The organism is Plantimonas leprariae (genome assembly GCF_008802405.1).
GTDB classification, from domain to species: domain Bacteria; phylum Pseudomonadota; class Alphaproteobacteria; order Rhizobiales; family Rhizobiaceae; genus Plantimonas; species Plantimonas leprariae.
In genome coordinates, this window is the sequence record NZ_VZDO01000002.1 from 224,181 (window position 1) to 335,898 (window position 111,718).

112 protein-coding genes, 3 tRNA genes, 1 other RNA gene and 1 pseudogene (2 of these 117 only partly in view) are annotated in these 111,718 nt (G+C 66.4%); 26 read left to right on the forward strand and 91 right to left on the reverse strand.

Annotated elements, in window-relative coordinates; translation table 11 throughout:
- From F6X38_RS03630 to miaA, 8 genes are all read right to left on the reverse strand, one after another.
- Window positions 1-4, reverse strand: the 5' end (the start) of a protein-coding gene (locus F6X38_RS03630) for a PilZ domain-containing protein (RefSeq protein ID WP_150968178.1). 437 nt of this gene lie to the left of the window's left edge; the window shows 4 of its 441 coding nt (coding positions 1-4); the start codon lies at window positions 2-4; its stop codon lies beyond the left edge, outside the window.
- 103 nt (window positions 5-107) lie between these two features.
- On the reverse strand, window positions 108-1,127 hold the full coding sequence (ilvC, locus tag F6X38_RS03635) for a ketol-acid reductoisomerase (RefSeq protein WP_150968179.1): 1,020 nt from the start codon (window positions 1,125-1,127) through the stop codon (window positions 108-110).
- A 1-nt stretch (window position 1,128) separates the two neighbouring features.
- Entirely contained in the window at window positions 1,129-1,824 is a 696-nt protein-coding gene (locus F6X38_RS03640) for a TetR/AcrR family transcriptional regulator (RefSeq protein WP_150968180.1), read from the reverse strand.
- Window positions 1,825-1,927: 103 nt separating this feature from the next.
- Window positions 1,928-3,055, reverse strand: a complete 1,128-nt coding sequence (locus F6X38_RS03645; RefSeq protein ID WP_150968181.1) for an ATP-dependent DNA helicase — start codon at window positions 3,053-3,055, stop codon at window positions 1,928-1,930.
- Between the two features lie 335 nt (window positions 3,056-3,390).
- Window positions 3,391-3,987 (reverse strand): LysE family translocator, encoded by a 597-nt coding sequence (locus F6X38_RS03650; RefSeq protein ID WP_150968182.1) that lies wholly within the window; start codon window positions 3,985-3,987, stop codon window positions 3,391-3,393.
- Window positions 3,988-4,010: 23 nt separating this feature from the next.
- On the reverse strand, window positions 4,011-4,583 hold the full coding sequence (ilvN, locus tag F6X38_RS03655) for an acetolactate synthase small subunit (RefSeq protein ID WP_150968183.1): 573 nt from the start codon (window positions 4,581-4,583) through the stop codon (window positions 4,011-4,013).
- A gap of 2 nt (window positions 4,584-4,585) precedes the next feature.
- Window positions 4,586-6,364: an acetolactate synthase 3 large subunit gene (locus F6X38_RS03660; protein ID WP_150968184.1), complete on the reverse strand. Its 1,779-nt coding sequence runs from the start codon at window positions 6,362-6,364 to the stop codon at window positions 4,586-4,588.
- 265 nt (window positions 6,365-6,629) lie between these two features.
- A complete protein-coding gene (gene miaA, locus F6X38_RS03665) occupies window positions 6,630-7,532 on the reverse strand; it encodes a tRNA (adenosine(37)-N6)-dimethylallyltransferase MiaA (RefSeq protein WP_246191179.1) in 903 nt (300 codons plus the stop codon).
- On the opposite strand from miaA, the gene serB reads away from it, so the two are divergent.
- Window positions 7,531-8,412, forward strand: coding sequence for a phosphoserine phosphatase SerB (gene serB / locus F6X38_RS03670; protein ID WP_150968185.1), 882 nt, complete (start codon window positions 7,531-7,533; stop codon window positions 8,410-8,412). The genes miaA and serB overlap by 2 nt on opposite strands.
- 12 nt (window positions 8,413-8,424) lie before the next feature.
- On the opposite strand, the gene F6X38_RS03675 is transcribed toward serB, so the two are convergent.
- From F6X38_RS03675 to F6X38_RS03695, 5 genes are all read right to left on the reverse strand, one after another.
- Window positions 8,425-10,032 carry a DegQ family serine endoprotease gene (locus F6X38_RS03675; protein WP_150968186.1) on the reverse strand — a complete coding sequence of 536 codons (1,608 nt, stop codon included), beginning with the start codon at window positions 10,030-10,032 and terminating at the stop codon, window positions 8,425-8,427.
- 160 nt (window positions 10,033-10,192) lie between these two features.
- Window positions 10,193-11,143, reverse strand: a complete 951-nt coding sequence (gene hflC / locus F6X38_RS03680) for a protease modulator HflC (RefSeq protein WP_150968187.1) — start codon at window positions 11,141-11,143, stop codon at window positions 10,193-10,195.
- Window positions 11,140-12,354 (reverse strand): FtsH protease activity modulator HflK, encoded by a 1,215-nt coding sequence (gene hflK, locus F6X38_RS03685; RefSeq protein ID WP_150968188.1) that lies wholly within the window; start codon window positions 12,352-12,354, stop codon window positions 11,140-11,142. Before hflK ends, hflC begins: the two co-directional genes overlap by 4 nt.
- Before the next feature lie 168 nt (window positions 12,355-12,522).
- Complete coding sequence (locus F6X38_RS03690; RefSeq protein ID WP_161992603.1) at window positions 12,523-13,188, reverse strand: dihydrofolate reductase; 666 nt, start codon at window positions 13,186-13,188, stop codon at window positions 12,523-12,525.
- A gap of 148 nt (window positions 13,189-13,336) precedes the next feature.
- A complete protein-coding gene (locus F6X38_RS03695; RefSeq protein ID WP_150968190.1) occupies window positions 13,337-14,131 on the reverse strand; it encodes a thymidylate synthase in 795 nt (264 codons plus the stop codon).
- Window positions 14,132-14,255: 124 nt separating this feature from the next.
- Between F6X38_RS03695 and ssrA the strand changes: the two genes are divergently transcribed.
- The 4 genes from ssrA (at window position 14,256) to F6X38_RS03715 (ending at window position 15,736) form a co-directional block, all read left to right on the forward strand.
- Window positions 14,256-14,615: a transfer-messenger RNA gene (gene ssrA, locus F6X38_RS03700) on the forward strand.
- A gap of 58 nt (window positions 14,616-14,673) precedes the next feature.
- A complete protein-coding gene (locus F6X38_RS03705; RefSeq protein ID WP_150968191.1) occupies window positions 14,674-15,264 on the forward strand; it encodes an SspB family protein in 591 nt (196 codons plus the stop codon).
- 7 nt (window positions 15,265-15,271) lie between these two features.
- The gene (locus F6X38_RS03710; RefSeq protein ID WP_150968192.1) at window positions 15,272-15,481 is read left to right on the forward strand and encodes a DUF4169 family protein; all 210 of its coding nucleotides are present in this window, start codon (window positions 15,272-15,274) and stop codon (window positions 15,479-15,481) included.
- A gap of 6 nt (window positions 15,482-15,487) precedes the next feature.
- Window positions 15,488-15,736 (forward strand): ribbon-helix-helix domain-containing protein, encoded by a 249-nt coding sequence (locus F6X38_RS03715; RefSeq protein WP_246191180.1) that lies wholly within the window; start codon window positions 15,488-15,490, stop codon window positions 15,734-15,736.
- Here F6X38_RS03715 and F6X38_RS03720 read toward each other — a convergent pair.
- Window positions 15,733-19,713 carry an AsmA family protein gene (locus F6X38_RS03720; RefSeq protein ID WP_343033188.1) on the reverse strand — a complete coding sequence of 1,327 codons (3,981 nt, stop codon included), beginning with the start codon at window positions 19,711-19,713 and terminating at the stop codon, window positions 15,733-15,735. The two genes, F6X38_RS03715 and F6X38_RS03720, sit on opposite strands and share 4 nt — an antisense overlap.
- 105 nt (window positions 19,714-19,818) lie before the next feature.
- Between F6X38_RS03720 and F6X38_RS03725 the strand changes: the two genes are divergently transcribed.
- Window positions 19,819-20,892 carry a serine/threonine protein kinase gene (locus F6X38_RS03725; protein WP_150968195.1) on the forward strand — a complete coding sequence of 358 codons (1,074 nt, stop codon included), beginning with the start codon at window positions 19,819-19,821 and terminating at the stop codon, window positions 20,890-20,892.
- Here the strand turns inward: F6X38_RS03725 and F6X38_RS03730 are convergent.
- Window positions 20,889-21,767 (reverse strand): dienelactone hydrolase family protein, encoded by an 879-nt coding sequence (locus F6X38_RS03730; RefSeq protein WP_150968196.1) that lies wholly within the window; start codon window positions 21,765-21,767, stop codon window positions 20,889-20,891. The genes F6X38_RS03725 and F6X38_RS03730 overlap by 4 nt on opposite strands.
- A gap of 113 nt (window positions 21,768-21,880) precedes the next feature.
- On the opposite strand from F6X38_RS03730, the gene F6X38_RS03735 reads away from it, so the two are divergent.
- Window positions 21,881-24,598 (forward strand): ATP-dependent helicase, encoded by a 2,718-nt coding sequence (locus tag F6X38_RS03735; RefSeq protein WP_150968197.1) that lies wholly within the window; start codon window positions 21,881-21,883, stop codon window positions 24,596-24,598.
- Window positions 24,599-24,601: 3 nt separating this feature from the next.
- On the opposite strand, the gene F6X38_RS03740 is transcribed toward F6X38_RS03735, so the two are convergent.
- Together F6X38_RS03740 and F6X38_RS03745 are read right to left on the reverse strand one after the other, a co-directional pair.
- Window positions 24,602-24,883 (reverse strand): CopG family antitoxin, encoded by a 282-nt coding sequence (locus F6X38_RS03740; RefSeq protein WP_246191181.1) that lies wholly within the window; start codon window positions 24,881-24,883, stop codon window positions 24,602-24,604.
- Window positions 24,880-25,161, reverse strand: a complete 282-nt coding sequence (locus F6X38_RS03745; protein WP_150968198.1) for a toxin — start codon at window positions 25,159-25,161, stop codon at window positions 24,880-24,882. Before F6X38_RS03745 ends, F6X38_RS03740 begins: the two co-directional genes overlap by 4 nt.
- A gap of 84 nt (window positions 25,162-25,245) precedes the next feature.
- On the opposite strand from F6X38_RS03745, the gene F6X38_RS03750 reads away from it, so the two are divergent.
- From F6X38_RS03750 to F6X38_RS03760, 3 genes are all read left to right on the forward strand, one after another.
- The gene (locus tag F6X38_RS03750) at window positions 25,246-26,349 is read left to right on the forward strand and encodes a calcium:cation antiporter (protein WP_150968199.1); all 1,104 of its coding nucleotides are present in this window, start codon (window positions 25,246-25,248) and stop codon (window positions 26,347-26,349) included.
- A gap of 125 nt (window positions 26,350-26,474) precedes the next feature.
- On the forward strand, window positions 26,475-26,966 hold the full coding sequence (locus tag F6X38_RS03755) for a BA14K family protein (protein ID WP_246191182.1): 492 nt from the start codon (window positions 26,475-26,477) through the stop codon (window positions 26,964-26,966).
- Between the two features lie 183 nt (window positions 26,967-27,149).
- Window positions 27,150-27,362, forward strand: a complete 213-nt coding sequence (locus F6X38_RS03760; RefSeq protein ID WP_150968200.1) for a hypothetical protein — start codon at window positions 27,150-27,152, stop codon at window positions 27,360-27,362.
- 15 nt (window positions 27,363-27,377) lie between these two features.
- Here the strand turns inward: F6X38_RS03760 and F6X38_RS03765 are convergent, their stop codons facing one another.
- Genes F6X38_RS03765 through F6X38_RS03775 form a run of 4 tightly spaced genes read right to left on the reverse strand, consistent with a single transcriptional unit; the run spans window position 27,378 to window position 30,265 of the window.
- Window positions 27,378-28,250 carry a 50S ribosomal protein L11 methyltransferase gene (locus F6X38_RS03765; RefSeq protein WP_150968201.1) on the reverse strand — a complete coding sequence of 291 codons (873 nt, stop codon included), beginning with the start codon at window positions 28,248-28,250 and terminating at the stop codon, window positions 27,378-27,380.
- Window positions 28,251-28,263: 13 nt separating this feature from the next.
- Window positions 28,264-28,863, reverse strand: coding sequence for an SCO family protein (locus tag F6X38_RS03770; RefSeq protein WP_202617923.1), 600 nt, complete (start codon window positions 28,861-28,863; stop codon window positions 28,264-28,266).
- A gap of 25 nt (window positions 28,864-28,888) precedes the next feature.
- Entirely contained in the window at window positions 28,889-29,032 is a 144-nt protein-coding gene (locus F6X38_RS23245; RefSeq protein ID WP_161992604.1) for a hypothetical protein, read from the reverse strand.
- A gap of 15 nt (window positions 29,033-29,047) precedes the next feature.
- A complete protein-coding gene (locus tag F6X38_RS03775) occupies window positions 29,048-30,265 on the reverse strand; it encodes an MFS transporter (RefSeq protein ID WP_150968202.1) in 1,218 nt (405 codons plus the stop codon).
- A gap of 138 nt (window positions 30,266-30,403) precedes the next feature.
- On the opposite strand from F6X38_RS03775, the gene F6X38_RS03780 reads away from it, so the two are divergent.
- Entirely contained in the window at window positions 30,404-31,372 is a 969-nt protein-coding gene (locus tag F6X38_RS03780; protein WP_150968203.1) for a Tim44 domain-containing protein, read from the forward strand.
- Between the two features lie 63 nt (window positions 31,373-31,435).
- Here F6X38_RS03780 and fdhA read toward each other — a convergent pair whose 3' ends face one another.
- The 28 genes and pseudogenes from fdhA to F6X38_RS03920 form a co-directional block, all read right to left on the reverse strand.
- A complete protein-coding gene (gene fdhA, locus F6X38_RS03785) occupies window positions 31,436-32,623 on the reverse strand; it encodes a formaldehyde dehydrogenase, glutathione-independent (protein WP_150968204.1) in 1,188 nt (395 codons plus the stop codon).
- Window positions 32,624-32,761: 138 nt separating this feature from the next.
- Window positions 32,762-33,058 (reverse strand): AzlD family protein, encoded by a 297-nt coding sequence (locus tag F6X38_RS03790; protein WP_150968205.1) that lies wholly within the window; start codon window positions 33,056-33,058, stop codon window positions 32,762-32,764.
- Entirely contained in the window at window positions 33,055-33,747 is a 693-nt protein-coding gene (locus F6X38_RS03795; protein WP_150968369.1) for an AzlC family ABC transporter permease, read from the reverse strand. Before F6X38_RS03795 ends, F6X38_RS03790 begins: the two co-directional genes overlap by 4 nt.
- Before the next feature lie 79 nt (window positions 33,748-33,826).
- A complete protein-coding gene (locus F6X38_RS03800; protein WP_150968206.1) occupies window positions 33,827-34,522 on the reverse strand; it encodes an ABC transporter ATP-binding protein in 696 nt (231 codons plus the stop codon).
- A complete protein-coding gene (locus tag F6X38_RS03805; RefSeq protein WP_150968370.1) occupies window positions 34,519-35,745 on the reverse strand; it encodes a lipoprotein-releasing ABC transporter permease subunit in 1,227 nt (408 codons plus the stop codon). The genes F6X38_RS03800 and F6X38_RS03805 overlap by 4 nt, the downstream gene beginning before the upstream one ends.
- Window positions 35,746-35,819: 74 nt before the next feature.
- A complete protein-coding gene (gene proS, locus F6X38_RS03810; protein ID WP_150968207.1) occupies window positions 35,820-37,142 on the reverse strand; it encodes a proline--tRNA ligase in 1,323 nt (440 codons plus the stop codon).
- 426 nt (window positions 37,143-37,568) lie between these two features.
- Entirely contained in the window at window positions 37,569-37,838 is a 270-nt protein-coding gene (locus F6X38_RS03815) for a DUF1467 family protein (protein ID WP_150968208.1), read from the reverse strand.
- 4 nt (window positions 37,839-37,842) lie between these two features.
- Window positions 37,843-39,453 (reverse strand): ribonuclease J, encoded by a 1,611-nt coding sequence (locus tag F6X38_RS03820; protein ID WP_150968371.1) that lies wholly within the window; start codon window positions 39,451-39,453, stop codon window positions 37,843-37,845.
- A gap of 125 nt (window positions 39,454-39,578) precedes the next feature.
- Window positions 39,579-40,373, reverse strand: a complete 795-nt coding sequence (locus F6X38_RS03825) for a biotin--[acetyl-CoA-carboxylase] ligase (protein ID WP_246191183.1) — start codon at window positions 40,371-40,373, stop codon at window positions 39,579-39,581.
- Between the two features lies 1 nt (window position 40,374).
- Window positions 40,375-41,814, reverse strand: coding sequence for an NADH-quinone oxidoreductase subunit NuoN (gene nuoN / locus F6X38_RS03830; protein WP_150968210.1), 1,440 nt, complete (start codon window positions 41,812-41,814; stop codon window positions 40,375-40,377).
- Window positions 41,815-41,827: 13 nt separating this feature from the next.
- Complete coding sequence (locus F6X38_RS03835; protein WP_150968211.1) at window positions 41,828-43,336, reverse strand: NADH-quinone oxidoreductase subunit M; 1,509 nt, start codon at window positions 43,334-43,336, stop codon at window positions 41,828-41,830.
- Between the two features lie 5 nt (window positions 43,337-43,341).
- The gene (nuoL, locus tag F6X38_RS03840) at window positions 43,342-45,312 is read right to left on the reverse strand and encodes an NADH-quinone oxidoreductase subunit L (protein ID WP_150968212.1); all 1,971 of its coding nucleotides are present in this window, start codon (window positions 45,310-45,312) and stop codon (window positions 43,342-43,344) included.
- A gap of 7 nt (window positions 45,313-45,319) precedes the next feature.
- A complete protein-coding gene (gene nuoK, locus F6X38_RS03845; RefSeq protein WP_150968213.1) occupies window positions 45,320-45,628 on the reverse strand; it encodes an NADH-quinone oxidoreductase subunit NuoK in 309 nt (102 codons plus the stop codon).
- Window positions 45,629-45,638: 10 nt separating this feature from the next.
- Entirely contained in the window at window positions 45,639-46,256 is a 618-nt protein-coding gene (locus F6X38_RS03850) for an NADH-quinone oxidoreductase subunit J (protein ID WP_150968214.1), read from the reverse strand.
- Window positions 46,257-46,354: 98 nt separating this feature from the next.
- Window positions 46,355-46,846, reverse strand: coding sequence for an NADH-quinone oxidoreductase subunit NuoI (nuoI, locus tag F6X38_RS03855; protein ID WP_150968215.1), 492 nt, complete (start codon window positions 46,844-46,846; stop codon window positions 46,355-46,357).
- A 40-nt stretch (window positions 46,847-46,886) separates the two neighbouring features.
- On the reverse strand, window positions 46,887-47,933 hold the full coding sequence (nuoH, locus tag F6X38_RS03860; RefSeq protein ID WP_150968216.1) for an NADH-quinone oxidoreductase subunit NuoH: 1,047 nt from the start codon (window positions 47,931-47,933) through the stop codon (window positions 46,887-46,889).
- 10 nt (window positions 47,934-47,943) lie between these two features.
- Window positions 47,944-50,031: an NADH-quinone oxidoreductase subunit NuoG gene (gene nuoG / locus F6X38_RS03865; protein ID WP_150968217.1), complete on the reverse strand. Its 2,088-nt coding sequence runs from the start codon at window positions 50,029-50,031 to the stop codon at window positions 47,944-47,946.
- Window position 50,032: 1 nt separating this feature from the next.
- Window positions 50,033-50,341 carry a pentapeptide repeat-containing protein gene (locus F6X38_RS03870; RefSeq protein WP_161992605.1) on the reverse strand — a complete coding sequence of 103 codons (309 nt, stop codon included), beginning with the start codon at window positions 50,339-50,341 and terminating at the stop codon, window positions 50,033-50,035.
- 8 nt (window positions 50,342-50,349) lie between these two features.
- Window positions 50,350-51,663, reverse strand: a complete 1,314-nt coding sequence (gene nuoF, locus F6X38_RS03875) for an NADH-quinone oxidoreductase subunit NuoF (RefSeq protein WP_150968219.1) — start codon at window positions 51,661-51,663, stop codon at window positions 50,350-50,352.
- A gap of 798 nt (window positions 51,664-52,461) precedes the next feature.
- Window positions 52,462-53,238: pseudogene (gene nuoE, locus F6X38_RS23835) on the reverse strand (NADH-quinone oxidoreductase subunit NuoE); the annotation flags it as partial.
- Window positions 53,239-53,334: 96 nt separating this feature from the next.
- Window positions 53,335-53,895 carry a Uma2 family endonuclease gene (locus tag F6X38_RS03885; RefSeq protein WP_210248876.1) on the reverse strand — a complete coding sequence of 187 codons (561 nt, stop codon included), beginning with the start codon at window positions 53,893-53,895 and terminating at the stop codon, window positions 53,335-53,337.
- Window positions 53,896-53,969: 74 nt separating this feature from the next.
- Window positions 53,970-55,160 carry an NADH-quinone oxidoreductase subunit D gene (locus tag F6X38_RS03890; RefSeq protein WP_150968222.1) on the reverse strand — a complete coding sequence of 397 codons (1,191 nt, stop codon included), beginning with the start codon at window positions 55,158-55,160 and terminating at the stop codon, window positions 53,970-53,972.
- 2 nt (window positions 55,161-55,162) lie between these two features.
- Window positions 55,163-55,582: a GFA family protein gene (locus F6X38_RS03895; RefSeq protein ID WP_246191184.1), complete on the reverse strand. Its 420-nt coding sequence runs from the start codon at window positions 55,580-55,582 to the stop codon at window positions 55,163-55,165.
- A 10-nt stretch (window positions 55,583-55,592) separates the two neighbouring features.
- Window positions 55,593-56,186 carry an NADH-quinone oxidoreductase subunit C gene (locus F6X38_RS03900; protein ID WP_150968223.1) on the reverse strand — a complete coding sequence of 198 codons (594 nt, stop codon included), beginning with the start codon at window positions 56,184-56,186 and terminating at the stop codon, window positions 55,593-55,595.
- Between the two features lie 37 nt (window positions 56,187-56,223).
- The gene (locus F6X38_RS03905) at window positions 56,224-56,808 is read right to left on the reverse strand and encodes a NuoB/complex I 20 kDa subunit family protein (RefSeq protein ID WP_161992606.1); all 585 of its coding nucleotides are present in this window, start codon (window positions 56,806-56,808) and stop codon (window positions 56,224-56,226) included.
- Window positions 56,799-57,164, reverse strand: coding sequence for an NADH-quinone oxidoreductase subunit A (locus F6X38_RS03910; RefSeq protein ID WP_150968224.1), 366 nt, complete (start codon window positions 57,162-57,164; stop codon window positions 56,799-56,801). The genes F6X38_RS03905 and F6X38_RS03910 overlap by 10 nt, the downstream gene beginning before the upstream one ends.
- 213 nt (window positions 57,165-57,377) lie before the next feature.
- Entirely contained in the window at window positions 57,378-57,677 is a 300-nt protein-coding gene (locus tag F6X38_RS03915; protein WP_246191185.1) for a helix-turn-helix domain-containing protein, read from the reverse strand.
- Window positions 57,678-57,894: 217 nt separating this feature from the next.
- Window positions 57,895-57,971, reverse strand: a tRNA-Asp gene (locus tag F6X38_RS03920).
- 205 nt (window positions 57,972-58,176) lie between these two features.
- Between F6X38_RS03920 and F6X38_RS03925 the strand changes: the two genes are divergently transcribed.
- Window positions 58,177-58,252, forward strand: a tRNA-Val gene (locus F6X38_RS03925).
- A gap of 149 nt (window positions 58,253-58,401) precedes the next feature.
- On the opposite strand, the gene F6X38_RS03930 is transcribed toward F6X38_RS03925, so the two are convergent.
- From F6X38_RS03930 to F6X38_RS03955, 6 genes are all read right to left on the reverse strand, one after another.
- A complete protein-coding gene (locus tag F6X38_RS03930) occupies window positions 58,402-58,686 on the reverse strand; it encodes an HU family DNA-binding protein (RefSeq protein ID WP_150968226.1) in 285 nt (94 codons plus the stop codon).
- Window positions 58,687-58,855: 169 nt separating this feature from the next.
- Complete coding sequence (gene lon, locus F6X38_RS03935) at window positions 58,856-61,270, reverse strand: endopeptidase La (RefSeq protein WP_150968227.1); 2,415 nt, start codon at window positions 61,268-61,270, stop codon at window positions 58,856-58,858.
- Window positions 61,271-61,492: 222 nt separating this feature from the next.
- Window positions 61,493-62,758: an ATP-dependent Clp protease ATP-binding subunit ClpX gene (gene clpX, locus F6X38_RS03940; RefSeq protein ID WP_150968228.1), complete on the reverse strand. Its 1,266-nt coding sequence runs from the start codon at window positions 62,756-62,758 to the stop codon at window positions 61,493-61,495.
- Window positions 62,759-63,073: 315 nt separating this feature from the next.
- Entirely contained in the window at window positions 63,074-63,712 is a 639-nt protein-coding gene (locus F6X38_RS03945) for an ATP-dependent Clp protease proteolytic subunit (protein ID WP_150968229.1), read from the reverse strand.
- Window positions 63,713-63,920: 208 nt separating this feature from the next.
- A complete protein-coding gene (tig, locus tag F6X38_RS03950; protein WP_150968230.1) occupies window positions 63,921-65,279 on the reverse strand; it encodes a trigger factor in 1,359 nt (452 codons plus the stop codon).
- A gap of 173 nt (window positions 65,280-65,452) precedes the next feature.
- Window positions 65,453-65,536, reverse strand: a tRNA-Leu gene (locus F6X38_RS03955).
- A gap of 358 nt (window positions 65,537-65,894) precedes the next feature.
- On the opposite strand from F6X38_RS03955, the gene F6X38_RS03960 reads away from it, so the two are divergent.
- Together F6X38_RS03960 and trmFO are read left to right on the forward strand one after the other, a co-directional pair.
- Entirely contained in the window at window positions 65,895-66,038 is a 144-nt protein-coding gene (locus F6X38_RS03960; RefSeq protein WP_150968231.1) for a DUF1127 domain-containing protein, read from the forward strand.
- 218 nt (window positions 66,039-66,256) lie between these two features.
- The gene (gene trmFO, locus F6X38_RS03965) at window positions 66,257-67,675 is read left to right on the forward strand and encodes a methylenetetrahydrofolate--tRNA-(uracil(54)-C(5))-methyltransferase (FADH(2)-oxidizing) TrmFO (RefSeq protein WP_150968232.1); all 1,419 of its coding nucleotides are present in this window, start codon (window positions 66,257-66,259) and stop codon (window positions 67,673-67,675) included.
- On the opposite strand, the gene F6X38_RS03970 is transcribed toward trmFO, so the two are convergent.
- The 6 genes from F6X38_RS03970 to yajC form a co-directional block, all read right to left on the reverse strand.
- Window positions 67,649-69,328: a DUF4153 domain-containing protein gene (locus F6X38_RS03970; protein WP_150968233.1), complete on the reverse strand. Its 1,680-nt coding sequence runs from the start codon at window positions 69,326-69,328 to the stop codon at window positions 67,649-67,651. The two genes, trmFO and F6X38_RS03970, sit on opposite strands and share 27 nt — an antisense overlap.
- Before the next feature lie 128 nt (window positions 69,329-69,456).
- Window positions 69,457-70,287 carry a squalene/phytoene synthase family protein gene (locus F6X38_RS03975; protein WP_150968234.1) on the reverse strand — a complete coding sequence of 277 codons (831 nt, stop codon included), beginning with the start codon at window positions 70,285-70,287 and terminating at the stop codon, window positions 69,457-69,459.
- Between the two features lie 7 nt (window positions 70,288-70,294).
- The gene (locus F6X38_RS03980) at window positions 70,295-70,684 is read right to left on the reverse strand and encodes an Mth938-like domain-containing protein (protein WP_150968235.1); all 390 of its coding nucleotides are present in this window, start codon (window positions 70,682-70,684) and stop codon (window positions 70,295-70,297) included.
- Between the two features lie 4 nt (window positions 70,685-70,688).
- Complete coding sequence (gene secF, locus F6X38_RS03985) at window positions 70,689-71,663, reverse strand: protein translocase subunit SecF (RefSeq protein WP_150968236.1); 975 nt, start codon at window positions 71,661-71,663, stop codon at window positions 70,689-70,691.
- 10 nt (window positions 71,664-71,673) lie between these two features.
- Window positions 71,674-73,281 (reverse strand): protein translocase subunit SecD, encoded by a 1,608-nt coding sequence (gene secD, locus F6X38_RS03990; protein WP_150968237.1) that lies wholly within the window; start codon window positions 73,279-73,281, stop codon window positions 71,674-71,676.
- 102 nt (window positions 73,282-73,383) lie between these two features.
- Window positions 73,384-73,731 carry a preprotein translocase subunit YajC gene (yajC, locus tag F6X38_RS03995; RefSeq protein WP_150968238.1) on the reverse strand — a complete coding sequence of 116 codons (348 nt, stop codon included), beginning with the start codon at window positions 73,729-73,731 and terminating at the stop codon, window positions 73,384-73,386.
- A gap of 103 nt (window positions 73,732-73,834) precedes the next feature.
- Here yajC and F6X38_RS04000 point away from each other — a divergent pair, with 103 nt between their 5' ends.
- On the forward strand, window positions 73,835-74,734 hold the full coding sequence (locus F6X38_RS04000; protein ID WP_150968239.1) for an ATP-binding protein: 900 nt from the start codon (window positions 73,835-73,837) through the stop codon (window positions 74,732-74,734).
- 52 nt (window positions 74,735-74,786) lie between these two features.
- Here the strand turns inward: F6X38_RS04000 and F6X38_RS04005 are convergent, their stop codons facing one another.
- From F6X38_RS04005 to F6X38_RS04055, 11 genes are all read right to left on the reverse strand, one after another.
- The gene (locus F6X38_RS04005; protein WP_150968240.1) at window positions 74,787-76,367 is read right to left on the reverse strand and encodes a peptidoglycan DD-metalloendopeptidase family protein; all 1,581 of its coding nucleotides are present in this window, start codon (window positions 76,365-76,367) and stop codon (window positions 74,787-74,789) included.
- 108 nt (window positions 76,368-76,475) lie between these two features.
- Window positions 76,476-77,120: a protein-L-isoaspartate(D-aspartate) O-methyltransferase gene (locus tag F6X38_RS04010; protein ID WP_161992607.1), complete on the reverse strand. Its 645-nt coding sequence runs from the start codon at window positions 77,118-77,120 to the stop codon at window positions 76,476-76,478.
- A gap of 20 nt (window positions 77,121-77,140) precedes the next feature.
- Complete coding sequence (surE, locus tag F6X38_RS04015) at window positions 77,141-77,899, reverse strand: 5'/3'-nucleotidase SurE (protein ID WP_150968242.1); 759 nt, start codon at window positions 77,897-77,899, stop codon at window positions 77,141-77,143.
- Between the two features lie 4 nt (window positions 77,900-77,903).
- Window positions 77,904-79,187: a serine--tRNA ligase gene (serS, locus tag F6X38_RS04020; RefSeq protein WP_150968243.1), complete on the reverse strand. Its 1,284-nt coding sequence runs from the start codon at window positions 79,185-79,187 to the stop codon at window positions 77,904-77,906.
- 48 nt (window positions 79,188-79,235) lie between these two features.
- The gene (tatC, locus tag F6X38_RS04025) at window positions 79,236-80,054 is read right to left on the reverse strand and encodes a twin-arginine translocase subunit TatC (RefSeq protein WP_150968244.1); all 819 of its coding nucleotides are present in this window, start codon (window positions 80,052-80,054) and stop codon (window positions 79,236-79,238) included.
- A complete protein-coding gene (tatB, locus tag F6X38_RS04030) occupies window positions 80,054-80,542 on the reverse strand; it encodes a Sec-independent protein translocase protein TatB (protein ID WP_150968245.1) in 489 nt (162 codons plus the stop codon). Before tatB ends, tatC begins: the two co-directional genes overlap by 1 nt.
- A 102-nt stretch (window positions 80,543-80,644) precedes the next feature.
- Window positions 80,645-80,875, reverse strand: coding sequence for a twin-arginine translocase TatA/TatE family subunit (locus F6X38_RS04035; protein ID WP_150968246.1), 231 nt, complete (start codon window positions 80,873-80,875; stop codon window positions 80,645-80,647).
- 270 nt (window positions 80,876-81,145) lie between these two features.
- The gene (gene nagZ / locus F6X38_RS04040) at window positions 81,146-82,171 is read right to left on the reverse strand and encodes a beta-N-acetylhexosaminidase (protein WP_150968247.1); all 1,026 of its coding nucleotides are present in this window, start codon (window positions 82,169-82,171) and stop codon (window positions 81,146-81,148) included.
- Between the two features lie 7 nt (window positions 82,172-82,178).
- Window positions 82,179-83,759 (reverse strand): SPOR domain-containing protein, encoded by a 1,581-nt coding sequence (locus F6X38_RS04045; RefSeq protein WP_150968248.1) that lies wholly within the window; start codon window positions 83,757-83,759, stop codon window positions 82,179-82,181.
- 100 nt (window positions 83,760-83,859) lie between these two features.
- The gene (gene argS, locus F6X38_RS04050; RefSeq protein WP_150968374.1) at window positions 83,860-85,614 is read right to left on the reverse strand and encodes an arginine--tRNA ligase; all 1,755 of its coding nucleotides are present in this window, start codon (window positions 85,612-85,614) and stop codon (window positions 83,860-83,862) included.
- Window positions 85,615-85,695: 81 nt separating this feature from the next.
- The gene (locus F6X38_RS04055) at window positions 85,696-86,916 is read right to left on the reverse strand and encodes a deoxyguanosinetriphosphate triphosphohydrolase (RefSeq protein ID WP_425482816.1); all 1,221 of its coding nucleotides are present in this window, start codon (window positions 86,914-86,916) and stop codon (window positions 85,696-85,698) included.
- A gap of 124 nt (window positions 86,917-87,040) precedes the next feature.
- On the opposite strand from F6X38_RS04055, the gene erpA reads away from it, so the two are divergent.
- Together erpA and xth are read left to right on the forward strand one after the other, a co-directional pair.
- Window positions 87,041-87,379: an iron-sulfur cluster insertion protein ErpA gene (gene erpA, locus F6X38_RS04060; RefSeq protein ID WP_150968250.1), complete on the forward strand. Its 339-nt coding sequence runs from the start codon at window positions 87,041-87,043 to the stop codon at window positions 87,377-87,379.
- Window positions 87,380-87,396: 17 nt separating this feature from the next.
- The gene (gene xth / locus F6X38_RS04065) at window positions 87,397-88,182 is read left to right on the forward strand and encodes an exodeoxyribonuclease III (protein ID WP_150968251.1); all 786 of its coding nucleotides are present in this window, start codon (window positions 87,397-87,399) and stop codon (window positions 88,180-88,182) included.
- A 3-nt stretch (window positions 88,183-88,185) separates the two neighbouring features.
- On the opposite strand, the gene F6X38_RS04070 is transcribed toward xth, so the two are convergent.
- The 5 genes from F6X38_RS04070 to F6X38_RS04090 form a co-directional block, all read right to left on the reverse strand.
- Entirely contained in the window at window positions 88,186-89,112 is a 927-nt protein-coding gene (locus F6X38_RS04070) for a tetratricopeptide repeat protein (RefSeq protein WP_150968252.1), read from the reverse strand.
- A 385-nt stretch (window positions 89,113-89,497) separates the two neighbouring features.
- Window positions 89,498-92,239 (reverse strand): valine--tRNA ligase, encoded by a 2,742-nt coding sequence (locus tag F6X38_RS04075; protein WP_150968253.1) that lies wholly within the window; start codon window positions 92,237-92,239, stop codon window positions 89,498-89,500.
- Between the two features lie 102 nt (window positions 92,240-92,341).
- The gene (locus tag F6X38_RS04080; protein ID WP_161992608.1) at window positions 92,342-93,172 is read right to left on the reverse strand and encodes a PopZ family protein; all 831 of its coding nucleotides are present in this window, start codon (window positions 93,170-93,172) and stop codon (window positions 92,342-92,344) included.
- Between the two features lie 177 nt (window positions 93,173-93,349).
- Window positions 93,350-94,804 (reverse strand): TolC family outer membrane protein, encoded by a 1,455-nt coding sequence (locus F6X38_RS04085; protein ID WP_161992621.1) that lies wholly within the window; start codon window positions 94,802-94,804, stop codon window positions 93,350-93,352.
- Window positions 94,805-95,001: 197 nt separating this feature from the next.
- Complete coding sequence (locus F6X38_RS04090; protein WP_150968256.1) at window positions 95,002-95,652, reverse strand: protein-L-isoaspartate O-methyltransferase family protein; 651 nt, start codon at window positions 95,650-95,652, stop codon at window positions 95,002-95,004.
- Window positions 95,653-95,881: 229 nt separating this feature from the next.
- On the opposite strand from F6X38_RS04090, the gene F6X38_RS04095 reads away from it, so the two are divergent.
- Both F6X38_RS04095 and F6X38_RS04100 read left to right on the forward strand, forming a co-directional pair.
- Complete coding sequence (locus F6X38_RS04095) at window positions 95,882-96,037, forward strand: DUF1127 domain-containing protein (RefSeq protein ID WP_150968257.1); 156 nt, start codon at window positions 95,882-95,884, stop codon at window positions 96,035-96,037.
- 164 nt (window positions 96,038-96,201) lie between these two features.
- Window positions 96,202-96,594 carry a response regulator gene (locus tag F6X38_RS04100; protein WP_150968258.1) on the forward strand — a complete coding sequence of 131 codons (393 nt, stop codon included), beginning with the start codon at window positions 96,202-96,204 and terminating at the stop codon, window positions 96,592-96,594.
- Between the two features lie 211 nt (window positions 96,595-96,805).
- On the opposite strand, the gene F6X38_RS04105 is transcribed toward F6X38_RS04100, so the two are convergent.
- From F6X38_RS04105 to F6X38_RS04115, 3 genes are all read right to left on the reverse strand, one after another.
- Window positions 96,806-97,138: a hypothetical protein gene (locus F6X38_RS04105; RefSeq protein WP_150968259.1), complete on the reverse strand. Its 333-nt coding sequence runs from the start codon at window positions 97,136-97,138 to the stop codon at window positions 96,806-96,808.
- Window positions 97,139-97,560: 422 nt separating this feature from the next.
- Entirely contained in the window at window positions 97,561-98,250 is a 690-nt protein-coding gene (locus F6X38_RS04110; RefSeq protein ID WP_150968260.1) for a phosphoribosyltransferase, read from the reverse strand.
- Window positions 98,247-98,981, reverse strand: coding sequence for a DNA-processing protein DprA (locus F6X38_RS04115; protein WP_246191186.1), 735 nt, complete (start codon window positions 98,979-98,981; stop codon window positions 98,247-98,249). The genes F6X38_RS04110 and F6X38_RS04115 overlap by 4 nt, the downstream gene beginning before the upstream one ends.
- A 469-nt stretch (window positions 98,982-99,450) precedes the next feature.
- On the opposite strand from F6X38_RS04115, the gene F6X38_RS23250 reads away from it, so the two are divergent.
- From F6X38_RS23250 to F6X38_RS04135, 6 genes are all read left to right on the forward strand, one after another.
- Window positions 99,451-99,603, forward strand: coding sequence for a hypothetical protein (locus tag F6X38_RS23250; protein WP_161992609.1), 153 nt, complete (start codon window positions 99,451-99,453; stop codon window positions 99,601-99,603).
- Window positions 99,604-99,834: 231 nt separating this feature from the next.
- The gene (locus tag F6X38_RS23255) at window positions 99,835-99,996 is read left to right on the forward strand and encodes a hypothetical protein (protein WP_161992610.1); all 162 of its coding nucleotides are present in this window, start codon (window positions 99,835-99,837) and stop codon (window positions 99,994-99,996) included.
- Window positions 99,997-100,092: 96 nt separating this feature from the next.
- Window positions 100,093-100,290 carry a hypothetical protein gene (locus F6X38_RS04120; protein ID WP_150968261.1) on the forward strand — a complete coding sequence of 66 codons (198 nt, stop codon included), beginning with the start codon at window positions 100,093-100,095 and terminating at the stop codon, window positions 100,288-100,290.
- Window positions 100,291-100,462: 172 nt separating this feature from the next.
- The gene (locus F6X38_RS04125) at window positions 100,463-100,942 is read left to right on the forward strand and encodes a MarR family winged helix-turn-helix transcriptional regulator (RefSeq protein ID WP_150968262.1); all 480 of its coding nucleotides are present in this window, start codon (window positions 100,463-100,465) and stop codon (window positions 100,940-100,942) included.
- Between the two features lie 144 nt (window positions 100,943-101,086).
- Window positions 101,087-101,347: a hypothetical protein gene (locus tag F6X38_RS04130; protein ID WP_150968263.1), complete on the forward strand. Its 261-nt coding sequence runs from the start codon at window positions 101,087-101,089 to the stop codon at window positions 101,345-101,347.
- A 95-nt stretch (window positions 101,348-101,442) separates the two neighbouring features.
- Window positions 101,443-101,640 carry a hypothetical protein gene (locus tag F6X38_RS04135; protein ID WP_150968264.1) on the forward strand — a complete coding sequence of 66 codons (198 nt, stop codon included), beginning with the start codon at window positions 101,443-101,445 and terminating at the stop codon, window positions 101,638-101,640.
- Between the two features lie 494 nt (window positions 101,641-102,134).
- Here F6X38_RS04135 and F6X38_RS04140 read toward each other — a convergent pair whose 3' ends face one another.
- The 3 genes from F6X38_RS04140 to F6X38_RS24190 are packed head-to-tail and all read right to left on the reverse strand — an operon-like array spanning window position 102,135 to window position 103,907.
- Window positions 102,135-102,464 (reverse strand): hypothetical protein, encoded by a 330-nt coding sequence (locus F6X38_RS04140; RefSeq protein WP_150968265.1) that lies wholly within the window; start codon window positions 102,462-102,464, stop codon window positions 102,135-102,137.
- 4 nt (window positions 102,465-102,468) lie between these two features.
- A complete protein-coding gene (locus F6X38_RS04145; protein WP_150968266.1) occupies window positions 102,469-102,966 on the reverse strand; it encodes a hypothetical protein in 498 nt (165 codons plus the stop codon).
- Entirely contained in the window at window positions 102,966-103,907 is a 942-nt protein-coding gene (locus F6X38_RS24190; RefSeq protein ID WP_150968267.1) for a glycoside hydrolase family 108 protein, read from the reverse strand. The genes F6X38_RS04145 and F6X38_RS24190 overlap by 1 nt, the downstream gene beginning before the upstream one ends.
- Before the next feature lie 165 nt (window positions 103,908-104,072).
- Here F6X38_RS24190 and F6X38_RS23260 point away from each other — a divergent pair, with 165 nt between their 5' ends.
- Window positions 104,073-104,243 (forward strand): hypothetical protein, encoded by a 171-nt coding sequence (locus tag F6X38_RS23260; protein ID WP_161992611.1) that lies wholly within the window; start codon window positions 104,073-104,075, stop codon window positions 104,241-104,243.
- A gap of 765 nt (window positions 104,244-105,008) precedes the next feature.
- On the opposite strand, the gene F6X38_RS04155 is transcribed toward F6X38_RS23260, so the two are convergent.
- The 8 genes from F6X38_RS04155 to F6X38_RS04190 form a co-directional block, all read right to left on the reverse strand.
- Entirely contained in the window at window positions 105,009-107,438 is a 2,430-nt protein-coding gene (locus F6X38_RS04155; RefSeq protein WP_150968268.1) for a hypothetical protein, read from the reverse strand.
- Window positions 107,439-107,513: 75 nt separating this feature from the next.
- The gene (locus tag F6X38_RS04160) at window positions 107,514-108,458 is read right to left on the reverse strand and encodes a hypothetical protein (RefSeq protein WP_150968269.1); all 945 of its coding nucleotides are present in this window, start codon (window positions 108,456-108,458) and stop codon (window positions 107,514-107,516) included.
- Window positions 108,459-108,462: 4 nt separating this feature from the next.
- Window positions 108,463-108,879 (reverse strand): DUF4376 domain-containing protein, encoded by a 417-nt coding sequence (locus F6X38_RS04165; RefSeq protein ID WP_150968270.1) that lies wholly within the window; start codon window positions 108,877-108,879, stop codon window positions 108,463-108,465.
- Window positions 108,876-109,283, reverse strand: a complete 408-nt coding sequence (locus F6X38_RS04170; RefSeq protein WP_150968271.1) for a hypothetical protein — start codon at window positions 109,281-109,283, stop codon at window positions 108,876-108,878. The genes F6X38_RS04165 and F6X38_RS04170 overlap by 4 nt, the downstream gene beginning before the upstream one ends.
- A 4-nt stretch (window positions 109,284-109,287) precedes the next feature.
- Entirely contained in the window at window positions 109,288-109,638 is a 351-nt protein-coding gene (locus F6X38_RS04175; protein ID WP_150968272.1) for a hypothetical protein, read from the reverse strand.
- Entirely contained in the window at window positions 109,638-110,072 is a 435-nt protein-coding gene (locus tag F6X38_RS04180) for a hypothetical protein (protein WP_150968273.1), read from the reverse strand. The genes F6X38_RS04175 and F6X38_RS04180 overlap by 1 nt, the downstream gene beginning before the upstream one ends.
- A complete protein-coding gene (locus F6X38_RS04185; RefSeq protein WP_150968274.1) occupies window positions 110,069-110,500 on the reverse strand; it encodes a hypothetical protein in 432 nt (143 codons plus the stop codon). The genes F6X38_RS04180 and F6X38_RS04185 overlap by 4 nt, the downstream gene beginning before the upstream one ends.
- Window positions 110,493-111,718, reverse strand: the final stretch of a protein-coding gene (locus tag F6X38_RS04190) for a phage tail protein (protein ID WP_150968275.1). It continues 1,438 nt past the right edge of the window; the window shows 1,226 of its 2,664 coding nt (coding positions 1,439-2,664); its start codon lies off the right edge, out of view — the gene reads right to left on this strand; it ends in the stop codon at window positions 110,493-110,495. The genes F6X38_RS04185 and F6X38_RS04190 overlap by 8 nt, the downstream gene beginning before the upstream one ends.

The following is a 111,718-nucleotide window of genomic DNA, read 5'->3' on the forward strand; positions in this document are numbered from 1 at the left end:
TCACGGCAGCCCGTTCCAATGGAGACCGCACGATATTGCTCGGAGCCGGTTACCGGCGCGTTAAGCGGCGGGAGGCAGGGCCTCCCACCGCGTAAATCGTTAAGAAATTAGTTGCGCGTCTTGTCGACGAGAGCGTTCTGCTTGATCCAGGGCATCATGCCGCGGAGCGTGGCACCGACTTCCTCGATCTGGTGCGAGTCGTTCACGCGGCGGATGCCCTTGAACCGCGCGGCGCCGGCCCGGTATTCCTGCATCCAGTCGGAGGTGAACTTGCCGGTCTGGATGTCGCGCAGCACCCGCTTCATCTCGGCCTTCGTCTCGGCCGTGATGATGCGCGGGCCGGAAACGTACTCGCCCCACTCGGCCGTGTTCGAGATCGAGTAGTTCATGTTGGCGATGCCGCCCTCGTAGATGAGGTCGACGATCAGCTTCACCTCGTGCAGGCACTCGAAATAGGCCATCTCGGGCGCGTAGCCCGCCTCGACCAAGGTCTCGAAGCCGGCGCGGATGAGTTCGACGAGGCCGCCGCACAGCACGACCTGCTCGCCGAAGAGGTCGGTCTCGCACTCTTCCTTGAACGTCGTCTCGATGATGCCCGACCGACCGCCGCCGACGCCGCAGGCATAGGACAGCGCGAGTTCCAGCGCGTTGCCGGAGGCGTTCCGGTCGACAGCGACCAGACACGGCACGCCGCCGCCCTTCTGGTACTCGCCTCGCACCGTGTGACCCGGACCCTTCGGCGCGATCATCACAACGTCGATCGTATCCTTCGGCTCGATGAGGTTAAAGTGGACGTTGAGGCCGTGCGCGAAGGCGATGGCCGCCCCGTCGCGGATGTTGGGGGCGATCTCGTTGCGGTAGATGTCCGCCTGCAGTTCGTCCGGCGTCGCCATCATCAGGAGGTCGGCCCACTTGGCGGCTTCCGCGACGGTCATCACCTTCAAGCCGTCGGCCTCGACCTTCTTGGCGGTCGCCGAACCCGGCTTCAGCGCCACCGCGACCTCGGACGCGCCGGAGTCCTTGAGGTTCAGCGCATGGGCCCGGCCCTGGCTGCCGTAGCCGACGATGGCGACCTTTCGCGACTTGATGAGGTTCAGATCGGCATCGCGATCGTAGTAGACACGCATCTCAGGTTTCCTTCCGTTGCTGAGCGGTTTCAGGCCCGATGCCGCGCGGCATCGCCGCGGGCCGGCCGGGTTCGTGGAGGGCAAGGAACTGATCGACGGCGCGCGCCGCGTCCTCGGCGATCGTGCGGCGGGCCGCGACGGCGGCCTCGCCGAGCAGGAGGCGGATCTGCAGGTCTCCGACGACCAGTCCGAAGAACGTCCGGAACGCGTTCTCGCCGTCGTCGAACCGGATCAGACCGGCCGAGCGCCCGGCTTCGAGCACCGGCATCAGCCGGTGCCGCATGGCCAAGGGTCCGTTGTTCAGGACGATGCGGCCAAGCGTTCCCGCGGCGTCCGAAGCCTCACCGATGGCGAGACGATTGAGGGCGACCGAGGTGACGCCGGTGATCGTCTCCAGCCAGTCGCGCGCGAAATGCCCCAGGCTTTCGCGAAGGCTTCCGGCATCGAAACCCTCGGCGGGAACGGGAACGGCGCGGACCTTCGCGGCCTGCCATCGTACCGTCGCGGTCAGGAGACCGTCGCGTCCGCCGAACCATTTGTAGAGCGTTTCCTTGGAGCAACTCGCCCGATCGGCGACGGAGGCCATGGTCAGCGCCACCCTCCCCTCAACGAGAAGCGAAAGCGCGGCATCGAGCACGTCGCGCTGCCGCGCGTTCGGCTCGCCTCCATCCGCTTCTTCGCCGACGCGTGCGCTCATTCCATCCGTACCGTACGTTACGGTACGGCGGTTTAGCGTGACACCGATGACGTGACAAGCACCATTCGCCGTCGGGTTCCGCTTTCACCAGACGCGGGACGCCTCAGCGGACGACGGTCAGTTTCTCAGCCGCTCGGGTGATCGCGGTATAGAGCCAGCGCTCGCGAGTGTCCTTGAACGCCCAGCTCTCGTCGAACAGCATGACGTCGTTCCACTGCGAGCCCTGCGCCTTATGGACGGTCAGGGCGTAGCCGAAGTCGAAGTCGTCGAAACGCTTCTTCAGCGCCCATGCCACCTCGTCGTCCGGTGCTTCGAAAGCCGACTTCAGCAGCTTGATCTTCGCGGCGCCCTGATCGACATCGTCTTCCTCCGGGCGCACGATCAGGTTGATGCCGGGCTTGGTGGATTCCGGCGAGGCCGTCATCACCTGCCAGAGCGAGCCGTTCAGCAGCGACTTCGCCGGGTCGTTGCGCAGGCAGACCAGCTTGTCGCCGGCACGCGGCAGCGGACCGTCGAAGCCCTTCAACTCCCGCAGTCTCGCATTGTAGCGCCGGCGCGTCCGGTTCGTGCCGACCAGCACTTGGTCCGCCTTCATCACGGCCTCACGCTCCACGTCGCGCCGGGAGATGACCTTCGCCGCGCCGAAGTCGCCGTAGTCCAGCGTACCGCCTTCCCGGACGGTCTGGGCCAGCGCCACGATGGGGTTGTCCCGCGCCTGCCGATGGATCTCCGTCAGGAGGAAGTCGGGCTCCGCCTCCGTGAAGAAGCCGCCGCCGGAGACGGGCGGAAGCTGGCCGGGATCGCCGAGCACCAGAACCGGCTTGCCGAAGGACAGAAGATCACGGCCGAGCGGCTCGTCCACCATGGAGCATTCGTCCACGACGATCAGCTTCGACTTCGCGATCGGGCTCTGCCGGTTGAGCGAGAAGGTCGGCGAGACGCGCGAGGTGCCCTTCTCCTCGTCCTCCACCGTTTCCTCGCCGCGCGGGCGATAGATGAGGGAGTGTATCGTGCGAGCGTTCTTCGCGCCCTTCGAGCGCAGCACCTGCGCCGCCTTGCCGGTGAAGGCCGCGAACTGCACCGTGCCGTCGATGTGGCTGGCGAAGTGCCTGGCGAGCGTCGTCTTGCCGGTGCCGGCATAGCCGAACAGGCGGAAGACCTGCTGGCCGCCCGACTTCAGCCAATCGCCAACCGCCTTCAACGCATCGTCCTGTTGCGGCGAGAACTGCATCGATCAGGCGAGGTCCCTACTGTCGATTTCACCGAACTCGCGCGCCGGCGGTGAAACCGCACAATCTTGCCACAACGACGCCGTGCCCGAGTAGCTCGACCGCGCGTTTGGGCAGGAGCTATGAAATCTTCCCAGGGCGCCGCTCTGGCTTCCCCGATAAAAGCTCGTTTTCCACGGCCACTCGAACTGCTTCTTCGAGGTCGATCCCGTGCCTTGCGGCAAGTTCTCGTATCAGAACGAGCGTCCGCTCGTCGCGAATGTCGAACGCCAATCGTCGCTCCTCACCTATCTCGATATAGCGCTCACAGGCCGTGAACACAAGGTGAACGATCGACCTAGTGCCGCAGCATCGGCCATAGAGACGCGACGAGCAGCACGCCCATCGCGACGTTGAAAATTCGCAGCCTTCGCGGATTCGCCAGCAGGCTGCGCAGCGCGACGCCAAACGTCGTCCAGACCGACACGCTCGGGAAATTGACCAAGCCGAATGCGAAGCTGACGATCAGCACGGACAGCCCCGGCGCGGTCGCGTTCGTGTAGGCGCCCATCGCCGCGAGCGCCATGGTCCACGCCTTCGGGTTCACCCATTGGAATAGGGCGGCTTCCGTGAACGTCATCGGCCGGGCGGTTTCCTTGCCCGTCCCGATCCCACGCGCGGAGGCGATCTTCCAGGCGAGCCAGAGAAGATAGGCGGCGCTGAGCCACTTCATCGCCTTCTCCAGCGCTGGGTAGGCGGCGAGCAGCCCGCCGAGCACGAAGCCGACCGAAAGCAGCAGCGCCACGAACCCGACGGCGATGCCGAGCATGTGCGGGATGGTCCGTCGGAAGCCGAAGTTCACGCCGGACGCCATCAGCATCATGTTGTTCGGCCCCGGCGTCACGGACGACACGAAGGCGAAGGCGAGCAGCGCCAGGAAGACGTCGAGGGTCACGGAGGTTCGGTCCGACCGGCGAGTTACATCGGGTCGGCGCCGCGGGTCAGCGCCGCGACGCCGGTGCGGCACACCTCGACGAGGCCGAGCGGCTTCATGATCGCGATGAACTTGTCGAGCTTCGACGGGCGGCCGGTCAGCTCGAACACGAAATGGTCGATCGAGGAATCGACCACCTTCGCGCGGAACACGTCGGCGAGGCGCAGCGCTTCCATGCGCTGGTCCCCCTCGCCCGCCACCTTGACGATGGCGAGCTCGCGCTCGATCGGCCCCGTCTCGCCGTCGTCGCCGGCCTGGCGCGTCAGATCCACCACGCGGTGCACCGGCACGATGCGGTCGAGCTGGCTCTTGATCTGCTCGATGATATGGCGCGTGCCCCGCGTCACCACCGTGATGCGGGACAGATGCTTCTCGTGCTCGGTCTCGGAGACGGTCAGGCTCTCGATATTGTAGCCGCGCCCCGAGAAGAGGCCGATGACCCGGGCGAGGACGCCCGGTTCGTTGTCGACGATGAGCGCGAGCGTTCGCGCTTCCACGGGCTCCTTCTCGGCCTCGATGAAATAGGCGGACGCGGGCGGCTGGACGGGACGGTTCATGGTCAGACGAGTTCCCGGCCCTTCGCGTCGATGGCCGCCGCGACGGCCTCGTCGGTCGCCTCGTCCGGCAGCATCATCTCGTTGTGCGCGCGCCCCGAGGGGATCATCGGGAAGCAGTTCGCGAGGTTCGCGACGCAGCAGTCGAAGATCACCGGCTTGTCGACCGCGATCATCTCGCGGATCGCATCGTCGAGGTCGCCCGGCTTCTCGCAGCGCAACCCGACGCCGCCATAGGCTGCCGCCAGCTTCACGAAGTCCGGCAGCGCCTCCGAATAGGAATGCGACAGCCGGTTGCCGTGCAGGAGCTGCTGCCACTGCCGCACCATCCCCATGTACTGGTTGTTGAGGATGAAGATCTTGATCGGCGCGCCGTACTGCACCGCCGCCGACATCTCCTGCATCGTCATCTGCACGGAGGCGTCGCCCGCGATGTCGATGACGAGCGCGTCCGGATGCGCGATCTGGACGCCGAGCGCCGCCGGCAGGCCGTAGCCCATGGTGCCGAGGCCGCCGGACGTCATCCAGCGGTTCGGCTCCTCGAAGCCGTAGAACTGCGCCGCCCACATCTGGTGCTGGCCGACCTCGGTCGTGATGTAGGTCTCGCGATGCTTCGTCAGCTCGTAGAGCCGCTGCACCGCATATTGCGGCATGATCGTCTTCTGGTCCTGCGTGAACGCGAAGCAGTTGCGCGCCCGCCAACCGTCGATCTTCCGCCACCAACCGGTCAGCGCCTCGCCGTCCGCGCGGCAGTTCTCCTCCTTCCAGACCCGGACCATGTCGGACAGGACGTGCCCGACGTCGCCGATGATCGGAAGCTCGACATGGACCGTCTTGTTGATCGAGGACGGATCGATGTCGATGTGGATCTTCTTCGAGTTCGGCGAGAACGCGTCGAGGCGGCCGGTGATGCGGTCGTCGAAACGCGCGCCGATGCACAGCATGACGTCGCATTCGTGCATCGCGAGATTCGCTTGATAGGAGCCATGCATGCCGAGCATGCCGAGCCACGACCTTCCGGACGCCGGATAGGCGCCGAGCCCCATCAGCGTCGAGGTGATCGGGAAGCCCGTCAGTTCCACGAGCTCGCGCAGGAGGCGGCTCGCCTCCGGCCCAGAATTGACGACGCCGCCACCGGAATAGATGACCGGCCGCTTCGCCCCCTCCAGCATGGAAACGGCGGTGCGGATGCGCTCGATGTCGGCCTCGAGCCTCACGCGGTAGCTTTCGTGCCGCTGCTTCGGCTCCGGCGGCGTATAGGTGCCGGTCGCGAACTGGACGTCCTTCGGAACGTCGACGACGACCGGTCCCGGCCGGCCCGAGGTCGCGACGTAGAACGCCTCGTGCAGGATGCGGGCGAGATCCTCGACGTTCTTCACCAGCCAGTTGTGCTTGGTGCACGGCCGTGTGATGCCGACCGTGTCGCATTCCTGGAAGGCGTCGGAGCCGATCAGCGTCGTCGGGACCTGTCCCGTGATGCAGACGAGCGGGATCGAGTCCATCAGCGCGTCCTGCAGCGGCGTGACGGCGTTGGTCGCACCCGGACCGGACGTGACGAGCATGACGCCCGGCTTGCCGGTGGAGCGTGCATAGCCTTCGGCGGCATGGCCGGCGCCCTGCTCGTGCCGGACGAGGATATGCTTCACGTCCTCCTGCTGGAAGAGGACGTCGTAGATCGGCAGCACCGCGCCGCCCGGGTAGCCGAAGAGGTGCTCGACCCCGTGGTCCTTCATGGCCTGGACGACCATCTGGGCGCCCGTCATCCTGCGTTGTCCGGCAGTCATCGTCATCGGTCCGCTTGGCTTTTGTCGGGGTCGCCGCTGGTTCGGCCGATCGCCCGGTGCTGATTGGTCTTGAACTCGTGTCTGGGATTTGGGCAACAAAAAAGGCCCGCTTGGGGCCTTTGGATCGAGCGCACACGTGGCATAAGCCGGACGGTCCCTAGACCGTCTCGCGTGTGCGCCCCCGTACGAGAATAAGAATCGTCATCATGACGGAAACGCTAACCATTTTACCGGGGTGCGTCAACCGCTTTCGCAACCCGTTCGGTCAAACCGGAAGACGCTCCCAATCGTCTCCCAGTTGATGGCGGAACCAGGTTTCTTGCCGCTTAGCATATTGCCGGCTGCGCGCGACGGCGCGCTCGACTGCTACGTCCAGCGTTGCGCGACCCTCGATATGATCGGCGAGTTCCGCGAGACCGATGGCCTTCGCAGCGGTCCGCTCGGCCGGAACGGCGAGCGACCGGAATCTCGCCGCCTCCTCCAACGCCCCGTCCTGCAGCATCGCCGCGAACCGCAGCGCGATGCGCTCGCGCAAGTCTGAGCGCTGGGGCGTCAGCACGATCTTCGTCGTCGTCACGACATCGACGAGCGGTGCGCCGCGTCGCTGCTGGATTGAGGCGAGCGTCTGGCCTGTCGTCTCGATCAGTTCCAGCGCGCGGACGACCCGTTGCGGATCGCTCGGCCGAATGGACGCGGCGGCCTCGGGATCGCGGATCGCGAGTTCCGTGTGCAGCGCGTCCGAACCTTCGAGCCCTACTCGCTTGCGCAATCGATTGCGAATGTTCGACGGGATTGACGGCATCGCATCCAGACCGCCGAGCAGAGCGCGGAAATAGAGGCCGGTGCCGCCGACGATGACGGGCACCCTTCCCTTCTTCCGGAGTTCGGTCAGCACCCGCTCAATTTCGCGCATCCAGGCGCCGACGCTGTAGTCCTGCATCGGGTCGATATGACCGTAGAGGCAATGGGGCAGGCGCTTCCGCTCAGCGGTCGAGGGCTGCGCGGTCAGGATCGGGATGCAGCGATAGACCTGCATCGAATCGGCGTTCACCACCGCGCCGCCGAGCTCCTCGGCCAAGCGCAGCGCCAGAGCCGACTTGCCGCTGGCGGTCGGCCCGGCTATCAGCACCGCCGTCGTATCGGATCGTTCCCGGACCATTTCCGCCATGCACGTCGCGACGCTGATTTCCGCCCGCGCCGAGCGGCGCCTGTCGCAGCCCGTCGTTGCGGAGGCGCTGCGCATCCTCGACGGCGGCGAGGCGGACTGGCTCGAAGCCGCTGTCGCCTGCGACGTGTTTCTTCCTGCATCTCCGGGCGCCGAAGCGCAACTGGCCCTGCGCGCCCTCGCCGACGCGAACCGCGTCGATTACGTGATCCAGCACGCGGAGTCGCGCCGCAAACGTATGCTGATCGCCGACATGGACTCCACCATGATCGAGCAGGAATGCATCGACGAACTCGCCGACGTCGTCGGCATCAAGGCGGAGGTCGCCGCCATCACCGCGCGGGCGATGAATGGCGAGATCGCCTTCGAGCCGGCACTGCGCGAGCGCGTCGCGCTGCTGCGCGACCTGCCGGAAGCCACGATCGGCCGGGTCATCGCCGAGCGGATCACCTACGCCCCCGGCGGACGCGAGCTTGTCGCGACGATGCGGGCGAGCGGCGCGGTGACGGCGCTCGTCTCAGGCGGCTTCACCGCCTTCACCTCGGCGGTCGCGAGCCATCTCGGCATCGATGAAACGCGCGCGAACCGTCTCGGGGTCGAGGGCGGCAGGCTGACCGGCGAAGTCGCGGAGCCGATCCTCGGGCGTCAGGCGAAGGTCGAAGCGCTGATCGAGATCGCCGGCGCGAACGGCCTCGTGCCGGCCGACGCGGTCGCGGTGGGCGACGGTGCGAACGATCTCGGCATGATCGAGATCGCCGGAACGGGCGTCGCGATCCACGCCAAGCCCGCGGTGGCCGCCGCCGCCCCGCACCGCATCGACCACGCCGACTTGACCGCGCTGCTTTTCATGCAAGGCTACCGGACAGACGATTTCGCCAGCTAGCCCGGCAGACGCCTACTCGATCGGCACCACCACGAAGCGCAGCTCGCCGTTGGCGGAGGCGAGCAGCAGCAGGGCGTTCTTGCGGCCGTCCGTCTTCAGCTTGGCGAGCTTGTCGGCGACGTCCTTCGCCTTCGAGACGCTTTCCTGCGCGACTTCCTTGATGACGAGGCCGGGCTCGATGCCCTTGTCGGCCGCGCCGGAATTCGGCTTCACCTCCGTCACCACGACGCCGGCCGCGCCGGCCGCGAGATTGAAGCGCTTGCGCAGATCGTCGGTGAGGTCCGAGAAGGTCATGCCGAGCGCCTCCGGCGCGGCGCTCCCGGCCTTCCCATCACCCGGCGTCTGCGAGCCTTTCTCGGACTCGCTCATCAACTTCTCGCCGTCCTCGAGGCGGCCGAGCGTGATCTTGACGTCGACCTCCTTCGCCGGAGCGGTGGCGTTGTCCTTGCGCAAAAGCTTCACGTCGACGTTCTTGCCGACCGGCGTCTCGGCGACGATCCGCGGCAGGTCGCGCGACGAGGTGATCGGCTTGCCGTCGAAGGCGGTGATCACGTCGCCGACCTTGAGCGAGCCGTTGTCGGAAGGCCCGCCCGGCACGACGCCCATCACGAGCGCGCCCTTCACGTCCTTGAGGCCGAGCCCTTCGCCGATCTCGTCCGTCACCTCCTGCAGGCGAATGCCGAGCCAGCCGCGCCGCGTTTCACCGAAATCGCGAAGCTGCGTCACGACATTGGAGGCGAGCGACGACGGGATGGAGAAGCCGAGGCCGATGGAGCCGCCGGTCGGGGAAAGGATCGCGGTGTTGATGCCGACCACGTCGCCGTTCATGTCGAACAGCGGGCCGCCGGAATTGCCCTTGTTGATGGCGGCGTCGGTCTGGATGAAGTTGTCGTAGGGCCCCGCGTTGATGTTGCGGCCGCGCGCCGAGACGATACCGATCGACACCGAGCCGCCGAGGCCGAACGGGTTGCCGATCGCCATCACCCAGTCGCCGATCCGCATCTTCTCCGAATCGCCGAACTTCACCGCCTTCAGCGGCTTCGGCGACTCGACCTTCAGGACCGCGATGTCGGTCTTCGTGTCGACGCCGATCAGCTTCGCTTCGAGCTTCGAGCCGTCGGCGAAGTTCGCGGTGATCTCGTCGGCATCCGTGATGACGTGATTGTTGGTGACGATGACGCCCGACGGGTCGATCACGAATCCGGAGCCGAGCGACTCGACCTTGCGGGACTCGCCGCCCTGCCCGTCCTTCAGCAGGTCGTTGAAGAAGTCCTGCAGCGGCGAACCTTCGGGCGCCTTCAGCGGCGGGGCGGCGTCGCCTTCGTCTTCCGGTCCGGAACCCTCAACTTTCTGGGCCGTCGAGATGTTGACCACGGCATCGAGCAGGCCCTCCGCGAGATCGGCGACGGAGTCCGGTCCTTTCGAGCGCGACACGGGCGGCATCGGCGGCACGCCCGGCGCGGTCGGGTTGATGGTGTCGGCCGCCGGCTTCTGCGGGGCCACAGGCTGGTTGCCGGGGGGCGGCTGGATCACGCCCTGCCCCGCAGCGACGCCGCAGCCGGCCGCCGACAAGAGCATTGCGAGAACGACTGCCGATCGTCTCGTGGAATATCCGGCCATGACGACTCCCGGTCGCGGAACGTTGCGCGCATCCGTGAGCCGGACGCCGCGTCTTTTCGAGGCAAGCCGAAAGATGCGGCGGGATCAAGCCTCTTCCAGATCGCAATCGTCATCCGGCTCGTTCAAAAGAACCGGATGACGGGTTCGAGCGCGCCGGGTCCTATTGCGGCGCGGGCGCGGCCGGCGGCGCCGGAGGCGTGCCCGCGGGTGCAGGCGCTGCCGGCGGGGGTCCGCCGCGTCCGTCCGAGTTGAAGTAGCGGAAGAACTCGTCGTTCGGCGACAGCATCATCGTGGTGCCGCTGCCGAGCGCGGTCTTGTACGCCTCCATCCGCCGGAAGAAGTCGGCGAAGTCCGGATCGCGGCCATAGGCTTCCGCGAGGATGCGGTTGCGATCCGCCTGCCCCTGACCTTCGAGCACCGCGGCATCGCGCTGCGCTTGCGCCGTGAGGGTCACCCCCTCGCGATCCGCCGCGGCGCGGATCTCGCGCGCCTTCACCTGGCCGTCGGCGCGCAGCCGCTCGGCCTCCGCCAGACGTTCCGCCGACATCCTGGCATAGGTGCGCTCCGACACTTCGGGCGTCAGATCGGTGCGGCTGATGCGCACGTCTTCCAGCGTGATGCCGAGGCCGGAGGCTTCCGGCCGAACCTGATCGCGAACCTCGACCATCATCTCGGCCCGCGCCGCCGAAAGCGCCGCATCGAACGAGCGGCGGCCGTAGGTCGCCCGGATCGCCGAGTTGAAGCGCGTCAGCAGCCGTTGTTCGGCGACGTCGAGCTGGCCGCCCGAAACCGCCTGCCGGAACTTCCGGGCATCCGAGATGCGGTACACCATGAAGGCGTCGACCTCGTAGAAGGCACCCGAATTCACCTGAACGCGGATATCCGTCAGGTCGGAACGAAGGAGGCGCGTCGGCAGCTTCTGCACGTTATCGGCGCTGGCGAAGGAGAACGGCAGCTTGGCGTAGAGGCCGGGTTCCTCCAGCACGCGCTGGATCTGACCGAAGCGCAGCACCACTGCCTGCTCGCCCTGACGGACCACGAACAGCGAGTTCCACACGAAGAACAGCGCGACGACCGCAAGCACGAGCACGCCGTAGAAACGGTTGGTCATCGGGAAACCTCCTGACCACCGGTGCTGAAGGCGGTGCCTCGATCCACGTTGCCGAGAGCGTTCAGCCGGGATGCCCCCGTGGACTGGAGCGGCGGCGCGCCGCTGAGGCTCGGATTTGCCGGCGGGCTGTTCCCTTGCGTCTGCGGCAACTGGTTCAGCGGCAGGTAAGGGACGACACCGTTCGTGCCGCTCTGGCCGTCGACGATGAACTTGTTCGACCTCTGCAAGGCATTCTCGATCGTCTCCACCCAGATGCGGCGGCGCGTGATGTCGGGCGCGACGCGATACTGGTCGAGGATCGAGGCGAAGCGCTGCGATTCGCCTTCCGCCTCCTGCGTCACGCGGTCCTTGTAGGCGGCGGCGTCCTGGCGCACCTGCACCGCCTCGCCGCGCGCGTCGCCGAGCTTCTTGTTGCGGTAGATGTTGGCTTCGTCGACGAAGCGGTCCTGGTCCTGCGCGGCGCGCTGCACCTCGTCGAAGGCGCTCGCCACCTGCTGCGGCGGCGCGGTCTCCTCGATCGAGACGGCGTTGACGCGCACGCCCGAACCGTAGCGATCCAGCGTGTCCTGCATGATGCTGCGCACCTGCTCGGCGATCGAGGCGCGCGCGTCGCGGAAGAGGTCGTCCACCGGGTTCCGCCCGACGATCTCGCGCATCGCGCTGGACGCGGTCTGGCGCAAGAGACCCTGCGGATCGGCGACGTTGAACAGGTATGATTGCGGATCGGTGATCTGGTAGAGGACGGCGAACTGGACGTTCACGAGGTTCTGGTCGCCGGACAGCATCAGGCCCGACTGGCCGGCACCCTCGTTGCCGAGCACGAGCTGGTTCTCGACGGCGGGGACGGTCTCGAAGCTTTCCAGCGGCCAGGCGGTGAAGGCGAGGCCCGGTTCGACGAGTTCCTGCCGCGGCTTGCCGAGAAACACCTTCACGCCGTACTCGCCGGGCTGCACCATGTGCACGGCGTTCAGCGCCCAGGTGATGCCGAGGACGGCGATGAGCGCCGCGCCAAAGGCGAAGCCGCCGCTGGAGCCGGAGCCGCCGGGCAGCGCCCGCCGCAACCGGTCCTGCCCGCGGCGCAGGATGTCTTCAAGGTCAGGCGAGTTGTTGTTTCCCGGCCGGGGAGATTGGGGACCCTGCCCCCAGGGGCCGCCGCCGCCGCTATTGCCGCCGCGCCAGCCGCCTCCCCCCGTTTGGTTGCTCCAGGGCATCTCGTTCCTTCCGCCTGATACGAAACGCGCGGGCCGTTGCCCGCGCGCCGTTTGCCGAACCTCTCGCACTTATAGGAATGGCCCTCCGGCCTTTCAACGAAGCCGGGACGAAATGCGGCGGCAGCCGGGCGTTATGGTGAGCGCGGCGTTCAGCCCTGAAACCTGTACCTAAACCGACTCGAGTTCGAGTTGCCGCTCCGGTTCAGATTTGATCACAACTTCTAAATATGGCTCGATGAGCCCCACGAGAGCAGGGTTTGATTTTAGGAATTTATCTCTGAATACAGTTCGTTGGACGTTTATCTTGCGCATATAGCAAATCATACTAAAGTCATATTCATCAAAGTCCGATTTCTTGTAGTCATCCTTTCGAAATTGATCCCATTCATTAGCGCCAAAATTTACATCGAATCGCGCGTCGCCAGAAATTCCGCGGTCATGCACCTCAGTTAAAAAGACCTTATTAATATACGGCAAGAACATAGTGTATATCTGCTCTCCTCCTATTACAAAAAAGTCCTTTTTTTGCAGTAGAATGCTTTTAGTTTCAGCGAGCAGTAGCGCGGTTTCAACATTCGATGCCCACTCGACACCCGGAGCGTCAACTTCGGAACGAGAGAGAACGATGTTCGTTCGATTAGGAAGCGGGCGGCCGATCGACTCAAACGTCCGTCGACCCATGATAATGACGTGGCCTTCCGTACGCTGCCGGAACTTCTTCAGGTCAGTACGTAAATGCCAAGGCAGGCGATTGTCTCTGCCTATGACATGCGACTCCGCACTACGCGCAACGAGCGATGTGGCAGATGGAAGACGGACTCTTATTTCCGACAACGTACTTCCCCGATCAAAGCTTGTTATGATCCGGGTCAGCGTAATCAGAAACCGTTGAAGAACGGGGATATCGGGGATTTTTTAACCCTACTCGATTCGCAGCGGTAATTTTCGATGAAAATTGTCGCAGCAGATTAGGACTATTTTATCAGACGGCGACCTTCGCCGCGATGTGGCCGTGCGCCTCGTAGCCTTCGATCGCGATGTCCTCGAAGCGAAAGTCGAAGATGTCGCGGATTGCCGGGTTCAGCCGCAGCTTCGGCAGCGGCAGCGGCTCGCGCGTGAGCTGCAACCGCGCTTGCTCGAAGTGATTCGAGTAGAGGTGCGCGTCGCCGAGCGTATGGACGAAATCGCCGAGCTCCAGCCCCGTCGCCTGCGCCATCATCGCCGTCAGCAGCGCGTAGGAGGCGATGTTGAAGGGCACGCCGAGGAATACGTCGCCCGAGCGCTGGTAAAGCTGACAGGACAGCCGGCCGTCCGCGACGTAGAACTGGAAAAGGCAGTGGCACGGCGGCAGCGCCATCTCGTCGACCAGTGCCGGGTTCCAAGCGGAGACGATCAGCCGACGCGAGTTCGGATTACGGCGGATATCGTCCTGCAGCTTGGCCATCTGGTCGATCGTCCCGCCGTCGTAGGTCGGCCACGACCGCCATTGCGCGCCGTAGACAGGTCCGAGGTCGCCGTTCTCGTCGGCCCATTCGTCCCAGATGCGCACGCCGTTCGCCTTGAGATAGGCGATGTTCGTGTCCCCCTGCAGGAACCAGAGCAGTTCGTGGACGATCGAGCGGATGTGCAGCTTCTTCGTGGTGACGAGCGGGAAGCCTTCCGCGAGGTCGAAGCGCATCTGCCGCCCGAACACGGCGCGCGTGCCGGTGCCGGTGCGGTCGGGACGGTCGGATCCGTTCGCCAGAACGTCGGCGAGAAGGTCGAGATATTGCCGCATGGATGCTCCGGCCGCTGCCGCGCGATCTAAGCCGCTTCCGCGTTAAGACGGCGTTCACCGCGCCGCAAGACGCAAGGCGAACCTATCCCCTGGCTTGCAAGATCGTTCGCTTGTCCGCGATCGCGGACTTTTCCCCGCGATCCGAAACGCCTATATAGAACGCGCCGGCCGCAAGGTCGGCTATGGCGATAAACGGTCGATGCAATAATCCATTCGGACCCGGGGGCGGTACCCGGCGCCTCCACCCCAAGGCCTCGCAACCCGAGACCTTGCGGCGGGGGCGAAACAGGATCGACGAGGGTGTAAAGATCGAACTTTCGCTCGGCATGGTACCGCCGTTATCGGGCTAAATTTATAGTTGCCAACGACAACTATGCGGAAGCCCGTCTCGCTGCTTAATGCAGCGCGATAGCTTCAAATCAAGCCCTGCGGGTTCGCACTCGTAGGCGGGGTCCGGAGGCACCTGGCAACAGAAGCCTCCACTTGCTTTTCCACCGCCTGCCGGGTTCAAGGGGCCGGGTTGGGCGGTTCAAGGCGTTGCGATGGGTCAGGATCTGATACGCTACGACATACTGGCGCAGGAAGCGCTGCGGGGGGTGATCCGCAAGGTGCTGGGCGAAGTGGTAAAGACCGGCCTGCCGGGCGACCACCACTTCTTCATCACCTTCCTGACCTCCGCGCCGGGCGTGCGCGTGTCGTCGCGGCTGCGGGAGAAGTATCCCGAGCTGATGACGATCGTGATCCAGCACCAGTACTGGGATCTCGCCGTCACCGACACCTCCTTCGAGGTCGGGCTGTCCTTCTCGGACATTCCCGAGCGGCTGCTCGTGCCGTTCGCGGCGATTCGCGGCTTCTACGATCCGGCGGTGAACTTCGAACTCGAATTTGACGTGCGGGACGTCGATGCCGCCAACGCGCCGGTCGCGGAAACCGCGCCGACGCCGCTCGCCCTCGCGCCGGTCGCCGACGATAAGGCCAAGAAGGCGACGATGCCCGCCAAGCTGCCGGCCAAGACGGCCGGCAAGGAGAAGGCCGAAGGGTCGGACGATTCCGCCAAGAAGCCTGCCGGCGACGGCGAGGGCAAGAAGGCGGCCGACGTCGTTTCGCTCGACGCGTTCCGCAAGAAGACCTGATCGAAGCGTGGGCGAGGTCGTCAACCTCCGCCAGGCGCGCAAGCGCGCCGCCCGCTCCGCGAAGGACGAAAAGGCAGCGGCCAACCGAGCGCTGTTCGGCCGCTCGTCCGCCTCGAAAGAGAAGGTCCGCCGCGAAACCGAACGGGACGTGGCGAGGCTTGACGGCCACCGGCTCGACCGGCCCCGCGATCCGACCTCGGGCGATGCGACCGACTGAGCCGGATTGGATTCCGTCGCTGCGATGAAGCGCTCCGTCTCCATCCAGGGGCATCAGACTTCGATCAGCGTCGAGGACGCGTTCTGGACGGAGTTCCGCGCGATCTCGGCGCGGCAAAACCGTGCCCTCGCCTCGCTCATCGCCGAGATCGATGCGGCCCGCCCGGCCGACGCGAACCTCTCCTCGGCCATCCGACTGTTCGTGCTGGCCGATCTTCGTCGTCGGCTCGCGGAGGCGGAAGCGACTTCTTCCTAGAAGTCGTAAGGCTGGCGAACGCCCGGCAGCGTCGGAACGGTCGCGGTCGCCGGCGGATTGGGTGTCGCCGCCGTCGGCGGCAGTTCGAAGTTCGGGATCGCGGGCGCCTGCGTCTGCTCCTGCTGCGCCTGCCGCGCGCGGGCCCGTTCCGCCGCCGCTCGAGCTCGCTCGGCGGCCATTCTCTGCACTTCCGCGGCCCGCTGCGCGTCGGCCGCTTTTCGCGCCTCGGCGGCGCGTTGCGCGTCCTCCTCGCGCTGCCGGTCCTCGCGGACGTTGCGTTCGAGACGGACGCGCTCGGCCGTCGCGGCCGCCTCGTCCTGCGCCGCCCGATCGGCCTCCCGCCACCGATACAGCCGGGCTTCGCGGCGGAGCCGCAGCTTCTCCTGCAGGTTGCTCTGGATCGCTTCGACGCGCACCTGCTCGCGCTCCAGCGCCCGCACCGCCAGGAAGTTCGCCAGCGCCTGCACATCCGGGGTCAGCGTCGGGCGCGCCAGTGTGCCGCCGAGCCCGTACTGGATCGCCGGTGCCGCGCCCTCCACCGCCTCTTCGCCCGGATCGAGATCGAGGCGGAGCGAGCCTGACAGGCCGTCCTTCGCCAGATCGATCGCGCCTTCCGCCGTCAGCGTCTCGCCCGGACGCGAGACAGCCACCGCCGGGAAGCGCACGACGCCGCCGATGACGGAGATGTCGGCCGAGGCCTTCGGCACCAGATAGGACGCATCGCGCGAGGCCTCCGCGACGATGCGGGCGACGTTCCCGGGCGTCGCGTCGAACCCTTGCGCGTCTGCCGCCGACAGCGCGTTCGCCAGGAGGCCTGGCTTGGTCCCGGCGAAGGCCGCGTCCTCGACCGCGACGTGGCCCGCGCCGGTCATGGCGGAGAGGATGCCGGCATAGGACTGTCCCGAGCCGTCGAGCTTCAGCGTCGCGTCCAGCGTTCCGAGGACGCCGGGAGGCTTCGCATCGCCGTCCTCCGATTCCACGTCGTCCTCGGTCGGCAAGGCGAAGCCGTTCGTCGCGAGAGCGCCGAGATCGAGCCCCTGCAGATCGGCGCTCGCCGAGAAGGCCCCGACACCGTCCGCGTTGCGGAACTGCAGGCTGCCGGTGCCGTAGCCGCCGCCGAAGGTGCCGCGCGCCTCGCTGAGCGTCACCTCGCCGGGCGCCACGTCGACATGCGCCGCGGCTTCACCGACGGCTCCGCCGCCGCCGAGATCCATCCGGTCGGCGGTCACGTCGACCGCGAATCGCCCGACATCCTGCAGCGGCTTGCCGAAATTCGCTTTCGACCATTCGTCCGGGTGCGCCGGGTCGACCGGCGCACGGTTGTAGACGAGCGACGCCAGCCACGGCACCGAGAGCTGCGAAAAGAACGCGGTGCCGGTGACCGGGCCGCCCGGCGTCTTTTCGAGCTCGGCCGACAGATCGACAGCTCCGACGCTGCCTTCGAGATCGCGCAGGCTCGCCTTCCCGTCGCCGAACGCGAGGTTGCCGCCGAACGCGATCGGCAGGGCGTCGACGCCGGCGGCGCCGAAGGCGGTGCCCGTCGAAAGCAGCCAGGGCGAAGCGTCGTCGCTCTTCGCCGACACCGCGAACTCGCCGCCCCGGATGCCGGCGGGCGAGATGTCGAGCGTTCCTTCCGCCGCGATCTCCGAACCCGGCGCCCGCAACGCGGCGCTCGCCGCCACCGGGCCGGATGCGCCGGCCGAGAGCGAGACTTTCAACGAAAGCGGCGACGGCGTCGCCACAGGCAGCGCTTCGACGCCCAACTGCCCCAACAGTTCGTTCGGCTCCGCGCTCGCCAGCGCGAGGTCCGCGCCGAACCGCCCCGCCTGCCCGCCGGCATAGATGCCGTTGCCGAGCAGCAGGGAGAGCGAGACGTCGGTCTTCGCCGCACGCCCCTTCACCGAGATGCCGAGCGTCGGCCGCTCGCCGATCTCGCCCGGCGTCGTCGCGGCCGTGCCTTCCAACCGCAGCGGCCCGAGCGTGGACGCTTGGCGCTGGAGGGCGTCCAGCGCGGGGCTCGGCGGCAGGCGCTGCGACAGAAACCCGATGAGTTCGCTCGGCGCGGCGGAAGCGAGCGTCACGTCGAGGCGACCGCCGAGCTCCCGGCCGAAGCCGACGAGCGTTCCCTTCGCGGTGATGTCGCTGGCGGCGAGCCCTTTCAGGTCGCCGCGTGCCACCGTCAGCTTCCGGCCGTCGAAGGCGAGGTCGGCGTCGATCCGGTCTGCGCTGGTGCCGGCGAAGGACACCGGCCCGGCGGCAAGCTTGAGGCTGCCGCGCCGGGCGTCCGCGAGCGAGTCCGCATCACCGGTGAAGAGGCGCGACAGCGCGACGCCGGCGTCGAGATCGATCCGGCCACCCGCGAGGTCGGCGTCGATCGTTCGCTCGCCGGCCTTGCCGGAGCGCTGCAGGTTGCCAGTCAGCCGGTCGCCGCCGACATCGATCTCGAGATCCGTCAGCGACTGGCGCGTCGGCGAAAGGTCGACGGTGGCGGAGAAGCCGGCCCCGTTCAGCGACCGCACCGAAGGGTCGACATCGCCCGTCAGCCATTCGGAGAAGCCGGAAGGCTGGCGCGAGGCGACGAGCAGCGAGCCGCGGAAATGCGTCTCCGGCTGCAGGTCGAGAAGGCCCGCCGCCTCCATGCGCGTGCGGCCCGGCAGTTCGGCCTGAAAGCGCTGCACGGACCAGCCGTCGCCGGCCGGGAAGGCGTCGATCGCGAGGTCGCGGATCGTCGTGTCGCCGGCGACCACGACCGGCAGGGTGAGCTTGATGCTGCCGGGAACCGCCGGCTTCGGCACCTGCAGCAGCAGCGCCCGCGCCGCATCGAGCCGGCTTTCGAACGTAGCGCTTTGCGAGCCGCCGCCGTGGGGGGCGATCGCATCGATATCGATCTGCTCGCCGGCGAGGACGACCTGGAAGTTCGCCTTCTCGCCGCCGGCCAGCGAGCCGGAACCGGTGAGGATGTACGGCTTGTCCCCTTCCCCGACGGCGATCCGCAGATCGGTGACATCGAGCGAGCGCGGCCCCGCCGCGAGGTTTCCCGTCGCCGCGAAGCGCGGGAGCGCCGAAGATTTCGCGATGGCAGGCGGCGGCGCCGCGCCGCCCGATCCCTGCCCCGCTTCTTTCGGCGCCAGCGTTTCCGCGCGCAGCGATCCCTCGAAGCGCGGCGCGCCGTCCTTCACCGTCGCACCGCCATCGGCGGTCACCGTGACGCCCGCGACCGTATCGTCGAGCGTCAGCTTCATCGGCAGACGCCCGTCGGCGTCGGTCTGGCCGGACGAGAACTGGAAGGCGAGAGTGCGATCGTCGGCGCTGAGCGTGCCGCCGCCGGACGCCGGTCCCACCAGCGACTGTGCGGCGAACGTGCCGGCGACGTTCGTGAAGGTCCGGGTCTGCCGGGTCTCTTCGTCCTCGATCAGGATGGTGCCGTTGTCGACCGTGATGCTCTCCAGCACCACCGCGGCTCGCGTCGGCAAGCTGCCGCCTTTCGGCAGGAAGGCCAGCCGCCCGTCGCCACCGACTTCGAGCCGCAGCACCGGGTCCTCGACGCGCATCGAGAAGATGCGGATCTCGCCGGACAGATAGGGCGCGAGTTCCGCGTCCATGCGGAAATGCTTCGCCGTCATCAGTGGCCGGTCGCCGGGCTTCCCTTCCACCTCGACGTCGGCGAAGGTCACGCTCGGGAACGGCAGCAGCCGCACGGCCGCGTCGCCGCGCACGACGACGCGCTGACCGAGGATGCGGCTCGCCTCCCGCTCGAAATCGGCGCGGTAGGCGGTCCAGTCGATGAAGGGCGGGGCGATCAGCGCGCCGAGCAGCGCCAGGACGAGCAGTCCGCCGACCGCGATGAAAGCCTTGATCAGTTCTCCCGCTCCCGTGCGATGTTTTCCCGCCGCGATCAGCAGGATAGCCGGAAATCCGCGCGGAATGTCGATCCGCCTCCCCGTCGTCAGGGTCGAAAAACTTGCGGAGACGTAAATTTGCCGCGACCGGGCGGTGACGTCACTCCGGTCGCCCCCGCGCTTCCATCGCCCCGATCATCCGGCTATGGCAGGCGCCGACCGTTCGACACTTGTCCGGAGAGCATGGCGAAACGACCGATCCTATCCGCGCCGTTCGTTCCGCGTGCCGTGCTGAAGCGCGACGTCTTCAGCGAGATCAGCGTCGGCGCGCTGGCGGATCGGCCCGAGGCGAGCGTCACCTATCGGCGCGTCGCGCATTCGGCGGCATGGTCGCGGCCGCTCGCCTGGGTGCTCGCCCGGCGTGAGATCGCCGCACTCGTCGCGCTGGACGGCATCGAGAACACGCCGCGCCTTCTCGGCGTGGATCGCACCGGCCTCTACCGTTCGTGGATCGAGGGCGCGCCGCTGCACGTGGCGAAGCCGTTCGGCGACGAGGCCTACTTCCGCGACGCAAAGGCGCTGCTGCGGCGCATGCATCGCCGCGGCGTGACGCATAACGACTTGGCCAAGCCGCAGAACTGGCTGGTGACGGCCGATGGGCGGGCCGCGCTCATCGACATGCAGCTCGCCAGCGTCTTCGCCAAACGGACTAAGCTCTTCCGCGTCATGGCGCGCGAGGACCTCCGCCATCTCCTCAAACAGAAGCGGACTTGGTGCCGCGAAGCCCTGACGCCGGCCGAGAAGCGTCTGCTCGCCCGCCGCAGCCTGCCGGCCGATCTCTGGATGCGGTCGGCGAAACCCGTCTACAACGCCGTGACGCGGGGGCTTTTCCACTGGTCCGACGGCGAAGGCACGGGGGATCGGATGGATACCGACGGGACGGCCATCGCGGCGCGCCTCGACGCCGATCCCGCGATCCGCGCGCATGCGATCCTGCCATTTCCCTACCCACGCAGCCGCGGCGGCGTCGGCATCTACGCTTTCATCGAATTGGCCGAAAAAGACGATCCGGAAACGCTGGAAGGTCGCATCGCTGACGGGCCGCAGCCGCGGCCGGATCTGGTGCAGGTCGTCGCGAAGCTGCCGCGCGACGCAAATGGCCGGGTGCGCGACGACCTGCTTCGACTCGTCGCGATCAACCACGTCGAGGCGATCGACAGCCTCGGAGCGGACCCGGCGACGCTCGACCTGATGCGCGGCATCGCCGCCGGCCGCCGCAACCTCACCGACCGGCGACTGAAGCCGTCCGTCTCTTAAGTTCTTAGCTTCTCGGTCAGGAACGTCGTCGTCCGTTCCCAGGCCAGATCGGCCGCTTTCTTGTCGTAGCGCGCCGCCGAGGTGTCGTTGTTGAAGGCGTGGTTGACGCCGTCGTAGACGAAGATCTCGTGCTCGACGCCGGCCTTCTCCAGCGCCGCGCGATAGGCCGGGATGCCGGCGTTGATCCGCTCGTCGAGCCCGGCGTAGTGCAAAAGCATCGCGGCCTTGATCTTCGGCACATCCGCAGCGTCCGGCTGCTGCCCGTAATAGGCGACGCCGGCCTTCAGGCCGGGCGCTGCGACGGCGAGAGCATTGACCAATCCGCCACCCCAGCAGAACCCGACCGCGCCGACATTGCCGCTCATGCCGTCGACCTTCGCGAGCCAGCCCACCGTGTCGACCGCTTCCGCGAGCGTCCGCGGGCGCTCCAGCTTGCCGATCATGTCGCGAGCCTGATCCTCGTCGCTCGGCGTGCCGCCGGCCGAGGACAGGAAGTCGGGCGCCAGCGCGGCGAAGCCGGCCTTCGCCATGCGGCGCGTCACATCCTCGATATGCGCGTTGAGGCCGCGGTTCTCGTGGATCACCATCACGGCCGGTAGCGCGCCGGCGGCATCCGCGGGGCGGGCGAGATAGCCCTTCATCTCCTGTCCGTCGGCCGTCCAGGTCGTGCGCTCGATCTTCAGCGACGCGTCGTTCTCCGGCACCATCGCCGCCGCCGCGGGCGAGGCTCCGATCAGCGGCGCGACCGTCGCTGCGGCGGCTGCGGAACCGGTCAGCGCCGTCAGCTTCTCCATGAAACCACGCCGGTCGAGCGTCAGATGCGTGTACTCGTCGTAGGCGTCGATCATCGCCTGGGTGATCTTCGGCGCGGCCATCGGCGGTTCCTCCTTCGTCGCCCTTGGGGGTGGCCGGACCGTGACCCTTCGCGCCGCGCAAGACAAGCGTCGTTCCACTAGTGTTCTTCCGCCGATCGATTAAATAGACCGTGATGACTGGCCCCGACGACTCCCCGCGGCCGCCCGCCGGCGCCTCTGAGCGCCGCGGCGGCGGCATCGCAGCGCGCGCCCTCGCCGCCCGCGGCGGACCACCCGCTCGCAGCGTCGAGGCCGGCTACCTGACCGGCCTCAACCCCGAACAGCGGCAGGCCGTGGAGACCACCGAAGGCCCGGTTCTCGTCCTCGCCGGCGCCGGCACCGGCAAGACCCGCGTCCTGACCACGCGCATCGCGCACATCCTCGCATCGCGCCTCGCCTACCCGTCGCAGATTCTCGCCGTGACCTTCACCAACAAGGCGGCGCGCGAGATGAAGACGCGCATCGGCCTCTTCGTCGGCGGCGAGGTCGAGGGCATGCCCTGGCTCGGCACCTTCCATTCGATCGGCGTGAAAATGCTGCGGCGGCATGCCGAACTGGTGGGGCTGAAGTCGAACTTCACCATTCTCGACACGGACGACCAGATCCGGCTGATCAAGCAGCTTATCCAGGCCGAGGGTCTCGACGACAAGCGCTGGCCGGCGCGCGCCTTCGCGCAGATGATCGACGGCTGGAAGAACAAGGGCCTGACGCCGAAGGACATTCCCGAAGGCGACGCGCGCGCCTTCGCCAACGGCAAGGGCCGCGAGCTCTATGCCGCCTATCAGGCGCGGCTCACCAGCCTCAACGCCGCCGACTTCGGCGACCTCCTGATGCACCCGATCGCGATCTTCCGGGCGCATCCGGACGTGCTTGCCGACTATCACAACCGCTTTCGCTACATCCTCGTCGACGAGTATCAGGACACCAATGTCGCGCAGTATCTCTGGCTGCGGCTGCTCGCGCAGCGCTCGCGCCGGACGGGCGACGACATGGAGGAGCCGATCAACGTCTGCTGCGTCGGCGACGACGACCAGTCGATCTACGGCTGGCGCGGCGCGGAGGTGGACAACATCCTGCGCTTCGAGCGCGACTTCCCCGGCGCGACGGTGATCCGGCTGGAGCGCAACTACCGCTCCACCGCGCACATCCTCGGCGCCGCCTCGCACCTCATCGCCCACAACGAGGACCGGCTCGGCAAGACGCTGTTCACCGATGCCGGGATCGACCCCGAGCACGAGAAGGTCGAGGTCAACGCCGCCTGGGACTCCGAGGAGGAAGCCCGCGCGGTGGGCGAGGAGATCGAGCAGCTCCAGCGCAAGGGCGCGAAGCTGAACGACATGGCCATCCTCGTCCGCGCCTCGTTCCAGATGCGCGAGTTCGAAGACCGCTTCGTCACGCTCGGCCTCAATTACCGCGTCGTCGGCGGTCCGCGCTTCTACGAGCGGCAGGAGATTCGCGACGCCCTCGCCTATTTCCGCTGCGTCGCGCAGCCGGCCGACGACCTCGCCTTCGAGAGGATCGTCAACGTGCCGAAACGGGGGCTCGGCGATTCGACCGTTCGGCTGCTCCACGATCACGCGCGCGAAAACGGCATACCCCTGATGGCCGCAGCGGCGGACCTCGCGACGACAGAGGAGCTGAAAGCGAAGCCGCGGCGGACGCTGGACGACCTGACGCGCAATTTCGCGCGCTGGAGCTCGCTGCTGCCGACGACCAAGCATACGGACCTCGCCGAGATGATCCTCGAGGAGTCCGGCTACACGGAGATGTGGCAGAACGACCGCTCGGCGGAAGCGCCCGGCAGGCTGGACAACCTCAAGGAACTGATCCGCTCGATGGATCTCTACGAGTCGCTGCCGGGCTTTCTGGAGCATGTGGCGCTCGTCATGGATGCCGAGCAGAACGTCGACCTCGACGCCGTATCGATCATGACGCTGCACTCCGCCAAGGGGCTGGAGTTCGAGACGGTGTTTCTGCCGGGTTGGGAGGAAGGGCTGTTTCCGCACCAGCGCTCGCTCGACGAGGGCGGCCGGTCGGGCTTGGAAGAGGAGCGGCGCCTCGCCTATGTCGGCATCACGCGGGCGAAGCGGCGGGCGAAGCTCTGGTTCGTCTCGAACCGGCGCATCCACGGCCTCTGGCAGTCGACGATCCCCTCGCGCTTCCTCGACGAACTGCCGGAAGACCACGTGGAGGTGAAGGAGGCCAGCAACTCCTACGGCGGCTACGGCCGCGGCGGCATGGGCGGCTACGGCGCGTCGCGCTGGGATGCGGACGCTTTCTCGACCACGTCCTACCAGACGCCCGGCTGGCGGCGCGCCCAGGCGGCGCGCGCCGGCCAGACCGCGCCGGATACGGCCTGGGGCTCGCGCTCAGGCCACAAGGAGCGCTCGATCAACTATGGCGAGAGCGGCGCTTCCGGCCCGGATGTCCGGCGCTCGTCGCGCGACGAGGAGATCGCCGCCAAGGCCGATCGCTACGCGCGGGAAAGCGAAGCGAAGGCGACCGGCCGGCCGGCGGAGGGACCGGCGAACGGTTTCGCCGGCCGGATGGAACGCTCCGGGCGGAACGTCTACGAACCCTCGTCCGGCAACGGCCGCGGCAGCAACCGCCCGCCGAGCCGCGGTCTCGGCTTCAACGCCGCGGCGCGCGACGGTGGCCCGCGCGAGATCGAAGGCACCCTCGTCGCGAAATCGGTCGCGACGGAGGAGAGCCGCTTCAAGGTCGGCGACCGGGTGTTTCACATGAAGTTCGGCAACGGCTCGGTCGCCGCCGTCGAAGGCAACAAGCTGACCATCGACTTCGATCGCGCGGGTCAGAAACGCGTGCTGGAAGGCTTCGTGCAGGTGGTTTGAGGCTCAACTCCCCACGTATTTGTGGAGGATCGAGTTGATCAACGTCTGATAGGGCATGCCCTCCTCGGCCGCCCGCGTCTTCAGCTTCGCGAGATCGCGCTCGGGGATCGAGATCGATATGCGCCGACGCTCGCCGTCGAGAGTCCCGCGTGCCAGCGAAGCCCATTTCTGCTTCTGTTCGCGCAGGTCGCCCTCGGGCTTCCATTCGCCCTCGTCGCTCGTCGTATAATCGTCCCGCTCGTCGTCGTGGACGATCGCACGCGGGTCGGAATGCCTTGGCTTCATTGCCTCTCTCCGAGAAACTCTTTGGTGGCGCGACGGCTCGGGAACATCGTCTTGAGAAAGACGCCGGCGTCACCTTCGACGAAAGGGACGACCCAGGCATAGCGGTCGATCTCGACGACCAGTTGACCTTGATGGGCATAGCGTTCGCGGTTGGGATGCCGGCGGACGGCGAGGAGATCACCGTCGGCAAGCGCGACGAGAACCCGTTCGAAGCCGAAGCCATAGCGCGTCCGCAACGAGGCGTTCTTTTCGGATCCCCAATCGATCGCCTCTCGCATGGAAGCGATATATCACCGATATATATACGCGAAAAGCGTGGCGCCCCTTGCCTCGCTGAGCTGGGACGCGAGAAAGGTAGCTAGATGAACCCATCCGGGCTGGTGAGATTGGCTGCCGCGTGGGGCACGGTCGCGTTCTTTCTCCTGTTCGGAAACGCCTTGCTGCCGGGCGCGGGCAACCCGTTCCTGGCGTCTTTCCTGTTCGTCTGGCTGCTCGGCGTCATCGTCTGGTCGGCCTTCGGCGTGGTGCACGAAGCGGAGGAGCTCGCCGAGCTTCTGGGCGAGCCGCTCGGCACCCTCATCCTCACGCTCGCGATCGTCATCATCGAAGTCGCGCTGATCGCCGCCGTCATGCTTGGGGCGAAGGAAGCACCGACGCTCGGCCGCGACACGATGTTCGCCGTCCTCATGATCGTCTTGAACGGCGTCGTCGGGCTCGGCCTGCTGATCGGCGGCCAGCGGCATCACCAGCAGTCCTACAACCTGCAGGGCGCGTCGGCCTATCTCGCGGTGATCATCCCGCTCACCGTCATCAGCCTCGTTCTGCCGAACTTCACCATCTCCACTTCGGACGGCAGCCTGACGACGCTGCAGGCCATCGCCTTCTCGATCTTCACCGTCGCGCTCTACGCGATCTTCCTCGTGCTGCAGACCGGCCGTCACCGGGAGTTCTTCATCTATCCGATCCCGGACGGAACGGCGGCGGGCGACGACCCGCATGTGCCGGGACACGGCCTCGGCGTCCTGCCGCACACCCTCCTGTTACTCGCCGCGATCCTTCCGATCGTGATCCTTTCGAAGAGCTTGGCGTCCCTGCTCGACTACGGCATCGCCGCGCTCGGGGCGCCGCAGGCCCTCGGCGGCATCATCATCGCGATGATCGTCTTCACGCCCGAGGGCATATCGGCGCTCCGCGCCGTCGCGGCGAACGAGTTGCAGCGCGCGATCAACCTCTGCCTCGGCGCCGCGACGTCCACCGTCGGACTGACGGTGCCGGCCGTGCTGTTCATCGGCCTTCTCACCGGGCAGCCGGTCATCCTCGGCCTGTCGACGACAAACATGGCGCTTCTGGCGACGACGCTGGTGCTTTCCACCCTCACCTTCTCCGGCGCCAAGACGACGGTGCTGGAAGGTGCGGTGCATCTCCTGATGTTCTTCGTCTTCCTCGTTCTGGTGTTCAGCCCGTGAAGCGGACCGCGAAACCGGAGTTCAGGACTGCGCTTTTCACGAACGCATGATCGCCCGGACATTGTGGTGGGAATTCCACGGCTTGCGACCATCTTCCTCGCAGGGACATGTCTGGAGGACTCTCGTTGAAGCTGTTCAAATCATTAGGCGGTCGCATCCTCGCCGTCGCCCTGGCCTTCACCTTCGTGCCGGCGGCGATGCCGGAGGGGACCCCGATCGTCGGCGTCTCGCAGGCGGAAGCGCAGGCGCGCTACCTCGGCCACGGGGACGGCTACCATGGCCATCGCCGGTTCTATGGCGGTGGACGCCATTATGGCGGCCCGCGCGGCTACTACGGCGGCCGGCGCTACTACGGGGGTCGACGCTACTACGGTGGCCGGCGCTATTACGGCGGGCGCCGCTACTATCGCCGGCATAACGACGGCGCGGCCATCGCCGCTGGCATCATCGGTCTCGGAGTCGGTGCGGCGATCGCCAGCTCGGCCCGGCCGCGCTACTACGACGGCCCGCGCTACGGCAGCGCCCATGCCCGCTCCTGCGCCGCCCGCTACCGGTCCTACGATCCCTATAGCAACACTTACCAACCGTATAACGGACCGCGGCGAATCTGCCGCTAGGAACGGCAGTTCTGCATAACTCGAAGGCGGGTCGACAGCGGCCCGCCTTTGCTTATAACCGTTGTAAGACGAGCACAGCCAGGATGTGGGAACCAGCCATGCGTTTTCGCGCATGGTGGAGTCGGAAGCGAGGAGGCATATCGGGATCGGGAGAACCGACAGAGGAAGACCCGGAGCCTTTCCATGACCATCCGCTACGCCGACCGCGCAACGCGCAACCATTCCCGGCAGAAGGGCCTCGGTTCCGAAAGCTTCGATCGCTTCATGGACAGCCGCGAGCGCCGTTCACCGCGTCGCGGCCTGCGCGCGGCCTTCACCTTCGGCGGTGCGTTCGGGGAACTCGCCGAGATCGAGCGGCGGTCCCTGCTCGACACCTTCGCTCCCGTCCGGAGCTGAGGCGCCCAGCCGGCCTCAACGAGTGAGGTGCAACGTCACCCACTCGTCCCGCCGGATCGTCCGGCGGTGGAACAATCCCTGGATCCGGTAGGCGGCCAGAACCGCGTCGCGCTGGCGGGCGAGAATGCCCGACAGGACGATGTCGCCGCCCGCCGCCAAGTGATGTCGCATCGACGGCGCGAGCCGCATCAGCGGCCCGGCGAGGATGTTCGCGACGATGAGGTCGAACGGCGCGGCGCGCAACACGGCCGGCCCCTGCAGGCCCATCGCCACCGCCGTCCGGACGAAACCGCTCGCGCGGTTCAGCTCGATATTGCTGCGTGCGACCGCGACGGCAACCGGGTCGATGTCCGTCGCCAGTACCGGCGCGCGGACGAGCTTCGCCGCTCCGATCGCCAGGACCGCGGTGCCGGTGCCGAGATCGAGCACGTTTTGGGGCCGTCGCCGGCGCGCGATCCGGTCGATCATCTCCAGGCAGCCGGCCGTCGTGCCGTGGTGTCCCGTGCCGAAGGCTTGACCGGCCTCGATCTCGATGGAGATCTCGTTCGGGCGCACGGAGGCCCGATCGTGCGATCCGTGGACGACGAAGCGCCCGGCGCGTACCGGCTTCAGGTCGGCGAGCACCTGCGCCATCCAGTCCGTATCGGGAATGTCTTCGCGTGATACCGACGCTTCGGACGCGGCCTTCGCCGCCTCGCGCACTTCGGCTTCCCGTTCCGGATCGGCGTCGCCGTCGAAATAAACGGACACCTCATGAATGTCGGCCGCCTCGTCGATCTCGATGACGCCGACCGGCGCACCCTCCTCCTCGAAGGCGCGATCCCAGGCATCGAAGATACCGCCGGCCTCGACCCTGCCGGCGCGCGTGAAGAAACGGGTCTGCGGCATAGGGTGTGGCGCCTCAGCTCGTCGCCGCGAGGCGTTCGAGCTTCTCCTTTGCCGTCTTCGAATCCTCGTCGTAGGCGATCGTGCCGGCGAAGCTGCCGCGCGCATCGAGCAGGAAGGTCGTGGCCGTGTGGTCCATCGTGTAGTCCGGTCCGTCGCCGACCTTCTTCCAGTAGACCCCCCAGCCCTTCAGCATCGCCTCCAGCCGATCCTTCGGACCGGTGATCGCCACGACGTCGGGCGAGATCGCACCGACGTAGTTCTTCAGCACTTCAAAGGTGTCGCGGTCGGGATCGACCGTCACGAAGACGATCTGGAAATCCTTGCCGCTCTTCTTCAGCTCCTCGCGGTAGGCGCCGAGTTCGGACAGTGTCGTTGGACAGACTTCGGGACAGTTGGTGAAGCCGAAGAACAGCGCGGTCGGCTTGCCCTGGAAGACCTTCTCGGTGATCGGCGCACCGTTGGCGTCGGCAAGCTGGAAGGGCGTGCCGTAGGGCGCATCCGCGCTTGCCGTCGCGGAGGGCGCGTTGCGCATCGCCACGACGGCGAGCGCCGCCCCCGCGAATAGCGCCACGGCGGCCCAGACCACGAGCCGAAATACGGCCAGCCTTCTCATTCTGTCGATCTCCAAGCTCGCTTCGTCATAAACAGTTCGCCCAGGCGGCTTCCGCCATGCGCAGAAAGATGGTCTCGCCGCGGCTCGCCCAGCCGCCGACGGCCGCAGCGGACAGCAGCAGGAGACAGACGAAGGCGAGGCCGCCGAGGATACGAGGCCGCGTGAGCATGCGGCACATATATGGTCAGCGCGCCGCTGACGCCACCGGCGCGTCACGCTCGGCGAAGATCGCATAGAGGAGCGCCAGCGACGGGAAGCCGATCCCCATCGCGCAGACGCCCGGCCAGCCGAACTGGTCCAGCACCGGGCTGGTCAGCGCCGAGCCGAGCGCACCGCCGGCGAAGAACGTCGCCATGTAGACGGCGTTCAGCCGGTTGCGAATCGCCGGATCGAGCTGGAAGATCTCGCGCTGGCCGATCACGAGGTTCGCCTGGACCCCGAGGTCGACGAGGATGCCTGCGACGACCAGCGCCGCGACCGAGTGCGCGCCCGCAAGAGCCAACGCGAAACCGAGGATGACGCAGCCCATCGCGAGCAGCGTGCCGCGCCGCGAATGGCCGCGGTCGGCGAGCCGCCCGGCCACCGGGGCGGCGAAGACGCCGAGCACGCCGGAAAGCGCGAAAAGCGCGATGCCGTTCTGCGTGAACTCGAAGGGCGGCCGCAGCAGGACGATCGGCGCGCCCGTCCAGAACAGCGAAAAACCGGCGAACATCGCGGCGTGGAACAGCGCCCGGCGACGGAGGACCGGTTCGGTGACGAACAGCCGCCCGAGCGAGCTGACGAGCTGGCCGTAGCTTTGCCGGTTCTCGGATTTCCGCCGCGGCAGGATCGCGACCGACACCAGCCCGAGCGCGACCACGGCGGCGGCCGAGGCAAGGAAGACGCCGCGCCAGCCGATGAGCTCGGACAGGAAGCTCGCGAGCGGTCGCGACAGGAGGATGCCGGCGAGAAGCCCGCTCATGACGTTGCCGACGACCCGGCCGCCCGCATCCGGGGGCGCGAGATGCGCCGCCAGCGGCACGATCATCTGCACCGCGGTCGACGTGATGCCGACGAGCAGCAGGGCGACGAACAGCAGGGCGAGGTTCGGTGCGAGCACGAAGCCGACGAGGCTCACCGCGTTCGCCGCCATGGTCGCGAGGATCAGCGTCCGGTTCTCGACCACGTCACCGAGCGGCACGAGCGCGACGAGCCCGAGCCCGTAGCCGATCTGCGTGGCGGTGACGATTGCGCTTTCCGCCGAGACGCCGAGCCCGACGTCCCGAGCGATCGGCGCGACGAGCGGCTGGGCGTAGTAGAGGTTGGCGACGAGCACGCCGCAGGCGAGCGCGAAGAACGCCGTCAGGCCGAAGCCGAGCCCGGCCTTCCCGCCGCTCGCGAGCGCTTGATTGGATGTCGACATGGCGGCGTTGCTAGGCTCGTCGCGCCGGGCGCGCAAGTCGATGCGACGCCGCGGCAACCATATTGGCGGCGAGCCCTTCGCAAGGCGGAGCCTCGTCCCCATATCGAGGCAGGAAAACCAGGAGGCAACGGACCTGAGATGATCACCACCCGCAAGACACGGCTGTTTTCGGCGCTCGCCGCGCTGGCCGTCGCCTTCACGATGGTGACGGTGGATGCGGCCGACGCCCGGCGTGGCGGCTCGTTCGGCAGCCGCGGCGGCCGCACGTTCCAGTCCGTGCCCTCCACCTCGACCGCGCCGAGCGTCGCCCCGGTGCAGCGCTCGATGACGCAGCCGGGCATGGCTGCATCCCGCCCGGCGGCGGGCGCCGCCTCGACGTTCAATCGCCCGAGTTTCGGCGGTTCGCTGATGCGCGGCCTGATGATCGGCGGCCTGATCGGCCTCTTGTTCGGCGGCGGCTTTGGCGGGCTCGCCGGCATGTTCGGCTTCATCATCCAGGCGTTGATCATCGCGGCCCTCGCGATGCTGGCGTTGCGCTTCTTCCGCTCGCGCCAGCAGGGTCCCGCGACGGCTGGCGGTCCGCAGGCCATGCATCGTTCCGGCTACGACGAGCGGCCGCAGAACGGGGGGCTGATGGGCGGCATTCCCGGTATCGGCTCGCGCCTCGGCGACGGCGGCAGTGGGCGGCGTACTGGCAACCCGGACGAGATCGGCATCGGCCAGCGCGACCTCGACATCTTCGAACGGCGTCTCGCGGAACTACAGGATGCCTATTCGCGCGAGGACTACGGCACGCTCCGCCGCATCACGACGCCGGAGATGATGGGCTACCTGTCTGAGGAACTCGGCCAGAACGCCTCGAAGGGCCTCCGGAACGAGGTATCGGACGTCCGGCTGCTCCAGGGCGATGTCGCGGAGAGCTGGCGCGAGGGTTCGAGCGACTACGCGACGGTCGCGATGCGCTACTCGTCCCGCGATGTGACGCGCGAGCGGAGTTCCGGCCGGGTGGTGCAGGGCGACGAGAGCCCGAGCGAATCGACCGAGCTCTGGACCTTCGTGCGCGAGCGCGGCGGCGACTGGACGCTTTCGGCGATTCAGGAGGCGTAAGCCCCATCGCCGTCGAACAGGAACACGGGCGCCTCGCGGCGCCCGTGTTGTTTGCGGAAAAGCTCAGGCGGCGCGCAGCATATCGTGCGGGTCGAGCACGTACTTCACCGCCGCGCCCTTGTCGAAGTTCTGGTAGCCGGACGGCGCTTCGTCGAGCGAGATGATCTTGGCGTTGACGATATCGGCGATCGGCAGACGACCGTGCAGGATCGCCATCATCAATTGCCGATTGTAGCGCAGCACCGGTGTCTGGCCGGTGTGGAAGGACTGCGCCTTCGCCCAGCCGAGTCCGAGCCGCAGCGACAGGCTGCCGACCTTCGCCGCCTCGTCCACCGCGCCGGGGTCTTCGGTCACGTAGAGGCCGGGAATGCCGATCGAGCCGGCGGCACGCGTGATCTCCATCATCTGGTTGAGGACGATCGCCGGCTGCTCGCCGCCCGAATGGCCCCTCGCCTCGAAGCCGACCGCGTCGATGGCGGCATCGACTTCCGGCACGCCGACGACCTCGGCGATCATCTCGCCGAGCCGGTCGTGCTTCGAAAGGTCGACCGGCACGAACCCCATCTTTTCGGCATGGGCCAGCCGCTCGGCATTGAAGTCGCCGATCATCGTCACCGCTGCGCCGAGAATCTGGCAGGAGGCCGCCGCGGCCAAGCCGACCGGGCCCGCGCCGGCGACATAGGCGACCGAGCCGACGCCGACGCCGGCCTTGATCGCGCCGTGGAAGCCTGTCGGCAGGATGTCGGAGAGCATCGTCAGGTCGCGGATCTTCGCCAGCGCCTGATCGCGGTCCGGGAACTTCAGGAGGTTGAAATCGGCATAGGGCACGGTGACGTAGCGCGCCTGCCCGCCGATCCAGCCGCCCATGTCGACATAGCCGTAGGCGCCGCCGGCACGCGAATCGTTGACGTGGAGGCAGACACCGGTATCGCCCGACTTGCAGGTGCGGCAGCGCCCGCAGGCGACGTTGAACGGCACCGAGACGATGTCGCCCTTCTTCAGCATCTCGACATCTGCGCCCGCCTCGATCACCTCGCCGGTGATCTCATGCCCGAGCACCAGTCCGGCGGGGGCGGTCGTGCGCCCGCGCACCATGTGCTGGTCGGAGCCGCAGATGTTCGTGGAGACGACCTTCAGGATCACCGCGTGCTCGATCTTGCGGCCGTGCGGATCCTCGAATTTCGGATCGTCGATGTCCTGCACCTCGACCTTGTTCGGCCCGAGATAGACGACGCCTCTGTTGCCTGCCATGTGGTGGCCCTCCCGTTTGATGCGTTCCGCCCGGCTTCATCTCCCGAACGAAGCGCGGATCGGGGGAGACTGTCAGCTTCGATTGCGGCGAAACGTCCATTCGGCGACAGCGGATGTCGGCAGGCGGATATGCTTCGCTCAGAAGCCCAGTGCGCGCATGCCGGCGACGAAGGCGGCCGACCCGAAGATGACGGCGATGTGCGGCAGGCGCAGCGCGGCGACGCCCGCCGCCACCAAGGTCAGCCGTTCCAGCCAGGTCCCGTCGACGAAACCCGGCACCGCCAGCGTGATCAGCACGGCCGCCGGCACCGCTTCCAGCGCCCGCTCGACGCGCGGCGGCAGCCTCTCGAAACGCGCCACCGCGAGATAGCCGCCGATCCGCGTGGCATAGGTCAGGATCCCGCCGCCGAGGATGATCCACCAGATCTGGCTCATCGCTCGGTCTCCGGCTCGGGCGTCTTCGGGTCGACGATCGCCGCATAGGCGATCCCGGCGAGGCCGCCGAAGGTCACGTGCCAGGGCGGGCCGACCGTGAGGTAGAGAGCGGCCGACGTCGCGGCGCTGATCGCGGCGACCGGCAGGAAGTTGGCACGCTTGCGGAAGTCCACGACGAGCGCCAGGAAATAGACCGGCAGGATGAAATCGAGACCGAGGGCGTGCGGGTCCTCGATCAGGCGGCCCGAGGCGTAGCCGAGCCAGCACGATAGGACCCACGCCACGTAGAGAATTACGGCGTAGATGAAATAGAAGGTCTTGGTGAGCGTCTTCTCCGCCGCCCGCGCTTCCGCCGCCGCGAAGGCCGGGTCGACCAGCAGGAAGAAGGCGGCAGCCTTCTGCAGCGGCGAGAATCGCGTCAGCAGCCGGCCGATCGAAGCGGAATAGAGCACGTGGCGAAAGTTCACCGCCACGATCGACAGGAGCACCACCCAGAGCGGCGCGCCGATCGCCACCATCTGCACCGCCGCGAGCTGGCTGGCCCCGGCATAGAGGAACGCGCTGAAGCCGAGGGTCTGCACCAGCGTCAGCTTGGCCTGGAAGGCGATCGTGCCGAAGACCGCGCCGAACGGCACGATCACGACGACGATCGGCAGAACCTCGCGCAGACCGGCGCGCGCTTCGTGCATGGATGACAAGGGAGGACCGGAGGCAGGAGAGACTTGCCCGCTTCTAGCGGGCGCGCCTGCCGCGGTCGAGCCTCGCGGCTTAGTCGAAGCTGTAGGGCGCGATGTGGCCGGCCTCGAGCGTCACCACCCGATCCATCCGCGCCGCGAGCTCGTGGTTGTGCGTGGCGATCAGCGCCGCGACGCCGGACTGACGCACCAGCGCCGTCAGCGCATCGAAGACGTAGTGCGAGGTCTTCGGGTCGAGATTGCCGGTCGGCTCGTCGGCGAGCAGGACGTACGGGTTGTTCGCGACCGCCCGCGCGATGGCCACGCGCTGCTGCTCGCCGCCGGAAAGCTCCGCGGGCCGGTGCGAGGCGCGCTTGCCGATCCGCATATAGTCGAGGAGCTGCTTCGCCCGCTCCGACGCCTCCTTGGCCTGGAGGCCGCCGATCATCTGCGGCAGCATGATGTTCTCCAGCGCCGAGAATTCCGGCAGCAGGTGGTGGAACTGGTAGACGAAGCCGATCGACTGGCGACGCATCTCGGTGCGGCGCGCGTCGTCCAGCCCGCTACACGCCTCGCCGTTGACGTAGACCTCGCCGGCATCCGCCCGCTCCAGGAGGCCGGCGATGTGGAGAAGGGTGGACTTGCCGGTGCCGGACGGCGCGACGAGCGCCACCATCTCGCCCGCCTCGATGGCGAAATCGACGCCGGCGAGCACGTCGAGACGCGTCTCGCCTTCGCCGAAATGGCGCGCGACCTTTTCGAGCCGCAGGGACTTCGCCGGACCGCTCATTCGTAACGCAGCGCCTCGACCGGATCGAGCTTCGAGGCCTTCCAGGACGGCAGGATCGTCGCGAGGAAGCTGAGACCGAGCGCCATGCCGATGACGGAGACGACCTCGGTGAAATCGATCTCGGCCGGCAGCTTCGACAGGAAATAGAACTGCGGGTTGAACAGAACGGTGCCCGACAGCCACGAGAAGAACTGCCGGATCTCCTCGATGTTGAGGCAGAACACGACGCCGAGCACGAAGCCGGCCAGCGTGCCGCAGACGCCGATCGACGCACCGGTGATGAAGAAGACGCGCATCACCGAGCCGCGCGTCGCGCCCATCGTGCGCAGGATGGCGATATCGCGCCCCTTGTCCTTCACCAGCATGAACAGACCGGAGATGATGTTCAGCGCCGCGACGAGGATGATCAGCGTCAGGATGATGAACATGACGTTCCGCTCGACCTGCAGGGCGGAGAAGAAGGCCTGGTTGTCGGTCTGCCAGGTCGAGGTGTAGTTCGGCCGCTTCGCCGCCTCCTCGATCGGGCCCTGCAGGTCCTTCACGTCGTCCGGATGGTCGGTGAAGATCTCGATCGATGCGGCGCGCCCCTCTTGATTAAAGAAGAGCTGCGCCTCCGACAGCGGCATGTAGACATAGGCAGCGTCGAAGTCGGACAGGCCGATCTCGAAGATCGCCGTCACCGGATAGGCCTTGATGCGCGGCGTCGTGCCGAGCGGCGTCACGTCACCGTCCGGCGAGATGATGGTGATCTGGTCGCCGAGCTGCAGCCCCAACCCCTGCGCCAGCCGCGTGCCGATGGCGACGCCGCCAGCCTGATCGAAATCGTCGATGGTGCCGATCTTGATGTTCGAGGCGACGGGCTTCAGCTTCTTCAGGTCCTCGCCGCGAACGCCCTTCACGAGGCTGAACGACTTCACGTCCGACGGACCGGTGACGAGCACCTGACCGTCCACCACCGGCATCGCGAAGGAAACGCCCGGCACCTTCGACACGCGGTCCGTGACCTCGGCGTAGTCGGTCAGCGGCGTATCGATGTCGCGCAGCACGATGTGGCCGTTGACGCCGAGGATGCGGGTCTGCAGCTCGGCGCGGAAGCCGTTCATCACCGACATGACGATGATCAGCGCCGCGACGCCGAGCATGATGCCGACGAAGGAGAAGCCGGCGATGACCGAGACGCCGGCATCGCGCCGCCGCGAGCGCAGATAGCGGGTGGCGAGCATCCACTCGAAGCGCGAGAACGGCTTGGTCTTCGGTGCGCCGCTGCCCGCGACCGCCGCGTCGAGGGTCGCGGTCGTCACGCGGAGAGCCGCCGGACGACGTCGCCGAGCGGCAGCGTCTCGCGGTCGCCGGTGGCGCGGAATTTCAGTTCCGCCTCGCCGGCCTTCGCGCCGCGCGGGCCGACGATCACCTGCACCGGCAGGCCGATGAGGTCCATCGTCGCGAACTTCGCGCCAGCTCGAGTGTCCTCGTCGTCGAGCAGCGGATCGAGCCCGGCGGCGACGCACTCGGCGTAGAGCTTGTCGCAGGCCGCGTCGCAATCGGCATCGCCCGGCTTCATGTTGACGATGCCGACATCGAAGGGCGCGACCGACTTCGGCCAGACGATGCCGGCCTCGTCGTGGCTCGCCTCGATGATCGCGGCGATGAGCCGGCTCGGCCCGATGCCGTAGGAACCCATGTGCACCGGCATTTGCCGGCCGTCCGGACCGGTCACTGTGGCGCCCATCGGCTCGGAATACTTCGTGCCGAAATAGAAGATGTGCCCGACCTCGATGCCGCGCGCCGCCAGCTTCTCGTCGTCCGGCACCGCGTTCCAGGCGGTCTCGTCGTGCATCTCGTCCGTCGCCGCGTAGGGGGTCGTCCAGGCGGTGACGATGTCCTGAAGCTGCGTCTCGTCGTGGAAATCGATGTCCTCGCCCGGCACCTGCAGCCCGAGATAGTCGCGGTGGCAGAAGACCTCGCTTTCGCCGGTGGAGGCGAGCACGATGAATTCGTGGCTGAGATCGCCGCCGATCGGCCCGGTATCGGCCCGCATCGGGATGGCCTGGAGGCCGCAGCGCTGGAAGGTGCGGAGATACGCGACGAACATCCGGTTGTAGGCGGTGCGGGCCGACTGCTGGTCGATGTCGAAGGAATAGGCATCCTTCATCAGGAACTCGCGGCCGCGCATGACGCCGAAGCGCGGGCGCACCTCGTCCCGGAACTTCCACTGGATGTGGTAGAGGTTCAGCGGCAGGTCCTTGTAGGAGCGGACGTAGGACCGGAAGATGTCCGTCACCATCTCCTCGTTCGTCGGCCCGTAGAGCAGGTCGCGGTCGTGCCGGTCGTTCAGCCGCAGCATCTCCTTGCCGTAGTCGTCGTAGCGGCCGCTCTCGCGCCAGAGATCGGCCGACTGGATCGTCGGCATCAGGATCTCCAGCGCGCCGGAACGGTCCTGCTCCTCGCGCACGATCCGGCAGACCTTGTCGAGCACGCGCTTGCCGAGCGGCAGGAACGAGTAGATGCCGGCCGACTGCTGGCGGATCATGCCGGCGCGCAGCATCAGCCGATGCGAGACGATCTCGGCTTCCTTCGGCGTTTCCTTCAGGATCGGCAGGAAATATTGCGACAAACGCATCGTCGGAGATCGGCCTTCGGCAACCGGCGTTCGAGCCGGTCCTAGACCGGCAAGATGGCGCGGAAATGGAACGCGCCCGGCGAACGGTCGCCGGGTCTCCGGCTCTTAGCGACTGCGGCCGCGAATGGAAAGCGATGCGGATGCGCCGAATCGTTGGGCACGGGTTGCCGAAGGTTTAACCGTCTTCGCTCACACCATCTCCGCTGCGAAAAACTTCGTGACAAGACACCGGTCCGCCATTAGGGTCCGGCCCCAGAACAAGGCGCAAAACGCGCGGCTTCAACGGTCTTGGCTTGGGAGGGCGCGGTTTCCGGCGCAGCTCACGCTGCTGCCCTGGACATTGTTCCGGTGTGAAACCCGGACCGGAAATTCACGATGCAAGGCTTCGGCCTTGCATTTTTTTTGCGCAGTCCGTCGCGAACCGCCCTACCCGGCGTGCGGGAAGAGCGTCGGGATGCTGTCGATGCCGAAGCCCAGCGTCTCGGTCACGAAGTAGTATGCGGCGAAGATCACGGTGGAGACCACCGTGGTCCAGAACGCCTTCCGCCAGAAGCTGAAGCTCGCCGGCGCGCCGTGATCGGTGCCGAGCACGACGTCGTTCTCTTCGGTCTGGGAGCGGACGCCGATCGGCAGGATGGCGAACAGCGCCGTCCACCAGATGATGAAGTAGATCGCGAGGGCGGTGATCCAGCCCACCGCTTCAGCTCCGCGCGAGGAATACGGTCACGAGTGGCTTCTTCCCCCAGGCGCTGTTGGCGGCAGCCCGCACGGCGCGGCGGGCCGCTTCGCGCACGACGTCGTCGTCCTTGCGGCGCTGCCGAGGGATGCTTTCGATCGCGCCGGCGACCGCGTCGATCAGCAGTTCCTCGAAATCCTCGCCCTGCGCGTCCGTACGCGGCATGCCCACGCAGACGACGTCCGGATCGTCGGCGAGTTCGTTGTTGGCGGCGAGTTGCAGCAGCACCGTCGCGTGGCCGGCATAGGAGAAGCGCCGCCGCTCGGCAATGCCCATCTCCTCCTCGTTGCCGATCAGCATGCCGTCGCGATAGATCCGTCCGACCGGCACCTCGTCGACGACCTCCGCCGCGCCGGGAGCCAGCTTCAGCATCCGTCCGTCGCGGATTTCGACCACCTGCCCGACGCCGAGCGTCTTGGCGAGTTCGGCATGGGCGCGAAGGTGCGCGCTCTCGCCGTGGACCGGAACCGCGATCCTCGGCTTTATCCACTCGTACATCTGGCGCAGTTCCGCGCGCCGCGGGTGGCCGGAGACGTGCACCAGCGCATCGCGATCCTCCAGGATGTCGATGCCGCGGCCGATCAGCATGTTCTGGATGTCGATGATGCCGCGCTCGTTGCCGGGAATGGTTCGGGAGGAGAAGATCACGAGATCGCCCTTCGAGAAGGCGATCTGCGGATGGTCGTCGCGCGCGATGCGGGCGAGCGCGGCGCGCGGCTCGCCCTGGCTGCCCGTCAGGAGGATCACCGCCTTGTCGCGCGGCAGGTAGCCGAACTCGCTCTCGTCCACGAATGGCGGCACGCCTTCGAGATAGCCGAGCTCGCCCGCGACATCGACCACGCGGCGCATCGAGCGGCCCATGATCAGCGTCTGCCGCCCCGCCGCAGCGGCGGCCAATGCCACGGCCCTCACCCGGCCGACATTGGACGAGAAGGTGGTGATGGCCACCCTCCCCGGCGCCTGCCGGATGATCTCCGTCAGCGAAGCGCCGACCTCGGACTCGGACGGCGACACGCCTTCGCGCATGGCGTTCGTCGAATCGCAAACGAGTGCGAGGACGCCTTCCTCGCCGATCTGGCGAAGGCGCGCCTCGTCGGTCGGCTCGCCGAGCGCCGGATGGTGGTCGATCTTCCAGTCGCCCGTATGGAGCACCGTGCCGAGCGGCGTGCGAATGGCGAGCGATACCGGCTCGGGGATCGAGTGCGTGACGTTGATCGCCTCGAGCGAGAAGGGCCCGACATCGAAGCGGTCGCCAGCCCGGAAGATCGTGACCGGGATCTTCGGCGCGCCCGGCTCGCCCTCGCGCTTCGACTGCAGCATGCCGGCGGTGAACGGCGTCGCCCAGACCGGCACCTTCAGGCGCGGCCACAGGCTGAGCAGCGCGCCGTAATGATCCTCGTGCGCGTGCGTGATCACGATGCCGAGAAGGTTCGCGCGCTCGGCTTCGAGAAAGGAGATGTCCGGCAGCACGAGTTCGACGCCGGGGAACTCCGGCCCGGCGAAGGAGACGCCGCAATCGATTGCGAGCCACTGCCGCTGATGCGGCGGCCCGAAACCGTAGAGGGCGAGATTCATGCCGATCTCGCCGACGCCTCCGAGAGGCAGAAATACCAGTTCGTTCAAGTCGAGGTCACTTCGGTTCAAGCGGCGGTCCGGCGCTTCGCGGAGGCGATGCGGCGGACCACCGAAACGGTTCGCGGCTACTGCGCCGCCACATGTCCATAGGTAGATGCGGCGTCGGCCGACGCCAGCGGAAAAACGTCGCCGGCTGAGATGGTGCGAACCGAGCCGCTCGGCTCCTTCAGCACCAGACGTCCGGCTTCATCGAGATCGGTAAAGGTCCCGTCGATCGAGCGGTCGGCGAGATTGACCCGGCAGGGTGCCCCGAGGCCGGCGGCATACTGCAGCCAGGCGAGACGGATGGCGGCGAAGTTCCGGCCGCGATCCCAGAGCGACAGCGCGGCCTCCAGCCCTTCGGCGACGCAGCCGAAGACCGCCGCGAGGTCGGCGCGGCAGCCTTCCTGCGCGAGGCTCGTCACCGGGTACGGCGTATCGGATGGGCAAGAAGCGACGTTGACGCCGATCCCGACGACGACAGCCATTCGGCCGCTCGGCAGTCGCTCGCTCTCGATGAGGATGCCGACTGCCTTCCGGCCGGAGACCAGCACGTCGTTCGGCCATTTGATCGCGATTGCCGGCTTCGTCGCATAGGGCAGAGCCGCCAGACCGTTGCGCACGCCGAGAGCCGCAACGAGCGGCAGGTTGCCGAGCGCGTCAGCCGGAGCGGGATCGATCAGAGCGACGCTCGCGAAAAGGTTGCCCGGCTCGGAAACCCAGCTCCGCGACCGCCGCCCCCTGCCGGCCGTCTGCCGCGCCGCCGTGATCCAGAGCGGGCCTGGATCGCCCGCCCGCGCGGCTTCCATCGCGACCGTGTTCGTCGAGCCGACCTCTTCGAACGCGAGGTGACGCCGGGACTGACGAGCGGTCGCCGTCACTTCAGAAGAAGCTGCGCGCCGCGACCTGCGCCGCCGCCAGCATCGGTCCCGCGACGAAGATGTAGGCCGGGAAGACGAAAAGCGTCGAAACGGCGAGGACGCCGCGCAGTTCGATGCTCGCCGGCACGAACGCATGGCTCGGCTCGTCGAACCACATCACCTTCACGATGCGAAGGTAGTAGAACAGGCTGACGACGGAGGTGACGACGCCGATGATGGCGAGCGGCCAAAGCCCGGCACCGACTGCGGCCATGAAGACGTAGTACTTCGCGATGAACCCGCCGAGCGGCGGCAGGCCCGCAAGCGACAGCATCATCACCGTCAGCGCCAGCGCCAGCGTCGGGTTGGACTGCGACAGGCCGTTCAACTCGTAGACGTCCTCGGTCATCTCGTCGCCGCGCCGCATCGACATGATCACCGCGAAGGTGCCGAGCGACATGATCATGTAGATCGCCATGTAGATGGCGACGCCGCGCACGCCCGCCTCGTCGCCGGCGGCGAGGCCGACCAGCGCGTAGCCCATGTGGCCGATCGAGGAATAGGCCATCAGCCGCTTGATGTTGCGCTGCCCGATCGCGGCGAAGGCGCCGAAGGCCATCGACAGGATCGAGATGAAGACGATCACCTGCCGCCAGTCGGCCACGAACGGCTCGAACGCGCCCATGAGGAAGCGCGTCAACAGGCCCATTGCCGCGACCTTCGAGGCGGAGGCGAAGAAGGCCGTGACCGGCGACGGCGAGCCTTCGTAGACGTCCGGCGTCCACATATGGAACGGCACGACAGAGAGCTTGAAGGCGAGGCCGGAGATGACAAAGACCAGACCGACGAGCAGACCGACCGAACGCGTCTCCGTGGTCAGCACCGATGCGATGGCGTCGAACTGCGTCTGGCCGGTGAAGCCGTACACCATCGACGCGCCGTAGAGCAGGATGCCGGACGAGAGCGCGCCGAGGATGAAGTATTTCAGCCCGGCCTCCGTCGACTTGATGGAGTCGCGGTTGAAGGCCGCGATGACGTAGGACGACAGCGAGAGCAGCTCCAGGCCCATGTAGAGGACGATCAGGTCGCCGGCCGAGACCATGACCATCATGCCAACCGTCGCCAGGCAGACCAGCACCGGAAACTCGAAGCGCGCGAAGCGCGGCGTCTCGGAATAGCCGACCGTCAGGATCAGCGAGGCGATCGAGCCGACGATCACCAGGATCTTCATGAAGCGGGCGAAGGCGTCGAGTTCGAAGGTGCCGTCGAAGGCCACCCCGTTCGGCGCACCGACGATGAGCCATATCGCGGTCAGGATCAGCAGTCCGACGCCGAGCGAGGTCATCAGCCGGGCGCTGCGCTCGCCGGCGAAGGCGCCGAACATCAGAAGCAGCATGGAGCCGACGCCGAGGAAAATCTCCGGCGCGACGATGGACAGGCTGGCGGAAAGGGCTTCGTTCATCGTCGGGAAACCCCTACTTCGCTTCGGCGACCTTGGAAGCGGCGTCGACCGCCGCCGAATAGTTCTGCACCACGGCCTGCACCGACGCTTCGGTGACGTGGAAGACCGGCATCGGATAGACCCCGTAGAACACGGTCAGGATCGCCAGCGGATAGAGTAGCGCCTTCTCGCGAGGGGACAGGTCCAGGATGTCTTTCAGGTTCTCCTTGGTCAGCGCCCCGAAGACGACGCGGCGGTAGAGCCACAGCGCGTAGGCTGCGGACCAGACGACGCCGGTCGCAGCGAAGATCGCGACCCAGGTGTTGACCCGGTAGACGCCGAGCATCGTCAGGAACTCGCCGACGAAACCGCTCGTGCCGGGCAGGCCGACATTCGCCATCGTGAAGATCAGGAAGGCCGCCGCATAGCCCGGCATGCGGTTGACGAGACCGCCATAGGCATCGATCTCGCGGGTGTGCATGCGGTCGTAGACGACGCCGACGCAGAGGAACAGCGCCCCGGAGACGAGGCCGTGGCTCAGCATCTGGAAGATCGCGCCCTGGATGCCCTGCTCGTTGGCCGAGAAGATGCCCATCGTCACGAAGCCCATATGGGCGACGGACGAGTAGGCGATCAGCTTCTTCATGTCGTCCTGCATCATCGCCGTCAGCGACGTGTAGATGATCGCGACGACCGACAGCGTGAACACGAAGGTGGAGAAGTACTCGGACGCGAGCGGGAACATCGGCACCGAGAAGCGCAGGAAGCCATAGCCGCCGAGCTTCAGGAGGATGCCTGCGAGGATCACCGAACCCGCGGTCGGCGCCTCGACATGCGCGTCCGGCAGCCAGGTGTGCACCGGCCACATCGGCATCTTCACCGCGAAGGAGGCGAAGAAGGCGAGCCACAGCCAGGTCTGCATGGAGGCCGGGAACTTGTACTGCAGCATGTCCGGGATCGAGGACGTGCCGGCGGTCCAGTACATCGCCATGATGGCGATGAGCATCAGCACCGAGCCGAGGAAGGTGTAGAGGAAGAACTTGTAGCTGGCGTAGACGCGCCGCTTGCCGCCCCAGACGCCGATGATCACGAACATCGGGATCAGGCCGCCCTCGAAGAAGATGTAGAAGAGGACGATGTCGAGCGCGCAGAACACGCCGATGACCAGCGTTTCCAGGATCAGGAACGCGATCATGTAGCTCTTGACGCGCTTCTGCACCGACTCCCAGCTCGCCAGGATGCAGATCGGCATCAGGAAGGTCGTCAGGATGACGAACAGCATGGAAATGCCGTCGACGCCCATGCGGTAGCCGATGCCGCCTTCGCTCATCCAGGCGACGTTCTCCGTCATCTGGAAGCCGGCCTGCGTCTTGTCGAAGCCGATCCAGATGAACAGCGAGACGACGAAGTTGAAAGCGGTGGTGATCAGCGCGATGCGCCGGATGTTGGTGCGGCCGAGTTCGGTCTCGTCGCTGGTGAAGGCGATGAGCGCGACGCCGACCAGCGGCAGGAAGGTGACGAGGGAAAGGATCGGGAAGTCCATCGCCTTCAGCGGCCTCCGACCATCATCAGCGTGACGAGGGCCGCGATGCCGATGAGCATCGCGAAGGCATAGTGGTAGAGGTAGCCGGACTGGATCCGCACGACCCGGTCGGTGACGTCGAGGACGCGCGCCGAAATGCCGTCGGGTCCGAGCCCGTCGATGACCTTCTGATCGCCGGTCTTCCAGAAGAAGCGGCCGAGCGCCTTCGCCGAGCGCACGAACACGACGTCGTAGAGCTCGTCGAAGTACCATTTGTTGAGGAGGAAACGGTACAGACCCGGATTCGTCGCGGCCGTCCGAGCCGGAAGGCTCTGCGAGCGGATGTAGAAGATCCAGGCGACGATGAAGCCGCCGGCCATCGCCAGGAACGGCGCGATCTTGATGAGGAACGGCGCCTCGTGCATCTCGTGCAGCACGTGGTTCTCCGCACCCGTGACGAGCGCGGCCCGCCAGAACTCGCCGTAGCCCTCCCCGATGAAGAAATGCTCAAACAGGATGCCGGCAAGCAGCGCGCCGGCGCCGAGCACGTAGAGCGGCACGAGCATCACCGGCGGCGACTCGTGGATGTGATGCATCACCTCATGGCTGGCCCGCGGCTTGCCATGGAAGGTCATGAAGATCAGGCGCCAGGAGTAGAAGCTGGTCAGCGCCGCGGCGATGATTGTCAGCCCGCAGGCGTAGACCGCGAAGGCATTGTCACCGGCCCAAGTCGACTCGATGATCGCGTCCTTCGAGTAGTAGCCGGCGGTGAAAGGGAAGCCGGTCAGCGCCAGCGTGCCGATGACCATCATCCAGTAGGTCTTCGGGATGTGCTTCCTGAGGCCGCCCATGTTGCGCATGTCCTGCTGGTCCGAGACGGCATGGATCACCGAGCCGGCGCCGAGGAACAAGAGCGCCTTGAAGAAGGCGTGGGTGAAAAGGTGGAAGATCGCCGGGCCGTAAGCGCCGACGCCGAGAGCGGCGAACATGTAGCCGAGCTGCGAACAGGTCGAATAGGCGATGACGCGCTTGATGTCGTTCTGCACGAGGCCGATCGTCGCCGCGAAGAACGCGGTCGTCGCGCCGATGAAGGTCACGAAGGTCAGCGCCGGGTGGCTGAGCTCGAAGATCGGCGACATGCGGGCGAGCATGAAGACGCCGGCCGTCACCATCGTCGCGGCGTGGATCAGCGCGGAGACCGGGGTCGGGCCTTCCATCGCGTCCGGCAGCCAGGTGTGGAGGCCAAGCTGCGCCGACTTGCCCATCGCGCCCATGAACAGTAGCAGGCAGATCGCGGTGACGAAGCCGCCGGTGGAGAGCGTGTAGTTCGCGAAATGGAACATCGGCGCGGCCGCCGCCTCGCCGCCGCCCTCGCCGAGCTTCGTCGCGAGATCGGCCGCGCCGGCGAAGATCGTGTCGAAATTCACGGAGCCGAACAGGACGAAGATGCCGAAGATGCCGAGCGCGAAGCCGAAGTCGCCGACGCGATTGACGATGAAGGCCTTCATCGCGGCGGCGCTGGCCGAGGGCTTCTTGTACCAGAAACCGATCAGCAGGTAGGAAGCGAGACCGACGCCTTCCCAGCCGAAGAACATCTGCACGAGATTGTCCGACGTCACCAGCATCAGCATGGCGAAGGTGAACAGCGACAGGTAGCAGAAGAAGCGCGGCCGATGCGGGTCGTGGTGCATGTAGCCGATCGAGTAGACGTGCACGAGCGCCGAAACGGTGTTGACGACGACGAGCATCACCAGCGTCAGGCGGTCGATGCGCAGCGACCACGATACGTCAAGGCTGCCCGCCTGCATCCACTGCAAGATGGCATGGCTCTGCGGGGCTTCCGGCGCGAGGAACAGGAACGCGATCCAGGACAGGACGGCGGCGACGATCATCAGTCCTGACGTCACATATTCGGACGCCTTCGCGCCGATCGAGTTGCCGAGGAAGCCGACGATCAGGAAGCCGGCGAGCGGCAGAAGAACGATGAGGGCGTACATGCGTCCGTCAGCCTTTCATCGTGGACACGTCGTCCACCGCGATGGAGCCGCGATTGCGGAAGAACACGACGAGGATCGCCAGCCCGATCGCGGCTTCCGCCGCCGCGACGGTCAGGATGAACAGCGCGAAGACCTGCCCCGCCAGATCGTGCAAGAAGGCCGAGAACGCCACGAGGTTGACGTTGACCGACAACAGGATCAGCTCGACCGACATCAGGATCGTGATGATGTTCTTGCGGTTGAGAAAGATGCCGAAGACGCCCGTGACGAAGAGGATCGCGCCGACGGTGAGGTAGTGCCCGAGACCGATGACCATTTGCCGTCCCTCAGATGCCCTGCCCGCTCTTGACCTTGCGGATTTCGATCGCCGTCGCCGGATTGCGTGCCACCTGCTGCGGGATCGACTGCCGGCGCGTCTTCGCCGAGTGGCGAAGCGTCAGCACGATCGCGCCGACCATCGCGACGAAGAGGATGAGGCCCGCGAGCTGGAAGAGCAGGATGTAGCGCGTGTAGAGCACGTGCCCGAGCGCCTCGATGTTCGTCACCTGATCGATCGGCGGCGTCGGCATGGCCGTCACGATGCTCGGCCCCGGCGTGTAGTAGTTGCCGGACACGGCGATGACGAGTTCGGCGAAGACCACGAGACCGATAATCGCGCCGACAGGCGCGTAGTTCAGCGCGCCGCGCTTCAGTTCCTTGAAATCGACGTCGAGCATCATGACCACGAACAGGAACAGGACGGCGACCGCGCCGACATAGACGACGATCAGCAGCAGCGCGAGGTACTCGGCTCCGGTCAGCAGGAACAGGCCTGCCGCCGCGACGAAGGTGAGGATCAGGAACAGGACGGAGTGGACCGGGCTGCGCGAGAACACGACCATCAGCGCGGAGCCGACCGCGATGAAGGCGAAGATGTAGAAGAAGAGCGCCTGCAGGCCGAGCATCGCCGGTGTCCTAGGAAGCGTTGTTCCGGGGCGAGCCCGGAGAGCGGCGGGTAACGGACAGCGCGCCGGCCGCGAAGGACCGGCGCGATATCGGCGGCTTAGCGGTAAGGCGCATCCAGCGCAATGTTCCGCGCGAGCTCCCGCTCCCAGCGGTCGCCGTTCGCGAGGAGCTTTTCCTTGCTGTAGTAGAGCTCTTCGCGGGTTTCCGTCGAGAACTCGAAGTTCGGCCCTTCGACGATCGCATCGACCGGGCAGGCTTCCTGGCAGTAGCCGCAGTAGATGCACTTCACCATGTCGATGTCGTAGCGGACCGTGCGACGCGTGCCGTCGTTGCGCCGCGGACCGGCCTCGATGGTGATCGCCTGCGCCGGACAGATCGCCTCGCAGAGCTTGCAGGCGATGCAGCGCTCCTCGCCGTTCGGATAGCGGCGCAGCGCGTGCTCGCCCCGGAAGCGCGGACTGACCGGCCCCTTCTCGAACGGATAGTTGATCGTCGCCTTCGGGGCGAAGAAGTAGCGCATCGTCAGTTTGATCGCGGCGAGGAACTCCGCGAGAAACAGCGACCGGACGGTCTGGGAAATGGCATTCATGGGTGGCCTTGAACGGTTCGAGGCTTGGGCGACGGCCGGATCAGCCGGTCGCCCCCGTGAGTTTGACGACGAAGGCGGTGATCACGACCATCGCGATGGAGATCGGCAGGAAGACCTTCCAGCCAAGGCGCATCAACTGGTCGTAGCGGTAGCGAGGCACGAAGGCCTTCACCAGCGCGAACATGAAGAAGACCAGCGCGACCTTCAGCAGGAACCAGATCACACCCGGTACCCAGGTGAACGGCGCGAAGTTGAACGGCGGCAGCCACCCCCCAAGGAAGAGGATGGTGGTGAGGCAGCACATCAGGGTGATGGCCGCATACTCGCCGAGCATGAACATCATGTAGGGGGTCGAGCCGTATTCCACCATGAAGCCGGCGACGAGCTCCGACTCCGCTTCCGGCAGGTCGAACGGCGGCCGGTTCGTCTCGGCAAGCGCCGAGATGAAGAACACGATGAACATCGGGAACAGCGACAGCCAGTGCCAGTCGAGGAAGGTGTTCGGCAGGCCGACCATCGTCCCGATGCCGGTCTGCTGCGCCAGCACGATATGGGTGAGGTTCAGCGAGCCGACGCAAAGCAGCACGGTGACGATCACGAAGCCGATCGAAACCTCGTAGGAGACCATCTGCGCCGCCGAGCGGAGCGCGCCGAGGAAGGCGTATTTCGAGTTCGACGCCCAGCCGCCCATGATGACGCCGTAGACCTCGAGCGACGAGATGGCGAAGATGTAGAGGACGCCGATATTGATGTCGGCGATCACCCAGCCGTTCGCGACCGGCACCACCGCGAAGGTCGCGAGCGCCAGCGTCACGGCGACGAGCGGGGCCAGCAGGAACACCGGCTTGTCGGCGGTGGCCGGGATCACCGGCTCCTTCAGGACGAACTTCAGGAGATCGGCGAAGGACTGGAACAGGCCGAACGGCCCGACGACGTTCGGGCCGCGCCGCATCTGCACCGCCGCCCAGATCTTGCGATCGGCGAGCAGGATGTAGGCGATCAGGACGAGGAGGACGACGAGGAACAGGACGCTTTGGGCGAGGATGACGATCGCCGGCCAGACGTAGAACGAGAAGATGTCGGTCATGGTCCCGTCCCTACTCCGCCGCTTCCACGGCTTCCAGATGCTCGCGGCTGGCAAGCTTCGAGCATTCCGCCATGACCTTCGAGGCGCGGGCGATCGGGTTCGTCAGGTAGAAGTCGGCCACCGACGAGGCGAAGGTCGTGCCCTTCCCGGCATCCGCGCCGCGATCCGCGATGCCGCGCAGCACCGACGCGTCCGCCGCCACGACGGCATCGGAGCGATAGTTCGGATGTTCGGCGTAGACCTCGCGCCGCAGCGCACCCAGCGAGTCGAAGGGCAGCGTCTTGCCGAGCACGGCCGACAGCGCCCGGAAGATCGCCCAGTCCTCCTTGGCATCGCCGGGCGGAAAGGCGGCGCGACCGCCGGTCTGCGCCCTGCCCTCGACGTTCACCCAGGTGCCGGACTTCTCCGTATAGGCGGCGGCCGGCAGGATGACGTCGGCGCGGTGCGCGCCCTTGTCGCCGTGCGTGCCGACGTAGACCACGAACGAGCCGGCCGCGATCTCGATCTCGTCCGCCCCGAGGTTGAACAGGACGTCGACGCCGCCAACCGCCATCTCGGCGGCGGTCTTGCCGCCGTCCTGCGGCACGAAGCCGATGTCGAGGCCGCCGACCCGCGATGCCGCGGTGTGAAGCACGTTGAAGCCGTTCCAGCCGTCCGCCACCGCGCCGACATCGTGCGCGAGCCGGAGCGCCGCGCCGAGCACGCCCGCGCCGTTCTCGCCGCTCAGCGCGTTGCCGCCGACGATGATCATCGGCTTCGCGGCACCCTTCAGCGCGTCGTAGAATTGCCGGCTGGAGCCGGCGACATCCGAGAGCGTATCGATGCCGGCGCCGAGATAGAGCGTCTCGTAGCGAAGGTTCGCGTTTTCGCCTATCACCGCGACCGGGAAATTACCCTGCCGCCAGCGGCGGCGGATGCGGGCGTTCAGGACCGAGGCCTCGAAGCGCGGATTGGCGCCGACGATCAGCAGCGCGTCGGCATCTTCGATGCCCGCTATCGAGGTGTTGAACAGGTAGGAGGCGCGCCCGTCCGCCGGATCGAGCTTGGAGCCGTCCTGCCGGCAGTCGAGATTGCCGCTGCCGAGCGACTGCACCAGCCGCTTCAGCGCCCACATGTCCTCGACCGCCGCTAGATCGCCGGCGATCGCGCCGATGCGCTCGCCCGCCGTTCCGTCGACCTTCGCCTTGATCGCGGCGAAGGCCTCCGGCCACGAGGCCGGCCGCAGCCGGCCATTCTCGCGGATATACGGCTTGTCGAGGCGCTGGGTGCGCAGGCCGTCCCAGACGAAGCGGGTCTTGTCGGAGATCCACTCCTCGTTGATCGCCTCGTTGGTGCGCGGCAGGATGCGCATGACCTCGCGGCCGCGCGTGTCGACGCGGATCGAGGAGCCGACCGCATCCATCACGTCGATCGTCTCGGTTTTCGTCAGCTCCCATGGCCGCGCCTGGAAGGCATAGGGACGCGAGGTCAGCGCGCCGACCGGGCAGAGGTCGATGACGTTGCCTTGGAGCTCCGACGTCATCGCCTGTTCGAGATAGGTCGTGATCTCGGCATCCTCGCCGCGACCGACGAGGCCGAGCTCCGAGATGCCGGCAACCTCGGTGGTGAAGCGGACGCAGCGCGTGCAATGGATGCAGCGCGTCATGATCGTCTTCACCAGCGGGCCGATATACTTGTCCTCGACGGCGCGCTTGTTCTCGCGGTAGCGCGAGGACGAGACGCCGTAGGCCATCGCCTGGTCCTGCAGGTCGCACTCGCCGCCCTGGTCGCAGATCGGGCAGTCGAGCGGATGGTTGATCAGCAGGAACTCCATCACGCCCTCGCGGGCCTTCTTCACCATCGGCGTGTCGGTGAAGATCTCCGGCGCCTCGCCGTTCGGGCCGGGGCGCAGGTCCTTGACGCCCATCGCGCAGGACGCCGCCGGCTTCGGCGGCCCGCCCTTCACCTCGATGAGGCACATGCGGCAGTTGCCGGCGATCGACAGCCGCTCGTGGAAGCAGAAGCGCGGCACCTCGGCCCCGCCCGCCTCCGCCGCCTGCAGCAGCGTGAAGTGGTCCGGAACCTCGATCTCGTTGTTGTTGACCTTGATCTTGGTCATCTCAGTTCATGCCCCGCTTGGCCGTCGCGCCGATGCCGATCAATGCAGCGATATCGACGCCGTTGATCACCAGCCCTTCGACGACCGCATTCTCGAACCGCACGTTCGTCAGGTCGACATTCGCGAACTTGGCATCGCTGAGGTCCGCGTTCGTGACTGCAATCTCTGCAAGATCGACGTTGTCGAGCTCCGAGCCCGAGAGATCGACGTTCGCGAACCGCGCTTCCGACAGATCGCAATCGGAAAAGAGCGAGCTCGACACGTCCGACTTCTGGACGGTCAGGATTTCAGCCCGGCCGATGATCTCCACCATCCGCCCTACTCCGCCGCTTCCAGCATCGTCGGCGCGTTGACGCGCGGCGTGGCGTTGCGGCTGTAGTCGTCGATCCGCTTCTCCACCTCGGCGCGGAAGTGGCGGAAGAGGCCCTGGATCGGCCAGGCCGCAGCATCGCCGAGCGCGCAGATCGTGTGGCCTTCCACCTGCTTCGTCACGTCAAGCAGCATGTCGATCTCGCGCTTCTCCGCGTTGCCGACGACCATGCGCTCCATCACGCGCCACATCCAGCCGGTGCCCTCCCGGCACGGCGTGCACTGGCCGCAGCTCTCGTGCTTGTAGAAGTAGCTGAGGCGCGCGATCGCCCGGACGATGTCGGTAGACTTGTCCATGACGATCACCGCCGCCGTGCCGAGCGAGGTCTTGATCTCGCGCAATCCGTCGAAGTCCATCGGCGCGTCGATGATGTCCTTCGCCGGCACGACGGGCACCGACGCACCGCCGGGGATGACGGCGAGAAGGTTGTCCCAGCCGCCGCGAATGCCGCCGCAGTGCTTCTCGATCAGCTCGCGGAAGGAGATGCCCATCGACTCCTCGACGGTGCAGGGCTTCTCCACATGGCCCGAGATGCAGAAGAGCTTGGTGCCGGTGTTGTTCTGCCGGCCGATGCCGGCGAACCACGCGCCGCCACGGCGCAGGATGGTCGGCGCGACCGCGACCGACTCGACGTTCGCCACCGTCGTCGGGCAGCCGTAGAGACCCATGTTCGCCGGGAACGGCGGCTTCAGGCGGGGCTGGCCCTTCTTGCCTTCGAGGCTTTCGAGCAGCGCCGTCTCCTCGCCGCAGATATACGCGCCCGCGCCATGGGACACGATCACGTCGAAGTCCCAGCCGCACTTGTTGTCGAGCCCGAGGATGCCGGCGTCGTAGCACTCGTCGATGGCGAGCTGCAGCGCCTCGCGCTCGCGGATGTATTCGCCGCGCACATAGATGTAGGCAGCATGCGCACCCATGGAGAAGCCGGCGAGCAGGCAGCCCTCGATCAGCGTGAACGGATCGTTCCGCATGATCTCCCGGTCCTTACAGGTGCCGGGCTCCGACTCGTCGGCGTTGACGACGAGGTAGTGCGGGCGCTCGCCGACTTCCTTCGGCATGAACGACCATTTGAGTCCGGTCGGGAAGCCGGCGCCGCCGCGACCGCGGAGGCCCGACGCCTTCATCTCGTTGATGACCCAGTCGCGGCCCTTGCCGACGATGTCCTTGGTACCGTCGAAATGGCCGCGCGACATCGCGCCCTTCAGGCTCTTGTCCTTCAGGCCGTAGATGTTGGTGAAGATGCGGTCCTTGTCCTCAAGCATCATGCCGCTCCCGCCTCACCCGCGCTCGCCGGAACGGCCGGCCGCGAGGTCCTTCGCCTGCTCGATCCAGCGGTCGCGCAAAGCCCGGCCATGGAAGTTGATATGATCGTCGACCCAGACAAGCTCTTCGACCGACCATGCGGCGATCTGCCTGAAATGGAAAACGCCGATCTCGTTCAAGGTCTTCTCGATCACCGGGCCGATGCCGCGGATAGCCTTGAGGTCGTCCTTCTCGCCATCCGGCTGCTCCAGCAGACCGGCCGGCTTCTGGCCGATCGGCTTTGGCCCGCTCGTTTCCAGCGTTCCCTCGACCGCCGGCGAGGCTTCGCGCTTCTGCGCTTCGGCTTCGGCGTTGGTTTCGAGGACGTCCGACGCCGCGGGACCGGCGGGGACCACGTCGTCGGTCACCCGCTTCGCTTCCACCGGCGGCGCGATGTCCTCGGCCGCCCGCGTTCCCTCGGGCGCATCCGGCAAGCCATCGGAGGACTTGCCGGCCCGATGTGCGTCGCCCGCCGGTACGCCGTGGTCCGACGCGTGATCCACCGGATCGACCTTTTTGTGATCCTGGACGACCGCCTCGTCGTCGGCCTGCCCCTTCGCGCCGAGCGGGCCATCGCGTCGGACGGTATCGGCATCCTTCGACGCCGAACCCCGATCGAGCGCGTCCTTGTCCTTATCGAGCGCGCCGGTCGGCCCCTGCTGCGTACCGCCGGTCTCGCCATTGCCCGGTCGGTCCGCACCTTCCGCCACGTCGATCTTGTGGCTCGCCTCGACCTGCTGCGGCACGTTGCCGTTCGTCGCCTTGCCGGGGGCCGACATCGAAGCGTCCGTCTCGGGCGCATGCGTGTCGGGGCGTGCGGCCTGCGATTCCGGACCGACCGCACCGCCGGACCCGCTGCCTTGGTGCGGAGCGCCTTCGGCGGCAGGACCTGAATCGGCTCCCGCCTGCGTGCCCTGCGATCCCTCTTCGGACAACAGCGTCGTGGGCCCGCCGATCGGCGCCGAGAGATGCCGGTCGATCTGCGGGCCGGCCGGGACGCTCGGCCCCTCCCCGCGCGCGAAGGCATCAATGATTTCTTCCAGCCGTTCCGGCGTCAGATCCTCGTAGGTATCCTTGAAGATCATCACCATCGGCGCGTTCACGCAGGCGCCCAGGCACTCGACCTCTTCCCACGACAGGGTTCCGTCGTCGTTCGTATGGAACTGGTCGTGATGGATCTTCTTGCGGCAGACTTCCTTCAGCGCGTCCGAGCCGCGCAGCATGCACGGCGTCGTACCGCAGACCTGCACATGCGCCCTGGTGCCGACCGGCTTCAACTGGAACTGCGTGTAGAAAGTCGCAACTTCGAGGACGCGGATCAGCGGCATGCGGAGCTTGTCGGCGACGTGCTCAATCGCCGCCTTCGTCACCCAGCCTTCCTGCTCCTGCGCCCGCATGAGCAGCGGGATCACCGCGGACTGCTGGCGGCCTTCGGGAAAGCGGTCGATCGTCTTTTCGGCCCAGGCGCTGTTCTCGTCGGTGAAGGCAAAGCGCGCCGGCTGGACGGCATCTTCCGCGAGGCGTCTGACGGACATCGAACTTGGTTCGCTTCTAAACCGCGATTGCTGCGCCGCGTTCTAACACAGGCTTTTCAAAAGGCCAGTGGTGGAAAGGCGCACGGCAGGCCTGCGTCAGATGGTGGACGGCCGGAACGTTTCGTCTTCGAAGAACGACGAAACAACGACGCTGAAACCCGGCGGAGAGAGCTCGATTTCGCCTTCCTCGACAATCCGGGTCGCGATGTCGCGACTCGAAGCTTTACGCTGATGATGAACGACCGTGCGCCGCTCCGGGTAGACGAGCAGATAATGCTCAACGCTAGGGAGGCCGAAATACTCTATCAGCTTATCGCGACCATCCCGCGTGACACTGCCACGCGAAACCACTTCGACCAGGACGATAGGCGCGGTCAGCCAGACGGCATCGTCATCCATCGGTTCGCATTGCACCGATACGTCCGGAATGCGGGACGTGTACTCGCCGATCTTCGTGCCGACACCGTCCAGAAATGCCCTGCATGACAGGCCTGCCGTTGCGATCGCACGCCTGAACTCGTTCCAGATGAAGCCCTTTGCATCCGTATGCCGCGGCGTCTGCGGCGCCATCATTCTGACGGGAACACCGTCGACCAGTTCCCACCGTTCGTCGTCGTCCCGCGCAGCACACCATTCGACGAACTCGTCGACGGTCATGTTTGGCTTGTTCGGTTTCGGTAGCGCGCTCATGCCATGACCTTAGCACAGAAGCCGTACATACCGGATCCGGATTACCGGTCTACCTCGCCGAACACGATGTCGAGGGAGCCGAGAATGGCGGAGACGTCGGCCAGCATGTGGTGACGGCACATGAAGTCCATCGCCTGCAGATGCGCGAAGCCCGGCGCGCGGATCTTGCAGCGGTACGGCTTGTTGGTGCCGTCCGAAACGAGATAGACGCCGAACTCGCCCTTCGGTGCCTCGACCGCCGCATAGACCTCACCGGCCGGCACGTGGAAGCCTTCGGTATAGAGCTTGAAATGGTGGATCAGCGACTCCATCGAGCGCTTCATCTGCGCCCGCTTCGGTGGCACCACCTTGCCCTTCGGCGAATTCAGCGGTCCGGCACCTTCCGGCCCGCGCAGCTTCTCCACGCACTGCTTCATGATCTTCGCGGACTCGCGCATCTCGACCATGCGGATCAGGTACCGATCGTAGCAGTCGCCGTTCTTGCCGACCGGAATGTCGAAATCCATCTCGGAATAGCACTCGTAGGGCTGGCTCTTCCGCAGGTCCCAAGCCGCGCCGGAGCCGCGCACCATCACGCCCGAGAAGCCCCGCGCCCAGCATTCGTCCAGCGACACGACACCGATATCGACGTTGCGCTGCTTGAAGATGCGGTTGTCGGTCAAAAGGCCTTCGATGTCGTCGCAGGTTTTCAGGAACGGATCGCACCATGCACCGATGTCGTCGATCAGTTCCGGCGGCAGGTCCTGATGGACGCCGCCCGGCCGGATGAAGGCCGCGTGCATGCGTGAACCGGAAGCGCGCTCGTAGAAGACGACGAGCTTCTCGCGCTCCTCGAAGCCCCAGAGCGGCGGGGTCAGCGCGCCGACGTCCATCGCCTGCGTCGTGACGTTCAGGAGATGCGACAGGATGCGGCCGATCTCGCAAAACAGGACGCGCACGAGCTGGCCGCGCTTCGGCACTTCCAGCCCCAGCAGCTTCTCGATGGCAAGGCAGTAGGCGTGGTCCTGGTTCATCGGCGCCACATAGTCGAGGCGGCCGAAGTACGGCGTGCCCTGCACGAAGGTCTTCTGCTCGAGGAGCTTCTCCGTGCCGCGGTGGAGGAGGCCGATATGCGGGTCTACCCGCTCGACCATCTCGCCGTCGAGTTCCAGCACGAGGCGCAGCACGCCGTGCGCCGCCGGATGCTGCGGGCCGAAATTGATGTTGAAGTTGCGGACGTCGACCTCGGCCATGCTCAGGCCCCTTCTCCGGCCACGGACGCGAGGAACTCGCTCCCGGTCATTTTTCTGGTATCGTTGGCGAAAGCGTAGGTCGCCGGCTTCTCGTCGATGTAGATCTCGCTCGTGAACCTGAAGCGAGAAGGATCGTCGAAGGCCGAAAGGCATGCCGCGACGTGGCTACCGTCCTGCATGCGCCAGAACAGACTTGAGCCGCAGGTGCGGCAGAAGACGCGTTCGCCGTATTCCGAGGACCGATAGACGCCGAGCGCGGCTTCGTCGCCGATCTCGAGCGACTCGCACTCCACCGCCATGAAGACGCCGCCGCTCCACCGCCGGCACATGCCGCAGTGACAGACGCCCATCTCATCGTTCTTCGGAACGGCGGTGAAGCGCACCGAACCACAAAGACAACCGCCGGGAAGACCCTCGCTCACCGTGTCGGCCTCAATTCGCCTTCGACTTCTCGTCGCCCGGCAGCACGTAGTCGGTGCCCTCCCATGGCGACAGGAAATCGAAGTTGCGCATCTCCTGACGAAGCTGGACCGGCTCGTAGACGACCTGCTTCACCGCCTCGTCGTAGCGGACTTCGACGAAGCCCGTCATCGGAAAGTCCTTGCGCAGCGGATAGCCGTCGAAACCGTAGTCGGTCAGGATGCGGCGCAGGTCCGGGTGGCCGGAGAACAGGATGCCGTAAAGGTCGAACGCCTCGCGCTCGTACCAGTCCGCCGCCGGGAAGACAGGCGTCGCGGAAGGCACCAGATCGTCCTCGCCGGCCATCACCTTCACGCGGATGCGCTGGTTCCGGTAAGGCGAAAGCAGGTGATAGACGACGTCGAAGCGCTGCTCGCGCTCCGGATAGTCCACGCCGCAGATGTCGATGAACGACACGAAGCGCAGGCTCGGGTCGTCCCGGAGCCGGCGCAAGGTCTCCACCAGCGCTCCGGCCGGAACGGTCAGCGTCAGCTCGCCGTAGCGGATCGCATGGTTCGCGGTGTCTTCGCCGAGGACGCGGCGGACTTCGTTGGACAATTCTTCCATGGGATCGGCCGTTCCTGCGTAGTACGTGCGAAGCCGCTCAGCGCTCGATCGTGCCGGTGCGACGGATCTTCTTCTGCAGGAGAAGGATGCCGTAGACCAGCGCCTCCGCCGTCGGCGGACAGCCCGGCACGTAGATGTCGACCGGCACGATGCGATCGCAGCCGCGCACCACCGAATAGGAATAGTGGTAGTAACCGCCGCCATTGGCGCAGGAGCCCATCGAGATGACGTAGCGCGGTTCCGGCATCTGGTCGTAGACCTTGCGGAGCGCGGGCGCCATCTTGTTGGTCAGCGTCCCGGCGACGATCATCACGTCCGACTGGCGCGGAGAGGCGCGCGGCGCGAAGCCGAAGCGCTCCAAATCGTAGCGCGGCATCGATGCCTGCATCATCTCCACCGCGCAGCAGGCGAGACCGAACGTCATCCACATCAGCGAGCCCGTGCGCGCCCACTGGATCAGGTCTTCCGTCGAGGTGACGATGAAGCCCTTGTCGGCCAGCTCGTCGTTGACCTCGGTCAGGAACGGATCGGCAGCCGGCTTCACCGTCAGCGGTTGCGCCGAGCCGAGATCCGTCATCTGCGCGCGCAGGAGCGACGCCTCGAATCCGTCCTTCAGTCCCATTCCAGGGCACCCTTCTTCCATTCGTAGACGAAGCCGACCGTGAGGACGCCCAGGAACACCATCATCGACCAGAAGGCATACCAGCTGATCGTGCCGAACGTCGCCGCCCACGGGAACAGGAAGGCGACTTCGAGGTCGAAGATGATGAACAGGATCGAGACGAGATAGAATCTCACGTCGAACTTGATGCGCGAGTCGTCGAAGGCATCGAAACCGCACTCGTAGGCCGACAGCTTCTCGTCGTCCGGTGCCTTGAAGGCGATGAGGAACGGCGAAACCAGCAGCGCACAGCCGATGAGCAGCGCGACGCCGACGAAGATCACGATCGGAAGATAGGATCCGAGCAGTTGGGACATGGGTCGTTTTCCGGACGCGTCTCGCGCGGGGTCGAGCCGCCGGAAACGCAATAGCCGGCTCGATGCCGCTTCGACAACTCTTTCGTGGAGATACGTCGAAAAGAACCGGAATCAATGCGTCCGAAAGCCGCCCATGAAAGCAGGCGCCCGCTTCTGCCCAGGCGCACGATCGGAAACGGCGCGCCCATCCGCTGGCGGCGGACAGGACGAACGTCAGGCTCGGTCGGCGGCCCGCGCTCCCTGCGCGTTTCGAGCGCTGGAGGCGGCCGGCTCCGCAACGCTGGCTTCGTCCAGATCCTCGAAGAAGTATGCGGGACCGACGCCGAGGTGCCGCGCCAGCAGATACAGCCGGCTGGCACTGATCCGGTTCATCCCGGTCTCGTATTTCTGGATCTGCTGATAGCTGACCGCCACCGAAGCGCCGAGCTCTTCCTGCGTCAGCCCCTTGTCCAGGCGAAGTGAACGGAGCCGCTGTCCGACGTGAACATCGATGGGATTGCTCTTGAGAGACACAAGCTTACCCGTATCAAAGACAATACCGTCTCTTTAATTCAATCCCGAGTCTCGTATACCCACCAAAGGTTGCGCGACCACATTCTTCGGCTATTCCACGCCTTCGAATGCCCAAAGCACATATGCTGCGCCCGGCCTCGATCCGCAACGAATGCGTCTCGGCACGAAAACGCGAGCAACCGCGTGAGGATTCGATCGGATAATGGGCATGGCTCAATGGCGCGAGTGACGGGGCTCGAACCCGCGACCTCCGGCGTGACAGGCCGGCACTCTAACCGACTGAGCTACACCCGCGCTTGGCTCGCGAACCGTTCCGGCTCGCGGCGTGAGGGGTGTCTACGGGACGCCATTTTTGCTGTCAAGCGAGCTCGCGCGCCATTCGTGCGAACCGACGCGGAAAAGCCTGCGACAGTGCGCGCGCCGATGCGGCGCATGGCTCGATACCGGCCTATCAACCTTGTTTTCCCGCTGCGAACGGCCTATCGAGGACAGCGCAGGCGGGCGATTAGCTCAGTTGGTAGAGCGCCTCGTTTACACCGAGGATGTCGGCGGTTCGAGTCCGTCATCGCCCACCACTTTTCGGCGATTCGTAGGCCGGCCGGGCCGAGGCGGCCGTGAGGCGACGGTCGGATACGGTACCCGTGCAGTTCCGCCCTTTGCGGCAAGCGACGGTTCGGCCGGAACCGTCGCTTCAGCAGGCTGCGTTCGGGACTCGGAGGATTACTTACTTGCCCGCTTTGTTCACGGCATCCTTCAAGGACTTGCCAGGCGCGAAGCGCGGAACGTTGCGAGCCGGAATATTGACCTCGGCGCCAGTCGACGGGTTGCGGCCCTTGGACGCCGCGCGATGCGAAACCGAGAACGTTCCGAAACCGACGAGGCGAATGTCGTCCCCTTTGCCGAGGGCGGTCTGCAGGGCGTCGAACACCGCGTCGACCGCCGACGTCGCCTGCTGGCGCGACAGTTCGGTCTTGTCGGCGACCTGGGAAACGAGCTCGTTCTTGTTCATGCGTCCATCTCCTGACCAAGTGCAAACGGCTGCACGGGGCCGGGACGATGGTCGACTATCAAAATCGGCGCAAGTGCGGATAAGAACAAAAGCGCCGCAAAACAGGCCTTTGCCAACAAAAATGCCGCTCCTGACGGAGCGGCACCCTGTTTTCAGCCCGTTTTTGTAATCAGTGAGCGACTGCCGCCGACTCGCCGTCGGCCGGCACCGCCGCCACCAGCGCCTCCTCTTCCGACCATTCGGTCGGCTCGGGCGAGCGTATCAAGGCCTTCGAGAGAACCTCGCCCATCCGCGACACCGGGATGATCTCGAGATTGTTCTTCACGTTGTCCGGAATGTCCGCGAGATCCTTCGCGTTCTCCTCCGGGATCAGCACGGTCTTGATGCCGCCGCGCAGCGCCGCGAGCAGCTTCTCCTTCAAGCCCCCGATCGGAAGCACCCTGCCCCGCAGCGTGATCTCGCCGGTCATGGCGATGTCGCGCCGCACGGGAATGCCCGTCATCACGGAGACGATGGCGGTCGCCATGGCAGTACCGGCCGACGGACCATCCTTCGGCGTCGCGCCTTCCGGCACGTGGACGTGGATGTCCCGCTTGTCGAACAGTGGCGGCTTGATGCCGAAGTCGATCGCGCGACTGCGGACGTAGGACGCCGCGGCCGAGATCGACTCCTTCATCACGTCCTTGAGGTTGCCCGTGACCGTCATCTTGCCCTTGCCGGGCATCATGACGCCTTCGATGGTCAGCAGTTCGCCGCCGACCTCAGTCCAGGCGAGCCCAGTGACGACACCGACCTGATCGTCCGATTCGGCCTCGCCATAGCGATAGCGCGAGACGCCAAGGTAGTCGGCGATATTGGCGGCGGACACTTCCACCGTCGTCGCCTCGCCCTTCAGGATCTTCGTCACGGCCTTGCGCGCGAGCGTCATCAGTTCTCGCTCGAACGAGCGGACGCCGGCTTCCCTCGTATAGCGCCGCGCGATCTCCTGCAGCGCGTCGGTGCCGACCGAGAACTCCTCCGGCTTCAGGGCATGATCGCGAATCGCCTTCGGCAGAAGATGGCGCCGCGCGATCTCGACCTTCTCGTCCTCGGTATAACCCGCGATGCGGATCAACTCCATGCGGTCGAGAAGCGGACCCGGAATGTTCAGGGTGTTCGCCGTCGTCACGAACATCGTCGGCGACAGATCGTACTCGACCTCGAGGTAGTGATCCATGAAGGTCGCGTTCTGCTCGGGATCCAGCACTTCGAGCAGCGCCGAGGACGGATCGCCGCGGAAGTCCTGACCCATCTTGTCGATCTCGTCGAGGAGGAAGAGCGGATTGCTCTTCTTCGCCTTCTTCATCGACTGGATGATCTTGCCGGGCATGGAGCCGATATAGGTGCGCCGATGCCCGCGAATCTCAGCCTCGTCGCGAACGCCGCCGAGCGCGACACGCACGTATTCGCGGCCGGTCGCCTTGGCGATCGACTTGGCGAGCGAGGTCTTGCCGACGCCGGGCGGGCCGACGAGGCACAGGATCGGACCCTTCAGCTTCGCCTGCCGGCTCTGCACCGCCAGATACTCGACGATCCGCTCCTTGACCTTCTCGAGACCGTAATGCTCGGCTTCGAGGATGGCCTCGGCCTGGTTCAGGTCGATCCTGACCTTCGAGCGCTGCCCCCAGGGCAGGCCGAGCAGCCAGTCGAGGTAGTTGCGCACGACCGTCGCCTCGGCGGACATCGGGCTCATCTGCCGAAGCTTCTTGACCTCGGCCTGAGCCTTCTCGCGGCCTTCCTTCGACAGCTTGGTCTTCTTGATGCGCTCCTCGATCTCGGCGACCTCGTCGCGGCCTTCCTCGCCGTCGCCGAGTTCCTTCTGGATCGCCTTCATCTGCTCGTTGAGGTAGTACTCGCGCTGCGTCTTCTCCATCTGGCGCTTGACGCGCGAGCGGATGCGCTTCTCCACCTGAAGCACCGAAATCTCGGCCTCCATGAAGCTCAGCGCCTTCTCCAGCCGCGCCCGCACGCTGACGAGACCCAGCATCTCCTGCTTCTCGGCGATTTTGATCGCGAGATGCGAGGCGACGGTGTCCGCAAGCTTGGAGTAGTCGTCGATCTGCCCAGCAGCACCAACGACTTCCGGCGAGATCTTCTTGTTCAACTTGACGTAGTTCTCGAACTCGGAAACGACCGAGCGCGCCAGCGCTTCGAGCTCGACCTGATCCTCGTCGGCGGTCGGCACGATCGAAGCCGACGCCTCGTGCCATTCGGTGCGCGGCGAGAAGCTGGTGATGCGCGCCCGCGTCATGCCCTCCACCAGCACCTTCACGGTGCCGTCGGGAAGCTTCAGGAGTTGCAGCACGTTCGCGACGGTACCGAGGTCGTACATCGCCTCGGCGGTCGGGTCCTCGTCGCCGGCGTTCTTCTGGGTCAGCAGAAGGATCTGCTTGTCGGCGCCCATCACCTCTTCGAGCGCCTTGATCGACTTCTCGCGGCCTACGAACAGCGGCACGATCATGTGCGGGAAAACGACGATGTCGCGAAGCGGCAGAACCGGATACAAAGTCGCGCCGGACTGATCCTCGTTGGTCTTGTTCGACATGAATGTCCTTTCTGCGGCCGATCAGCCGCGGGCGGCCATTCCCTTCGAGCCCCGATCGGGCACTCCCAGCGAACGCCAGTCGATCATGTGGTCGTCGTCGCCCGAGGCTTCAATGCACGCTGCCTGCGTTTCTAGCCCGGCCGGCTTCCCGGCTGGACCTCGACGCCGGACGACGGGCGATCCGCCCGCCGAGCATCCGGCGCGGTCGCGAGACCCCCGGCCTCAGGCGCTGACGTTTTCCTTCTCGTCTTTGCGCTCAGCGTAGATGTAGAGCGGCCGGGCGTTGCCCTCGATCACCTCGTCGGAGATGACCACTTCCTGCACGCCTTCCAGCGTCGGCAGGTCGAACATCGTGTCGAGCAAAATCGCCTCCATGATCGAACGGAGGCCGCGCGCGCCGGTCTTGCGTTCGATCGCCTTACGAGCAATCGCGCGCAAGGCGTTCTCATGGAACGTCAATTCGACGTTTTCCATCTCGAACAGGCGCTGGTATTGCTTCACCAGGGCGTTCTTCGGCTCGACGAGGATCTGGACGAGCGCCGGCTCGTCGAGGTCCTCCAGCGTCGCCAGCACCGGCAGCCGGCCGACGAACTCCGGGATGAGCCCGAACTTCAGGAGGTCTTCCGGCTCGACCTTGCGGAAGAGCTCGCCCGTCCGCCGGTCTTCCGGCGAGGAGACGTTCGCCGCGAAGCCGATCGACGTCTTGCGTCCGCGGTCGGAGATGATCTTGTCGAGGCCCGCGAAGGCACCGCCGCAGATGAACAGGATGTTCGCCGTATCCACCTGCAGGAACTCCTGCTGGGGATGCTTGCGCCCGCCCTGCGGCGGCACGCTCGCCACGGTGCCTTCCATGATCTTCAACAGCGCCTGCTGCACGCCCTCGCCCGACACGTCGCGGGTGATCGAGGGGTTGTCGGACTTGCGGCTGATCTTGTCGATCTCGTCAATGTAGACGATGCCGCGCTGGGCGCGCTCGACATTGTAGTCGGCCGACTGGAGCAGCTTGAGGATGATGTTCTCGACGTCCTCGCCGACGTAACCGGCTTCCGTCAGCGTCGTGGCGTCGGCCATGGTGAACGGCACGTCGAGGATGCGGGCGAGCGTCTGGGCGAGCAGCGTCTTGCCGCAGCCGGTCGGGCCCATCAGCAGGATGTTCGACTTCGCCAGCTCGACGTCGTTGTTCTTCTGCGCGTGCGCGAGCCGCTTATAGTGGTTGTGGACCGCGACGGAGAGCACTTTCTTGGCGAAGCTCTGGCCGATCACGTAATCGTCGAGGACCGAAATGATCTCTTGCGGGGTCGGAACGCCCTCGCGAGACTTCACCATCGAGGATTTGTTCTCCTCGCGAATGATGTCCATGCAAAGCTCGACGCATTCGTCGCAGATGAACACGGTCGGGCCCGCGATCAGCTTGCGCACCTCGTGCTGGCTCTTTCCGCAGAAAGAGCAGTAGAGCGTGTTCTTGGAGTCGCCGCTCACTTTGCTCATACGAATTTCCTTCCGGCCCGATGGCGGCTGTCGCAAAGCGCGGCAACCGCCCATCTCGCCTTATGTTATGCCGCGTCGCAACGAATGCAACTGCGGCTCCCCCGCGGCCCGAATGCGCCGCATATGACAATCCTGCGACCTGCCTTATGCTCAGTCGACAAGCTTGAGCGACCCTGACCGGACGACTCGCAGCCCCGATGATGACCGCGAATTCTTACCGATCTGCTCTGACCTAGCGGCAACCTCTTCGTGAGGCATGCCGTTCGGACTGAACGCGTCAAACCGCCGCCGCGTTGCGCGGCGAGGCGTCGCGCCTCAGGAGCCGGACTGGAGCTGCGACTCGAGCGCCTCGCGGGACGAGTAGACCCGGTCGATCAGGCCGAACTCCTTCGCCTCGTCCGCCGTCATGAAGTGGTCGCGGTCGAGCGTCTTCTCGATCGTCTCGTAGTCCTGGCCCGTGTGCTTCACGTAGACCTCGTTCAGGCGGCGCTTCAGCTTGATGATATCCTGCGCGTGCCGTTCGATGTCGGAGGCTTGGCCCGAGAAGCCGCCGGAGGGCTGGTGGACCATGATGCGGGCGTTCGGCGTCGCGAAGCGCATGTCCGGATGGCCGGCGCAGAGCAGCAGCGAGCCCATCGAGGCCGCCTGTCCGATGCAGAGCGTCGAGACGGCCGGCTTGATGAACTGCATCGTGTCGTAGATCGCCATGCCGCTGGTCACGACGCCGCCCGGCGAGTTGATGTAGAGGGCGATCTCCTTCTTCGGGTTCTCGGCCTCAAGGAACAGGAGCTGCGCGCAGACCAGCGTCGACATGCCGTCCTCGATCGGCCCGGTGATGAAGATCACGCGCTCCTTCAGGAGGCGGGAGAAGATGTCGTAGGCCCGCTCGCCGCGGTTCGTCTGCTCGACGACCATCGGCACGAGGTTCATCGCTCTTTCGACGGGATGCGTCATGGTTCGCGCTTTCGATTGGAGCGGCGGCGGGAACCGTCGCGGGAGAATCGGGTGGCCGGAGCCCAGGGCGTAGATAGGACCGCGCGGCTGGCCTTCGCAAGACTCGCGCACGCCGACTTCCAGCCCGGGTCCAGCGTCCTTTCCCGGGCCCGAAGACGAAAAAGGCCGGCGGGACGCCGGCCTTCGCTTCTGAAAAAGAGAAGGAAGTTCAGGACGCGAGCGCCAGCGGCTCCTCGTCCTCCTTCATCAGCTCTTCCTTGGTGACGGTCTTGTCCGTCACGTCGATCTTCGTCAGCAGCCAGTCGACGACCTTCTCCTCGTAGAGAGGCGCGCGCAGGCTCGCCACCGCTTCCGGGTTCTTCTGGTAGTACTCGTAGATCTGCTGCTCCTGGCCGGGGAAGCGGCGCACCTGGTCGAACAGCGCGCGCTGCATCTCCTCGTCCGAGATCTGGACGCCCGCCTTTTCGCCCATCTCGGACAGCACGAGCCCGAGACGCACGCGGCGCTTGGCGAGCACGAGGTATTCCTCGCGCGCCTTCTCTTCCGTCGTCTCCTCGTCCTCGAACGACTTGCCGGCGCTCTTCAGCTCCTGCTGCACCTGCGCGAAGATGTTGTCGAACTCGGCCTGCACCAGCCGTTCCGGCAGCTCGAAGTCGTAGTCCTTGTCGAGGGCGTCGAGGAGCTGGCGCTTCACCTTCTGGCGGGTGGCGAGGCCGTACTGGCTCTCGATCTGCTCGCGCACGACGGTGCGAAGCCGCTCCAGGGATTCGATGCCGAGGCGCTTCGCCACCTCGTCGTCGAGCTCCAGCTCCGCCGGTCGGGCGACGGCCTTCACGGTCACGTCGAAGGTGGCATCCTTGCCGGCGAGGTTCTCCGCGCCGTAGTCGGCCGGGAACGTCACGTCGACCGCCTTCTCGTCGCCGGCCTTCGCGCCGAGGAGCTGGTCCTCGAAGCCGGGAATGAACGTCTTGGAGCCGAGCACGAGGTTCTGGTCGGCAGCGGTGCCGCCATCGAAAGCCTCGCCGTCGACCTTGCCGACGAAATCGAGGGTCACGCGATCGCCGTCCTGCGCGCCTTCCTCGGTCGGCTCGTAGCTGCGGGCGTTCTCCGCGATGCGCTTGACCTGATCCTCGACCTCTTCCTCGGGCACCTCGACGACCGGGCGCTCGACCTTGATGCCGGCTGTGTCCTTGAGGTCGAACGCCGGCAGCATCTCGTAGGAAATCTTGAAGCGGAAATCCTCCTTGCCGCCGAGAACCTTCTCGGCTTCGCCGGCATCCTCGCTCATCTCGATCTCGGGCCGCATGGCGGACCGCTCGTTGCGCTCCGCGATCACCGAGCGCGGCGTCTCGTTCAGGATCTGGTTGATGATCTCGGCCATCATCGAGCGGCCGTAGGTCTTGCGCAGGTGCGCCAGCGGCACCTTGCCGGGGCGGAAGCCCTTCAGACGCGCTTGATCCTTCGCCTCGTGCAGGCGGGTCTGCAGCCGGGCCTCGAGGTCGGACGCCGGGATCACGACCTCGATGACTCGCTTCAGGCCCTCGGCCGTGGTTTCCTTGACCTGCATCGCTTCTCAGTCCTCTCATGCCGGTCGCCGCGCATCATGCGGCCGCCGGCCTTGTCTCGTTGGCGGCATGCGGACCGGCCCTCTACGATGCGGATACATCGTCGGGCCGGCTGCATGCCAGGAATAGGTACCGCCCGAAACGGACGGTTTCCGGCAGCCGCACGATCGGCAACTGGTGCGGGCGGAGGGACTCGAACCCCCACGCTTTCGGCGCCAGAACCTAAATCTGGTGCGTCTACCAGTTCCGCCACGCCCGCCGAACCCTGCCGAGCGGCTGCCGGGAAGGCGCCTCCATAACACCAGTTAACGAGGGGGAAAAGAACAAAGGCCGCCGATCGGGCCTCCGGATCGGAATGCCCGCGCAAGCTCGCCGCAAGGTCGGCTTGAATGCCAAAGCCGGATCGGGCCTTCTCGATCACCGTGGCGATCACACCGCCAGCACGCCGCCGGAACCCTCGACGAGACGTGCTGCGAAACGATTAATGCTGCGATGCACAAAGCGCATCTCAGCCATGCGCATTCCGTTCTGGTGCTCAGTGGGCGCCTCTCTTACCTTCAAGCTCAACGGAGCCGAGAGGAATAGGTCCGAGGGCTCCGGTCCGAAGGAAGAGGGCAATGAATATCGCTCGGTCGTACCAGAACTGGCGCCGTTACCGCGAGACCTGCAACGAGCTGAATCGCCTCTCGCACCGCGAGCTGGCCGATCTCGGAATTTCGCGCTCGGACATCCCGAACGTAGCCCGGAAGGCAATCGGCTGACCTTGCGAGGTTGCCAACCGCTAAGCCGATGAACAGATAGAGATTTCGCGCGAGCTCACCTCCTCCCAGAGCGAGCGCGAATGGAGCCTGCGGATCCTCCTCCCACTGCAGGTTCGGAGGCCTTCGAACCTCCTCCCATCGAAGGCCGTCAAACGACACCCGCCGGTTCCTCCCCCGGCGGGTGTTGTCGTTTCTGCGGACGTGCTAGACCGACGGCCATGCAGAACGATCCAATTCACGTTGTCGGCGGCGGCCTGGCAGGCTGCGAAGCCGCGTGGCAGATCGCCGAACGGGGTATCCCGGTAGTCCTCCATGAGATGCGTCCCGTGCGAGAGACGGCCGCGCACAAGAGCGGCGACCTCGCCGAACTGGTCTGCTCGAACTCGTTCCGATCCGACGATGCCGCGACGAACGCGGTCGGGGTGCTCCACGCCGAGATGCGGCTGGCGGGCTCTCTCATCATGCGGTCGGCCGACGCGCATCAGGTTCCGGCCGGCGGCGCGCTCGCCGTCGACCGCGAGGGCTTCGCCGCCCGCGTCACCACCGAGATCGAGCGGCATCCGCTGATCGATATCCGCCGCGAGGAAGTCTCGGGCCTGCCGCCGCGCGAGTGGGGAGCGACGGTCATCGCCACCGGTCCGCTGACCGCGCCGGCGCTCGCCGAAGCGATCCGGGCGGAGACCGGCGCGGACGCCCTGGCCTTCTTCGATGCCATCGCGCCGATCGTGCACTTCGACACGATCGACATGGGCATCGCGTGGTTCCAGTCGCGCTACGACAAGGTCGGACCGGGCGGCAACGGCGAGGATTACGTCAACTGCCCGATGAACCGCGACGAGTACGAGCGCTTCATCGCCGAACTGCTGGCGGGCGAGAAGACGACCTTCAAGGAATGGGAGCACGTCCCCTATTTCGACGGCTGCCTGCCGATCGAGGTCATGGCGGAGCGCGGGCCGGAAACGCTGCGGCACGGCCCGATGAAGCCGATGGGCCTGACCAACCGGCACAAGCCGGACGAGAAGGCTTACGCGATCGTGCAGCTTCGACAGGACAACGCGCTCGGCACGCTCTACAACATGGTCGGCTTCCAGACGAAGCTGAAATATGCCGAGCAGGTGCGGGTGTTCCGCACGATTCCCGGCCTGGAGAATGCCGAGTTCGCACGCCTCGGCGGGCTGCATCGCAACACCTACCTCGATTCGCCCCGGCTGCTCGACGGATCGCTGCGTCTGCGCTCGCGTCCCGACATCCGCTTTGCCGGCCAGATCACCGGCTGCGAGGGCTACGTCGAATCCGCCGCGATCGGTCTCCTCGCCGGACGCTTCGCCGCCGCCGAGGCGATGGGCGAGGCCGCGGAACCGCCGCCGGAGACCACGGCGATGGGCGCGATCCTGCGCCACATCACCGGTGGCCACCTTTCGGTCGAAGAGGAAGGCGGCAAGCGCTCGTTCCAGCCGATGAACGTCAACTTCGGCCTGTTTCCGCCGATCGAGGCGCCGCGCAGCGAGGGCAAGCGGATGCGCGGCAAGGAGAAGACGCTGGCGAAACGCCGCGCCCTGTCGGCGCGCGCCCTCGCCGATTGCGGCGCCTGGCTCGGCTTGCCGCCGGTCTCAGCGCTGCCCGCCGCCGCCGAGTGAGGCGGAGGCCGGCCATTCGGCTCGGCGCAAGGCGAGATCGAAGGACAGGCTGACGCCGCCGAGCGTCGCCGGATCGAACGATGCCGAGCGGACGAACAGGCGCAGGGAGCGGCCGTCGCGTGTGCGGATGTCGGCGACGAACGGCGCGACAGCTTCCGGCGACGCTCCGCCGACGTCCGGCAGCGAGCGAACCGCGGCGGCGGCGTCGAAACGATCCGTGACGCCCTGCCAGCGCAGCGTGATCTCGCCGTTCTGCGTGACGAACTGCGGCGGCGCGTCGGTTGCGACCGTTCCGGAAAACTCCGACGCGTAGGCACCGAGGTTCGTGAAGAACGTGTCGTAGCCGGTGACGTCGAGAGCGACAGGCTTCTGCCCGGCAAACGAGCGATACTGCGGCGACGGCGTGCCGTAGCCGAGCCCGAGCCGATCGAGCAGCACCGTCAGTTGCCGGTCTTCCTCGAGACCGGCCACGGCGTTCCGGTCCTCGTCGCCGAGATGCGGCATCAGCGCCGGCAGCGCGCCGACCGCAGCTATTGCCTGCAGGCGCGTGCGCGCCGCTTCCCGTCGTTCTTCCGTCAAGGCATCGACCTTATCCCCGTCTCGTCCGAGGCTCGGATAGTCGCGAAGAAGCCGGTCGATCTGGCTGCGGGCGACGGTCTGGGCAACGCCCCACGGACCGAAGGCCGAGAGCGCCAGGAGCAGCACCGGCACCGCTGCCATAAGACGGATGTCGCCACGAAGCCGAGGGAAGACTTGAGCGAGCACGATTGCGCCAGCCGACACGGCGGCGAGGCCGAGATAGTAGCGCTCGCCGGTGACGCCTTGATCCGAAATCCGCAGCCAGAGCCCATAAGCGAGGAGCAGGAGCGGCAGCACGAGCGTCGCCGTCCAGATGCGTCCGAACAGGCGTGTGGCAACGCCGCCGCGCGTCAGGAACGGATGCGCGGCGACCCGCACGGTCAACGCGAACAGCGCGAAGCTGCCGACGATCCAGCCGATCTGGTTCTTCGGCAACTCGCCCGTCAACACGATCTTCGCCGCATAGGCGTGCAGCACCAGCGCTACCGCCAGCGCGAGCGGCGCCGCGATCCAGTCCTGCAGCGTGCCGAGACCGGAACTCAACCGATCCTCTGCCGGAGCGGCGATCACCGCCTCTTCGAAGAGATCGCGCGGGATGCGGCCGAGCGCGAACAGCGGACCGACGAAGGCGCATGCGACGACATAGAGATGTTCGTAGGCGCGCTGCGGAATGCCGACGTCGAACAGGTAGCGGACCATCTCCAGGATCGCCGTCACGCCGAGGACGAAGAGCAGCACCGATACGAAGGCGAGCGCCGCTCCGAATGCACCCCAGTGCAGGAAGGTCCAGAAGCGAAGGGAATTGGAGGTGAACAAATGTGGCGCGAGGGGCACGGCAAGGCAGAGGGCGGCGATCAACGGCGGCGCGAAGACGCCGAGTTGCCGCCCAAAGAACACGGCGCAACCGGCGATGATCGCCGCGGCGAGGGACATGGCAAAGCGCAGGCCGCTCGACCAGCCGCGCGATTCGCCGAACAGCGCGGCGGCGGCCGCGACGGCTCCAGCGCCGACCAGCGCCGACTGCGCCCGCAGCCAAGCCGCATCGTCGAACGGATGGAAATCTTCGATCGCCAAGCTGAGAAGGCTCGCGAAACCGGCGATCGCAAGCGCAGTGACCGGAAAGCGCGCGACGGCGAGACCGATTCCTTCCGCGAAAGCGGCGGTGAACCGGCTGACGCGTCCGCGTCTAAGGACACCCGTCGTCACCGCCGCATCGCCCGCCAGTAGGAGAAGAGACGCCGCAACGGCGCGGCGCGGCCGAGCGTCGGACCCGGAGAGTTCGCGCGGCGCAGCGACGTCTCGATCGGGTCGAGCGTCAGAAAGACCGGCTTCAGCGACCTAGGCAGTGCCGCCGCTGCCGCTCTCGCCTTAGCCGCGTGATCGAGGCCGAAGGCCGCCATCGCGGCGACCGCGCGCCGCCGCTCTTCGTCATCGCCCGACAAGGCTTCTCGCGCGCAGCCGACCGCGTCGAGAATGTCGGTGGGAAAGAAGATCTGCGCGTGGGCCGGACGGCGGTCGAGCAGCGTGACGGCTTCCGCCACGACCCGCGTGACACCCGCATGTCCCGCGGCTTCGGAAGCGGCGGATGCGCCCTCGCGGTCGAGAACCATCGCCGCCAGCATCAGCACCGCCGACGCGGTCTCGCCGGCATAGGCTTCGAGCTCGGCCCGCCCCGGCATCGGATCGTCGTAGAGGTCGAAGATGCGGGCATCGAGCAAGGTTTCGAAGGCGGACGCCGGCAGGTCGCAGGTCGCGATGGTCTCCAGCAGCGCCGCCGCGACCGGACTGCCCTGCCCGCTGGCCTCCAGCGGATCGGCCGCATGCGCCTCGATCCGATCCCGCCACCATTGCAGCCGGATTTCGCCCGGCAGCGGCTGACTGACGATCTGCCGGATGCGCGCCGTCTCGATATCGAAAGCGTAGAGCGCGTTGAGATACGGCCATCGGTCGCGCGCCGCGAAGGCGACGGCCACGGCGCGGTCGGGATCGTCGCGCCGGACGAGCGCTTCGCATTCGGTGAAGCCGTCCGGCATCGCTCCGCTACTCGATCGCGACGAGAGCCGCCGCGACCGGGCGCTCCTCGGACAGCATGACGTTTAGCGTCCGTACCGCCGCGCCGGTCGACATGGCGTCGCAAGACAGGCCGAGGCTGCGGAAGCGCTCGACCAGCGGCTTCGGCAGCCGCCGGAGTTCGAGACCCGTGCCGAACAGGAAGAATTTGAAGCTGTCGGCCTCCTCGAAGACCTTCAGGAGCCGCTTCCCCGAGAAGGGCGCAGTTTCCGTCGCCTCCCAGCCGTAGATGCCGGACGGCAGGCACAGCAGCGAGCCGCGATGCGACATGCCGGCGAAGCGAAAGCCGCCGTTGCCGTATGCCTCGATCGGCGCGCGCCCCGGAAAGTGCGCCTGCCGAACCTCGATGCCGGAGGACACGCGATCAGCCCGCGCGCGCCGGCGTCTTGGCGGGAACGGTGCCGGCCGGCTTCTTCACCTCTTCCTTCTTCGCCTCGTCCTTCGGCGCGCGGATGTTGAAGTAGATCAGGATCGGGCCGCCGATGAAGATCGAGGAAGCGGTCGCGACGATGATGCCCCAGATCATCGCGGCGGTGAACGAACGGATCACCGGGCCGCCGAAGACGTAGAGCGAGAGCAGTGCCAGGAGCAGCGTCAGCGACGTCATGATCGTACGCGCGAGCGTCTGGTTCGTCGCGAGGTCGATCACGTCGCGGATCGGCATCTGCTTGTATTTGCGCAGGATCTCGCGGATGCGGTCGAAGATCACCACCGTGTCGTTCAACGAGTAGCCGATGATCGTTAGAATCGCGGCGAGGCTCTGCAGATTGAAGTCGATCTGCGTCGCGGCGAAGAAACCGACGGTCAGGATCGCGTCGTGCACCAGCGTCGCGACCGCGGCGACGCCGAACTGCCATTCGAACCGCACCCAGATATAGGCCATGATGCCGGCGATTGTGAACAGCACGGCCAGCGTGCCGGTACGCGCCAGTTCGCCCGACACGCGCGGACCGACCGTCTCGACGCGGCGGAAATCGTAGTCCGCTGCCCCGAGCGTGTCGCGGACGCGCTGCGCCGCGGCCTGATCGGCCTGCGCGCCGTCCGGCTGCGCCGCGACGCGGATCAGCACCTCGTTCGGCGACCCGATGGTCTGGATCTGCACCTCGCCGAGCGCGAGTGCATCGAGTTTGGAACGGATGTCCGCGATGTCGGCCGTCGGCTGGTGGCTGTGCACCTCGATGACGGTGCCGCCCTTGAAGTCGATGCCGGCATTGACCCCGACCGCGAAGAACAGCGCGAAGGACACGAGGATCAGGACGATCGATACGGGCGTGCGGACCTTAGCCCATTTCATGAAGGGCAGGTTCGTGTCGTCCGGGATGAGGCGGATGTGTTTCATGGAATTCGCCTCAGAGCGGCAGGGCCTTCGGACGCGACTTTCGCGCCCAGAGCGCGACGATCAGCCGGGTCACGAGATAGGACGTGAAAAGCGTCGAGATGATGCCGATGGCGAGCGTTACCGCAAAGCCGCGCACCGGCCCGGAGCCGAGCGAGAACAGCGCGATGGCGGCGATCAGCGCCGTCAGGTGCGAGTCGATGATGGTCGCGAAGGCGCGGCGGAAGCCGTGGTCGAGCGCGACGATCACCGAATTGCCGGCCTTCCCCTCCTCGCGGATGCGCTCGTAGATCAGGACGTTGGCGTCCACCGCCATGCCCATCGTCAAGACGATGCCGGCGATACCAGGCAAGGTCAGCGTCGCGCCGAGCGCGGTCAGGATGCCGATCATCAGCGCGTTGTTCGCGATGAGCGCCAGGTCGGCGAAGAAGCCGAGCAGGCCGTAGCAGGCGACCATGAAGATCGCGATCGCGACTGTCGCGACGATCGAGGCGATCAGACCGGCGCGGATCGAGTCGGCGCCGAGGCTCGGGCCGATCGTGCGCTCTTCGTCGATGATCAGCCGCGCCGGCAGCGAGCCCGCCCGCAGCAGGATCGCCAGATCGTTGGCCGACTGCGAGGTGAAGCTGCCGCTGATCTGGCCCGTCCCTTGCAGGATCGGCTCGCGGATCGTCGGGGCGGAGATGACCTTGTCGTCGAGGACGATGGCGAAGGGCCGGCCGACGTTCTGCTGCGTGACGCGACCGAACTTCGACGTGCCGGCGGAGTTGAGCTGGAACGAGACGATCGGCTCGTTGGAGCGCTGGTCGAAACCCGAGGACGCGCCGCTGAGGTCCTGCCCGGTCAGAAGCGGAGCGTCGTCCACGACGAAAGCGACGCCGGGATTGTCCTTCGACGGCAGCACCTGCACGCCCGGCTTGCGGTTCGCCTCCGCTTCGCTGGCGGGAATCTGGTTCTGGACGAGATGGAAGGTGAGCTGCGCGGTCTGCCCGATGAGGTCCTTCAGCCGCGCGGGGTCGGTCAGGCCCGGCACCTCGACAAGGATGCCGTCGTCGCCCTGCCGCTGGATCGACGGCTCGACGGTGCCGAGCTGGTTGATGCGCTGCTCGATCACTTCGATGGACTGCTGCGCGATCTCGCCGACGCGACGCGACAGCCCAGCTTCGGCATAGGTGAACTGCGCCGCGCCGTCGTCGGAAACGTTGAGATCGAACTCGTTCACGGCGGTGCCGCCGAACACGGAGGAGTTCATCGGGTTGCGCAGCGCCTCCAGGCGCCTGCGCGCCTCCGCCACCTGCGACGGGTCGCGCAGGCGAAGCTGCACGCTCTGCCCCTGCACGCGGAGGTTCGTGTAGCCGATGCGCGGGTTCTGCTGCAGCGCATTGCGCACGTCGCCGACGAGGCTGAGCAGGCGGCGCTGCGCGAAGTCCTGCCGATCGATCGTGTAGAGCAGATAGACGCCGCCCTGGAGGTCGAGGCCGAGCACCATCTGCCGCTTCGGCAGCCAGTTCGGCATCGAATCCAGCACCGAACGGGGAATCATGTTCGGCGAGGCGAAGAGCGCCCCGACGAACACCACCGCCCAGATCAGGATCACTTTCCAGCGTTCGAAGTAGAGCATGTCGATCCCGACCGGTCCGCAGCCGGCGCCGTCGTCCCGACGGAGCGCCCGCTGAAATCAGATTTTACGAACTCATCAGCCGTGCGCGGGCACGGCGCGAAGTCACTTGGCGTTCGCGGCCTGCGGCTCGCCTTTCACGCGCACCTCCGTGACGGTCGCCTGCAGCACGCGGATCTTCACCTGTTCCGCGATCTGCACTTCCAGTTCGCCGTTCTCGAGCACCTTCGTCACTCGGCCGACGATGCCGCCGCCGGTGATCACCGTATCGCCGCGGCGGATGTTGCGGATCATCTCCTCGCGCTTCTTCAGCTGCGAGCGCTGCGGCCGGATGATCAGGAAGTACATGATCGCGAACACGACCACGAATGGCAGGATCGTGATCAGAATGTCGTTCGGTCCCCCTCCGCCGACCGCGGTCTGCGCTTGCGCCAAGGCCGGCGTGACGAACATCCGAAAACTCCCGAGGATCAGAATCGCGAGCCGTGCCGGCCCTTTACGAAGTGCGCGAAATATACGAACGGTCCTCTCCAATGCAACATACGCCTTCGCACGGATGGTCGCGGTGACGGCCCCCTCCTCCACGCTTCCCCACGATCTCGCGCCGCTGCTCGAACGGGTGGCCGCGGCGCTGGAGCGACTGGCACCGCCGCCGATACCACCGCTCGACTTCGAGGCGGCCGACTGCTTCGTGTTCGAGCCGCCCGGCCGCCTCGTCCCGGTGCGACGGGTGAACCGCGTTCCGATCGGGCTGCTGCAAGGCATCGACCGCTCGCGCGACATCCTTCTCGACAACACGCGCCGCTTCGCGACTGGGCTACCGGCGAACAACGCCCTCCTCTGGGGCGCGCGGGGCATGGGTAAGTCGTCGCTGGTGAAGGCGGTGCACGCCGAAGCCAACGCCGGACGCGCCGAAAGCCAGCCGCTTCTCAAGCTGATCGAGATTCCGCGCGAGGACATCGCGCACCTGCCCGAACTGATGAACGCGCTGCGCGACGCGCCCTTCCGCTTCGTGCTGTTCTGCGACGACCTGTCGTTCGACGGGGGCGACGCGTCCTACAAGTCGCTGAAGGCGGCGCTCGAAGGTGGCGTCGAGGGACGGCCGGCGAACGTCCTCTTCTACGCCACGTCGAACCGGCGGCACCTTCTGCCGCGCGACATGATCGAGAACGAGCGGGCGACCGCGATCAATCCCGGCGAGGCGGTCGAGGAGAAGGTCTCGCTGTCCGACCGGTTCGGGCTCTGGCTCGGCTTCCACAATTGCAGTCAGGACGACTATCTCGCGATGGTCGGCGGCTATCTCGCGGCGCTCGGCATCGAAGCCGGGGCGGAAATCGTCCGCCGGGAGGCACTGGAATGGTCGGTGACGCGCGGCAGCCGCTCGGGGCGCGTCGCGTGGCAGTTCGTGCAGGACTTCGCCGGCCGGCTCGGCCGCGCGGTCGACCTCATCGCATGATGAGGCCCGCCGCCCCGGTCGGGCGGCGGGCCTCGTCGCGCTCCGGACCGGCCTACTGGAGGTACTTGCCGGGATCGACGGGCGCGGAGTTCTTGCGGACCTCGAAGTGCAGCATCGGAGCCTGCGCGTCGCCCGACATGCCGGCCGTCGCGATCTCCTGACCGCGCTTCACGGTCTCGCCGCGCTTCACCTTCAGGTCGTCGGCATGGCCGTAGACGGTGACGAGGCCGTTGTCGTGCCGCACGAGCACGGTGTTGCCGAACTCCTTCAGGCCGTCGCCGGCATAGATCACGACGCCGTTCTCGGCGGCCTTCACCGGCGTGCCACGCGGCACTGAGATGTCGAGGCCGTCGTTGCGGCGCGTGCCATCCTTGTCGCCGAAGCGCTTCAGCACCCGGCCCTGCACCGGCCAGCGGAACTGGTCGATGCCCGTGGAGGACGGCGCGGCGGCCGCTTCCTTCGTCTCCTCGTCGGCGATGGTCGTTGCCGGCGCAGCCTCCTTCACCGGAGCCGCGGCCACGGTCTCCTCCTTGGCCGACGCGGCGGAGGCCACGACCTTCGGCTGGGCGGCGGGCTTGGTTTCGGTCGCCGGCGCCTTCGCGGCGGCCTTCTCCTCGGCCGGCTTCTGAACCGCCGGCGCCTGATACGGCTTCGGCTGCTTCTCGGCCGTCTCGGCGACGGCCTTGGCGGCCGGCTTCACCGCAGGCTTCGACGCCATGCCTTCCCGCGGATCGAGCGAGGCGACGCGCTTCGGCTCCATCGCGCCGCCCGGCAGCGTCAGCTTCTGGCCGATGCGGACGGAGTCGCCGGTCATGCCGTTTGCGGCTTTCAGTTCGGCGACCGTGACGCCCGAGCGGCGCGCGATGCCCATCAGTGAATCGCCGCTCTCGACGATCACGTGGCCGGGCGTCGCGGCGGCAACGCTTCGCGAAGCGGAGGGCGCACGCAACGTCTGCGGCGGCGCGCCGAGCTGCTGCGCGCCACCGGCATCGGCGACGGCTCTCGCTGCCGGCCGCTCGCCGTAGGAATAGGTCGGGATGGCGATCTGTCGGCCGGCGACGGCGTCAGAGGCGCTGGTTAGGCCGTTCGCCGACATCAGTGCCTTCACCGGCACGCCGTAGCGGTTCGAGATCGTATCGAGCGTCTCGCCCTCGCGTAGCGTCACGGTGTTGCCGCTCGCGCTCCAGCCCGCCTTGGCCGGCGCAGCCGACGCGGCGCGGACGGGCGCGGGTTGCTCCATCGCGGCTGCCGGCGGCGTATAGGGGCGCGGCTGCGCGGCGGAGGCAGTGACGGCGGACGGCGCGGACGGCGGCGCGAGCGTGGCGCGCTGGATCGAACCGCCCTGGTTCCCGCCCTGCGGATAGTTTTGGCCGTAGTCCTGCGAAGCCGGCGGCAACGACCCCGACGAGCCGTCGTAGAGCGGCTGGCGGGCGTTCTGGCCAACCGAACCGGTGCTCGTCTGGTCGATCCCGCCCTGCGGCACCGGACGCTGCGGCTGCGGCACCGCGCCGGTATAGAAGCTGTCGAACCGAGTGGCGTCCGCGCTGCAGCCCGCACCGAGGGCGGTGAGCGCGACGAGCGCGACCGTTCGGGCAAAACGCAGCCGTCCGGTCTTCAGCACCTCACTACGCATCGATGTCCCCGTGCAATTCTGGTTTCGGGAACATTCAAACCCCGCAGGGTTACTTCCCGGTTAACTGCAAGAGGTCACTCGATAAAATTCGTTAGGCTTGTTGAATCGCTAAAGCTTGCGAGCGATCCCCTGCGCGAGCGGCTGGTAACGGACCGGGCGCAGATCCTCGCGTTCGAGCCGGCTTCCCACCTTCTGCAGCCGCACCAGCGTCTGCTGACCCTGCCCCGGTCCGAGCGCGGCGATGATCTGGCCGTGCTGCGCGAGCTGATCGAGGAAGACGCGCGGCATCGTCTCCATCGAGGCGTGCAGGATGATGCGATCGTAGGGGGCGGCGTCGCGCCACCCTTCCCGCCCATCCTCCTGGACGAACTGCGCGCCGGGCACGCCGCAGGTCTTCAGCCGCTCCTCGGCGGCGTCGATCAGCGTCCGGTAGCGTTCCAGCGTCGTCACCCGGCCAGCGAGCTTCGCGAGCAGCGCGGTGACGTAGCCGCTACCCGTACCGATCTCCAAGACGCGGCTCGTCGGCTCGACGCGAAGGTCGGCGACGAGCGCGACGGCCGCCATCGCGCTCGGCATGGTCTCGCCGCAGTCGATCGGGAACGACGAATCCGCATAGGGTTCGACGATGTTGCCGCGCACGAACTGGCGCCGCGGCACCGCCTCCACCGCCTGCTGCAGGCGCTGGTCGGCGAACCGGGCGGAGCGCAGCCGGAGCAGGAAGGCCGCGATCTCCTCGCGGTCCCGTTCGCTCATGTTCGGCAAGACACCCTGCATCATGACCGGAAGAAGTCGCGCAACTCCTCGCGGAGCACGTGCTCGGTGAAGTCGAGCTTCATCGGCGTCACCGAGATGCGCCCGGCGGCGAGCGCGCCGATGTCGGAATTCTCCATCTCGGCGCCCACCTGCCGCCCGAACTTCAGCCAGAAATACGGAAAGCCGCGGCCGTCCTTCCGCTGTTCGAGGTCGAGGTTGTATTCGAGCTTGCCTTGCCGCGTGACCTCGACACCCTCCACCTCGTCCGGCCGGACTGCCGGAAAATTGACGTTGAAGAAGACGCCCGGCCGGTAGTCCGCCGCCATCAGCTTCTCGATGATCGGCGCAGCATGGCGCTCGGCAGTCTCCCAGAGCGCCTCGCGGTCGGTGTCCGGCGTGTGCGCTTGGCTCAGCGCGATCGACCGGAAACCCAGCATCGTGCCCTCGATCGCGCCGGCGACCGTGCCCGAATAGGTGACGTCGTCGCAGACGTTCTGGCCGGCATTGATGCCGGAGAGCACGAGATCCGGCGGTTCCGGCATCAGGTGCCGGACGCCCATGATCACGCAGTCCGTCGGCGTGCCGCTGAGTGCGAAGCGCGTCTCGTCCAGCTTGCGCAGGCGCAGCGGATGGTAGAGCGTCAGCGAATGCGACAAGCCGCTCTGGTCGGTTTCCGGCGCGACGATCCAGACGTCGTCGGACAGCGCCCGCGCGACGCGCTCCAGAACCGCCAGCCCTTCCGCATGGATGCCGTCGTCGTTGGTGATGAGGATCCGCAACGGTTCAGGCCGCCTTCCCGACGATCTCGATGCCGCCCATGTAGGGCCGCAGCGCTTCGGGCACCGTCACCGTGCCGTCCTCGTTCTGGTAGTTCTCCAGGACGGCGATCAAGCAGCGGCCGATGGCGACGCCCGAGCCGTTCAGCGTGTGGACGAAGCGCGTCTGCTTCTCGCCGGCGACCTTGTAGCGCGCGGCCATGCGGCGGGCCTGGAAGTCGCCGCAGTTCGAGCAGCTCGAAATCTCGCGATACGCGTTCTGCCCGGGCAGCCAGACTTCGAGGTCGTAGGTCTTGCGCGCCCCGAAGCCCATGTCGCCAGTGGAAAGCACCATCGTACGGAACGGCAGCTTCAGCCGCTTCAGCACTTCCTCCGCACAGCGCGTCATTCGCTCGTGCTCATCGGCGGAAGCTTCCGGCGCGGTGATCGAGACCAGTTCGACCTTGTAGAACTGGTGCTGGCGCAGCATGCCGCGCGTGTCGCGCCCGGCCGAGCCGGCTTCCGAGCGGAAGGACGGCGTCAGTGCCGTATAGCGGAGCGGCAGTCGCGCCGCATCCAGCGTGGTCTCGCGCACAAGGTTGGTCAGCGGCACCTCGGCGGTCGGCACCAGCCAGCGACCGTCCGTCGTGTGGAACAGGTCTTCGCTGAACTTCGGCAGTTGCCCGGTGCCGAACATCGCTTCGTCGCGGACGAGCAGCGGCGGCACCACTTCCTCGTAGCCGTGCTCGACCGTGTGGAGGTCCAGCATGAACTGCCCGAGCGCCCGTTCCAGCCGGGCGAGGCCGCCCTTCAGCACCGTGAAGCGCGAGCCGGCGATCCGACCCGCCTGCTCGAAGTCCATCAGGCCGAGTGCTTCGCCGATCTCGAAGTGCTCTTTCGGATCGAAGGCGAAATTGGGAAGGCCGCCTTCCCGACGGATCTCGACATTCGCCGCCTCGTCCGCGCCGACCGGCACGTCGTCCAGCGGCGTGTTCGGAATGCGCGCGAGAACGTCGGTGATCGCTGCCTCGATACGGCGCTCGGTCTCCTCGCCGTCCTGGATCGCGTGTTTGATCTCGGCGACCTCGGCGATCACCGCTTCGGCCCGGGCCGCATCGCCCGATGCCTTCGCCTTGCCGATTTCCTTCGACGCCTCGTTGCGGCGGTTCTGCAAGTCCTGCAGGCGACGAAGGTGGTCGCGCCGCTCCTCGTCGAGCCGCACGATCTCGGCGGACGCAAGCGCCGCCCCGCGCCGGCTCAGCGCTTCGTCGAGCGCTTCAGGATTTTCCCGTATCCACTTGATATCGAGCATCAACCTTCCCGTTTCCGAAGAACCGGAAAGGCTGACAGAGGACCCCGCTCAGCGGTCGCTCGCAGCCTCGCTGTCGCCCGGTTCCTCGGCCCGTTTGCGTTCGATCATCCGCGCCGCGATGATCGAAACCTCGTAGAGAAGGACGCCCGGCACCGCAAGGGCGATCTGGGACGTCGGGTCGGGCGGCGTCAGCACCGCCGCTACGACGAAGGCGAGCACGATCGCCCACTTGCGCTTGCCCTTCAGGCTGTCCGAGGTGATCATCCCGGCACGCACCATCAGCGAGGTCACGACCGGCATCTGGAACACGAGGCCGAAGGCCAGGATCAGCGCCATGATCGTCGAGAGATACTCGGTCATCACGTTCAGGAAGTTGACCGACACCTCATCGGGCGAGGCCGCGACGCGCACGAAGCCGAGCGAAAACCACATCAGCATCGGCATGGCGACGAAATAGACGAGCAGCGCGCCGAGGAAGAACAGCACCGGCGAAGCGATCAGGAACGGCAGGAAGGCGCTGCGCTCGTTCTTGTAGAGCCCGGGCGCGACGAACTTGTAGAGTTGCGTCGCCGCCACCGGGAACGACAGGAACATGCCGCCGAAGGCGGCGATCTGCAGGTAGGTGGAGAACGCGCCGAGCGGGCTCGTGTAGTTGAAGCCGGCCGGACCCATGTCGAGATGCCGCCAGCGCGCCGCGCGGAGATAGGGCTGCGCCAGGATGTCGAAGATGTGCGCCGAGAAGATGTAGCAGAGCACGAAGGCGCCGAAGAACGCCAGCAACGACCAGATCAACCGCCGGCGCAGCTCGATCAGATGGTCCATCAGCGGCGCCGAGGATGCGTCGATGTCGTCCTGGCCTGCTCGCATCAGCGACGGGCCTCGTCGGCGACGGCGGACTCGCGGGTGGCGGCCTCCTCCGGCGGCGAGGCCTGCGGCACGGGTATCGGCTTGTCCACGTCCGCCGGCGCTTCCGGCGTCCCGGTGGCGGACGCTTCGGGCGTCACCGGCCGCATCTCATCGTCGCCGACAACGGAGGGTCGGGGGTCCGGCGCCTTCGTCGCCGTGCGCAGCGAGGAACGGATTTCGTCGCCGACGGCCCGGATCGGGTTCAAGGCGTCGCGGACGTGGCTGCGCGGATCGATGCGGCTGATGTCGCGCACGGTATCGCGAACCTCGTCGAGCTCGGCCTCGCGGATTGCCTCGTCGAACTGGCGGCGGAAGTCGCCGGCCATGCGTCGCATCTGCGACGTCGCCTTGCCGAACGTTCGGAGCATGCGCGGCAGATCCTTCGGACCGACCACCACGATCAGCACGACGCCGATCACGAGAAGTTCAGACCAACCGACTTCGAACATCGACAACTTCCGGGGAAACGATGACCAGCGCACGCGAGCGCCGCCGGCAATGCACCGGCGAGCCGACGCTTGGCCGCGCCGGCTTCGCCGCTGCGAGAGTCGTCAGATCGTGGTCTTCTCGGCCTGCGGATCGCGGCGGACGGCGTCGCCTTCGCGATGGTCCAGCGAGCGGCGCTCCTGCGCCACCGGCGCGTCCTCGTCCGACATGCCCTTCTTGAAGTTCTTGATACCCTTGGCGACGTCGCCCATCAGCTCGGGAATCTTGCCGCGGCCGAACAGAAGCAGCACGACGGCGAGCACGATGAGCCAGTGCCAGATGCTTAAGCTACCCACAACCATTCTCCCTTTGCCGCCGGGCGGCAGGACTGCCCGTTCCGAACCGCGCCGGTCGCAGCCGTCCCGGACGAATCCGTCGAAGGCTTCCGCGCGGCGATGTGCCGACGAACCTAAGCTTCCTCGCGCGATTGTTCAAATCCATCCTCGGGGCGAAAGCGTCGAACCCTGAGGATGTTCAGAGATTTGGGGCGAACAGCCGCACGGGGTCGCGATCAGCTTCGTCTAAGCCGCGATCGTGGCGGAAGGTGGATACGGCGCCGCGCCCGCTCAGGCGACCGGTGGCCCCATGATCGCCTCGTACTCCGCCCGCAGCGTCCGCTCGTCGGCCGGCTGCAGATGCGTCGGCCCGTAGGCCTCGGCCGCCAGCGCCCGCATCGCGGAAACGCCTACGAGTTCCGGCACGCCCGCCGCCACCGCCCGCATCTCGGCCATGTCGCCGTTGCAGTGAAGCGCGATGTCGCAGCCGGCTTCGATGGCGCGCCGTCCGAGATCGCGCATCTCGCCCTGCAACGCCTTCATCGACATGTCGTCGGTGAGGAGCAGGCCGCCGAAACCGAGACGCCCCCGGATGACATCGGCGATCACGATCGGCGAGAGCGTCGTCGGCTGATCCGGATCGATGTCGCGGAACAAGATGTGCGCGGTCATCGCGGCCGGCAGGTCCGCCAGCGCCCGGAACGGCTGGAAGTCGCTGGCCTCTAGCTCGGCGCAGGACGCCTCAACGACGGGCAGCGAGAGATGGCTGTCGGCATTGCCGCGGCCGTGGCCGGGCATGTGCTTCATCACCGGCAGGAGACCGCCCGCCGCGAGGCCGGCGGCGGCGGCGCGGCCGAGCTTCGCCACGACCTCGGGCGAGGAGGAGTAGGCGCGGTCGCCGATCACCGAGTTCGCGCCCGCGACCGGCACGTCGAGGCAGGGCAGGCAATCGACGGTGAAGCCATAGGCGGCGAGGTCGAAGGCGAACAGCCGCCCCGTCAGCCACGCGGCGCGCTCGGCTGCCTCCGGATCGCTATCGTGCAGTTCGCCGAGTCGCGCCGAAGCCGGGTAGCGCGGGGCGAGCGGCGGGCGCAGGCGCTGGACCCGGCCGCCTTCCTGGTCGACGAGGATCGGCGTCGTCTCGCGGCCGCCGGCCTCGCGCAGTTCGGCGACGAGGTCGCGCAGTTCCGCCGCCTCGCCGACATTGCGGCCGAAAAGGATGAAGCCCCAGGGGCGCTCGTCGGCGTAGAACGCCTTCTCGTCGGGGCTGAGACGCTTGCCGGCGCAGCCGGCGATCCAGGCCTTCTGTTCGCTCACGACCGGATCAGCGCGTCACGAAGCAGCTTGCGCCGGCGCTCTTCAGCTTCGAGCAGAGGCCGGACGCCTCCTCCTTCGTATTCGCCGCGACGCGGACGCGCCAGTAGGTTCCCTTGCCGGCGACTTCGGCCGACTGGATACCGACCTGCCGGCCGCCGACGACGGAGCCGTACTTGCTGCCGAAGGAGCGCATCGACTGCTGCGCCGCCGCTTCCGACGGCTGGGAAGAAACCTGCACGAAGAACGCGCCGACCGGCATGGGAGCCGCAACGGCGGCGGGTTCCGCCGCGGGCTCGGAAACCATTGGCGCCGCGGGCCGGATCGGAGCGACGGCCGCCACTTGGATCGGGTCGGCGGCCTGCGGCTCGGCCGCGGACTTGGTGGCGGCAGCGTGGACGGGCGCAGCGGGCTTCGCTGCCGGTGCGGCATCCGCCTGGATCAGCCTGCCGTCGGCGCCGACCGAAAGGGTGCGGACCTTGCGGGGCTGCAGCACCGGTTCGCCGGAGGCCTCCGCCGTCTCGGTCGCGGCGGTCACGCGGGTTTCGTCCTTGCCCTCGTCCTCGGCCGTCGTGTCGCCGATCTCGACGCCGGGAAGATCGTCGTAGCTCCGCTCCTCTTCCTTCGGCAGATCCATCGGCTCTTCGGCGGTCTTCAGCAGCGCATGCTGCGTCGGCGTCTCGTCCACGGTCTTGCCGGGCGCGGCGACGCGGTCGTAGACGGCCTTGTTCTGGTTCGGATAGGCGCGCCCGCCCGGGTCTTTCGGCGCGACCTTGTACGGCTCGGCGTCCGCCTTGATCAGCAGCGGCTCGTCGCCGACTCCCGGCACGACCGAGCCGCCCTTCCACATGCTGAAGCCGAGGCCGGCCACCAGCACGAGCGCGGCAGCGCTGACGCCGGTGACGAGCGCCTTCTTCATGAAGCCGCCGCGCGGCGCGGCGGAGCAATAGTCGTCGTCCGCCGCGTAATCGTCGGCGATATAGGACTCCGGCTGCGGCGCTTCGGCGAGCCGCTCCGGCCGGCGCTGCGAGGCCGCCGCGGCCGGGCGGATCACCGCGAGCTCGCTGCGGATCAGTTCCTCGAACTCGTCCATGTCGGCCTGCGGCGGCGAGGGCAGACGCTCCTCCTCCGGCCGCTCGGGCGCGAAGGATTGCGTTTCGACGACGATCCGGCCGCGTGGCCGCGCCGGGGCGCTGAGATTGCGCAGGACGGCGTCGAGTTCGTCGTCGATCTCCTCGTCCGTCAGGTGGGTCGGGCGGCCCTGCGAAGCTTTCGCTGGCTCAGCGCGGCCGGCGGCCTTCGCCGTGGCGCGGCCGTTGTAGCGGGTCTCGTAGCTGGGCATCGTCGCTGGGCGTGCGCTCCTCGCGGCCGCCAGATCGTGCTCGAACGCCGCTTCGAACTCGCGGTCCATGCCGTCCGGCTGACGACCGGCGGGCGCGGCCCGAGCAGGCGCGGGCTCGTCGGCGAAACGCGGATCGAACCGCAATTCGGATTCGAAGATGTCGGCCAGTTCGGCGAAGGGATCGTCCTCGACGGGCGCACCGCTCCTCGCGACGGTCAAGCCGCGGGTCTGGCTGTTCACGTTACCCATCAAGCCCTCGCACTGCCCCACCCGCGCGGCAAGCTCGAACCCGAGCGCCGAAGCGGGCATCGAAGTCGTTAGCCGGCGATGTTGACCAAAGCGTGTTCGATCAGCGCATCTCTTCCGGCGCGGCCGCCCCGATCAACTTGAGACCGGAAGCAACGACCAGCGCGACACCCCTCACGAGGCCAAGTCTGGCTAGGGTCATTCTTGTATCGTCAAGGTTAACAAAGCGTAAGTCCGGCACATCGCGGCCGCGATTGTATTGGGCGTGAAAAAGCTGAGCCAGGTCGTAAAGGTAGAAGGCCAGGCGGTGTGGCTCCTTCGCCGCCGCCGCGGCCGCGACCAGTCGCGGATATTCGCCGAGCTTGCGGATGAGGCCGAGTTCGCCCTCGTCCGTCAGCGCCTCCAGCCGGCCGGGATCGCCGAGCTCGGCGTCGGAGGGAACCTCTACGCCCCCCGCCACCGCCTGCCGCACGACGGAGGCAGCGCGGGCATGCGCGTACTGCACGTAGAAGACCGGATTGTCCTTCGACTGCTCCGTCACCTTCTGGAAGTCGAAGTCGAGCGGCGCGTCGCTCTTCCGGTACAGCATCATGAAGCGAACCGGATCGCGCCCGACCTCCTCCACCACTTCCGCAAGCGTGACGAAGTCGCCGGAGCGCTTCGACATCTTCACGGGCTCGCCATCGCGGAACAATTTGACGAGCTGGCAAAGCAGAACGTCGGCCTCGGCCGTTCCGCCGGACACCGCCGCCGCCACCGCTTCCATCCGCTTCACGTAGCCGCCGTGGTCGGCGCCGAGCACGTAGACCATCTCGGTGAAGCCGCGGTCGAACTTGTCCTTGAAGTAGGCGACGTCGGCGGCGAAGTAGGTGTAGGCGCCGCTCGATTTCACCAGCGGCCGGTCGATGTCGTCGCCGAACTCGGTCGAGCGGAACAACGTCTGCTCGCGGTCCTCCCAGTCTTCCGGCACCTGCCCCTTCGGCGGCGGCAACGAGCCTTGGTAGACGAGGTTCCGGCTTCTGAGGCCGTCGATCGCGTCGCCGATCCGGCCGCCGTTGTCGGCGTGGAGGGTCCGCTCGGAGAAGAAGACCTCGTGCTCGATCCCGAGCAGCTTCAGGTCGTCGCGGATCATCAGCATCATCGCGGCGATGGCGTGGTCGCGCACGATCGGCAGCCACTCGGCCTCGTCCATCGCGAGGAGCGAGTCCTTGCGCAGGATCGCAAGGGACGCTCCCACCGGCTTCAGGTAATCGCCGGGATAGAGGCCGGCCGGAATCTCGCCGACCGTCTGGCCCAACGCCTCGCGGTAGCGGAGGAAGACCGAGCGGGCGAGCACGTTCACCTGCTCGCCGGCGTCGTTGATGTAGTACTCCTTCACCACCTCGTCGCCGGAGAAGGCGACGAGGTTGGCGAGCGTGTCGCCCACCACCGCGCCCCGGCAGTGCCCGACATGCATCGGGCCGGTCGGGTTCGCCGAGACGTATTCGACGTTGACGCGCCGGCCGGTCGGCTCGCCCCGGCCGTAGTCCTCGCCCTTCGTCAGCACGTTCGCCAGGAGACCGGTCCAGTAGATGGGCGTCAGGCGCAGGTTGATGAAACCGGGACCGGCGACGCTCGCCTCCATCACGTCGGGATCGGAGCGCAGGGCGTCCGCGATCGCCTCGCCGAGTTCGCGCGGCTTCGCGCCGAGCGGCTTCGCCAGCACCATCGCCGCATTCGTCGCGAGATCGCCGTGGCTCGGATCACGCGGCGGCTCGACCGCGACGCGCGAGAGGTCCAGACTACCCGCAGCCTCGGGACCGATCGCCTTGGAAACGGCTTCGCGGACGCGCGCCTCGAAATCGGAGAAGACGTTCATGAATGTCCTGACGGCGGCCGGGATGCGCGAAACGGGCGCGGCCACGGCCGCTTCCAGCGCCGCGGCGGGTGACGGGCGCGCCTAACGCAAATCCGGAGTCGCGTCAAACAGGCGCCGGTGCTCGGCGATGGCGTAGGAGTCCGTCATTCCCGCCAGATAGTCGGCGACGCGCCGGGCCCGCTTCTCGGGCGCGGCGAGATCCATCGCCTCGCTCCACTCGTTCCGCATCTCGCGCGGCTCCGCGACGTAACGGTTGAAGAGGTCGGCAACGATCGCCTCCGCCTTCCGGCTCATCTCCATCAGCCGGTCAGTGCGATAGACCCGCGCGAACAGGAAGCGCTTGGTCTCAGCCTCCATCGCCCGCATCGCCGGCGAGAAGGCGACCATCGTCTGCCCTGCCCCACGGACCGCATCGGCGTGGCCGGGTCGCAGCTCGGCGATGTTGGCGAGCGTCGTCGCGATCACGTCCTCCACCATGCGCGTGATATGGCGACGCATGACCTCGTGGATCAGCCGCGAGCGTTCGAGGTTCGGATAAAGCCCTTCGACCTCGCGCAGGATGTCGCCGGCGAGCGCGAGGCCGCGCAGGTCGTCCACCTCGATCATCCCGGCGCGCAGCGCATCGTCCATGTCGTGGGTGTTGTAGGCGATGTCGTCGGAGATCGCGGCGGCCTGCGCTTCGAGGCTGGCGAAGCGGTCGAGATCGAGTGGATAAAGGCGGTCGAAGTCGAGCACCGGCCGCGGCACTTCCGGGCAGGTGGCGTGCGGCCCGGCAAGCGGCCCGTTGTGCTTCACCAGCCCTTCCAGCGTTTCCCAGGCGAGGTTCAGGCCGTCGAACTCGGCGTAGCGCTGTTCCAGCGCGGTGACGACGCGAAGCGCCTGCGCATTGTGGTCGAAGCCGCCGAAGCCCCGCATTTTCGCATCGAGCGCCCGCTCACCCGCATGACCGAACGGCGTGTGGCCGAAGTCGTGGACGAGCGCCACCGCCTCGGTCAGGTCCTCGTCCAGCCGAAAGGCGCGCGCGAAGGCCCGGGCGATCTGCGACACCTCAATCGTGTGCGTAAGACGCGTGCGATAGTGGTCGCTCTCGTCGTGCGCTAGGAACACCTGCGTCTTGTGCTTCAGGCGACGGAAAGCGGCCGAGTGGACGATCCGGTCGCGGTCGCGCTGGAACGGCGTCCGGGTCGCGCTCGGCGGCTCTGGAAACAGCCGGCCGCGGCTGTCGGCCGGATGGACGGCGTAGGGCGCCCGCTCGCCGCCGCCGAAGCCGATCGCGTATCCGGATGCGTCCGCGCCTGCCAAACTCGTTCCTCGCTGGAGAGCCGCGTCGCGATTGACGGGTATTTCGGCCATGCATACTTAAGGCGAAGCAAGCGCCAAAGGAGAGGACGGCACCGGCGAACCCGATGCCGCACCGTCGACTCGCATGAGCGAATCCACCCCGATCACCGTATCCGACAGCGCCGCCCGGCGCATCGCCACCATCGTCGCCAAAGGCGGCGGGGACGGAGACGCCCTCCGCGTCTCCGTCGAGGGCGGCGGCTGCTCCGGCTTCTCCTACAAGTACGATCTGACCGCGGCGCGCGAGCCCGACGACCTCGTCATCGAGAAGGACGGTGCGACCGTGCTCATCGACCCGATGTCGCTGCCCTACATGGAAGGCGCGGTGATCGACTTCGTCGACGACCTGATGGGTCAGTCCTTCCAGATCCGGAACCCGAACGCCGTCGCGTCCTGCGGCTGCGGCACCAGCTTCTCGATCTAGCCGCCGTCCGTCCGCGCGTGCTCGTCGCCACCTGGAACCTCGCCGGCGTCAAGGCACGCCTCGAAACGCTGCTCGCCTGGTTGGAGGAACGGCAGCCGGACATCGTTGGCCTGCAGGAAACGAAGTCGGTCGACGAGGCTTTCCCGCGCGCCGCGGTGGAGAAGCTCGGCTATCACGTCGAACTGCACGGGCAGAAGGGTTTCAACGGCGTCGCCCTCCTGTCGAAGACGCCGCCGAAATCCGTCTCGCGCGGCCTGCCCGGCGACACGACCGACGAGCAGGCGCGATACATCGAAGGTGTCTGGGACGTCGGTGGAAGCACCCTGCGCTTCGTCTCGCTCTATCTGCCGAACGGCAATCCGATCGGCACCGAGAAGTTCGACTACAAGCTCCGCTGGATGGCGCGCCTCGAAAGGCATGCCCGCAAGCTTTTGGCGGCTGAGGTGCCGTTCGTGCTGGCGGGCGACTACAACGTCCTGCCGGAAGCGCAGGACGCGAAGCGGCCGGACGTGATGCTCGGTGACGCGCTGTTCCAGCCGGAAAGCCGCGCCGCCTGGCGTCGGCTCGTCACGCTGGGCCTGACGGACGCCGTTCGCGCAGCGACGGCCGCGCCGGAGGTCTACACGTTCTGGGACTATCAGGACGGCGCGTGGCGGAAGAACAACGGCCTTCGCATCGACCACATGCTGTTGTCGCCGGAAGCGGCGACGCTGTTCGATTCGGCCGCGATCGATGCCCATGTCCGCGGCTGGGAGAAGCCCTCCGACCACGTACCGGTCGTGGTCGAACTCGGCTTCAGATAGCGGTCAGTTCCGTGCGATCGGCACGGCCTGCGACGCGACGAGCGCGAGCGCCGTCCGCCGATCGCCCTCGGAAGCCAGCGAGAACGCCTCCTCCTGCATCGGCCGGATCCATTCCCGATCGGACGCCGGCGCCTTGCGCAGCGCCATGGTCAGGAGCGCCAGCCCGCGCGCCGGCTCGGGGTCGATGGCGATCTGCTCCCCGTCGAACAGGAGATGGCCGAGCAGCGCCTGCGCCTGGACGTTGCCCTTCTCGGCGGCGAGGTTCAGCCAGCGCGCCGCCTGCCGCGGGTTGGCGCGACCGCCCTCGCCCGTCAGCAGCATCCGCCCGAGCTGGAATTGCGCCTGCGCGCTGCCGAAGACCGAAGCGGCATGGAAATAGAGCTGGCGCGCCTGCGGAAGGTCGATCCGCACGGGCGTGTCGGGAATGCCGGTGCGCATGTAGTCGGCAAGCGCCGTCACCGAGCTCGCGACGTAGGCCGCGTTCGGCGAGGTCGACGTGTCGTCCTGATCGTCGGCGACGATGTCCTGGAAGATCTTGAAGGCCTCGTAGTCGTCCTTCGGCACGCCGTCGCCGTCGGCATACATGCGCCCGAGCTTCCAGCGCGCCCCGGGATGGCCCTTTTCGGCCGCGTAGCGCAGCGCCTCGGCAGCCTCGGTCTTCTCCCCCCGCTTGTAGGCGTTGAAGCCGAGATTGAAGAGGTCGGACGGAGCCGAATCCGGCGACAGCATGCTGTTCGGATCGAGCGCCAGCGCTTCGTCTGCCGCGCCGCCGAAGAACACCGCGATTGCCAATGCAGCGACCGTCGCCAGCGACTTCAGGCGACCGCGCGATGCCGGCGCCGGGAGCAGCGTTTGCGCCCCTTCGTAAGATGCGTCGCCGCGCCCGGCATGAGCCGGACCCGCGCGAAAGAAGACTGATGAATCAGCCATGGACCCCTCAAGCACGCCGGGCCGCCGACGCCCCCGCATCGGCGAGTTCGCGACCCTGCAAGCGCCCTCAGAGGTGGTGGCTCTTTATGGCGGCACGGGGGCACGATGCCCGTCCGCCAAGTGTAGTCGATGCGGTGTTGCAATAGTGTTGCCGCAAGTCCACAAACCGAATCACTCGTAGGAGCGCGGCGGTCGTGTCGCCGCCCGCACGGCGATCCGTCACCTCGCCACGCCGAATGCGTAGGTGAAGCGGTTCGCTAAGGCTTCAATCTACCAACGCAACGAAAATGCAGCTGTTGAGCGCCGCAGGCAAAACAATGGTCTGCGGCGACAACTTCGTGCTTCGTATGAACTCTGTTGCCTGCTTATTTCTTCCGAAAAAGCCTCAGCGCATCTCCGCGAGGCAAGCGCGAGCGGCGAGCAGCTTCTCGTGCTCGGCGCGGTAGTTCGCGACCTTCTCCCGCTCCTCCGCCACCACTTCCGGCGGGGCGCTGGCGACGAAGCGCTCGTTGGCAAGCTTGCGTTCGCCGCGCTCGACTTCCGACTCGCATTTCGCGATCGCCTTGTTCAGGCGCTGCTGCTCCGCCGCGATGTCGATGACGCCTTCGAGCGGCAGCGCGAAGGTATGCGAACCGACGACAATCTGCGCCGAGGCGCGCGGCGCATGATCGGCGTGCCGGATGGCGGAGAAGCGGGCGAGCCGGCGCAGCGACGCTTCCTGCGAGCGCAGCCTGGCCGCCGTCGCGTCGTCGGCCTGCACGGCGACGAGTTCGGTTTCCGCGCCCGGCGGCACGTTCATCTCGGTCCGGATCGAGCGGACCTGCGACACGATATCGACCAGCCAGTTCACGTCCGCCGCGGCCGCCGCGTCGTCGAAATCGAATTCTGGCCAGGCCGCGTGGCAAAGCAACGTCTCGCGCTTGCCGCCTTCCGGCGCCGTCACCGCCCAGAGTTCCTCGGTCAGGAACGGCATGAACGGGTGGAGCAGCGCCAGCATCCGGTCGATCGCGAAGCCGGTGACGAGTCGCGTCTCGGCCTTCGCTGCCTCGTCGTCCCCGCCATGGATCGGCTTGGTCAGCTCGACATACCAGTCGCAGAACGTGTTCCAGACGAAGCGGTAGATCGCGCCGGAGGCATCGTTGAAGCGGAACGCCGCCAGCGCCGCGTCGACCTCGCGAATCGCGCGCGAGAGTTCCGTCAGCAGCCAGCGGTTCTGCGGCAGCGACACCGCAGACGGATCGAGCGTCTCGCCGTGGCGCGCGCCGTTGATCCCAGCGAAGCGAACCGCGTTCCAGAGCTTCGTGCCGAAGTTGCGGTAGCCGGCGATCCGCGACGGGTCGAGCTTCACGTCGCGCCCGGGCGTCGCCAGGATCGCCAGGGTGAAGCGCAGCGCGTCCGCGCCGTACTCGTCGATCAGGCTCAGCGGGTCGACGACGTTGCCCTTCGACTTCGACATCTTCGCGCCGTGCTTGTCGCGCACGAGCGCATGGACGTAGACGGTGGCGAACGGCTCCTCCTTCATACAGAAGAGGCCCATCATCATCATCCGGGCGACCCAGAACGGGATGATGTCGAAGCCGGTGACGAGCACGCTGGTCGGATAGTAGGTCGAAAGCTCCGGCGTTTCGTCCGGCCATCCGAGCGTCGAGAACGGCCAGAGCGCCGACGAGAACCACGTGTCCAGCACGTCCTCGTCGCGGCGGATGAAGCCTTCGCGCTCGGCCGGATCCTCCGCCATGCGCCGCGCCGCCGCATCGTCGATCGTGCCGTTCCCGACATAATGCGCCAACGCCTCGGCGACGGCCTGCTCCTCGCTTTCGGCGACGAAGATGCTGCCGTCCGGCCCATACCAGGCCGGGATCTGGTGCCCCCACCAGAGCTGGCGCGAGATGCACCACGGTCGGATGTTTTCCATCCAATCGAAGTAGGTCTTCTCCCAGTTGCGCGGCACGAACGTCGTGCGGTCCTCGCGGACGCTCGTGATCGCCGGCTTCGCCAGCGTCTCGGCGTCGACCCACCATTGATCGGTCAGCATCGGTTCGATGACGACGCCCGAGCGGTCGCCGAACGGCTGGGCGATCACCTTCTCCTCGATGCCGCGCAGCAGCCCTTCGGCCTCGATCTCGCGCACGATCATCTCGCGCGCCGCGTAGCGGTCTTGGCCGTGATAGCGTTCGGGCACGTTGTTCTCGGGCGTCGCGATCATCTGCGCCTCCTCGTCCATCAGGACGATCAGCGGGATGTCGTGACGACGCGCGACTTCGAAGTCGTTGAAATCGTGCGCACCGGTGATCTTCACCGCGCCGGTGCCGAATTCGGGATCGGGATACTCGTCCGCGATGATCGGGATATGCCGCTCGACGATCGGCAGGCGCACCATCTTGCCGACGAGATTGCGGTAGCGCTCGTCGGACGGGTGCACCGCGACCGCGCCGTCGCCGAGCATGGTCTCGGGCCGGGTCGTCGAGATGACGATCTCGGAGATGCCGTCCACGGGTCCGTCGACCAACGGATAGGCAAAGCTCCACATCTTCCCGTCGACCTCGCGCTGCTCGACCTCAAGATCGGAGATCGCGCTCTGGAACACCGGATCCCAGTTGACGAGCCGCTTATCCTTGTAGATGAGCTTTTGCCGATAAAGGTCCACAAAGACTTTGCGAACGGCTTTCGAAAGACCATCGTCCATCGTGAAGCGCTCGCGCGACCAGTCGCAGGACGCGCCCAGCCGGCGAAGCTGGGCGAGGATCATGCCGCCCGACTCGTCCTTCCACTTCCAGATGCGCTCGACGAAGGCCTCGCGGCCCATAGAGCGGCGGTTTGGCTCCTGCCGCTCCATGAGCTGACGCTCGACAACCATCTGCGTCGCGATGCCGGCATGGTCCATGCCCGGCTGCCAGAGGACGTTGCGGCCGAGCATGCGCTGGTGCCGAGCCAGGATGTCCTGCAGCGTGTTGTTGAGCGCGTGCCCGATATGCAGCGACCCGGTGACGTTCGGCGGCGGGATCACGATGGAGAAGGGCTCGGCGCCTTCCCGCGCGCCGGCGCCGGCTCGGAAGGCGTCCGCTTTCTCCCAAAGGTCGGCGATGCGCGGCTCGATGGCCGCCGCGTCGTAGGTCTTCTCGATCATATTGACGTCCGGCTCGGCATGGCCGCGCGCGGGCGAACACGGCGCGGCTTCGATGCGCCGGGTTAAGCCGAACCCTTTCGGACTGTCAACGAAAGCACGGCCTCAGCGGCGCGGACCGCGCGCGATCCGCTCGATCTCGTCCCGCACGAGACGCTCGACGATGCGCGGCAGGTTGTCGTCCAGCCATTCCTGCAGCATCGGGCGCATCATCTCGCGCGCCATTTCTTCCATCGAGCGCATCTGCCCGTCGCGGATCGCGCGGGTCAGATCGTCGAACGCGGCGGCGACCTGATCGCCCGCCTGCGCCGAAAGCAGCGCGGATGCGCCTTCGATCACCGATTCGGGCATCGGCGGCTTCGCCGCCCGGTGAACCGGCTGCGAGGGATGCTCGGCGTCCGGAATGCGCGGCGAAGCGGCAGGCCACGTCTCCTCGCTCCGAAGCGCCGCCTCGAAGTCGTCGTCGTCGAACTCGAACGAGAAGTCGCGGGAAGAGATCGCGCGTTCCTCGCCTCCCGCATCCTCTTCGCCATCCGCCCGCACGATGTTTTCGTTTCCGGCCGGCGGCGGCACCGCGTAGCCATGCTGCTGCGCGTGCGACGTATCTCCCGAGTGATCGCGGGGAGCCGTGTCTGCTGTGGTCGAGACGCCGTCGTGCAGGTCCGATAGTTCGTCGGACGTCGGCTCGGTCACGAGTTCTTCGGCGAAGTCGGTCGCTTCGAGATCGCGCAGATCGTCATCCGAGACTTCATCGTCGGGCTCGTCCTTCAAGGACGCGTAGTGGATGTCGAAGCGGGGCAGCGGAGCCGGCGTCGCGTCCACCGAGGTTCCGCGCAAGGGGGCATCGGCGACCTTATCGGCAACGGGAGCCTGCTTTCCCGCCGGCTCGTCGCCGTTCTCGATGATCCGGCGGATCGAGGCGAGGATTTCGTCCATCGAGGGTTCTTTGCGGGAACTGGCGCTGCTCATCTCATTCACCCGATCGGCGGCCCGGCGATTCGTTTCCGGCCCGGGCATCGCTGGCTCGAAAGCTATTCGGAAAGACACGCTCGTGGGATGTCCGGTTCCGCCGCAACCGCGCTTTCCCACCGAAAACCGTGCGGTCGAGAAACCTTAGCGGCCGTCAGGCGTCCGGCGGCCGCTCCACTTGTTCTTCACGGCCTTGTAGTGCTCGTTGGCGTCGTAGATCGGCGCCTTGAGCTTCAGCCGATCCGCCGAGAGCCGACCGACCGCCGAGGCGAGCGTGTAGCTCGTCACCACTTCGTCGCGCTGCGCGCCGACGAGGAGGATCTGCGCGGTGATCACGTCGGCCTGCGCATTAAGGACATCGAGCGTGGTGCGCTGCCCGACGTTCCGCTCCTCGATCACGCCGTTCAGCGCCAGCCGCGCCGCACGCACCTGCGCGTCGTAACCGGTGACGTTGGCGCGCGCCGCCTCGCGTGCGGCCCAGGCGGTCGTCACCGCCGCGCGCACCTGATCACGCGTCTGGTCGACCTCGATCTGTCGCTGCCCGAGCGTTTCCTTCGCCTGCCGAACCTGCGAGGCGACGAGACCGCCCTGATAGATCGGGATCGTCAACTGCGCCGTGACCGTGGCGCTCAACTCGTTGCTGGTCAGGACGTCCGGCGTCCTGCGGACCCCCGGCAGGTCCGAAGGAACGCTCGGCCGGCCTGTGGGGCCGGTGTTGGTGGAGTCCTGCAGCTGATACTGGTTCTGGACCTGAGCCTGCAGGCTGAGCTGGGGCAGCGCCTGCCCCTCCTGCGACTTCACCTGATAGGCGGCGGCATCGACCGCGTAGAGCGTCGCGAGGATCGCCGGATGCTCGCGCTGCGAGACGTTCGCCGCCTGCCCGACCGACACCGGGAGAATGCTGCCGCCCAGCGACTTGCCGGGCGCGAGATCGCGCGGCGCGTCGCCGATGATCTGGAAGTAGGTGGCTTCGCTGGAAGCGACCTGCGACAGGGCGGAGTTCAGCAGCGCCGTCGCCAGCGCGCGCTGCGACTCGGCCTGCGCGACGTCGGTCCGGGTCCCCTCGCCCACGTCGAAGCGCGCCTGCGAGGCGCGAACTTGCTCCTCAAGGAACGCGAGGTTCTGGCGGCGGAGCGTCGCGATCTGCCGATCGCGCAGGACGTTCATATAGGCCGAAACGGTGTCGGTCAGCGTGTTCTGTTCGGTGTTGGCGAGGTTCTGCTGCGCCGCCTTCACCTGCGCCTCGGCGGAACGGACGTTGTTCGGCGTTTGAAAGCCGTCGAACAACGTCTGGTTCAACTGGATGCCGAAGCCCGCGGAGTTGGCCCGCGTGTGATCGTCCGCGATGCCATCGCCGCTTGCCGTGTAGGATTGCTGCCCGGTCAGCGTGCCGACGCCCGAAACGAAAGGGCGCAGCCCCGACTTCGCCTGCGGGACGTTCTCATCGGTGGCGCGAAGCTGCGTCCGCGCGATGTTGAGCGACTGGTTGTTGCGGTAGGCGCGAGCGAGCGCGCCGTTGAGGGTTTCGGCGTCCGCAGCGCTCCAGGTGCCGGCGAGCAAAGTGCCGGCGGCCAGAAGGTGCTTCACCACGAGGTTCAAACGCAAAGACCTTACTCCGATCCCCTGTTCGCGAAGCAATCCGGGTCGAGCGCCTGACACTGCCTTGCAGCCATGGCCGGCCCCGCTCACGGCGGCAACCGCCCGCGACAGGCGCAGAGGTTAGCACCGGAAGCATGACGAATGGTGTGTCTCGGACACAACGCAGCGACGTTTTTGCCGCAGCGGGGATTCAGGCCTCAGAAGACGAACTGCGGCGGGCGGGCGAAGCCCGGCAGAGGCGGGACGCTGCAATTGAAGCCGAACCGGTTGGAAACCGTGCCGCCTTCCTTAAGGTAAAGGCGAGCCGAAGCCGCGTTTCCATGCCCTTCGACTACCACCATCCGGCCGCCATCGCGCAGTTGCTCGATGAAGGCGGCGGGCAATTCCTCAACGGCGCCCTGGAAGAGGATGCGATCATAAGGTGCGGCAGGCGCCCATCCTTGCCCCAGCTTGCCTTGCACCAGTTCGACGTTGCTTCCGGCGTGCGAAGCGAGCGCCGTGCGCGCAAGCTCGGCGAGCGTCGCCTCTTCTTCCAGCGCGACGACCTTGCCCGCAAGTTGCGACATGATGGCAGCGGCATAACCCGTCCCGCAACCGACATCGAGCACGACGTCGCCGCGCCCGATCAGCAGGAGTTGAAGCAGGCGCGCGAACGAGGAAGGGGCCATCAGGCGCCGCCCGGCCGGCAGCGGTAGGTCTTTGCCGATATAGGCGAGCGCCCGCTTGTCCTCCGGCACGAAAGCTTCGCGCGGCACGGTGAGGAAGGCGCGCAGAACGTCCCAGTCCGTGACGTCCTCGGTGCGGATCTGGTTGTCCACCATCATCGTGCGGGCGTGCGCGAAGTCCATGTCCAGGTCCGGTTTTCTCGTTTCCGCCCGTCATAAGCGGGCGCTTTTTGGCGCGCAAGGCAATTGCAGCGAGCGGCGCCGGAACGGGCGAAGGCAACACGAAACGCCTAAAATTCACCTTACCTGCCATGCAGGCGATGCATAACAGCTGTGCTGCATCTGCTCTTATTTTGTGCTGCGCCGCACATTATGTAGGCAACATCAGTTCGCCAGTTGAAAGCAAGGACAAATGCTCGCCCGCATCGCTACCCGTCTCAAGCAGTACCGGGACCACCAGAAGACCGTCAGCCTCCTGTCGCATATGGACGACCGCCAGCTCTCCGACATCGGCGTCAACCGCGGCGACATCGACCTGGTCGTCCGGCGCGGTCGCCTGACCTTCTGATCGGTCCAAAAATTCGAATGTCCGAAGCGGTCCGGAAGGGCCGCTTTTTGTTTGTGCTCTCGCTGGGCTGTTCGGTGGCCAGCCGATGACAAGCTTGATCCGGTAGCATAAGTGGCGGAAACGGAATTCCGCCGGATGAGATTGAGCGACCGACCCGGACAGTTATGACCAAACCGACCTCCGGCGGCGTGCCGGTCGCAGCGAAGATACTGGTGGTGGAGGACGATGCGCTCGTCGCGCTCGGCATCGTCACCATGCTCGAAGACCTCGGACATACGGTGATCGAGGCGAATTCCGGCACGCAGGCGCTGGCGATCGCCGAGCGCGATCCGACGGTCGATCTCGTCGTCACCGACCAGTCGATGCCCGGCATGACCGGCACGGATCTGGCGCGTGCCCTGAAAACCTCGCGCCCCGGTCTGCCGGTGATCCTTGCGACCGGCTATCACGACGTTCCCGAAGGAAGCGATCTGCAACTGCCGCGCCTGTCGAAGCCTTACGATGACGCTGCGGTCGCGAAACTGATCGCCGAAATCCTCGCCCGCGGCCCCACCTGACCCGACCTCGTGCATCGCGGCGGATATTGGCGTCGCCGCCATCCGGGTCCGCTTGCCAGCGTCGCGTATCCATTCCGAAACGAGCCCGGTAACGGGTAGTTCTTCCGTGTCCGCATACCGATGCACCGGCGCCAGCCGCCGTCGATGTCGTCAACGGGGAACGTGCCTCGCCGCCGTTGGATAGCGAGGTCCGGGCGACGATCAGCCGCCGCTACTTCTCGCGCAGCACGCGGACCAGACGCATCGACATCGGATGGGATCCATCGTCCCACCGCAGATCGTCGAACGTCAGACGTCCCTCCGCCAGCCCGCGCCTGATCTTCCTGCAAAGAAGCGGCGCGGCCTCGTCTTCGGTACGGACGCGAAGGGTCTGGCGCAGGGCCAGCATGGAGGAGGGCGTGTTCGACCGCTTCACGTTTTCGGCGCATCGGGCGATCGCCTTGTCGCCGGTATCCAGCGGGGCTGATTGATCCGCACTCGTATCCTGGGGCGAAACGCAACCGGACAAGCAAGCGAGGGTCAGACCCACGAGAAACCTACGCATGACGATACTCGCGGGCGAATCGCATTGGATACACGCCGAGGTAGTGCAGACCGATGCGTCTGTAGCAAGAAGCGGGTGAACATATCCACCGCAGGTCGTCGGAATGACTGGCACAAGGCGGTAGCCGACGGGAAGCGGCGCGTCGTGGAGGTTCGGCAGGCTTGCAGCCTCAATCGATCTCGCCGACGTTTCCGTCTGCCGCGAGATCGGATGCGCGTCAGCTCGCTTCCGCCATGCCGGAAGAGACGCTTCACTGCGAGACGGCCTGGAGGCCTCGGCCGGAACGATCATTCCAAGGCCGATCAAAGCCTTAGAACAGTTCTCCGCCACGCTTCGATGAATCGAATAGCAGGGCTGTTCGAAGCGTTCTGCCACACCTGCCGGGCCGTATGGCCGGCTGGTCGCTTGCCGGCTTGACCGGTTCAGAACGGCTCGCGGAGAAACGCGTCAAGGTCGAATGCTGGAGGGTCAAGCTCGAACTCGTTCATCACCCACTCGATCGTATTTTCTCGTTGGTCCTTGACCGTGTTTCCAACGGTCACCCCCATCACGACATTCACGCCCTGACCACGGAGAACTCTGGCTGCCGCGATCATCTGAGATCCGCTGGTGATGACGTCATCAAATAGCACTACCGGTCCGCTCACTTGTTCGACGTACCGAAGGTGCGGTTCGTACTGGTCTGGCGATCGCCGACCAGAAACCTGATGGCTTGCGGTGCGAACCTGAGCCCAACGCAAGGCCGGAGTTACGGCTAGACATCGCGGAGCCGCATCACACAGCATCTTCGCGAGTTCGACTATTCGAAATGGTCCGCCGACGCCTTGTGCCATCCCACTGTTCGGGATCGGCACGACAACGAAGTCGCGGTCGACCGCGTGGTTGAGAAGCCGCTGCCCTACATGTCCAAGTATGACCGGGACAAGCTCCTCGGCATTGCTGTTGTCAAACTTCTTCCAAACTCCCCCAACCTTAAAGTTCGAGTAGCCTCCGAACGCTGAGCCCTTCACAGCCTTGACGATGTTTCGGGCGTCAAAGTCGGCACCCCGCCAAGTTAGCCCTTCCGATTCCGTTAGATACCGGCAGAGAGATCCGACACGAAGGATCGTCATTTGATGCGCTCGATCACATCCTCGGCCGACGTGAGTACGGCGACCCGTTCCTGTCGTAGAAACTTCGCCGGCCATTCCAAGTCGGGGTTTTCCGCCACTGACTTCATTATAAAAAGCCAACGTCCAAGCCGGACGCATTCAGCGGCTTGGTGGAGCGTGCCCGAGGTATCCGAGGCTTCGACGATGATTGAAGCATCGGAAAGAGCAGCCATGACCCTGTTGCGTTTCGGAAAGTCCGAAGGGAAAGTTCTAGCTCCCGGCGCGAACTGCGATATCAAAAGGTGCTGGCTGTAGATTTCTTCTTGAAGAGCCGAATTTTCTGCGGGGTAGGCTTTCGCCAGCGGCGTGCCAATGACCGCAATGGTGGAGCCTCCGTTGGCGAGCGCACCTTCATGCGCAGCCGTATCAACACCCTTCGCCAGTCCGCTTGTGACGACGATCCCCGCCGCCGCAAGGTGCCGCGCGATCTGCCTAGCCCGCTGTACCCCCTCAGGTGATACATTGCGCGACCCGATAACAGCTGCGGATTTCTTCCCAAGTAATCCGAGGTTGCCGGCGCAATAGATTTCCTGATCATTCAGCGCCTCAAGGAACGATCCCTGCGCACTCGCAATTGAACGATCACCTATTTTCAAAAGATCAGACAGTTTATGAGTCTCGATCTCGCTAGGAGGCGTGTAGCGCGACCGCCTCATTGGCGCGCCTTTCGTGAAAGACTGGTAGACATTCATCACGTCACCGGCGAGACTCATAAGTCGGGGTCAGCATCCTAAAAATGTCTTGACAAGCCGTGAACGGCTCTCCGTCGGCTTGTCCCCAACTTTAACACTTGTTAACAGAATTAGGAACGGAAACCTATTGCCAACACGAGCGGGGGTGTACGATCCGTCCAGCGGCTACTGCAACCCTTCCCCGTCGTCACGCGTATCTGCCAGATGACGCATCCGATCACCCTCTGGTCGCTGCTCTTCGTCGCCTTCGTGGTGATCGTCTAACTCGAACTGCTCAGAAGGCATCCTCAGTCGCCTGCACACTTTCTGCCCTCGCGGCAGAGTTTACACGCGGCCGTGACTGGTAACGCGTCTGGAACCCGCTCAACCATGCGCGTGCGGGGGTTGGTCCTCGAAGCGGGGACATCCGATGCTTGCGAGCCCGGTGCCGAGTTCGTTCTATCGTGAGAAGGCCGTCGCGGCGGCCTCATTGGCGATCCATACGAGCGAGCCGATCCTGAAAGCCAAGCTCGAGGACGGTTCGCGTGTTTGGGCACTGATCGCCGATCGGATCTTGCAACACGAACTGGCCGCGGCGGCGCGAGCCGAAGCGTCGGCCGGACGAGCTCTGTTCGATGTCTGATCGCGAACACCTCCGCGGGACGCTAGAGGGGAACATGCACCGCTGGATTAACGGCCTTTCGGACGAGGAACTCACAGCGACCACGCGGGGAACGGTTCGTCCGCTTATGGAGGAAATCCACCGCCGCGGGATCTCGTTGACGGTTTGCAGCGATGAGTTCAGCATCGAACGTCCCGACACCGCAGAATGAAACTAACGCTTGCTGACTTCACCGCGGGACAACGCCGCACGATGATCAAGCTGGACGACCGCTACGGTCTGGCGCCGAACCCCATGCCGCCTCCGCACGAGACGAACCTCATCGTACTCGCTCGGTTCGGCATTGCATGCACGGTGGAGCGGCGCCTAACGGCACTGGGCCGGCAACTCGTGGATGAGGGCGCGGTGCGCTAGTTCTACGGCGGCGTCTGTTTCCGGATATCGCGGCGTGACTTCCTTGACGATCAGGATACGTTCTGCGTGGGCCTCAGAGCCCTTGGAGCCACGGTCATGATCCGCAATACCGCTCTCGCCTTCGCTTCCCTTGTCCTCCTGGCGACGCCGCCGTCATTCGGGGCCGAGCGCTGTCGTGACGCCAAGGGCCAGTTTATGAAGTGCCCCGCACCTGCGCCGGCGGCACCGAAGCACTGCAAGGACGCGAAGGGCAAGTTCGCCAAGTGCGGAACCAAGGGCGCGATGCCGATGTAAGGGGTGGCGTCGAGCACCCCTCAGCCATCGTGATGCAAACCTGCAGGATGACGCATCCGATCACCCTCCGGCCGTATCCGCGAACTTGTTGCTAGCTCGGTAGTCCGCCCTAGGTCGCTGTCGTCAGCCGGATGATTTCCGACCACTCGTGATAGGCGAAGGAACGTCAGCCATGGTGCGCAAAGACACCGGTGGCGTTCAACGCCAGGATCAAACGCTGGCTACGGATGCCACGCTCATTCCGCATCTGCTGTCGATCGCCAAATCGTTTCGACAACTCATCGACATCAACTTGGCGGAATGCGGTGTCGCCGCTGGACAGGATCAGTTTCTGCTCTGCCTAGCAGAAGAAGGCGACATGTCCGTTGTGGAGTTGGCGACACGACTGTCGGTCCGACCGTCCACTATCTCGAAGATGGCGGACATCCTCAGCCGGAAAGGTTGGGCGGAAAGAGGTATATATTCCGACGATCAGCGTCGCGTGCGCCTTCGACTAACCGATGAGGGCCGGGCCGTCGCGACCACGGTCCGGAACCTCCACGATCGGCTGGACCGCGAACTTTCGAAGGTAGTCGGCGAGGATCTTGCTCTCCTGCCGATCTTGAACAAAGTCGATCACGTTCTTTCGAAACGCCTTCGACGTTTGCGCTGATCTCAACCATACCCGGTGCAGCGCCGATGCGAGAGTTGCTGCGCCGACGCCTTGGTTTGGTTCGTTCCAGTTATCGATCCCCTTCGCTTGCAAGCTGCGGGCAAACTTGCCATCCGAGCGCTGAATACGTCGGAGGGCGACGCTGTGGAAATCGAGATGGTCGATACGGTCGAGACGATGGTGATCGTGGCTAAGGGATCTGATGGCAAGGTGCACGACCTGCATCGCGTCGTACATCGCTCGCGGTCGAAGGCATCAGGACCAGACGCGCCTTGGACAGATCATCGCGTCGTGTGGCTGACATCGACCGGAGTGGTGGCCGAGACCGAGGACGAGGCGACCTTTTTCATCGCTGAAGGCAACCTCACGCTGACCAAGCTGACGGAAATTCCGACGGTCGATTAACGCGTCGGAATGTGCGGCTTTTCGCGAACTTGAAGCGCCTCGGCTTCAACATATCCTCTGGCATCGCACCAGCGATGGCGTGAGTGGATGACTGCATGACGAATTCGTTCTACGTGATCCGCCGCTTCATCCCGGCGGGGGCGGGACACACCGTAGAGGACCTTGCCGAAACCGATGAGGACCAAGCTCTCTACGCTGCCAATTTCTGGGCCGACATCAGCATAGGCGTCAGAGTGCTACGACCAGACGGGACTGTGTTGAGAGAAATCGGTGACGTTCCGATGATGCTGTGATGGATACGAGAGATGGGTGAAAAGGGTATAGCGCTAGCTCGAGCGGCCGGCCGCTTCGTCGGCTCCGATCTCACGTGCGGCGCGAACATGTGCCCTTGGCAGCCGGGCACGCATCAACCGTTCCGTGATGCTTGGCTCGTTGGGTTTGGGGAAGGTCGCGTCGCTCGCCTCTGGTTCAAAGATGGGGACTGGCCGAAGATCGAGATTAGCCTCGCGGTTTTGAAAAAGGCGGTCGACTGACTGCCCGCACGGAATATTGTCAATGGACGGTTGAGTATTCAGTGCGCTACTAGTCCGCTGTCGACGATCCCGGAGGATCTGAGCCCCGAACGCCCCTCTGCGTCGATCGGCAGCGTCGCCTCCCCACAACGGCGACGCTGCCACCAAAAGAAAGCCCGCCACGGCGAACCGGGCGGGCGAGAGGGTTGGAGTGGCTCGTTAACGTGAGCTCTGATCGAAGGTTGCAGTGCGCGGATTGAGGAACCGTTAGCAGGTCAGCCATCTGGGCTCTTCGGCAATCGCTTCAGCAGTTCCTCGATCCGCTCGAAGCCGTCTTCCACCCGCTCGGCCTGCTCATGCCGCTCGCGATCGGCGAGAACGGCGAGCGAAGCGGCCATGCTTTCCTGCGCGATGGCCTGTCGGCGGAACAGCTCATCGCGCCGCTCCTCGGCCTCCTTCGAGACGAAGCCCGTTCCGAAGCCAGCGGTGATCGACACCGGATCCGGCGTCGACTTGCCGCCCGGCTTGCGGAAGTAGGCGATAACGACGGCGATGATCGACCCGACGAAGAAGGCGACGTTGAAGAGAATGTCCTTGTCGGGCACGACGTCATTCCTTGACCTGCAGTGCGAGGTAGTCGTCCACTCGCCGCGCCGCCCGTCCGCAGCGAAGCAGGTGGTAGAAGTCGAGGCCGAGCAGCACGGGATAGATCGCCATGCCGGTCGGGAACGTGCCGGACTGGTAGAGCCCGAGCGCAATCTGGAACCAGAAGCCGCAGGAGACGAAAGCGGCGAGCAGACGCAGGTGCGGCGATCGGCGGATGATGCCGTTGACCAACAGGACCAGGAGCCGGAAGCCACCACCGAACAGGAATGCAAGCTTCCAGGTGTCCTGCGACGCGAGGCTCGCCATCGCCGAGTAGGATGGGCCGTCGCGGAACAACGCCGGATTGAAGTGGAGGACGAAGGCGAGCAGGAACAGCATCGCGCCGCAGGCCCACTCGCTAACCCGCACGTCCCACGTCTCGCCGAGCGACGAGCGGATGTGCAGAAAGAAGGCGCGGATGGAGCGCGGCCGCGGCTCCGAGAGGTACTTCGTCTCCGGCATCACGATGCCCCCTGCCCCACCGCCCTCGCCAATCCGCCGGTCGCGACGTTGCCGGTCACGGCGTCGTCAACGCGGGCGATCTTGATTGCCTTCGCGTCGTGAGCCTTCCGCCAGTCGAGCCAGAACAGCACCACGGCGATGAAGACGAGACCGAGCGCGAAGGCGTAGAGCCACGGCGGGAGCGACTGCGCAAACGGCAGGAGACCGAGAAGGCCGCCGCCTTGGGCGACCTGCAGGACGCGGCTCCAGATGGTCTTTGCGATGAGGGCGTCGGACTTCTGGATCGTCCGGCTTCCCTCCTCCTTCAGGATCTTCTCGGCGATCTCGACCGGGCGGCCGGCGAGGTCGGGCCGCGCGATAGGCAGGGGCGGCAGGATCTCACCGGAGAGAGCCGGCGGCGCGGGCTCGACCGCGGGCGGCACCACCGGCTGCACGAGCATGATGTGCGCCTCGTCCCGCACGTCGGCAACGCGCTTCGTCCAGCCCTTGCCGAATGTCGGCCAGTCGCCGAGGCTCTTCAGGAACCGCATCCGCGCGTCGCAAAGCGCTTCGACGAGCTTCGTCGCGTCGTGCTGGGCGACGGCCGCCAGCGTTGCCGGACCGATCGCGCCGTCCGCCGGCGTGCCGACGATGGCCTGCAGGTACTTCGCCGCCCGGCTCGGGCCGGAGTTCACCGCGAAGTCGAACACCGCGTAGTCGAGCCCGTCGGGAAGCTGCGCGCCGGCGACGCGGTCCCAATACTCCCGGCGGTAGACGGTGCCGGCCTGCGCCGTGGTCAGCTTCTTCAGGTCGTCGACCGTGCCGTCCGGCTTCACGTAGGCGCGGAAGGTCGCGATCGTGACGCCCTTGTTCGTCGCACCGCCGTTGTCGGCAGGATGATCGCTGAACCCGCCCTCGTGGGCGAGCACAAGAGAAAGGCTGCGCTCGAAGTTGCGCTCCATGACGGTTCTCCTGGTCAAGAGGAAGCTCGGCACGGTCGCCGGGCTATGGTGAGCGTGGGAATTTTGCAGGGCTGACGCTGGGGCAGCGCGCAACCATCAGTTGGCTAGGCACTTTGGCTTGCGCACGGGCGGTCACGATCGCCTGCTGGGGTCTGGAGTGCTTGCATGAACGACAAAGGGTCGCCTAAGGCACCGATTGCCGAGGACGTCGGACGCTCGCGAAGGGACGTATTCGCCGCTCTGGGCATCGTGTCCCTTACGCTCGTCGTCCTGCTGGTCTGGTTCGCCGCGCTGGGGTGGTTCGCAGCCAGAATGGTGGCGATGGTCGTTTCCTGACCGCCGGTCAGTGCAAGTAGACCGAAAGGCTGAGGTCGAACGCCGCGAGCCAGACGATGATGGCGAGCGTCAGAACGACGATCAGCAGCTCGGTCGGCCTCAACCTTGTTTCCGACAACAGCGATCGGATCAGTGCGGGCAATCGGCTGAGCATGACCATCCTCTCGAGCAGAGCTACGGAGGGCGATCACGCTGAGATGCACCGGCGAATGCACGACAGGCCTCTCTAACGGACCGGCGTCTCGCGCCAGACGTCACTCGCGGTATGCGACGGCCGGTGGATCGTTCAAATGCGAGTTTCGGACGTGACGCAGACTTCAATCGGGTTTGGTAGCTCTGTCGACACGGGCGGAGTGGCTACCGCCTGGCAGAAGCCTCCGGTCGGGCCGTGAACCGTTGGCGGACCCGGCCGGAGGTCATCGCGACCTCCGGCGGCCGGTGGGTGGCTGGCCGTGGAAGTGCGGGTTGCGTTCAGCGCCGAGCACCCCACATCGGCGCGCGGGAGGCCGACGATTGCTGAGGAAACCCCCGCAGCAACGTCACCCCACCCTCCCCGGCGTCGCTGCGTCCCCGTGGCGGCGTCGTCAAACGCTTCGGTGCGACGGAGCCAGTGACATACCGTTAGGAATTGCGTGCTTCACTGAAGATGTGAGGACTACGCGTCACGTATCCTGACATCAACGGCGTCTCCGGCCCGTCCCCCTCCCAGGCAGGAGACGCCGTCCTTTCCAGCGGCGATGCGCTGCTCGTCGTGGAAGGCGGCCATCAGGCAACAGCCTTCAGCGCTGCCAAGGCCGCCGTATCGTTGGTGGCGATACGCTGCGCAGCGATCTCGCAACCCCAGCTCGGCTGATGGATGCCGTCTTCCGTCATGACGGCGCCGAGCGACTGGCCGGCTTCGAGGATGACGTCCCACTTGCCGGTCTCCGTCTCCGGCGTCGTCGCCCCGCCGAGTTCGGTCGCGCGGCCGAGATCGAGCACGCCAGCGATACCGAGCGGGTTGTTCGGCAGCGTCCGGTAGAACCGGTTGCACCAGGTGCGGAAGCTGGTGCCGGCGGAATAACCGCCGGCGTTGATCGTCTGCCACTCGGGCTGCGCCCACATCATATTGACCTTCGCCGTGCCGGTCGGCGCCGCGAGGCCCGTCGCGCGGGTCACGGTGACGAAGTTGCCGCTGATCGCCGTGACCGCGGCCGTGCTGCTGGCGTTCATCCCGCTCGGCGTCAGGCCCGCGATCCGGATGCGCGAGCCGACGAACATCTTCGCGGCGTAGCCGGCGGGCAGCTCGAGCGACAGCGCGCCGGTGGTCGCGTCGTAGCTGTAGCTCGTGACCGACGTCAGCGGGTTCGGCTCCTGGCAGTCCGGCGGGCAAGTCGGGGCGAACGGGACGTAGCCGGGCACGGCCGCGCGGCGGGCGCGGATATACTTCGCGAGCCCGCTGACCCAACCGATCGCGCTCGGCGCACCGGCCATGTCGTTCGGGCCGATATAGGTCCACTTCACCGCCGCACCGTCCGCGATGTTCGCGCCGGTGCCGTCCGGCGCCGTTGTGCCGCTGGTGCCGGCGGCGACGCACAGGAAGCCCTTGCCGTTCGCGAGCACCGTATCATCGAGCGCGTAGGGCGTGCTCGCAGCCCAGGCCGGCGCGTTCGCCCAGCCGACCTCGTTGTGCGGGTTAGGCTCGACGACCTTGATCTTGTCGCCGCAGGCCAACCAGTTGGTGAACTCGTCGCGGCGGCGCATGTTGTCGGCCACCATGCGGTAGCTGATGCGATCCGAGCCGCGCGACATGTTGGTGAGGGCGAGCCCGACCATGCGGCAGAAGCGGGCGAAGTAGCCCTTGTTGCCCTGCGCGTCGCCGCCGATGTCGCCGAAGGTGCCGGAGAACGAGCGGCCTTCGTTCGGTCCCTCGCCGAGCGAGTTCTCGTTGCACAGGATGTTCGGCGTGCCGGCCGGGGCATAGGAGCGCATGCCGCCGACGCGCAGCGACTTCGCTGTGCCGGTCTGCGAGCTGTCGTCGGCGGTAAAAGTCGTACGGGGCGTGGTGGCGTTGGCCTGGATGCGCGAGGATGTGCCGGCCGAATAGCCGCCGTTGCGGCCCATGAAGTTCGAGCCGCCGCCGGGCCGGCGGATGAGCTTGCTGGTGACGGCGCCGGAACGGCCGGGGATGCAGTCGTAGGGGATGTGCAGGCCGAACGGCGTGTTGGCCGGGATGTCGGCCGGCGCGGCGACGCGCCAGACGCCGAAGGTCTTCGCCTGTCCCGGCGTGTAGACCTCGCTGACCGAGCCGTCCGGCGTCAGGCAACGCGAGATGTTGGCGAGGAGCGCGGTCGTGGCGCTCGGGTTGTAGGGATACTCGAAGTTCAGCGCGAACTCGTAGGGGTCGGCAAGGTCGGTCTCGAAGACCGTAGCGTTGGCCGGCCGCTCCAGCGTCCAGTAGGGAATGCCGAACTCGAGGATATCGCCCTGCTTGATGTTCCACGGCACCGAATACTGGTCGCGCGGACAGTCCGACCACTGCGCCGCGCCGGTCGCGTCCTTCGTGTTGAACGGCGTCGTGCCGTAGGCGCCGGAGCGCAGGACGCGGCCCGCCGTAACCGTCAGACTAACAGCAAGAGGGCTCGCGCCCGCCGCGGTGATCGTGCCGGCGATCGTGCCGGCCGAGGCTGCGGTCAACCCAACGACGAGCTTCCAGCCGTTTGTCGCATCCCCGGCCACGGCGACGCGGCCGTCGTTCGGCGTGAACACCGGCGTCGCGCCGGCCGGCACGTTGGTGATGTTGCCGATCAGCGTGCCGGCTGCCGCACCGGCGATGAAGGTCGCAGCGGACAGGGCGAGGTTGATCAGCGGGCCGTATGGTCCGCCTCCATCGTAGCCGGCACGGAACGACAGGACGGTGTCCTTCGTGTCGCGGCCGTTGGCGCTCGTCGCCCGGACTTTGATATCGTAACGCGCGCCGAGCACCGCAGCACCCGCCCCTTTCACGATGGTGCTGCCAGAAAGCGCAAGCTGCGCCGGGACGTCGCCTACGGTCGTAAAAGTCGAGCCCGAGCCAAACGGATCGTCGAGCGTCGCAATCAGCGAACTGGCGGCGGCCGTGGCGACGAAGCGAGCGGCCGAGGCAGTGATCTCGCGGCCGACCGTCAGGGATTTGTCGAGGCCGGGGCTGTTCGGGCTGATGGTCGTGGTCGTCATGTGCGGCGATCCTTTGCGGACATGAAAAAGCCCGCTCGAAGCGGGCGGTGATGGTCAGGGGGTGGATGGGCCGGATCAATTCATGCCGTAGAGCGCGTAGTTCGCCTGGCCGATGTTGCCGGTGTCGTAGAGCAGCCCCAGGCGCGTCGCCTTGGCGCTGGATGCGACCGCCTGGCAGAACAGGTCGAGGCGCTGCCGCAGGCTGTTGCTCGACAACTGGTGAACCGTCGTCGCCTTCAACCAACTGTACCAGCCGTTCGAGCTGGTGAGGTCGATCTCGCAGATGCCGTTCGAGCCGGCGGCGTTCTGTCCACCGGACATGACGAAAGACGACGAGCTGCCGCTGGTTCTGCCGCCGGTCCCGTCCGAAAGCGCGTAGTCGCCGCCGTAGACGTAGTTTCCGGCCGACGAGGCATATCCCGATCCATAATCGAGCACGGCGCAGAGCGACCGCCCGACCGTCGCCGGCTGGAAGTTGTCCAGGACGATCTTGTACTTCCGAAAGCCCGGATCGAGCGGGAGATCGAGTCGGGCCGTATTCAGCGCCGTGCCGCTCGCCAAGAGCTTGCCGACCGGTGCCAGCCCGAGCGTCACCAGAGCGGCGGCCGCATTCGCGTCGTCGAGAAGCGTCTTGGCAAAACCCGACACGCCGAGAGTTGCCAGCACCGTTGCCGCATCCGGGTCGTCGAGGAGAGTTCGAACGAAGGGTGAGACATCGTCGGAGAGCGTGGCGACGAGATCGGCGAGCAGCCGGTTCGACCGGATCGCGTCGGCGACGTCGGCGCGACCGAGCGAGATGGAATAGGCCTGCGTCGCCCCGGCCATCGCCGCCGGCGCCGGATAGTCGAGCGTCAGATGCGTGTCGTCCTCGACGGACGCGATCGGGATCGACAGGCCCTTCACCGAGAGGGTGCCGCCGGCGACGAGCGCCAGCGCCCAGGCGGTGCCCTGCCCGGTGACGACGGCACTGCCGCTTACGACCGAACAGGTACCGGATTTGTAGGTCGGCTGGATCGGCATCGCGCTATTCCTGCCACCAGCGGTCGGCTGCATAATCCCAGGGGATCGGCTGCATGTCCTTCAGCGTCCGCGCCGCGAAGGTGTGCGCCTGCTTGGCGGCGGCGGCGGCGCGACCGAGCGCGATCACTGCGGCCGGACCAAGTGGCACCAGCGAATTGTCCTCGGCGATCCAGCGGAACGGCACCGGTTGGCCATCGGCGTCGACCTGATCGTTCCAGAACGGATCGTCGAGCGCCTTGCCGCCGGTCAGGATGGCAAGCGCGGCGAGCTGCGCTGCGCCGGCGATGTTCTCGCGATCGCCGGGTCGCGTCTGGAACCGAAGACCCTGGAACACGATACCGCCGTCGATGCGCCGATCGCGCTCGGCGTCGACTTCGGCGCCGGTCGACGCCGGTAGAGCTTCGTCGAGAAAGATCGTCATGCCTCGGCCTCCACGGTGACGGACCAGTCGACGAGCGGCCAGTGCTGCAGCTGGATCAGGAACGTGCCCGGCCGGCGCGAACGGATCTCGATCGAGCCGCCGGCGACGTCGCGCGGCATGCCATTGATCAGGAGGGCGCACGGGTCCGGCAGGCCGGAAAGCACCGCCGCATCCTCGCCGTCCGCCCGGATCACCGTCCGGTCGATTGCCGCGGAACACGTCGGCCGGGGGACGAGTGCGTCCTCGGCGTCGAGATAAAGGAGGTGCAGGTCGCCGGAGAGTTCGGCTTCGTCGACCTCGACGACGCGGAGCCCGGCATTTCGCAGGACATCGGCGTAGCCATCCGGCACCGGATCGTTCACGGTCTGCTGGATCTGGCCGGAGGCGAGCGCTGCGATCAGCATGGGATCAGGCCTTTTCGGTGAAGAGGACGTAGCGGACCGTCTGCGCCACCGAGGTCGGCGCGATGTCGATCCGGAAGGAGTTGCCGTCGAGCGTGTAGATCGAGCAGCCGGCGATGCCCTGACCGCCCTGCGGCTGCGGAATGTAAGCGACCGCCAGGTAGAGCCCGGCCGCCGGAGGCGTGACGATCGCCGCCTGGTTCGTCCCGGCTTGGACGACGACGAGGCCGGTGAGATAGGCCTTCATGGTCCGCATCGCCTCGTGGAAGGCCATGCGCTCGATTCCGTCAGTCTTCGCGTCGAAGCCCGGCAACGCGATGCGGAAGTATCCCGGCCCCTGGGCGAAGCGGCAGGTCATCAGTTCAACACGTGATAGTGTCCGCCGCCGCCGCGCGACTCGGCGTGGCCGACGAAGACGTACAGGCCCTCCAGCTCGTAGCGGTCGCCGCGGAAGCGGTTCTTCGACATGCCCGGCACGATGCGAACCGTCTGGCCTTCGAGCGCGATGTCGAGCCAATAGGTGACGTACAGCAGCGGCAAGGCTGCATAGGCCTTGTCGAGGTAGACGGTCGCCGCGACGTTGATGATCGAGGTCTCGTAACCGGCGGTGTCCTCGACATGGCTTTCGTCGACGGTGAAGGAGAACCGGCCGGAGGCGACGACGCGCTTCAACTGCTGCCCGTCCGTCAGGACGAGCCGGGTGTAGAGCGCCGTGTCGACGTCTTCGCCGGGCTTCGAGAACATGAAGCCGAACTGGCCGCCGCCGAAATTGCCCGCCTTCAGCCGTTTCATTGCCCGAAGATCCAGTAGGCGTAGTGAGCGCGGACGTAGTCGCTGCGGTCGGCCTCCGGTCGCTTCGCCCGCTTGAAACGCATTTCGGAGACGTTGAGGAAGGCGTAGCCGTTCGCCCCGAAGATCGGCACCTCCATGTCGGTCGGTCCGTTGTAGGAAGCCGGCGCGACAGCGCGGAACAGGCAGTAGGACTGCTGGTCGAACGCATAGGGCAACGGGATGACGTAGTCGGCGGCGGAATCGGTGGTGTTCGCCCCGGAGCTATTCGGCGCGGACGGATCGAAGTAGAAGCCGCTGAGGATCAGCCGGCCGGAGAAGAACCGGTCGGAGTCGAACACCTTCTGCTCTTCCGGCAGGTTCGGCGCGACCTCGACGCCGGCGACCGAAACGATCAGCCGCCCGGCGCTGTAGAGGGTGCGCCTAGTCATAGAGCTCGATCGTGCCGTTCGAGCCGTTGATCACCATCTTACCATTGTCGGAGATCAGCTGCTGGAAGCGGCCGACCGCCAGCTTGACGACACCGCCCTGTACGACGAACGGCTGCGCCTGGTTTCCGACCGCGGCATCCGAGATGAACACCTTGTCGGCGCGCAAAAGAATGGTCGACGTCGTCGCGGTGGTGTCGATGTAGATGCCGGCTTCCTTGAAGCTGTCCGACGCCTTCGCCTTCGTCAGGATCGCGACGCGGCTCGACGCGCTGTTCGCACCGCCGCCGGCGATGACCTTGAACGAGATCAGCCCGGAGGCCGACAGGTCGCCGACTGTCGCCTGCACGCCGGTGACGGCATCGGCCGTGGCAGTGATCGTCGCGTCCTGGTTCGAGACGGTCGTCTGGAGCGAAGACAAAGCAGATGCCTGTCCGCTGACCGTTCCTTCCACGGTCCCGAGCCGGGACTGCACGCCGGTCAACGCTTCCGCTTGCGTCGTCAGCACGCCCTCGATGTTCGTGGTGCGCGAGGACAGCTGCGCGACGGCGGACGACGCCGCGGCGATGCCCGCGTTGGCGTCGGCGAGGCCCGTCTCGACGCCGGAGGTGCGCGTGGCGAGCGCATCGGTTTGCGATGCGCGGACCTTCTCCTCGTCGAGCAACCGCGCCGACACGCCGCCGAGATCGAGGAGTTGCTTGCCGGTGATCAGCGCGACGTTGACGGCGAGCGCCTGCAGCCGCTCCTCGAACTCCTCGAACATCTCCTGCCCGCCGGCGATGATGTCGCGGATTTCCTTCAAGTCGAGTTCGAGCTGGAACGCCAGGTCTTCGGCGAGCGTCGTCGCCGACCACTGCCGCGACCACACCGTGTCGCGCGGCGGGCTGGTGACGACGGACGCCTGCGCCGTGTACTGCGTCACCGGCAGGACGCCTTCCACAAGGAGGATATAGGGCTGCGCGACCGAGACGCGCTTCTCCAGAACGACGCTCGGGTCGCTCGTCTTCCAGTACTGCACCCGAACCTCGGTGACGGTCAGGTCGTCGATCGCATCCCACTGCGCCTGCAGCGCCGGGTAGACGCGGCCGTTCTCGGCCGTCACCGACGTGGCGACGAGGAGAAAGTTCTCGACGGTCAGGGTGTAGACCGGGCCGGCCGGCGGCGTGCGCGGCGTCACCTCCGGGATGCTGACGCTGCCGTCGTAGATGCCGCTGCCGACTT

Excerpts from the sequence above, each read along its gene's own strand:
- ilvC (WP_150968179.1), bottom strand. The coding sequence starts at position 1,127 with ATGCGTGTCTACTACGATCGCGATGCCGATCTGAACCTCATCAAGTCG.
- F6X38_RS03640 (WP_150968180.1), bottom strand. The coding sequence starts at position 1,824 with ATGAGCGCACGCGTCGGCGAAGAAGCGGATGGAGGCGAGCCGAACGCG.
- F6X38_RS03645 (WP_150968181.1), bottom strand. The coding sequence starts at position 3,055 with ATGCAGTTCTCGCCGCAACAGGACGATGCGTTGAAGGCGGTTGGCGAT.
- ilvN (WP_150968183.1), bottom strand. The coding sequence starts at position 4,583 with ATGAACCGTCCCGTCCAGCCGCCCGCGTCCGCCTATTTCATCGAGGCC.
- F6X38_RS03660 (WP_150968184.1), bottom strand. The coding sequence starts at position 6,364 with ATGACTGCCGGACAACGCAGGATGACGGGCGCCCAGATGGTCGTCCAG.
- serB (WP_150968185.1), top strand. The coding sequence starts at position 7,531 with ATGCACGTCGCGACGCTGATTTCCGCCCGCGCCGAGCGGCGCCTGTCG.
- miaA (WP_246191179.1), bottom strand. The coding sequence starts at position 7,532 with ATGGCGGAAATGGTCCGGGAACGATCCGATACGACGGCGGTGCTGATA.
- F6X38_RS03675 (WP_150968186.1), bottom strand. The coding sequence starts at position 10,032 with ATGGCCGGATATTCCACGAGACGATCGGCAGTCGTTCTCGCAATGCTC.
- hflC (WP_150968187.1), bottom strand. The coding sequence starts at position 11,143 with ATGACCAACCGTTTCTACGGCGTGCTCGTGCTTGCGGTCGTCGCGCTG.
- hflK (WP_150968188.1), bottom strand. The coding sequence starts at position 12,354 with ATGCCCTGGAGCAACCAAACGGGGGGAGGCGGCTGGCGCGGCGGCAAT.
- F6X38_RS03695 (WP_150968190.1), bottom strand. The coding sequence starts at position 14,131 with ATGCGGCAATATCTCGACCTTCTCGCCGACGTTCTGGCGAACGGATCC.
- F6X38_RS03705 (WP_150968191.1), top strand. The coding sequence starts at position 14,674 with ATGGGTCAGGATCTGATACGCTACGACATACTGGCGCAGGAAGCGCTG.
- F6X38_RS03725 (WP_150968195.1), top strand. The coding sequence starts at position 19,819 with ATGGCGAAACGACCGATCCTATCCGCGCCGTTCGTTCCGCGTGCCGTG.
- F6X38_RS03730 (WP_150968196.1), bottom strand. The coding sequence starts at position 21,767 with ATGGCCGCGCCGAAGATCACCCAGGCGATGATCGACGCCTACGACGAG.
- F6X38_RS03735 (WP_150968197.1), top strand. The coding sequence starts at position 21,881 with ATGACTGGCCCCGACGACTCCCCGCGGCCGCCCGCCGGCGCCTCTGAG.
- F6X38_RS03740 (WP_246191181.1), bottom strand. The coding sequence starts at position 24,883 with ATGAAGCCAAGGCATTCCGACCCGCGTGCGATCGTCCACGACGACGAG.
- F6X38_RS03745 (WP_150968198.1), bottom strand. The coding sequence starts at position 25,161 with ATGCGAGAGGCGATCGATTGGGGATCCGAAAAGAACGCCTCGTTGCGG.
- F6X38_RS03750 (WP_150968199.1), top strand. The coding sequence starts at position 25,246 with ATGAACCCATCCGGGCTGGTGAGATTGGCTGCCGCGTGGGGCACGGTC.
- F6X38_RS03760 (WP_150968200.1), top strand. The coding sequence starts at position 27,150 with ATGACCATCCGCTACGCCGACCGCGCAACGCGCAACCATTCCCGGCAG.
- F6X38_RS03765 (WP_150968201.1), bottom strand. The coding sequence starts at position 28,250 with ATGCCGCAGACCCGTTTCTTCACGCGCGCCGGCAGGGTCGAGGCCGGC.
- F6X38_RS03770 (WP_202617923.1), bottom strand. The coding sequence starts at position 28,863 with ATGAGAAGGCTGGCCGTATTTCGGCTCGTGGTCTGGGCCGCCGTGGCG.
- F6X38_RS23245 (WP_161992604.1), bottom strand. The coding sequence starts at position 29,032 with ATGCTCACGCGGCCTCGTATCCTCGGCGGCCTCGCCTTCGTCTGTCTC.
- F6X38_RS03775 (WP_150968202.1), bottom strand. The coding sequence starts at position 30,265 with ATGTCGACATCCAATCAAGCGCTCGCGAGCGGCGGGAAGGCCGGGCTC.
- F6X38_RS03780 (WP_150968203.1), top strand. The coding sequence starts at position 30,404 with ATGATCACCACCCGCAAGACACGGCTGTTTTCGGCGCTCGCCGCGCTG.
- fdhA (WP_150968204.1), bottom strand. The coding sequence starts at position 32,623 with ATGGCAGGCAACAGAGGCGTCGTCTATCTCGGGCCGAACAAGGTCGAG.
- F6X38_RS03790 (WP_150968205.1), bottom strand. The coding sequence starts at position 33,058 with ATGAGCCAGATCTGGTGGATCATCCTCGGCGGCGGGATCCTGACCTAT.
- F6X38_RS03795 (WP_150968369.1), bottom strand. The coding sequence starts at position 33,747 with ATGCACGAAGCGCGCGCCGGTCTGCGCGAGGTTCTGCCGATCGTCGTC.
- F6X38_RS03800 (WP_150968206.1), bottom strand. The coding sequence starts at position 34,522 with ATGAGCGGTCCGGCGAAGTCCCTGCGGCTCGAAAAGGTCGCGCGCCAT.
- F6X38_RS03805 (WP_150968370.1), bottom strand. The coding sequence starts at position 35,745 with ATGCTCGCCACCCGCTATCTGCGCTCGCGGCGGCGCGATGCCGGCGTC.
- proS (WP_150968207.1), bottom strand. The coding sequence starts at position 37,142 with ATGCGTTTGTCGCAATATTTCCTGCCGATCCTGAAGGAAACGCCGAAG.
- F6X38_RS03820 (WP_150968371.1), bottom strand. The coding sequence starts at position 39,453 with ATGAATCTCGCCCTCTACGGTTTCGGGCCGCCGCATCAGCGGCAGTGG.
- nuoN (WP_150968210.1), bottom strand. The coding sequence starts at position 41,814 with ATGAACGAAGCCCTTTCCGCCAGCCTGTCCATCGTCGCGCCGGAGATT.
- F6X38_RS03835 (WP_150968211.1), bottom strand. The coding sequence starts at position 43,336 with ATGGACTTCCCGATCCTTTCCCTCGTCACCTTCCTGCCGCTGGTCGGC.
- nuoL (WP_150968212.1), bottom strand. The coding sequence starts at position 45,312 with ATGTACGCCCTCATCGTTCTTCTGCCGCTCGCCGGCTTCCTGATCGTC.
- nuoK (WP_150968213.1), bottom strand. The coding sequence starts at position 45,628 with ATGGTCATCGGTCTCGGGCACTACCTCACCGTCGGCGCGATCCTCTTC.
- F6X38_RS03850 (WP_150968214.1), bottom strand. The coding sequence starts at position 46,256 with ATGCTCGGCCTGCAGGCGCTCTTCTTCTACATCTTCGCCTTCATCGCG.
- nuoI (WP_150968215.1), bottom strand. The coding sequence starts at position 46,846 with ATGAATGCCATTTCCCAGACCGTCCGGTCGCTGTTTCTCGCGGAGTTC.
- nuoH (WP_150968216.1), bottom strand. The coding sequence starts at position 47,933 with ATGACCGACATCTTCTCGTTCTACGTCTGGCCGGCGATCGTCATCCTC.
- nuoG (WP_150968217.1), bottom strand. The coding sequence starts at position 50,031 with ATGACCAAGATCAAGGTCAACAACAACGAGATCGAGGTTCCGGACCAC.
- nuoF (WP_150968219.1), bottom strand. The coding sequence starts at position 51,663 with ATGCTTGAGGACAAGGACCGCATCTTCACCAACATCTACGGCCTGAAG.
- F6X38_RS03885 (WP_210248876.1), bottom strand. The coding sequence starts at position 53,895 with ATGACCGTCGACGAGTTCGTCGAATGGTGTGCTGCGCGGGACGACGAC.
- F6X38_RS03890 (WP_150968222.1), bottom strand. The coding sequence starts at position 55,160 with ATGGCCGAGGTCGACGTCCGCAACTTCAACATCAATTTCGGCCCGCAG.
- F6X38_RS03900 (WP_150968223.1), bottom strand. The coding sequence starts at position 56,186 with ATGGAAGAATTGTCCAACGAAGTCCGCCGCGTCCTCGGCGAAGACACC.
- F6X38_RS03905 (WP_161992606.1), bottom strand. The coding sequence starts at position 56,808 with ATGGGACTGAAGGACGGATTCGAGGCGTCGCTCCTGCGCGCGCAGATG.
- F6X38_RS03910 (WP_150968224.1), bottom strand. The coding sequence starts at position 57,164 with ATGTCCCAACTGCTCGGATCCTATCTTCCGATCGTGATCTTCGTCGGC.
- F6X38_RS03930 (WP_150968226.1), bottom strand. The coding sequence starts at position 58,686 with ATGAACAAGAACGAGCTCGTTTCCCAGGTCGCCGACAAGACCGAACTG.
- lon (WP_150968227.1), bottom strand. The coding sequence starts at position 61,270 with ATGTCGAACAAGACCAACGAGGATCAGTCCGGCGCGACTTTGTATCCG.
- clpX (WP_150968228.1), bottom strand. The coding sequence starts at position 62,758 with ATGAGCAAAGTGAGCGGCGACTCCAAGAACACGCTCTACTGCTCTTTC.
- F6X38_RS03945 (WP_150968229.1), bottom strand. The coding sequence starts at position 63,712 with ATGACGCATCCCGTCGAAAGAGCGATGAACCTCGTGCCGATGGTCGTC.
- tig (WP_150968230.1), bottom strand. The coding sequence starts at position 65,279 with ATGCAGGTCAAGGAAACCACGGCCGAGGGCCTGAAGCGAGTCATCGAG.
- F6X38_RS03960 (WP_150968231.1), top strand. The coding sequence starts at position 65,895 with ATGAATATCGCTCGGTCGTACCAGAACTGGCGCCGTTACCGCGAGACC.
- trmFO (WP_150968232.1), top strand. The coding sequence starts at position 66,257 with ATGCAGAACGATCCAATTCACGTTGTCGGCGGCGGCCTGGCAGGCTGC.
- F6X38_RS03975 (WP_150968234.1), bottom strand. The coding sequence starts at position 70,287 with ATGCCGGACGGCTTCACCGAATGCGAAGCGCTCGTCCGGCGCGACGAT.
- secF (WP_150968236.1), bottom strand. The coding sequence starts at position 71,663 with ATGAAACACATCCGCCTCATCCCGGACGACACGAACCTGCCCTTCATG.
- secD (WP_150968237.1), bottom strand. The coding sequence starts at position 73,281 with ATGCTCTACTTCGAACGCTGGAAAGTGATCCTGATCTGGGCGGTGGTG.
- yajC (WP_150968238.1), bottom strand. The coding sequence starts at position 73,731 with ATGTTCGTCACGCCGGCCTTGGCGCAAGCGCAGACCGCGGTCGGCGGA.
- F6X38_RS04000 (WP_150968239.1), top strand. The coding sequence starts at position 73,835 with ATGGTCGCGGTGACGGCCCCCTCCTCCACGCTTCCCCACGATCTCGCG.
- F6X38_RS04005 (WP_150968240.1), bottom strand. The coding sequence starts at position 76,367 with ATGCGTAGTGAGGTGCTGAAGACCGGACGGCTGCGTTTTGCCCGAACG.
- F6X38_RS04010 (WP_161992607.1), bottom strand. The coding sequence starts at position 77,120 with ATGAGCGAACGGGACCGCGAGGAGATCGCGGCCTTCCTGCTCCGGCTG.
- serS (WP_150968243.1), bottom strand. The coding sequence starts at position 79,187 with ATGCTCGATATCAAGTGGATACGGGAAAATCCTGAAGCGCTCGACGAA.
- tatC (WP_150968244.1), bottom strand. The coding sequence starts at position 80,054 with ATGCGAGCAGGCCAGGACGACATCGACGCATCCTCGGCGCCGCTGATG.
- tatB (WP_150968245.1), bottom strand. The coding sequence starts at position 80,542 with ATGTTCGAAGTCGGTTGGTCTGAACTTCTCGTGATCGGCGTCGTGCTG.
- F6X38_RS04045 (WP_150968248.1), bottom strand. The coding sequence starts at position 83,759 with ATGGGTAACGTGAACAGCCAGACCCGCGGCTTGACCGTCGCGAGGAGC.
- argS (WP_150968374.1), bottom strand. The coding sequence starts at position 85,614 with ATGAACGTCTTCTCCGATTTCGAGGCGCGCGTCCGCGAAGCCGTTTCC.
- erpA (WP_150968250.1), top strand. The coding sequence starts at position 87,041 with ATGAGCGAATCCACCCCGATCACCGTATCCGACAGCGCCGCCCGGCGC.
- F6X38_RS04070 (WP_150968252.1), bottom strand. The coding sequence starts at position 89,112 with ATGGCTGATTCATCAGTCTTCTTTCGCGCGGGTCCGGCTCATGCCGGG.
- F6X38_RS04075 (WP_150968253.1), bottom strand. The coding sequence starts at position 92,239 with ATGATCGAGAAGACCTACGACGCGGCGGCCATCGAGCCGCGCATCGCC.
- F6X38_RS04080 (WP_161992608.1), bottom strand. The coding sequence starts at position 93,172 with ATGGACGAAATCCTCGCCTCGATCCGCCGGATCATCGAGAACGGCGAC.
- F6X38_RS04090 (WP_150968256.1), bottom strand. The coding sequence starts at position 95,652 with ATGGACTTCGCGCACGCCCGCACGATGATGGTGGACAACCAGATCCGC.
- F6X38_RS04095 (WP_150968257.1), top strand. The coding sequence starts at position 95,882 with ATGCTCGCCCGCATCGCTACCCGTCTCAAGCAGTACCGGGACCACCAG.
- F6X38_RS04100 (WP_150968258.1), top strand. The coding sequence starts at position 96,202 with ATGACCAAACCGACCTCCGGCGGCGTGCCGGTCGCAGCGAAGATACTG.
- F6X38_RS04105 (WP_150968259.1), bottom strand. The coding sequence starts at position 97,138 with ATGCGTAGGTTTCTCGTGGGTCTGACCCTCGCTTGCTTGTCCGGTTGC.
- F6X38_RS04110 (WP_150968260.1), bottom strand. The coding sequence starts at position 98,250 with ATGACGATCCTTCGTGTCGGATCTCTCTGCCGGTATCTAACGGAATCG.
- F6X38_RS04115 (WP_246191186.1), bottom strand. The coding sequence starts at position 98,981 with ATGAATGTCTACCAGTCTTTCACGAAAGGCGCGCCAATGAGGCGGTCG.
- F6X38_RS23255 (WP_161992610.1), top strand. The coding sequence starts at position 99,835 with ATGATCAAGCTGGACGACCGCTACGGTCTGGCGCCGAACCCCATGCCG.
- F6X38_RS04120 (WP_150968261.1), top strand. The coding sequence starts at position 100,093 with ATGATCCGCAATACCGCTCTCGCCTTCGCTTCCCTTGTCCTCCTGGCG.
- F6X38_RS04125 (WP_150968262.1), top strand. The coding sequence starts at position 100,463 with ATGGTGCGCAAAGACACCGGTGGCGTTCAACGCCAGGATCAAACGCTG.
- F6X38_RS04135 (WP_150968264.1), top strand. The coding sequence starts at position 101,443 with ATGACGAATTCGTTCTACGTGATCCGCCGCTTCATCCCGGCGGGGGCG.
- F6X38_RS04145 (WP_150968266.1), bottom strand. The coding sequence starts at position 102,966 with ATGCCGGAGACGAAGTACCTCTCGGAGCCGCGGCCGCGCTCCATCCGC.
- F6X38_RS24190 (WP_150968267.1), bottom strand. The coding sequence starts at position 103,907 with ATGGAGCGCAACTTCGAGCGCAGCCTTTCTCTTGTGCTCGCCCACGAG.
- F6X38_RS23260 (WP_161992611.1), top strand. The coding sequence starts at position 104,073 with ATGAACGACAAAGGGTCGCCTAAGGCACCGATTGCCGAGGACGTCGGA.
- F6X38_RS04155 (WP_150968268.1), bottom strand. The coding sequence starts at position 107,438 with ATGACGACCACGACCATCAGCCCGAACAGCCCCGGCCTCGACAAATCC.
- F6X38_RS04160 (WP_150968269.1), bottom strand. The coding sequence starts at position 108,458 with ATGCCGATCCAGCCGACCTACAAATCCGGTACCTGTTCGGTCGTAAGC.
- F6X38_RS04165 (WP_150968270.1), bottom strand. The coding sequence starts at position 108,879 with ATGACGATCTTTCTCGACGAAGCTCTACCGGCGTCGACCGGCGCCGAA.
- F6X38_RS04170 (WP_150968271.1), bottom strand. The coding sequence starts at position 109,283 with ATGCTGATCGCAGCGCTCGCCTCCGGCCAGATCCAGCAGACCGTGAAC.
- F6X38_RS04175 (WP_150968272.1), bottom strand. The coding sequence starts at position 109,638 with ATGACCTGCCGCTTCGCCCAGGGGCCGGGATACTTCCGCATCGCGTTG.
- F6X38_RS04180 (WP_150968273.1), bottom strand. The coding sequence starts at position 110,072 with ATGAAACGGCTGAAGGCGGGCAATTTCGGCGGCGGCCAGTTCGGCTTC.
- F6X38_RS04185 (WP_150968274.1), bottom strand. The coding sequence starts at position 110,500 with ATGACTAGGCGCACCCTCTACAGCGCCGGGCGGCTGATCGTTTCGGTC.